This window comes from Xenorhabdus indica (genome assembly GCF_014467235.1).
Classification (GTDB): Bacteria; Pseudomonadota; Gammaproteobacteria; order Enterobacterales; family Enterobacteriaceae; genus Xenorhabdus; species Xenorhabdus indica.
This window is the reverse complement of the sequence record NZ_NKHP01000017.1, coordinates 1-99366: the sequence shown is the minus strand read 5'-3', so window position 1 is coordinate 99366 and position 99366 is coordinate 1. Positions and strand designations below refer to the sequence as shown.

Genomic DNA, 99366 nt, shown 5'->3' with positions numbered 1-99366 from the left:
GTAATAACTTAAGCACTTCAAGGTTATCACCCTCAATAAACAAGTTTTCCGTGGTATCCCAGTTCACACTTTCTTCTTTACAAGGGCGTAAGGTGCCTGTCGGAGGTGTTTGCGCAATTTGACGGGCACGAGTCTTGCCCTGCCACGTGAAGCTGTAGCGTTCGTCGCTTGTCATCAGCGGAATACGCTGTAATAAAAAAGGCCGCATTAAGCCTGTCTTTTAGTCACATCTCAAATTACGAGCAAATGACCGCAATTTGATAAATATACCCAACTGATTTTAAAGGAAATATTTCCCAATGCTGTCTCGATAAGTTTAAAATAATTCATATAAAAAAAACAGCAGGATACAAAGTTGTGTATAAGAGACAGGCATTAAGCGACCTTGAATTTATTCCGTTATCGGATAGTTTTATCTGGATAATATTTCGGACAAAGATAAGCATTGCTCTGTAGTTAATTCAAATGTCACTATTTTATTTCCCATATGTGACACCTGTATTTCCTTACCTTCACCGCTGTCAGATATGATATTCAGCTCATAAATCGATGGCTTACAAAGTGTAATTCCATCTTCTTTTAAAATTGTCTTATTAACGAGGTTACTCATGGGAATACTCTCCGAGTTAAATAATCTGTTAGATTCGATCCCTTTATGGAAAAGACTTAAATCCGTACCCGATGAAGTGGAGCAGCTAAAACAACGTGTTGCTGAACTTGAAGCCTACATACAGGCGAAACCTGGTGATAAATGCCCTAAATGCGGAATGATGAACTATAGCCTTGATAGAACAGAACCCGATCCTACATTCCACGATTTAGGCGTCCAAAGGGATGTGTATTTGTGTTCAAAATGTGGTTATGAAACATTCAAGCAACGCTAAATTAGAAATCTCCCTTATTTAGGGGGATTTTAGTCATCACAAAAGGCCACGCCATGCGCAGCCTTGAATTTATGGTGTCATGACCATTTTGTTGAGTTCAGCGAAATGCTTGAGTTGTAAACTTAGAGTTGACTACTGGTAGATATGAAAAAGCCCCGCCTGGTTAGCTGTTCTGGAAATCTTCTGCACGCTGGGCGAGTATGCTTTTAAAGGTGGTTCGCGCAATTTCATGCGCATTAGGCGTCATAATGCTTATTATTTGATAGCTGTCAGTATTCAACCAATGCCGGGTGTAAACCAGATAACTATTTGATTTTCTGTCTAGCTGTGGTTTGTTATCTTTCCACGCCCTTTCACCGGGTAGCTTAATATGGATTTTGTAAACATGGGAATCGCAGAGTGAAGCGCAATCTTCCCATTGACCTTCATTACCAAAGACATCTGGAAGAATATGGTTAACCTTCCATTCCCTCAGTAGTTTTAAATAGAAAATAGCAATGTTCTGACGCTCTACGTCAGGATGAATACTGAAAGGCATCAGTGACCAAACACCGATTGAGACAGGCCAATTTTTTTATGTTCAGCTTCAATTAGCTTTCTTGCATCATCAGCAGAAATAAGACCAGTTGTGGCAAGCGTTTTACCCGGCGCTTTCGACTGCTCATAGGCAGCAAGCACATCCTGAAGAGCGAACTCAACACTGGCTACCGCTTTACCAAACTCAATAAGCTGTTTGCGAGAACTGGATACGCCCGATTCGATTTGTTGCTGCCCGGACGAGGTTACTTCGGTAATCGCAATTTTTATAGCCTCTTTAAGCTCAAAAATGAACTGTGTTTGATTTTTCACAGCCTTGATCACCTTAGAGCGAAAGGATGCAGGGTATAAAAGCCCGCCCCCATTTTTCTCACGTAACGCAATCATCTTTTGTAACACGGCGCGCAAATTGGCGGCATCCTCTCTCAAAATGGAAGAGGCTTCCGATATGGGTAAAAAAACAAAACCACTCGGTGCGTTATGAGATACCTGATCACGCTGCTGCATATTTGGAATAACTGGGATGTTTACGCTCTTGGCAGGGACCGGAGCCAGCGAAATACACAGTGCACCAACGAAGGTGGCTATCATCGTTTTAGCGTTGCTCATCTGCCCCTCCTTTATCCGGTATGATGTTGCCGACATTATAGACACAATTCCTTCTTGCAGCAATTGCCAGTGTTCAAACGGAAGGTATCCCCAGAAAACAAAAAACCCCGCTGGAGCGAGGTCTGAAAATAAGTTAATGATATAAAATCAATATCTTATATCTGTTACATATTTATCAACAACTCTAATTGTTATGGTTTTCCCTTGAAGGAAAGCATCATAAACAACCGGATTAAGCACTTGACTTGCTCTTTCCACACGAATGCAGCCTTCAAGATTTCTTTTTTGGTTAACAAACCAATAGTGATTATTTGGAGCCTTACTCATACGAATTATATTTTCAAATTTCCCTAAATACTCTCCATCGGGTATCCATTTTGCACAACTAAATACAGTCTCAGCCGTATTGGTAACCTTATCCTCCGCAGCCATACCCGCTCCGGCAACCAGGGATAAAAACAATCCCGCAAGAATACTTATTTTTTTATTTATCATAACAATCCCCCTTATTTATATGGATTAATCTCAATCAAGCATCGATTAGATATTACCTACACAACATCTGAATATTCCATATTAAAATAAGGACAACGCTGATAACTTAAATCAGATAAAAAGAAAGTTTTAGAGTTTATTAATAATCATCAATGGAATGATAATTATCATAATAAATCTCGTTTTATCTCAAAAACAAAAAACCTCGCACGATGGCGAGGCAAAATGTATGAAGCAATAAACCTGTGATAATACTACGTCACTGTTTCTCACTATTCGAGAAAAACTAATAAGCTGTGTGACATTGCTATCACTCTTATCACAATATACCGACTTTTGTAATTACGCAACTCTATTAACGATTTCTTTTTGTACGCATTTGTCCAGTTCCAGAACCACATCAGAAACTGTTCTGCTCAAGAAAAATCGGACATTTTTACGAAGGCCATTTCATATTCCACAGGAGTTAAATCATTATTAGCCGTGTGTAATCGCGTTAAATTGTAATAATGCAGATAATCCAGCACATCTTTTTTCATCTCCGCCTGATTTTCATGATGAATTTTGAAGAGCCAATCAGGTTTTAAACTGCCAAAGAAACGTTCAACGACTGCATTATCCCAACAGGCCCCCACATCCCCCTGACTCGCTCTCATATCATAACTGTCGAGCAGATTCCGAGATGGCTGGCTTGTATATTGGCTGCCTCTATCACTGTGAAAAACACAGCCTTTTGACGGCTGGCGTAAGTGATACGCTTTCGTTAAGGCCTGACTGATCAGGGTCGTATCTATCTCCGTTGACATCTGCCATCCCACGATCCGCAGCGAGTATAAATCCATCACGATGGCCAGGTATAACCAGCCTTCAGGCGTTTTGAGATAGGTAATATCGCCTGCCCAGACTTCATTCGGGGCCAACGGATTAAAGTTCCGGTTAAGCAGGTTACAGGCCGTTGATACAGCTTTCCCTTTGCGTGGAGCCCGGTAGCTTTTACGCTGCCTGACGGATAAGCCGAGCTGTTTCATCAGCTTTCGGGTCCGATAATCACTGATAGTAAAGCCTTCTTTGCGTAATTTTTTCGCCAACATCCGATAGCCTAAGCTTTCCCGGCTTTCTTTAAACAGCGCGGTGGCTTTTTGGTGCAATGCGCGTTGCTCATCGGAAAGCAGCCGAACGGGTTTTGCCTGCCAGGCATAAAACGTGGAATGACTGACTTTCATCACGCGACATCACTGGCAAATGGGAAATTGCTCTGCATGTTCTTTGATGAACCAACACCTTACAGCAGTTCTCTCGCAAAGAAGGCGCTCGCCTTTTTTAAGATCTCTTTCTCCATTTTTAGCTGTTTGTTTTCTTTACGAAGCTGCGATAACTCCTGTCGCTCCTCAGTGGTTAACGCTCCGGGTTTGGCTTGCTCCACAGCCTGCTTTCGCCATGTATACAGGAGTTTTGTTGAGATACCCAAAGTTTCAGCCGCCAGTGGGACGGTATAACCCTGTTCAACAACCAGATTGACAGCTTCTCTTTTAAAGTTATCAGTAAATTTTTGGGGCGATTTTCGTTTCATAAAGACACCTTAATTACATTCTATTCCTTTACCAAAATGTCCGAATTTATTAAAGCACAACAGCCTCGGTGAGCGTTACTACCGGATAAACACCTAACGAGATCATTTTAGTTTTACCCGCGAATTGATAACGGTATCGCCAGCCTTTAGAACCATTGGTATCAATTAACAAAGATAGCCCGTTGCCATCCGCCAATGTATAGGGAATTTCTATACAAAAAACTATACAACAAATTGTAGAGATTTAGGAAGACGGTTGTAGACTTCGAGGGATTAGAGTTTCCCGCTATAGCTTTATTTTTATGGGGGTTGGAGGCTTTGGTAGACGTTGAGAGAGATTTGTTTGGCGCCCCCTGCAGGAATCGAACCTACAATTAGCCCTTAGGAGGGGCTTGTTATATCCATTTAACTAAGAGGGCGAATAAAACAGGGCGTAGTATATCTCTTTTTCTTTCCTGAGATAAGATATAACGAACTGTTTGCCTATATAATCACCAATTATTTTGATTACCATTAAAGAAAAATTGGCAGTATATTTAACATATTGGCGGCTATTGGCTGAAAGGCATAATGCTCGAAAACGGGCAATGGCAAAAAGTAATCATATGGAGAACAATATGAAGTATCGTCTGAGCGGGGTTGCTCTTACTGCTGTGCTACTGGTGGGATGCGCGAGTTCATCGAATACGAATGAACAAAGGCGCTCTGATCCGCTGGAAGGGTTTAACCGTACCATGTTCAACTTTAACTATAATGTTCTCGACCCTTATGTACTAAGGCCTGTCGCAGTAGTCTGGCGTGATTATGTGCCAATGCCTGCACGAAACGGTATTGGTAATTTCATGAGCAACCTTGAAGAACCTGCCAGTATGGTTAATAGCTTTCTACGTGGAGATATCAATGAAGGTGCGAAGCACTTTAATCGGTTCTTTTTGAATACTATTTTGGGTATGGGAGGGCTTATTGATGTTGCTTCAATGGCGAACCCTAAACTGGCAAAACAGGATCCAATGCGTTTTGGTAGTACGCTAGGATACTATAATGTCGGTTATGGCCCTTATGTTGTTTTACCGGGTTATGGCAGTTTTACCACCCGTGATGAGGGGGGAAATTTAGCAGACATGACTTACCCTGTTTTAAGTTATCTCACGCCTTGGATGTCTGTAGGTAAATGGGTATTTCAAGGCATTGAAACCCGGGCGCGTTTATTGGATTCAGACGGCTTGATGAAAAATTCCTCTGATCCGTATCTGATGATGCGTGAGGCTTATTTCCAGCGCCACGATTTTCTGGCTAATGGCGGGAAGCTGACACCAGAAGAAAATCCAAATGCTGCTGCTATTCAGGATGAGCTAGATTCTATCGACTAATTTTATAAAGAAATTAAAAAAGGATAGCTCAGGCTATCCTTTTTTAGATCATGGAAGATGATTAGAATGTGTAGTTAAGGCCTACACCGAACAGCCATGCAGTTCCTTTTGAATCGAATTCATATGGTGCACTGAAAGGTCCTTGTTGAGCTTCTTTTGGTAATTTTTCACTCACATGGACTTTTTTGCCACGCATGTAGGAAACACCAACATCGACAGAAGCATCTTTATTAAATGCGTAAGTGGTTCCCGCACTTAGCCAGAAGCGATTTTGGTCTGGGATAGAAATAGAACGATTCTGTGCTGGTACAGGACTTTCATCGAAAGCGATACCGGTACGGAAAGTCCAGTTATCGTCATGATAATAAGTTGTTCCTAGTGAAATACGGTAGGCATTACGGAATCCTTCGTGTTTTTCGAATAGATCATTGCCCTTACCGTTTTTAGGTTTACCCCTCAATTCTTTAAATTCGTTCCAGCCTGTATAGAGGAAGCTATAGTGGATTGCCCATTGAGGTGCTACACGGTTGTAACCGGAGATTTCCCACATATCAGGTAGGTTCAGATCTAACGTTCCTTTAACTGTATTGCCACCTAGCCCATCTGGTAGTAGTACAGGTTTGTCGTTGCTGTAATCACCGTTTTTAAACTTTACTTTGACTTTCGAGCGATAAGTCAAACTATAACGATTGTTTTCATCAAACTGGTACAGAAGGCCCGCATTCCAGCCATAACCCCAATCTTTGCCTTCCAAACGAGCTGCTTCTGCGGTTGCAGGAATGTTAATATTAAGTTTTGGTCGTAACTGTTTATATTTCAGTGTTAATGCTGGCCCTAATTCACCCATATGGCGAATAATTTCAGCATCAGCATAAACTGCATTCACACCTAAACCAAAACTGAACTGATCATTCAGTTTATATGCACCGCTTAGATTAAAGTTTACAGTTTTGAGTGAGGTTTTGCCGCCAATTGAGCCTGCTGCATAGTTATTGCTGAAATTTGTGCCTAAGCCAAAGTTACTCGTGGCTGATGCGCCAACAAACCATTGCTCAGTGATTGGGGTAATAAAATGCAGGTTTGGTATCGGAGCATTTGGTGCAATATTTTTTGCATCAGTGCTGTGTTTAAGCGGGGACTGGCCCGTGATATCAACGCTTGGTTTGACGTAAATAAGGCCGCCAGAAAATGATGGACGCTCAAATAGGGTCATGGCTGCAGGGTTGCGGCTACCTTCAGAAGCATCTTCTGCAACGACACCTGCTCCAGAAAATGCCCGACCTAGTCCTGATGATGAATACTCATTCAATTGAAAACCGGCAGCACTAGCATTAGATGAAATAATTGCAACCGCCACTGCTAATGCTGAACGTGTAAATAGGTTTTTCTGGTTCATAACCAAAACCTCATTGTTTAATTATTATTTAACATGCTACTCAATGTAGCTGAGAGCGCGGAATTGTAGAGTCAGTTTATCATAATGACAAATCAGACCAGTGCGGGAAGTATAGGCCCGATATCATAATGTGTTGCAAGAATGTTTTTAAAATATGACGAAATTGATTACAAAAATGGGACTTGCTTAACAAAAAAGAGACCACCCAGATTGATAAATTGTAAATAAAAAGCCGTTTAATATGCTGAGATCAATAAATAGTGAGATAAATGATATTAAACAGTGTAATTAAACGTTGTAGTGCGCAGAAGAAACTGCCGTTTGGTCTGTTGTTGTGTTGATGATGGATTGCAACTGACAGTAGTTCTTACGCGTAATTACGCTTAGTTGTCAGGCAGAAGCAATGATATTCCAGTTAGGATTGCGTTAATTCTTTCTTGAGTCAAGGTTTTGGGCAACTGTTTTCCACTGTAGTCTAAGGCAGTGGAAAAACTGACTCTCATCCGTGGTAATCAATGATTATTTCTTTATCTTTTTCTCGCATGCTATCTGTTCAAGTTGTGTAGATTGTAAATATATTAAAGTTGCGCTTGCTCGCATTTTTAGTTTATTCCTGTTTGCTATTCTCCAGCATTGCGTTAACAATGCTCCATCAGGTCTGACCTCTTATGGGGTGAGTAAATATTTTTAATCAATTGATTTAGTTAATGATTATTTCAGGAGTTGCTATGAGTCGTTCTTCAACAAAAGTGGCACAACAAAAGGGACGAGTGGCTATTGTCAGTGGGTTGCGCCTTCCTTTTGCGAAACAGGCGACTAACTACCACGGTATTCCGGCTGTTGATCTAGGAAAAGCGGTTGTCAGTGAGTTGGTCATCAGAAGTGGGCTGTCACCAGAGAAGATCGATCAATTAGTTTTTGGGCAAGTTGTTCAAATGCCGGAAGCACCAAATATTGCAAGGGAAATTGTATTAGGTGCTGGCTTAAGTGTTAGTACAGATGCATATAGCGTTTCCCGGGCCTGTGCAACCAGCTTTCAGGCAATCGCGAATGTAGCAGATAGCATTATGGCTGGGACAGTGAATGTGGGGATCGCGGGTGGTGCTGATTCTTCTTCAGTCTTGCCAATCGGGGTAACCAAATCATTGGCTCGCACGCTGGTTGATATGAACAAAGCGAAGAGTTTGTCGCAACGCCTTAAATTACTTAGTAAATTGAAGTTAAAAGATTTACTGCCAGTATCACCCGCTGTTGCTGAATACTCAACGGGGTTACGAATGGGAGATACGGCAGAGCAAATGGCAAAAACCTATCATATCAGTCGTAAAGAGCAGGACGAATTGGCTCACCGTTCTCATGTATTGGCTGCTAAAGCCTGGGAACATGGATTATTGCGTAATGAAGTGATATCAGCACATTTCCCACCGTACCATGAATCTCTGCTGGAAGATAATAATATCCGAAAAAATTCAGAACTCACCTCTTACGCTAAGTTGCGCCCTGCTTTTGACCGCAAACATGGTTCAGTGACTGCTGCCAATAGTACACCGCTGACGGATGGTGCGGCGGCGGTTATTTTGATGAGTGAATCTGCGGCTAAAGAACTTGGTATGACTCCGTTAGGTTATTTACGCAGTTACGCCTTCTCAGCCATTGATGTTTGGCAGGATATGCTATTGGGGCCATCTTATGCGACGCCGTTAGCGTTGGACAGAGCGGGTATTACTTTAAATGAACTTTCGCTCATAGATATGCATGAAGCATTTGCTGCTCAAACCCTTACGAATTTAAAAATGTTTGCCAGTGAAAAGTTTGCCCGCGAGAAATTAGGGCGCTCTCAGGCAATTGGCGAAGTGGATATGGATAAATTCAATGTATTGGGCGGTTCAATTGCTTATGGTCATCCGTTTGCTGCGACTGGAGCCAGAATGGTGACTCAGACACTGAATGAGTTGCGCCGTCGTGGTGGTGGGCTTGGATTGACAACAGCTTGTGCTGCCGGTGGATTGGGTGCAGCGATGGTATTGGAGGTAGAATGATGGCTCAGGCTGAAAAAGAAATAATTATGTCAGAGACACAATCAGTTTTCAGTTTTTCTATCAGAGATGACAAGATTGGTGTCATTACGATTGATGTCCCAGGTGAGAAGGTCAACACGCTGAAAGCGGAGTTTGTTGAACAATTTTTGACAGTTTTTGAGAAGGCACAACAAGTTTCCGGCTTAAAAGGTTTGGTAATTGTATCCGGCAAACCCGATACATTTATCGCTGGCGCAGATATCACTATGATCGCAGGCTGCCAAACCCAACAAGAAGCAACAAAATTGGCTGAAAAAGGTCAGGAATTGTTTGCCCGGATTGCCAATTATTCTTTACCGATTGTTGCCGCCATTCATGGTGCATGTCTGGGGGGCGGGCTGGAGTTAGCATTAGCCTGCCATGCACGTGTTTGTTCTCTGGATGATAAGACGCGTCTTGGTTTACCGGAAGTGCAGCTTGGGTTATTACCCGGTTCGGGGGGAACTCAGCGATTACCTCGTCTGATAGGTGTCAGCTCTGCTCTGGATATGATGCTGACAGGCCGCCAACTGAAGGCAAATCAGGCAAAACGCCTGGGCGTTGTAGATGATGCGGTTCCTTTGGATATTTTGCTGGATGTCGCTGTTCAATATGTCAAAAAAGGAATAATTAAGCGTAAGTCGTTAGCATGGACACAGCGTCTGTTGGCAAGTGCCTTGGGCAGGCCACTGTTGTTTCGGATGGTTCAACAAAAAACACAAGCAAAAACTCATGGTCATTATCCGGCACCAGAGCGGATTATTGATGTCGTTCGTACCGGACTGGAAAAAGGGCAAAAGACGGGTTTTCAGGCGGAAGCCAAAGCATTTGGTGAACTGGCTATGTCGCCAGAATCGGAAGCATTGCGCAGTCTGTTTTTCGCTGCTACCTCATTAAAAAACGAAACGGGTTCTTCAGAACAGCCAGCTAAGATCAAACATGTGGGGATTTTGGGTGGTGGTTTGATGGGGGGCGGAATTGCCAACGTTACTGCCACTCGCGGTAATTTGCCTGTTCGTATCAAAGATATTAATGAAAAAGGTATCAATCAGGCGCTTAAATATACATGGGATCTGCTTTCTAAACGAGTCAAACAACGGCGTTTGAAACCGTCGGAGTGTTCCCGTCAAATGTCTCTGCTTTCCGGGGCAACTGATTATATCGGCTTTAAACAAGCTGATATCGTAGTGGAAGCTGTGTTTGAAGATCTGGTATTGAAACGTAAAATGGTTTCAGAAATTGAGGCACATACAAAACCGGAAACTATTTTCGCCTCCAACACTTCTTCATTGCCAATTCACCAAATTGCAGAAGTTGCTAAACGTCCGGAGCAAGTTATCGGTCTCCACTATTTCAGTCCGGTTGATAAAATGCCGTTGGTGGAAGTGATCCCGCATGCAGGAACCAGTGAAAAAACAATTGCGACGGCGGTAGCGCTGGCGAAAAAACAGGGTAAAACAGCGATTGTTGTTGGTGATAAAGCAGGGTTCTATGTTAACCGAATTTTGTCTCCTTATATCAATGAAGCGGGTTATTGTTTAGTAGAAGGTGAACCTGTTAACCATATCGATAAAGCGTTGGTGGATTTTGGTTTCCCGATTGGGCCAATCAATTTGCTGGATGAAGTCGGTATTGATGTTGGAACAAAAATAATTCCTGTCCTGATAGAGCAATTAGGTAGCCGATTTACTCCACCGGCAATTCTGGATGCAGTATTGAATGACAACCGTAAAGGCAAGAAAAACGGTCGTGGTTTTTATTCCTACGAGGTTAAAAAAAGTAGATTCTGGTCATTCAGAAAAAGCAGCAAAGAGGTTGACTCTTCCATCTATTCTTTGTTGAAAATTAAGCCTAACGCCAAGATATCTCCATCAGACATTGCTCAGCGTTGTTTAATGCCGATGTTAAATGAAGCTGTTCGCTGTTTGGATGAAGGTATCATCCGAAGCCCCCGTGATGGCGATATTGGCGCAGTATTTGGTATCGGCTTCCCGCCATTCCTGGGAGGGCCATTTCGTTATATGGATAAACTAGGTAGTAATAACGTTGTGGAAATTTTACGCCGCCTGGAGCAACAACATGGAGAAAGATTTGCACCTTGTGAACGCCTGGTTCAAATGGCTGAACAGAATGAAAAATTCTATGAATAATTTATAGTTTTTGTGGAATAAATTATATCGGCTCTTTCAGTTCAAGAGCCGATTTTTTATGCCAAATGATTTCTGATTCTTATAATATTTTTTACTTGTTGAGTAAATGAAATAATAATAACCAAACAAGATATATATAATTCGTCTTTAGTGATTTTATTTGTTTTTATTTTGAGGCAGAATGCTTATCAATCCTAATTGATGTCCTTCTGTTAAAGTGTATATCAATAATATGGTTTTATTTTCATATAATTAATTACCTAAAAGCGGTGTAATTTAAAATTTAACTCAACGGTGAATTATGTTCGTTTTTATTATGCGTCACGGTGATGCCGCTTTCGACTCAATCAGCGATGCAATGCGAGAATTAACACCACGTGGTTGTCAGGAATCACAAAAAATGGCTCTTTGGCTTGCGCAACAGTTGCCTGATATCGATTGTGTCTTAGTCAGTCCTTATATCCGGGCAGGGCAGACTCTGAAAGTCGTTCGTGAGAGCTTGACATTGCCTGATAGTGAGGAGGTGTTAGAGGAGTTAACACCATCGGGTGATGCGGCACTGGTAGCGAGCTACTTACAAGTTTTGGCAATTCAGGGAAAAAAAGCAGTATTGTTAGTTTCCCATTTACCTTTGGTTGGTTATTTAGTATCTGAACTTTGCCCTGTACAAACTCCGCCTATGTTTACAACATCCGGTATTGCTTGTGTGGAGTGGGATCACCAGACAGCGAAAGGCTGCCTATTATGGCAAACCTCTCCAGCACACTTAGTGACAAACAATATTAGTGATAAGCAATAAATGACAAAAGCCTGGTTGATCAAAGGCAGAGTTCACATTTAGCGCTGTATAAACTCATCCTGTTCTACCAAAATGAGCAATGCAGCGTTTCCTCCCCACTCTTTGGGAGCTTGATGAAAAGCAATGATATCGGGATGTTGAGCGAGCCATAATGGTGTTTGTTGCTTAAGAATATGTTTGCCGTGACCATGCATAATACAGGCACAATAGACGTTTTCACGGCGGCAGGCGGCTATCAAAGCCCCAATTTCTTGTTTAGCCTGCAACTGAGTTAATCCGTGCAAATCCAGAAAAAATTCAGGGGGATAATCTCCTCGCCGTAATTTCTTCAGCTCATAATGATTGGCACCTTCACGTACATAACGGGTCGGGCCTTCCATATCGAGATTGGGCTGGAACTCATCAGAAAAATAGTAACTGGCATCGACCTGTTCTTGCATCAGACGCTCAGGAGCAATCTGGCCGATTTTTTTTCTTCTGGGGGAATGTAAGACTTTATCTTGAGCAATACGACGGGTTCCTGCAACAGACGTTCTAAATAGGCTGATGTCTTCTTCACTTAATGTTATTTTCTTCTTCATTACATACTAATTTTATTAACAACTTTTGGTCAGTGTACCTGATTTTCTATCATTTTGCTTAAATGCTATTACATAATATAACCATGTATATTTAGTGGTTATTTGTTGTTTTCTTCAAAATGGCTTGCCAATGTTTTAATCTTTTTTGAAGAGCTTGTAGAACATGTTTCTTTTCTCTGGTGCTGGGGAAAAAACTATTGATCGTATTTTGATCGTGCTTTTCCCAGAGCGCAGGATTTTGGGTTAATCTTTCGTACCACATTGGTTTATTGATATGAATGTCGTTTTTGAAATCAGAAGGCAGGGCGAAAAGAAAGTTATCCATAGAATTTTTAGCCAAATGACTTGAAGGGTATTCTTTTAAGATAATGAGCTTATTTAAAAAAATATTGTTTAAGTGGTATTGCCATTCTTCCCTTTTGCCAAAAAAGGGTTCTATTGTTTTGTAGAACAATTCAGAATTCTTGAACTGTGTGATAGTAGGATCAATTATAATTCTCTGGCTTTGATGGTAAGCTTCAATAACAAGATGAGTCGTAGGGCAACTATCGTCCACGCCGCGCCAGATGAATACGCCAATTGCCCGATGGGGTATATGTACTCGATGAAGATATTCACTGACATAATCGGCACATCTAAAACAGGCTGCTTTAGGTGATTTAATAAGATCTAATATATTTTTATCATTAAGAATTTCATCCAAAAAATTCACAATTGCTCCTTGATTCATAAAATGGATTGACAAAATTTTTTGGTTATAAAATAAATGTATATACAACATACGGGCTGATATTGACAAGAAAAAAGTAACGGAGAGAAACTAATGTCAATTGGACTGAAAGATAGCGATATTATTTGGCGTAATGCCAGACTTGCCACAATGAACCCTATAATCAGCAACATAGATGGCAAACACAATTATGGTATGCTGGAACGACATGATTTGATCATACGGGATGAAAAAATTCTGGCGATTTTACCAACAGAAAGTGTGCCAGCTAATCGTTGTAAGGTGATTGATGCAGAGCAACGATTAATCACTCCCGGCCTGATAGATTGCCATACACACTTGGTTTTTGGTGGCAATCGGGCATCGGAATGGGAACAGCGTTTGAATGGCGCTTCTTATGAAGAAATCAGTGCTAAAGGTGGTGGAATTAATGCTACAGTCAATGCAACCAGACAAAGTTCAGCCCAACAATTGGAAATTGCCGCTCAAAAGCGACTTAATGCTTTAATATCTGAAGGTGTAACGACAATTGAGATGAAATCGGGTTATGGATTAGATCTGAAAAATGAAGAAAAACAACTGAAAGTTATTCAAACACTAAAGCAAAAGAACTCCGTTGAAATCAGTCCGACTTTACTCTCAGCTCATGCAGTTCCTTCTGAATATAAACATAATCCTGATGCTTATATCGATTTAGTTTGCGATACCATTCTTCCTGCTCTTTGGCAAAAGCAGTTATTTGAGTCTGTAGATGTTTTTTGTGAAACCGTTGGATTTAGTCTCCAACAAACTAAACGGGTCTTTGACGCAGCCAAAAAACTCAATATTCCCATCAAGGGCCATGTAGAGCAGCTTTCTAATTTAGGCGGCTCTGAATTAGTGGCAGATTATCAAGGATTATCCGTTGATCATATTGAATATCTGGATGAAAGAGGCGTTGAAACGATCAGCCGCAGTGGAACTGTCGCCGTATTATTGCCGGGAGCATTTTATTTTCTGAGAGAGACTAAACGCCCTCCTATTGCTTTATTGCGTCAATATCGTGTACCGATGGCCATTTCGACGGATTTTAATCCGGGAACCAGCCCTTTTACATCTTTGCGTATGATGATGAATATGGCCTGTGTCCAGTTTGGTTTAACACCAGAAGAGGTATGGCAGGGAGTGACTATCCATGCGGCACGTGCATTAGGGCGGGCAGATAGCCACGGTCAATTAACTGCAGGTTATATGGCTGATTTTGTTGTCTGGGATGCTCAGGAACCCGTTGATATATTGTATGAACTTGGACATAACCCATTAGTTTACCGTGTTTATCGTGGAACAATCACGCATAGCTCTATACATCGTGATTCATAAACAGTATCACTTGGAAAACAATACATTATCTAGAGAACAATAAATAATAGTGAGGGATATAACATGAAATTATGGCATCCGACATCAGAAAACATTTGGCAAGGACGGAATGATCTCGCGGAAGCAAATAACGCATTACGGATATTCCAGACGATAAAACAACCCACCCGTTTCTCTCCAGAACAATTTCCGCATCATATTGCATTATTGGGATTTGAATGTGATGAAGGGGTAAAACTTAACCAAGGGCGACCGGGAGCTAAATTAGGGCCTGAATATCTGCGCCAGTCATTGGCAAATATGGCGAGTCATGATGGGCATGAATGGCTAGTGGATTTGGGTAATATCCAAGCTCATAGCGGACAATTAAGTGAAGCCCAGAGCGCTCTGAGTGATGCTGTCTATGAGTGTCAGAATCAGAAAATGCGGACGTTAATTTTTGGAGGCGGACATGAAACGGCATTTGCTCATGGCATGGGGATTTATCGTGCGTTTCCAACTCAACGGGTAGGGATTATTAACTTTGATGCGCATCTTGATCTGCGGAATGCGCCACAACCCACATCGGGAACCCCGTTTCGTCAGCTTGCTGATTATTGTCATCAGCAACAACGTCCATTTAATTACACTTGTATAGGTGCCAGTCTGGCCTCAAATACGCAGGCTTTATTAGACGAAGCTAATCACCTTGATGTCACAATTATTTGGGATACTCAATGTATTGACTCCATGTTGGATAAGGTACAGCAACAAATACAAGATATTATTAATCAGGTTGAAATCATATACATGACTATTGATTTGGATGTGTTGCCAATCTGGCAAATGCCATCAGTATCGGCTCCGGCTGCGTTGGGTGTTCCATTAGAGCGCTTATTATCATTGATTCAACCCATTTGTCAGAGTAAGAAATTGCAGGCTATTGATTTAGTTGAGCTTAATCCATTGTATGATATTCAGGGTATGGGCGGTAAAGCAGCGGCCCGTCTCGCATGGCAATTAGTGCATTGGTGGAATGGATAATTCATGAAATAAATAATTCTTAAAATAGATAGGAGTAAGAAGGAATTTATTGTGACCATTGATTTATCAGATAAAGCGGCTAAGCCTGTGCCTCTGTACGCAAAAGTTAAACAAGCCATTGTTGAAAAAATCTATACAGGGGAGTGGAAACCGCATGATAGGGTTCCTTCGGAATCTGAATTAGTTAAACAATTTAACTGTAGTCGTATGACAGCAAACAGGGCATTGCGGGAGCTGACAGCAGAAGGGTTTCTGTTCCGTTTGCAGGGGGTGGGTTCATTTGTTGCAGAGCCTAAAGGACAATCTGCCTTATTTGAAATACACAGTATTGCTGCTGAAATTGAGGCTCGTTCCCACCGACACAGTTGCAAGGTACTGAAACTTGCAGAAGTGATGGCTAATATGACTCAGGCCGCAGAGTTGGCAATCGAGATTGGCACACTTATTTATCATTCAATTATTGTTCATTATGAAAATGATATTCCTGTACAAATTGAAGACCGTTATGTTAATGCGTTGGCGGTGCCAGAGTATCTGCGGCAGGATTTCAGTCAGCAAACTGCTCATGATTATTTATCGATAGTCGCTCCTCTTACGGAAGGAGAGCACATTGTAGAAGCGGTTGCAGGTGATGCTCGCTCTTGCCGTTTGCTGCAAATAGAAGAAAACACGCCCTGTTTGTTGATCAGCCGACGAACCTGGTCGAAAGAGCATATTGTTTCCAGTGCTAAGTTATTATTTCCTGGTAACCGTTATAAACTGAAAGGGTGTTTTAGTTCGTGATTCTGAGCTTATGATTTGGTTAAAACATCTCCTCTTTGCTTTATGCATAGAGGAGAAAAGAAAGAAGACCGTTGTAACAATAATGTAAATAATATGTGATATAAAACACAAAACCAGCAAAAATATGCTTCTGCCAGCCTGAAAATAAATCATTATCATCTTATTGATCTTCCTAATAAAAGAAATCACACAAAATTATTGACTTTATCTTCGTCACATTTTTGCCTATTGAATATACATGTATATACAACTATACAGTTAATAAATTTTCATAAAGGTGAAAAAGGAAAAAACCGTGACAATGCAAAATAATAAATTCAGTAACGCGGTCATTCGTGCTCCCAGAGGAACGCAACTCACAGCAAAAAGTTGGTTAACGGAAGCACCGCTCCGTATGTTGATGAATAATCTTGATCCTGACGTAGCAGAAAATCCTCATGAGCTGGTGGTTTATGGTGGAATTGGTCGTGCAGCCAGAAATTGGCAATGTTATGAAAAAATCGTTGAGACTCTGAAAAATCTGGAGAATAACGAAACATTACTGGTGCAATCAGGTAAGCCTGTCGGGGTTTTCAAAACCCATGAGAATGCGCCTCGTGTATTGATAGCAAACTCAAATTTGGTTCCACATTGGGCAACGTGGGAACACTTTAATGAACTGGATGCCAAAGGGTTAGCAATGTATGGCCAGATGACAGCCGGTAGCTGGATATACATCGGTAGTCAAGGGATTGTACAAGGCACTTATGAGACATTTGTTGAAGCCGGGCGCCAGCATTATAACGGTAATCTGACAGGTCGTTGGGTATTGACTGCCGGTTTAGGTGGCATGGGTGGTGCACAACCTTTGGCAGCAACGTTGGCGGGGGCGTCATCACTCAATATTGAATGTCAGCAAAGCCGTATTGATTTTCGTCTGCGTACTAAATATGTGGATGAGCAAGCAACTGATTTGGATGACGCACTGGCACGTATTAGGCGTTACACCGAGGAAGGTAAAGCGGTATCGATAGCACTGTGCGGTAACGCAGCAGAAATTTTACCGGAGTTAGTTCGCCGCGGTGTTCGTCCTGATATGGTAACAGACCAAACCAGCGCCCATGATCCATTACATGGTTATCTGCCAGCGGGTTGGACATGGGAAGAATATTGTCGCCGTGCCGAAACAGAGTCAGAAGTGGTGATTCAGGCTGCGAGAGCCTCAATGGCAGTACATGTTGAAGCGATGTTGGCTTTCCAGAAACAGGGGATTCCCACTTTTGATTACGGCAATAATATCCGACAAATGGCAAAAGAAATGGGTATTGAACATGCTTTTGATTTCCCCGGTTTTGTGCCTGCTTATATTCGTCCACTCTTTTGTCGCGGGATTGGGCCTTTCCGTTGGGCTGCTCTTTCCGGTGATCCTGAAGATATCTACAAAACCGATGCCAAAGTAAAAGAACTGTTGCCAGATGATACCTACTTGCATCGTTGGCTGGATATGGCACGGGAACGTATTAGCTTCCAGGGCTTGCCTGCCCGCATTTGTTGGGTAGGTCTGGGAGATCGGGCTAAGTTGGGCTTGGCATTTAATGAAATGGTACGTAATGGCGAACTTTCAGCACCAATCGTGATTGGACGTGATCATCTGGATTCAGGTTCAGTGGCAAGCCCTAACCGTGAAACGGAATCAATGAAAGATGGTTCTGATGCTGTTTCTGACTGGCCATTACTCAATGCGCTATTAAATACAGCCAGTGGTGCAACTTGGGTATCTTTGCACCACGGTGGTGGTGTTGGCATGGGATTTTCTCAACATTCAGGCATGGTCATTGTTTGTGATGGTTCGGATGACGCAGCAGAACGTATTGCCCGGGTACTGCACAATGATCCAGCGACGGGTGTCATGCGTCATGCTGATGCGGGTTATGAACTGGCGGTTCAATGTGCAAAAGAGCAGGGATTGAATCTACCCATGCTGAATACACAAGCAGTAGAAGGCTCATCATTTGAAACAAAAGCAGCAGAAATAAAATAAGGAGCGTTATTGATATGAAACATATGACTATTCATCCGGGAAAAATGACGCTTGAAGAGTTACGCCATGTTTATCAGCATCCGGTACAGATAACTTTGGATGCACAATGCTTCCCGGCTATTGAGAGCAGTGTTGAATGTGTTAACCGTATTATCAGCGAAAACAGAACCGCATATGGAATTAATACGGGTTTCGGTTTGTTGGCAAATACCCGAATTGCAGAGCAAGATTTGGAAGAGTTGCAACGCGCTATCGTAATGTCACATGCAGCAGGTGTTGGTGAGCCTTTATCGGATGAAATCGTCCGGTTAATTATGGTATTGAAAATCAATAGTCTGGCTCGTGGTTATTCCGGTATTCGTTTGGAAGTTATTCAGGCACTGGTAACATTGGTAAATGCCGAAGTTTACCCTTGCATTCCAAGTAAAGGCTCGGTCGGCGCTTCTGGTGATTTGGCTCCACTGGCGCATATGAGTCTGTTATTGTTGGGAGAGGGCAAAGCCCGTTATCGTGGTGAATGGTTGCCGGCAAAAGAAGCTCTGGCAAAAGCGGGACTTAAGTCCATTCAACTGGTGGCAAAAGAGGGGCTGGCACTACTTAACGGTACACAAACCTCAACTGCATTTGCTTTGAAAGGGCTTTTTGCGGCAGAAGAGTTACTTGCATCTGCCATTGTTTGTGGTGCCTTATCTGTTGAAGCAGCCTTGGGTTCCCGTAAGCCATTTGATGCTCGCATTCATGAGGTGCGTGGACAGCAAGGGCAAATTGATGTTGCAGCTTTATACCGTTTTGTATTGGAAGAACAAAGTAACATTTCTGCCTCGCACGAAAACTGCCCGAAAGTGCAGGATCCTTACTCGTTACGTTGTCAGCCACAGGTAATGGGAGCTTGTTTGACCCAAATCCGCTATGCTGCTGATGTCATTATGGTTGAGGCTAATGCTGTTTCTGACAATCCACTGGTCTTTACTGAACAGGATGAAGTGATTTCTGGTGGTAACTTCCATGCAGAGCCTATCGCAATGGCATCGGATAATCTGGCTATCGCTTTGGCGGAAATCGGCGCGTTGTCAGAACGCAGGATTGCTCTGCTGATGGATAGCAATATGTCTCAGTTGCCCCCGTTTCTGGTCAAAAACAGCGGTGTTAATTCCGGTTTTATGATTGCTCAAGTAACCGCGGCAGCGCTGGCAAGTGAAAATAAAGCACTGGCACATCCTTCCAGTGTTGATAGCCTGCCGACCTCAGCGAATCAGGAAGATCATGTCTCAATGGCGCCAGCAGCAGGTCGCCGCTTGTGGGAAATGACGGATAACGTCAGGGGAATTCTGGCGATTGAGTGGTTGACGGCTTGTCAGGGGGTGGATTTTCGTGCAGGTTTGACGAGTAGCCCGATTCTGGAAAAAGCCCGCCATATTCTGCGTGAGAAAGTAACACATTACGATAAAGATCGTTTTTTCTCACCAGACATTGAAACAGCTATTCAATTGTTAGCAGAGCAGCAACTTTCTGCACTGCTGCCGACTGGTACGATCCTGTCGAATAATAATATTCTGAAAAACCACATAAATTAAATCGTTTTTAGGCCGGTTCTCCGGCCTTATCGTTGTATTTATCTTTCACATCTAATAATAAAAGAAAATAGGGATAAATCATGCAAAACATCTCACAACTCAAGCGTGGGTTAAGTGTTCGTCACATTCGGTTTATGGCACTGGGGTCGGCGATTGGTACTGGGCTTTTTTATGGTTCTGCGGGAGCCATTCAAGCAGCAGGGCCTGCGGTATTGTTGGCATACGCTATTGGTGGTGCGGCAGTTTTTATGGTTATGCGTGCATTGGGGGAAATGGCTGTCCATAACCCCGTGCCGGGTTCTTTTTCCCATTATGCCAATCACTATCTGGGGCCATTGGCGGGTTTTTTGACTGGATGGACTTATGTATTTGAAATGTTGGTTGTCTGTCTGGCAGATGTCACCGCATTTGGCCTCTATATGAAACTTTGGTTTCCCCATGTTGACCAATGGATTTGGGTTCTCGGCATCGTCTTTTTCATCGGGGCGATAAATCTGTGCAATGTCAAAGTGTTTGGTGAAATGGAGTTTTGGCTTTCTATCATTAAAGTCACAGCGATTGTTGCCATGATTATCGGTGGCTTCGCGATTATGATGTATGGATTTGGTCAGGAAGCAGGTCATGTTACCGGGTTATCAAATTTGTGGGAACACGGTGGTTTTATGCCGAATGGGATTGCAGGAGTGATAGCTTCATTTACCGTTGTCATGTTCGCATTTGGAGGTATTGAAGTTATCGGTATTACCGCCAGTGAAGCGAAAAATCCGGCACAATCCATTCCACGGGCAATTAATGCGGTGCCGCTACGCATTTTGCTATTTTATATTCTTACTTTATTCGTGCTGATGTGTATTTATCCGTGGGATCAAGTTGGTCAGAATGGCAGCCCGTTTGTCCAGATCTTCTCCAGTCTGGGGATTAACTCCGCAGCCAATATCCTGAATATTGTCGTTATTACAGCCGCCATTTCAGCGATTAACAGTGATATTTTTGGCGCAGGGAGAATGATGTATGGCATGGCGCAGGAAAAACAGGCTCCTGCTTCTTTCACCAAACTGACTCAACATGGAGTACCGTGGATCACGGTATTGGCAATGTCAGTCATTTTGTTAATCGGTGTTGTTTTGAACTATCTGTTGCCTGAACAAATCTTTATCATTATTGCTTCCATTGCAACATTTGCCACAGTGTGGGTATGGCTGATGATTTTGTTGTCACAATATATGATGCGCCGGAAAATGCCGACAGAAGAGGCTAAACAGCTTAAATTTCCGGTTCCATTGTGGCCAATAGCGCCGGCTCTGACAATGGCATTTATGGCATTTATCATCATGGTACTGGGCTATTTCCCCAATACGCGTGTCGCATTGTTTGTGGGAATCGTGTGGATTGTGCTACTGACTGTCAGTTATTTCTTATGGGTAAAAAAATCGGGTGAAAAAACTAGCTGATAAACAAAATGGATAACGCCGATAAAAACCATCCTGTTAACGCAGGGTGGTTTTTGTGTTTTTGTTACGCTTACATGAGTCTCTGAGCTTAAAATAATTCGCACATTCAGGTTGCTGATTTGTAGCATGGATCATGGCAAACTAACGCACTAATGACATTTTTGTGGTTTAGAGGTACTTGTGGATAAGATTTTCGTAGATGAAACCGTGGCAGAGCTGCATACCATTCAGGATATGCTGCGTTGGACAACCAGTTGTTTCAGTGCAGCCAACATCTATTATGGACATGGAACAGATAACCCGTGGGATGAAGCTTTGCAATTGGTTCTTCCAACACTGTACCTGCCTCTGGATATCCCAGAAAATATGATGACAGCCCGCCTGACAACCACAGAGCGCCATCGTATTGTTGAGCGGGTTTTGCGCCGTATCAATGAGCGTATTCCTGTTGCTTATTTGACTAACCGGGCATGGTTCTGTGGGCATGAATTTTATGTTGATGAGCGAGTTTTGGTGCCACGTTCGCCAATTGGTGAGTTGATTAACACTCAGTTTGCCGGGTTACTCCCACAGGAACCTTCCGCCATTCTTGATTTGTGCACAGGAAGTGGCTGTATTGCAATTGCTTGTGCTCATGCCTTCCCGGAAGCGGAAGTTGATGCGGTTGATATTTCTGCTGATGCTTTGGCCGTTACTGAGCACAATATTGAAAATCATGGGCTTTTACACCGTGTCATACCGATTCAGTCAGATTTATTCCGTGATATGCCTCCGATGAAATACGATCTGATTGTTACCAATCCGCCTTATGTGGATGAGGAAGATATGAGTGATCTGCCAGATGAGTTCCACCGTGAGCCAGAGTTGGGACTGGCAGCAGGATGTGATGGGTTAGATCTGGCCCGTCGTATTCTTGCCACGGCACCGGATTTTCTCACCGAAGAAGGGGTGTTGATATGTGAAGTGGGTAACAGCATGATTCATTTGATTGAACAATACTCTTATGTACCATTCACATGGTTGGTGTTTGAGCATGGTGGTGATGGTGTTTTTATGCTCACACGCAAACAATTGACCGAATATCACGAATATTTCTGTCTATTTAAAGACTAATATTTTGCCATTGTGCTGATGGTTAAAGCGTTTTTTCATCAATTTAATTTAAATAAAGTTGATGAAATCAATTAGGCTTTAACCATTGGTTAGGTTATTGTTAGCCAATATCAAATCATTAACACACATCTTTAACGCATAAGAAATAACGGCAGGATAGGAATGGCAGGAAACAGTATTGGGCAGTTTTTCCGAATCACTACATTTGGTGAATCTCACGGGGTTGCATTGGGGTGTATTGTTGATGGTGTTCCGCCGGGTATTGCCATTACAGAAGCCGATTTGCAAATTGATTTAGACAGACGTCGTCCGGGAACTTCCCGCTACACTACACAGCGCCGTGAACCTGATCAGGTACGAATTCTTTCTGGCGTTTTTGAAGGTGTGACAACAGGAACCAGTATTGGTTTATTAATTGAGAACACCGATCAACGTTCACAAGATTACAGTGCGATTAAAGACGTTTTTCGCCCCGGTCATGCAGATTATACCTATGAGCAAAAATATGGATTGCGTGATTATCGTGGTGGTGGCCGTTCATCTGCTCGTGAAACTGCGATGCGTGTTGCTGCTGGTGCGATTGCAAAAAAATACTTGTTTGAAAAGCATGGTATCCGTATCCGTGCCTGCTTGACCCAGATGGGAAATATTCATTGTGAATTGAAAGATTGGGAGTTCGTTGAGCAGAACCCGTTTTTTTGCCCTGATGAAAGTAAACTAACTCAACTTGATGAGCTATTGCGTACCCTGAAAAAAGAGGGGGATTCCATTGGTGCTAAGGTGACGGTGATTGCTGAAAATGTGCCAGCAGGATTGGGAGAACCGGTTTTTGATCGTTTGGATGCAGATATTGCCCATGCTTTGATGAGCATTAATGCGGTGAAAGGAGTTGAAATTGGTGACGGTTTCGGCGTTGTTAACTTACGTGGCAGTGAAAATCGGGATGAAATCACTTCACAAGGTTTTATCAGCAACCATGCGGGTGGCATTCTGGGGGGGATCAGCAGCAGCCAGCCAATTATCGCCCATATTGCTCTGAAACCGACATCCAGCATTATGGTATCGGGTAAGACCATTAATCGTCAGGGCGAAGAGGTAGAAATGGTGACGCGCGGTCGACACGACCCTTGTGTTGGCATTCGGGCGGTTCCTATTGCAGAGGCTATGATGGCGATTGTACTGATGGATCACCTGTTGCGTCAGAGAGCGCAGTGTGCCGATGTCACATCTATACTTCCGAGCTGGTAAATCGGTAACAGTTTTTTCGAGCTATATTTTTCAGGATATATTTTCCGAGATATAAGCGTCGAACGATGCCAAAAGATCTCCTGATGAACAGGTAAGTAATTTTCTGGTGAAATAAATAATGGAATGGTCATTACTGGGTCCAGAAGTTTATGGTTTTCTCTTTTTGGTTGCTCTGGTTGCGGGTTTTATCGATTCTATAGCAGGTGGAGGCGGATTATTGACGATTCCTGCTCTATTATCAGCAGGTGTTTCTCCGGTTCAGGCATTAGCAACAGGAAAACTTCAATCTGTAGGTGGTTCGTTATCTGCCAGCCTGTATTTTATCCGTCGTGGTATAGTGAACCTGCGTTCTCAGCGATTTTCCATTGCTATGACTGTGCTAGGCGGTATGTCGGGAGCATTGCTGGTTCAGTTTGTATCACCCGATTTATTGCGTTACGTCCTGCCTATATTAGTGATGATTATCGGCTTTTACTTTCTGCTAGTACCTAATATTGGTGCAGAAGATCGACAACGTCGTTTGGGGCCGATAGCTTTTGGCTGTCTTGCGGGAGGCGGGATAGGTTTTTATGATGGTGTATTCGGGCCGGGAACAGGTTCTTTTCTGGCACTCTCTTACGTAATGCTCTGTGGTTACAATCTGGCTAAGGCAACAGCACATGCAAAAGTGTTAAACTGCGCAGCCAATCTCGGTGCATTAGGTTTCTTTATTCTTGGCGGGCAGGTTTTATGGCTGCTCGGTTTTGTCATGCTGACCGGCCAGATGATTGGTGCCCGTTTAGGCGCTGGTTTAGTATTGAGCAGGGGGCAAAAGTTAATCCGCCCAATGCTGGTGACTATCTCTTTTCTAATGAGTATCAAGCTTCTCCATGATCAACACGGTGATACCATCCGTTCCTGGCTGGCATTTTATTTTTGATTTTAGGCTATTATTTTGAGGATATTGTATTAATACATGGCTGGATATCACTATCAACAACTGATTGAAATTTTTGATAATTGTTTTAGCGATGACTATAACACCCGTTTGATAAAAGGTGATAATGAGCCGGTTTATCTGCCCGCGGATGAAGAGGTAGCTTATAATCGGGTTGTGTTTGCTCATGGTTTTTACGCCAGTGGATTGCACGAAATTTCGCATTGGTGTATTGCGGGTAAAGAGCGTCGTAAATTGGTTGATTTTGGTTACTGGTATTGCCCTGACGGTCGTGATGCCCAGACTCAAGCGGAGTTCGAGAAAGTCGAAGTTAAGCCACAAGCATTAGAATGGTTATTCTGTGTAGCTGCTGGTTTTCCTTTCAACATTAGTTGCGATAATTTGGACGGCGATTTTGAGCCGGATCGCTTTACTTTTCAGCAGAAAGTTCATGCGCAAGTAATGGCATATCTTGAAAACGAAATACCCACACGTGCAGCACACTTTATTCATGCGCTGCAATCGTTTTACAATACGCCTCCACTAAAAGCAGAACATTTCCCTTACCCGGAAGATCCTTTTGCTAACTAAATTGATTTTTAAGGAAAAACAATGCTCGCAGAGTTTGAAACACGCATTCTGGCATATATAGACGATATGGTTGAATATGCCAGTGATGACGAATTATTTGCTGGTGGATACCTCCGCGGGCATCTGACGCTGGCTGTTGCCGAATTGGAACAAGAAGGCGCTAATACTATTGAACAGCTTCACCAACGTGTAGAAGAAAGTATCCATAAAGCGATTAAGGTGGGAGAATTGACGCCACCAGATCAAGTTTTAGTTTTAACGACCTGGCAAAAACTATTAGCAAAACTACTGAATAGTGTAAAGGTGTGATCTATTAACACTAAAATTCTTTCTTGAGGGCTGTTTTGCAGCCCTTATTTTTTATGCAGATAACGTAAATCTCAATGTTCGGTTACATAAAAATTCGCAATGGCTCGCAATAACTATAATAAAACTGAGAAGCATGAGTCTTTATTGATCCTTTTATAGTGTATATAGATTAAGATAATATAGTTAGCAGAGTTACTTAGAGGGTTTTTAAATCAGAGTTTGCGTGGTGCTATTCTTTTTGAGGCGGTTAAAATAATCATGTTATTAGTAGAACGCGTGATGATTAAAAAAATTAATGGTGGTAAAGTTTAGGTCATGGTTTAGTCAATAATTAGGTGTTTTTTAGTTGTATATCCAATAAGTTCTGGATTGCTTCAATACAGAGAAAATATAGATTTTCTATCAGCTTAATAGGAGAGGAAATTTAATCGTATGAAATGCGATTAATTAATAGAAAATAAACAGATAATTCATAAAAAATAGAATTAATTATCTGTGAAAGTTCAGAGTTGAAAAGGATATTTCAGGAGGTAATAACATGGGGTTGGGAAGTTGCTCTGTGCGAAGTGGATATGGATTTTATACTGGTGATAAGATGTTTTTGTTACCTGAATCGATAAGTTTTAGTGCTTCAAGATGGAGGGGAAGGCAAAGTATGAATCCACAATTGGAAAAAAAATTTGACAATCTGGAATTAGATGTTTCCTATCTAAAAACGGATGTTTCTCAGTTAAAGGTAGACGTTTCTCAGTTAAAGATAGATGTTTCTCAGTTAAAGATAGATGTTTCATTGTTAAAAGCAGATGTTTCATTGTTAAAAGAAGATGTCTCACTGCTAAAAACGGATGTCTCACAATTAAAAATAGATATGGAAGTGATAAAATCCAATTATGCGACAAAAGCTGATATTGAATCAGTAAAAGTACTTATTCATAATGAAATAACATCTGTGAATAAAGAAATGTCATCTGTATATAAGGAAATGTCATCTATGAATAGTAAAATATTATCTCTACATAAGGAAGTTTCAGATAAAATGGCGGCTCAGACCAAGTGGATGGTAACAATGATGTTTGGTTTTTCTGGTATTATTATTACAGCAATGAAATTTATGCTTTGAATAACTTTTAGAATCAATAAACTGACGTATTTTAAATTCTTATTTATAAGTGGAGTATTTATTTTAATATTATTAATATGACCATCAAATAAATTGTCAGGATAAATCATGTTTACTATTCGTCAAACACAAACATCGGATGTAAGTCAATTACCTGCAATTGAATATTCTGCTGCACAGTTGTTTCGTTTTATACCTGATTTGGCCTGGATTGCTGATGGTCACGTACAAACGGAACAACAACATTTGGACTATATTGCTCAGGATAATAGTTGGGTAGCTTTGGAGAAGAGGAAACCGATAGGCTTTATTCTGGTTAAACCTTTGGATGATGGACTGCATATCGTTGAACTGTCTGTGCATGGAGATTGGCAGAGAAAGGGAATCGGTAAGTCGTTAATAGAAACAGTTATTCAGGTTGCTAAACAGCGTAAATTACAGTTTGTGACTTTAACGATTTTCCGTCATGTCAGTTGGAATGCTCCTTTTTATCAACGACTGGGATTTTCTATTTTAGAATCTCAGCAGATAAGTGAAGCATTGAAACAGATTTTACAAGATGAAATTAAATATGGGTTTTCGGCAGTTCAGCGTTGTGCAATGAAATGAAACGCTTAGTGATTGCATGAGAAAGCTACAATTGAGTTTTAATCGTTTCAATTGATGCAATTTCAGTAGCATCAGGCATGACAAATTATGCCTGATGCAAATCGAGGCTTATTCGTTGTGTCGTAAAACCTCAGCCTTTGCGACAACCTCTTAGGACGGGTGAGGTTGTCAAAAATTAAGGCCTTTCTGCTTTCACTTTTTTACCGCGTAACAGCTTTCTGACCCAGAAACGATTTGGGTGCAAAGCCGCTAATATTTCATCATCAAGTGGCAAGGCTTCATTAAATATTTGCCCTGCAAGTAATTCAGCACTTAGAGGAGCAGAACACAAACCACGTGAACCTAATGCGCCAATAACAAATAAATCAGGGTAGCAAGGTGATTCGTCTATTTTCTCCCCAGACTGTATCTGTTGAGGTAAATCGGCATATTTTGCCATAATTTCACTGAAAATAGGTACATTCCCGACCATTGGCATATGATCCCGAATCACACATCGTATCCCCTGACGGGATTTATCCTCTGAAATGTCAACTTGTTTTACCCAATCAACATCAGGGAGACATTTCAGGAGACGATCACGATTCTCCTGTTGTTCGGCAGAAGAGTACTGAGTATCTAATTGATCGCGTTGATAACTTGCACCAATACAGTGATGCTGATTTTTGGGATTCACGGGGGTCATATAACCATCGTAACACAGCACACTTTTTAGCTGGCTAAGCCGGTCAGTTGTTGGGATATGGCTGACTTGACCACGGACTGCGGTAACAGGAAATTTTTCGGTCTGTTCAAATTGGGCCAGGCAATGTCCATTGGCAATGATAACCACTTTGTGGTTTTTAAGTTGTGTTTTTCCCTGATGTTCAATGTGTAGTTGCCAACCATTTTCATGCTGAACCAGTCGTGTTATTTCGTGGTTGAAATATGTCCTCATACCACGTTGCTGTGCAAGTTTGATAATTTCTTGAGTTAATTGTGCCGGGTATAACCATCCTCCCTGTGGATAATGGATACCATGATAGTTGACATCTAGGCCGCTGATTTGACTCAATTGTTGACGATCCATTCCAGCAGCAATATCTTCCGGCCATGCTGTGTGCAGCATATTGTCGATTTTGTTGTGACTTTTTTCATCATAAGCTATTTGGCTAACACCACACCATTGATGCTCAAATAACACGTTTTCATTAGTCAGTTCATCATATTGACGACGGGCAAAGGTGAATGCAGAGGTAAAGAAACGTTCTAATGGATCGTGACGACCAGTGAGTAAAGGATAAAGCGCGCCTTGTTGGTTCCCTGATGCTCCTTGTGCTGGCTGTGTATCCTGGCAGTATAGCGTGACTTTTGCACCACGTTGCAGTAAAGCAAGAGCAGTAAATGCACTGGCAATTCCTCCACCAATGATTGCGACATCATCAGTATGATCAGTGCCAGGGCGGGCAAACCAGGGCATATCCGTTTTGGCGTTGTGAACTGAGGCAGGTAAAACACCTGTCAGCATCTCTCTCTTACGCCCGAAGCCCTTGACTTTTGTGACAGTAAAACCGGCTGCTTGTAGTCCACGGCGTACTAAACCTGCTGATGTGAATGTCGCAAATGTTCCTTTCGGACGAGAAAATTTTGCCATTGCAGTGAACAGTTGTTCGCTCCACATTTGTGGGTTTTTGGCAGGAGCAAAACCATCTAAAAACCATGCGTCAACTTTACCTGTCAGGCCGGAATTTACCTTGGGCAATAGTTCATTTACATCGCCAAACCAGAGATCCAGAGTAATAGCACCATTATCCAGAATTAACCGATGACAACCTGCAAGTGGTAAAGGCCACTGCTGACATAATTCTTCAGAAAACTTTTGCAGCTCTGGCCAGCGTTGATGTGCACTTTTTAGGTCAGCGACTTTTAATGGATATTTTTCGAAACTAATATAGTGCAGCCTTTTTAGCGTAGCGTCTGGATATTGCTGTTTGAACTCTGAAAAAGATTGCCAGAGTACAAGGAAATTTAACCCAGTACCGAATCCGGTTTCGGCAATAACGCAATCAGAACGGTGATGAGTGCTAAAACGTTGAGGAAAATGATTGCCTTGTAAAAATACATATATGGTTTCTTCTAACCCATCTTGATTTGAGAAATAAACATCATCAAATTGCTCAGAAATAGGTGTGCCCTGTTCATTCCAGCTTAGGGTTGCGCTACTGATAGCACTGTTTTGCACAATACTGTTGTTCAAAATAAGGCCTGTATTGTTGAGAAGAATAACGAGGATTTTAACGGTCTTGATGCTATTACACCACTTATGAGCGATCTTAACGTCTGGGTTATGATCAATTGTTCATGATTTTTACCCTGATCGGACTTGTTCAGCGTACAAGTGTACGCTAAAGTGCGAGAAGGAAATCCCGCAGGTAAACATATTGATGAGGTAATTAATGAAACGAGCAGTAATCACTGGTTTGGGCATTGTATCTAGTATTGGTAATAACCAGAAAGAGGTGCTGAAATCTCTGAAAGAAGGCCGTTCCGGGATCACTTTTTCCGAAGAATTCAAAGAAATGGGGCTTCGCAGTCACGTATGGGGGAATGTCAAACTGGATACAACAGGTTTGATTGACCGTAAAACACAGCGTTTTATGAGTGATGCTTCTGTTTATGCTTATCTGGCGATGGATGAGGCAATTAAAGATTCTGGCCTTTCCGATGATCAGGTTTCTAATTTACGTACAGGGCTGGTTGTCGGCTCTGGAGGCGGTTCTCCACACAATCAGGTTGCCTGTGCGGATGGTATGCGTGCTCGTGGTTTACGGGGTGTCGGGCCTTATATGGTGACACGGACAATGGCTTCCGGTGTTTCCGCTTGTCTGGCGACGCCGTTCAAAATTAAAGGCGTAAATTACTCTATCAGTTCCGCTTGTTCAACTTCTGCACACTGTATTGGTCATGCGGTTGAATTAATCCAGCTTGGTAAACAGGACGTTATTTTTGCCGGTGGTGGTGAAGAACTGAGCTGGGAAATAGCCTGTGAATTTGATGCAATGGGAGCACTCTCTACCAAATATAATGAAACACCAGACCGAGCTTCCCGTACTTATGATCAAAACCGTGACGGCTTTGTTATTGCTGGTGGTGGCGGTATTGTTGTTGTTGAAGAATTAGAACATGCATTGGCTCGTGGCGCACATATCTATGCTGAAGTTATTGGCTACGGAGCGAATTCAGATGGTTTGGACATGGTTGCACCTTCAGGTGAAGGCGCTGTGCGTTGTATGAAGATGGCTCTGGATGGTATTGAAGGTGAGGTGGATTATATTAACACTCATGGCACATCAACACCTGTTGGTGATTTGAAAGAGCTGGAAGCGATTAGAGAAGTATTTGGTGACAAGACACCTGCTATTTCAGCAACTAAAGCGATGACCGGGCATTCTTTGGGGGCGGCCGGTGCTCAGGAAGCGATTTACAGTTTATTGATGTTGGAGCATGGAATTATTGCACCAAGTATTAATATCGAAGATCTGGATGAAAAAGCGCTTGGCATGGATATTATTACTGAACCTACCGAACGCGAGCTAAAAACGGTTATGTCTAATAGCTTCGGGTTCGGCGGTACAAATGCATCTCTGGTCATGCGCAAGTATATGAACTGATTTTCTAAAACTGAAAAGTTTTAACGGTCTACATGAAAGCCAATTCACCAACTATGTGGATTGGCTGTAAATCTTCTCATTTTTCTTACGTTTTTTGTGAACTATCCGCAAGATAGGAGGGATGATAATAACCAACACAGCTAAGACCAACAAAGATTGAGCAATGGTACTCCTCCACAAAATATCGAAATTACCGTTACTGATTGAAAGTGCCCGTCTCAAATTTTGTTCCAACATTTCACCTAATACAAACCCTAAGATGAGCGGTGACATTGGAAAGTTCATTTTCCTAAGAATATAACCGAACACCCCCAGACCAACCATCAACATCAGATCGAATGTCGTACTGTGTACAGCATAAACTCCGACTGCTGAAACGGTGGCTATGGCTGGCACTAAGAACCACAGAGGGATACTCAACATACGGGTAAACAGCCCAATCATCGGAATATTCATGATGAGCAAAAGAATATTGGCGATAAGTAGGGCAGCAATCAACCCCCAGACTATATCCGGTTGCTCCGAAAACATAGCAGGCCCCGGTGTGATGTTGTAGAGCGTCAGTGCACCTATCATTACGGCTGTAGTACCTGAACCGGGGACGCCCAGAGTAAGCATAGGAATGAATGAACCACATGCTGATGCATTATTGGCTGCTTCAGGTGCTGCCACACCACGAATATCACCTTTACCAAATGAATCGCTGTTTCCACTCAGCCGTTTTTCTGTCATGTATGTGATTGCGCTGGCAATCGTTGCTCCGGCACCGGGCAGGATACCAACAAAGAAACCAATGACTGAGGAGCGTAATATTGGCCCGGTACAGGTTTGGGCTTCTTTTTTGTTAAACAGTAGTCGTCCGGTTTTACTTATTACTTTTTGTCCAGTGGAAGTATTTTCAAGCATCAGCAGAATTTCACTGACAGAGAACAGACCGATCACAACGACAATAAACTGAATCCCATCAGAAAGGTGGACACTATCAAACGTGAAGCGATAAACCCCAGTATTAGCATCGACTCCTACTGTAGCTAACCCTAACCCGATCAAAGCAGCCAATAGAGATTTGACAGGATTCTGGCTCATCATGCTGCCAAGACAGGCAATCGCAAAAACCATCAGAGCAAAATATTCAGCAGGCCCGAACGCCAAAGACCATTTCGCCAGAAGAGGAGCAAACAAAATGATACCAACAATAGCTAAAAGTGAACCACAAAATGAGCTGATTGCTGAGATAGACAACGCAACACCAGCTTGCCCCTGTTTCGCCATTGGGTATCCATCAAGAGCGGTCATAATTGCGGCGGCATCTCCCGGAACATTCAGCAGAATTGAAGATATCCGCCCTCCATATTCACAACCAATATAGACTGTTGCCAATAAAATTAAGGCGGATTCTGCGGGTAATTTCAAGGCAAAAGCTAACGGCAATAAAATGGCAACACCATTTATTGGCCCCAGACCGGGGAGTAAACCAACAACTGTACCAATGAAGCAGCCTATTAATGCGATAATCAGATTCTTAGGGATTAATGCGACTTCAAAACCTTGTGTCAGGTATATCCAAGTATCCATTTTATTCTCCTTACCTGAACAGACTACCAATGGGTAGCGTGACATCTAACAGGCGATCAAACACAAAAAAGAGTGATATACCTAAGCTCACCCCAGAAATAATTGCAGCGAGAAGTGAGGCGTTAAACAGCAATGCGATGCTGATGGTCAATAACGTCGTCGCCAGAGGAAAGCCTAACCACTCGAATGTTCCTGCATAAAAGAGAAGTGAAACCATCAGCAGCAATAAGCGGCGCAGAACTTGTGGTACAGGCCATTGAGTTATTTCCGTTTTTTTGAATAGCAATAATAGTGCGCATAGCGCCATCAATGAGATAATGGCAATCGGGAATGGCCGCGGCCCCAGAGGTTCATAGCTGTATTCACTGTGAATACCCCAGCCAATGACCAATCCAATTCCACACAGGACTAACCAGATAGCAGCAAAGATACGATCGCTCATGATGCTATTCCTGTTATTTTGCTAAACCAAAGGATTTAGCCATCTCATGGTATTGAGTAACTTGTTTTTGCACATAATCATTCAACTCTTTACCTGTCATATTGAATTCAAAGAGGCCACGTAGTTCGCGTTGTTTTTTAAATTCATCCGTTTGTTGTAATTTATTGAATGTATCTACCCACCATTGATATTGTTCATCAGAGACTTTGGGTCCCATGTAAAAACCACGAATAACTGGCCATACGATGTTGTAGCCTTGCTCTTTGGCTGTCGGGATATTCGCTAAAGCACCGCCAAGCCTTTTATCGGCATAAACAGCAAGAACACGCAGCTTATCACTCGTCAGATAAGGTAGGGTTTCACTGATATCTCCAGAGAAAACCTGAATATGCTTACCCATCAGAGCTGTGATTGCTTCACCACCACCTTCAAAGGCGACGTAACGCATTTTGCGCGGATCAACATCAGCTTGTTTTGCCAGTAAGGCCGTTTTCATCCAATCTTGACCACCAATAGAAGCTCCGGCACCAAATACGATGCTGGTAGGATCTTTTTGGAATGTATCAATGAGATCTTTTAATGATTTGTAATGAGAATCTTTGCGAACAGCAATCATACCATAATCAGTACCAACACTGGCCAGCCAGCGCACATCATTCACGTTATAGCGTCCAAATTTTCCTTGAGCAAGATTTAACAAAGAGCCACCAGAAAAGGCGACAATAGTGCCGGGTTCGGCAGGCCGCTGAGCAACAATAGCATTATAGGCAACGGCGCCAACGCCTCCGGGCATAAATGTCACCCGCATAGGTGAATCAATAGCTTTGGTATCCAGCAATGAGACTTGAACTAATTTACAGGTTAAATCAAAGCCACCACCGGGTTTAGCAGGGGCAATACATTCCGTTCTGTCAGGAGCACTGACAGCAAAGGTATTGGTACAGAAAAGTAGGCCAACAGTAGTGAATAATGTTTTAAGTATCTTCATTTTTTATTCCTCACATAGCACCGATGATGGAAACAATTTTATAAATCTCCGGTGCATTATTAATTTATAGAACTGAAATATTCTATTAACAGAAAAAAGTGTTTAGATGTGACTTTAATCACTTAACTTGAAAGATGTTAATTTTTTAAATGCCTCAAGATTTTTTGAAGTTATGTAATAGATATTGAAAGTGAAAAGAGTTAACTTTTATGATTCATTAGATTTATTAAAATATAATGTCATGCAATATAAACATATATATGATTACTTGAAGTGACTTCATATACCTGTAGTATTTTCAGAATATAAAACAATTTTAAAAGAAATAATAGAAATATGTTTGTTTTAGATGTTTATCTAAATAATTTTGATATTAACAAAAATAAATTTATGGATTATAAATGTTTTTGTAATTGTTTGTATTTATTGAGAATAACAACATCCATACTAAAATTATATATGGGGCCTGGAATGATTAGAGTAACATTACTGACTTTTTCTGGACTGGAAGATTATTACTGGTATTACTATGATCTCGATTATGAAATGAACTCAAGATGGCTACTGGGGTTATTCAGGGATAATATTAAGGGAATTAACTTTGGAGAAACCTGTGGAAAGCTTGGATTCTCTGGTTTTTTAGTCGAAATTGATGGCACTGAGCAGACAATAGCACATAGTTATGGGTTGACTAATTCTTTTTATATATGTGATGGAAGAGCGCCCGATCTTTATCAAAGTAGATATCTTGGCTTCACTTTAATGGAGTCCTCTAACCAAAACAGTAACTTTAAGTCAATGATATTTCAGGATATAATTAACCTTCAGCAAGATACTTCTGATTGTTCTGAGGGAGACGATCCAGATGAAGACCTGCATAATGAAACAAGACATACTTTACACGATGTAAATAATGATGAACTCTATACAGTCAATATCTTGAGTCCGAAAACGGGTAAGTTGATTACTGTGCAAGCGGGATTGTTCAATACAACTTTCTGGAATACATCTGAAAAGCAGAAGTTACATAACTGTTATTCTTACGCCTGTAATTATGCAGGTGGACATTATTATCAACCGGGAGGGAATACTGAGAAACTTTTACAAGAACGCACTATGAAAGTTGTTATAGATGGCGCAATGTCAGATGGATTAATTATGTTAGATGATTATAGAGATGAAAAATACTATCCGAACCATGTTGTAGCACTTTTTGCTACTGACGATTATGCAGATGACTGGGACTACCATTGGTATCGATTGGTTTTAAATAATAAGCACGAACGCTCCCATATTTGGGCTCATAAACCGGGGAAAATGTCAGTCAGAAAAACGGATAATAAGAATAAAATTATAAAAGATCCCCGCAATGCAGAGCGTGGAAAGTATACTCAATTCGGAGGATATTTTATAGTGAGTAATCAAGTAAAAATAAAATAATCAGTTAACATGATATTTTTGTATAAAGTTAATTTAGCTATTCAATACTTGGTTTATTTTCTTTGGTAACATCAGAAGCTATTTTATTATAATAACTATTTTCCATTATCGCCCAGTAAAACATTGGGCGATAATTGGTAAAAATATTGTTGATAAAGTGCTAGTTAAGTTTTCTGACGCGTTATTGGGATACGTAATTGTTGAGCAAGAATTACACCAGCCAGCACAATACCCCCACCAATCAGATGATAGCTATACATTTTCTCATGGAGTACCGCGATGGCAATAATTGCGGTGAAAACAGGAGCCAGGTTCATAAAGATTGAGGTCATATTAGCTCCAAGGCGAATAACCCCTTGTATCCACAGATAAGGAGCAATAATTGAAGCAGGAATACCTGCAAACAGCACAAGAGAAATATTATTGCTGGTTAACCGGATATCTTCTGTCATCATGAAGTTAGGCAAAAGTAACAAGACTCCAAATCCGATCTGTACATAGAGTGATTGCCAGTTCGGTAATGGAATTGCCCAGCGTTTGGTCAGAACACCGTACAGAGCGTAGGCTGCTGATGCAATAAACATCATTATATCTCCTGACCCTAATCCGTGTTGTAACAGGGCACCAGGTTCTCCTTTGCCAACTAACCATATAAGGCCAAATAGGGAAAAAGCTGTACCGAGCATAATTCCAACTGTCGGGGCAACTCGCAAGACAAAAATACTGAGTATGACAGTCAACAGTGGGATCAACGAAGTAAAGATCCCTATCAGTGTTGCACTGACAGTATGAGCAGCGTAGTAAACCAGACTTTGATTAAGAACCATACCGAGGGAACCGAGGATCAATAACTTCCACCAATATCGGGTAAGCATTTTCCACTGTTTCAGTGTGGGTAATAAGATAAAAGGAGTTAAAGCCAAAAAAGCGATGAACCAGCGATAGAAAGCGATAGCAGCAGGTTCAATTGAAGTGGCAGCGGCTTTACTGACCACAGCGTTAATTGACCAAATTAGTACAGCAATAAGGGGAAACCATAGATTCTTCATTGAGTTAAATCGCGTGTATCAGAATATCGTGTACTTAGTGTAACAATGACCAATAGATTTCGCGTGACTTTTAACAAAGAAGCAACTCAAAAGAAAAAGGGGAATTAGGTATTATGCCGATTAAATGGCAGAATAGCGGATCACGCCCATTTAAGCCGTTGGATGAGAAAAGTGAAAATTTTAGTCGATGAAAATATGCCTTATGCTGAACAGCTCTTTAAACAATTAGGGGAAGTTCAGGCAATTCCGGGCCGCCCTGTGCCTGAGGGGGTTTTGGAACATGCAGATGCCTTTATGGTTCGCTCTGTCACTAAAGTTAATGAGTCCTTGCTAAAAGATAGTCCGGTGAAATTTATCGGTACTGCTACTGCCGGCATGGATCATGTTGATCAGCAATGGTTAGAGCAGGCAGGCATTGGTTTCTCCGCTGCTCCCGGATGTAATGCAATTGCTGTGGTTGAATATGTCTTTTCTGCATTGATGGTATTGGCAGAACAGGATCAGTTTCAACTGAAAGATAAAATTGTCGGCATTGTTGGTGTCGGTAATGTCGGGGGACGTCTGGCTGATCGACTGGCTGCTTTGGGCGTGAAAACCTTGTTGTGTGATCCGCCTCGTGCCGATCGGGGAGACGAAGGCGAATTCTGGCCTTTGGAAAAGCTGATCAGGGAAGCAGATATTCTGACGTTCCATACGCCACTTAACCCATCAGGCCCTTATCAAACTTATCATTTAGCAGATGCAAAATTACTTTCTGCTCTGCCGGACAACCGAATCTTGATTAATGCCAGTCGTGGTGAAGTGGTTGATAACCAAGCATTGTTATCAGCGCTGCAAAACGGAAAAAAATTACGTGTCGTACTTGATGTCTGGGAACCAGAGCCTAACCTTTCATTACCTTTGCTTAACTTGATTGATATCGGTACACCGCATATTGCGGGATACACTCTGGAAGGCAAGGCTCGTGGCACAACTCAGGTTTTTGAGGCGTATTGTGAATTCCTGGGGAAATCACAGAAGACAGAATTATCTGCGTTGTTGCCTGAGTCTGATTTCAGTCATATCACAGTTCATGGCGAAGTGACACAAAGCATCCTGAAGCGCTTGATGCATTTAGTGTATGATGTGCGCCGTGATGATACACCACTGCGTCAGGTAGCCGGGCAGGATGGTGCTTTTGACCAGTTGCGGAAAAATTATCCTGAACGTCGAGAGTGGTCTTCCCTGACAGTGCATTGTGATTCAGAAGACAGTGCTCAATTACTATCCAGAATTGGGTTTAACGCTAAATTAATTTAACGAAAAAGTGATTTAATGCAGGCAGAAGTTTTTGCCTGTTACCAAAATAAAAAAGCAGTGGAACAAAAAAGAAGTGGAGAAAACCAACATGTCAGAAGGTTGGAATATTGCGCTCTTGGGTGCAACGGGCGCAGTAGGTGAAGCGATATTGGCGTTATTGCAGGAACGCCAGTTTCCGGTTGGTGAGCTGCATCTTCTTGCCAGTGAGCAAAGTATCGGGAAAATCCAGCGTATTAACGGCAAAAATATCACTGTTCATGATGCCGCAGAATTTGATTGGTCACAGGCACAGCTCGCATTTTTTGCTGTGGGTATGGAAGTGACAGCACAATATATTACAAAAGCAACAGAAGCAGGTTGTCTGGTCATTGACAGCAGTGGATTGTTTGCAGCAGAACCGGATGTTCCGTTGGTTGTCCCGACAGTGAACCCGTATGCTTTAGCTGAATACCGTAACCGTAACATTATTGCGGTTGCCGATAGTGCGACAAGTCAAGTGCTGACAGCTATCAAACCGTTAATTGATGCTGCGGGTATTGCACGTTTACAGCTAACCAATATATTGCCTGTTTCCGTACATGGTAAAGCTGCCATTGAAGAGTTGGCAGGGCAAAGTGCCCGTTTATTGAATGGTATTCCGCCCGATGAAGGACATTTCAATAAGCAATTGGCGTTTAACCTGCTGCCTTTATTGCCTGATGCTGAAGGTACGGTGCGCGAAGAGCGTCGTATCGTCGATCAAGTTCGCAGAATATTGCAGGATGAAGGTTTGCCTGTCTCAGTGAGTTGTGTTCAATCTTCCGTGTTTTACGGTATTGCTCAGATGGTTAATCTGGAAACACTGCGTCCAATTGGTATAGAAGAAGCGCGTGGAGAATTTGAACGTCTTGAAGAAATTCAGCTCTCGGAAGAGGGTGATTATCCAACTCAGGTTACAGATGCATCAGGTGCTGATGGGTTGAGTATCGGTTGTTTGCGTAATGATTACGGAATGCCGGAGATGTTACAGTTCTGGTCTGTTGCCGATAATATCCGCTTTGGTGGTGCTCTGATGGCGGTTGAAATCGCAGAAAAACTGATACAGGAGCAATTTTACTGATGTCTGCTACAGAACTAAATCAGTCTGTACCAGAAGCAAAAAAAGTGAAAATTGCACTGGGGATTGAATATGACGGCAGCCGTTATTATGGTTGGCAGCGCCAGCAAGAAGTCAGAAGTGTACAGGGATGTTTGGAAAAAGCATTGTCAAAAGTGGCAGATGAACCTATTTCTGTTTTCTGTGCGGGCAGAACGGATGCAGGTGTTCACGCAACCGGGCAGGTAGTGCATTTTGAAACGTCAGTACAACGTAAAGATGCAGCATGGACAATGGGAGTTAATACTCATTTGCCGCCGGATATTGCAGTACGTTGGGTAAAAACGGTAGATGATGAATTTCATGCTCGTTTCAGTGCAACGGCACGCCGGTATCGGTATGTTATTTTCAACCATCGTTACCGTCCTGCGGTACTGGCGAAAGGTGTCACGCATTTTCACTATCCGTTGGATGAGAGAAAAATGCATGAAGCGGCACAATGTCTGTTGGGAGAGAATGATTTCACTTCTTTCAGGGCAGTACAGTGTCAGTCCAATTCGCCGTGGCGTAATCTGATGCATATTAATGTCAGTCGTCATGGGCATTATGTGGTTGTAGATATCAAGGCCAATGCTTTTGTTCATCATATGGTGCGCAATATTGTTGGCAGCTTGTTGGAAATTGGTTGTGGTAATCAGGGCATCCAATGGATGGCTGAATTGCTGGCACTGAAAGATCGGACAAAAGCAGCCGCAACAGCTAAAGCTGAAGGGCTGTATTTAGTTGCAGTAGATTATCCTGTCCATTTTGGCTTGCCTGAGCCTGTTATGGGGCCTTTGTTTTTGGCCGATGAATTAATCTGATACTGTCGAATGATGACAAGGATGTTTGAGCATAACGAGGAATATTATGGAGTTGTTTACTCATTTTATTGATTTCGCGAAGTTCATTGTCGATTTTATTTTACATATTGATGTCCACTTGGCCGAATTGGTTGCTGATTATGGTTATTGGGTATACGGCATCTTATTTTTAATCGTATTTTGCGAGACGGGGCTGGTGGTTACACCATTCTTGCCGGGAGATTCTCTGCTATTTGTAGCGGGAGCACTATCGGCATTAGATTCTAACGATCTTAACGTACATATTATGGTGACGTTGATCATCATTGCGGCCATTATCGGTGATGCCATAAATTATACTATTGGGCGAATTTTCGGTGATAAATTGTTTAATAACCCGGATTCCAGGATTTTTCGCCGTAGCTATCTGGATAAAACCCATCAGTTTTATGAAAAACATGGTGGAAAAGCAATAATTCTGGCGCGATTTGTGCCAATAATCCGAACATTTGCGCCATTTGTTGCCGGGATGGGGAAAATGTCTTATCGCCATTTTGCTGCTTATAATGTCATTGGCGCGTTTGTATGGGTATTATTGTTCACTTATGCTGGTTATTTATTCGGTGATATGCCGATTGTTCAGAAGAATCTGAAACTATTGATTGTTGCAATTATCTTTATTTCTATTCTGCCTGGGGTTATTGAAATTTGGTGTCATCGCCGTGCCGCATCTAAAAAAGTGGTAGATAATAATTAGATAACCATCAAACAGGTTTGAGCAGTTTTTTGTCCACACTGTTATAGCATTGTGGTTTAATGGCACGTAAAACATAAGCTGGCACATACTCAAGTATACCGAGAATACATTGTTAAAAGTATGTGCCAGAATCAGACGGAAAGGTTCATTAATGAGCTGGATTGAAAAAATTCTAAATAAAAGCAAAATAATGCAAACTCGTAAGGCCAGTATTCCTGAAGGAGTTTGGACAAAATGCGACAGTTGCAGTCAGGTACTTTACCGCGCTGAGTTAGAGCGTAATCTCGAAGTGTGTCCGAAATGTGACCACCATATGCGAATTTCTGCCCGTCAGCGTTTGCAGGCATTTCTGGATGAAGAAAGCACGACAGAGTTAGGCAGTGAATTGGAGCCTAAAGATATCCTGAAATTCCGCGACATTAAAAAATACAAAGATCGTTTGGCTGCGGCCCAAAAGCAAACTCAGGAAAAAGATGCCCTGATCGTGATGAAAGGTACACTACACGATATGCCAGTGGTGGCTGGTGCATTTGAGTTTAGCTTTATGGGAGGTTCAATGGGTTCAGTTGTGGGAGCACGTTTTGTTCGCGCAGTTGAACAGGCGTTGGAAGACAACTGCCCATTTGTCTGCTTTGCTTCCAGTGGTGGGGCACGTATGCAGGAAGCGCTGATGTCGCTGATGCAGATGGCAAAAACCAGTGCTGCGTTGGCGAAAATGCAGGATCGGGGTTTACCTTATATCTGTGTTCTGACTAACCCGACAATGGGGGGAGTGACCGCCAGTATGGGGATGCTAGGTGACATCAATATTGCAGAGCCTAAGGCACTGATTGGTTTTGCAGGCCCACGGGTTATTGAACAAACCGTCCGTGAAAAATTGCCGGAAGGTTTCCAGCGCAGTGAGTTTCTGCTGGAAAAAGGAGCAATTGATATGATCGTACGTCGCCCGGAAATGCGGGGAAAAATCGCTAACCTGCTTGCAATGCTGACTCATCAGCCACAACCTGGTACGAAGACAGAGGTGACAGAAATTGTTGCCGAACCTGCTGACGTTGAAGTTGACACAAACATCAATCCTAATAAAGAAGATGTCTGATACTTTACAAACTCCTCAAGCTACGTCGTCACTGATGACGTGGCTTTCCTATCTTGGAAATTTGCACTCGAAAGCTATCGATATGGGGCTTGAACGTGTAGGAACACTCGCCAGGCAGTTGGATCTATTACATCCGGCCCCAAAAGTCATTACGGTGTCTGGCACAAATGGCAAAGGCACAACCTGTCATACCCTTGAATCCATTTTTCTGGCTGCTGGTCTGAAAGTGGGGGTGTATAGCTCGCCGCATTTGGTGCGTTATACCGAACGGGTTCGTATTCAGGGTAATGAACCGACAGAGCAGGATTTTTGCCGTGTTTTTGCGGATATTGAATCTCAGCGTGGTGATATTTCCTTAACCTATTTTGAATACGGTACATTGGCAGCATTGCAGCTTTTCAAAGAAGCTAACCTCGATATTGTGATCCTTGAAGTAGGCTTAGGTGGCCGTTTGGATGCCACTAATATTGTGGATGCTGATGTTGCGGCGATCACCAGTATTGCGTTGGATCATACGGACTGGCTCGGAGCAGATCGCGAGCATATCGGGCGTGAGAAAGCTGGTATTTTCCGTCGTGATCATTTTGCTGTCGTCGGTGAACCTGATATGCCTCACTCCATTGCGGCAGTGGCCGATGAACTGGGTGCGAATTTGTTCCGCCGTGGTGCCGATTGGGACTTTTCACAAGACAAAGAAAGCTGGCATTGGCGAACAGCGGCCCAACAATTTAATTCGTTACCTATTCCTAATCTGCCATTGGCTAACGCCGCAACGGCAATGGGCGTGGTTCACTGCTTGTTGCAGCAGAATGATAAAATCAGTCAGGCTATTGATGAGCGGGCACTGCATGAAGGCTTAAAACGTGCCCAGTTGGCGGGGCGTTTTCAAATCATCAGAGAAAATCCACTGGTTATTCTGGATGTGGCGCACAATCCTCATGCGGCCGATTATCTGACACAAAAACTGGCTGAATTACCCCGTTCACCGGACAGCAAAATACGGGGTGTTGTCGGTATGCTGCAAGACAAAGACATTGCGGGAACGCTTGCCTGCCTTTCCCGGCAAATTGACGAATGGTATTGTGCATCATTACATGAACTCCGGGGGGCAGAAGCACAGATGCTGGCTGAACATCTTTCTGGAGCCCGGACATTCACGGAAGTAGAGCAGGCATGGGATCAGGCCATGGAAGACGCATCAGAACAAGATATCATTGTGGTTTGTGGCTCTTTCCATACTGTCGCTCATGTTATGGAATCATTGGAGGAGATGAAGGGACGTGGCAAGTAGGTTTCAAAATCGTTTAGTCGGAACCATCGTTCTTGTGGCACTGAGTGTCATCGTGCTGCCGATGCTGTTTGACGGCGACAAGAAATACAATGAAGAAAAATTCGCTTCTATTCCATTAGTGCCTAAGCCTGGTGATGAAGAGAATATTGATTCTATTCCGCCACTGACTCAAAGTATGCCATCTACACCACCGGAAGGTGCGGCTGAGGCGATGCAGACACAAACTCAGGAGCAACAGCCAGAAACAGACATGTTGTCTGGTTTATCATCGTCGGAACCTGCGCCGCGGGTTCCACCTCCTGTTGCAATCACTCAAGATCCCAAGCTGACAAGGCCTGAATCTCCTTCTATGCAGAAAGTGGAAACTAAGCCAGAAGCCAGGCCACAGGTTAAACCTGCCAGCCGGCCAGAAGTCAAGCCTCAACCAGTAGAGCAGGCACCACAAGCAGTCGCCTATGTTGTCCAGCTTGGTGCGTTAAAAAATGCAGATAAGGTAAATGAGATAGTGTCCAGGCTGCGTTTGTCCGGGCATCAGGTTTATACCATCCCTTCTTCTCCGGTACAGGGGCAATTGACCCGGATTTATGTTGGGCCTAACGCCTCAAGGCAGGCTTTGGCATTTGTTTTACCTGAATTGAAAGAGTTAACGGGTTTGCAGGGGCAAATTAAAAATTACAAACCATAAAAAATTGATCTTTCATGCGGAGATGGAATCTCCCGTGAAAGATCAAAAGCCTGATTTTAGAGCTGATAAAGGTTAGGATGACAGATTCCTTAATTATTTTTAGTACAGTGATAAATCTGCTACGCAAACGTTTTCGTTTTCTGTTAGAATGCGCCCGGCCTGAGTGTCGGGAGCCTATTTTGGATTAAAATATGGTCTGGATTGATTATACGATTATTGCCATTATTGGTTTCTCTGCACTGGTTAGCTTGATTCGCGGTTTTGTTCGTGAAGCACTTTCTCTGATGACTTGGGGATGTGCTTTCTTTGTTGCAAGTCACTTTTATACTTATCTGGCGGTTTATTTCGCTCGCCTTGAAGATGAGTTGGTGCGTAATGGAGTAGCGATTGCTATCTTATTCATTGCAACACTGATCGTTGGCGCAGTAGTAAACTATGTCATTGGTTCACTTGTTCAGCGAACAGGCTTATCAGGTACAGATCGGGTTCTGGGGATCTGTTTTGGGGCATTGCGTGGTGTGTTAATTGTTTCTGCCATTCTATTTATTGCGGATTCTTTTACACCACTTCCCCAAAGTGCAGACTGGCAGCAGTCACAACTGATCCCACAGTTCAGTCAAATTATCAGGTGGTTTTTTGACTACCTGCAAAATGCGTCGAGTTTCCTACCGGAGAAATAATCCTCTCCGCCTGACTGATGAGGAAAGACTACATGTGCGGTATTGTTGGTATCGTTGGTTTTACATCGGTTAACCAGTCGATTTATGATGCATTAACGGTGCTTCAGCACCGTGGACAGGATGCAGCAGGTATTGCGACTATTGATGGTAACAATGAGTTCCGTTTACGTAAGGCCAATGGTTTGGTTAAAGATGTGTTTGAAACACGACACATGTTACGTTTACAGGGGACTATCGGAATAGGGCATGTCCGTTACCCAACAGCGGGTAGTTCCAGCGCTTCTGAAGCACAACCTTTCTATGTCAACTCTCCTTTTGGTATCACATTGGCACATAATGGCAATCTGACAAACTCTCATGAATTGAAAAAAATCCTGTTTGAAAATGCCCGTCGCCATGTTAATACCACTTCTGATTCTGAAATCCTGCTGAATGTTTTTGCTGATGAATTAACCAAATTCCCGCATTTCCCATTAGAGCCAGATAATATCTTCGCGGCAGTAGCGGCAATGCACCGGAGAATTCGTGGTGCTTATGCCTGTGTTGCTATGATTATTGGTCATGGTCTGGTGGCTTTCCGCGATCCAAATGGTATCCGGCCTCTGGTATTGGGGAAACGCATACTGGCAGATGGACGCAGTGAATATATGGTGGCATCAGAGAGTGTGGCACTTGATACCTTAGGGTTTGAATTCCTGCGGGATGTCGCTTCTGGCGAAGCAATTTATATCACTGAGCAGGGCCAATTATTTACGCGCCAGTGTGCAGAAAATCCTTCATTAACACCTTGTCTGTTTGAATTTGTTTATTTTGCCCGTCCTGACTCCTTTATTGACAAAATTTCTGTCTATAACGCACGGTTACGTATGGGTAGGAAACTGGGTGAAAAAATTGCCCGTGAATGGGAAGAGTTACAGATAGATGTTGTGATCCCTGTTCCTGAAACGTCTTGTGATGTGGCACTGGAGATTGCTCATATTCTGGATAAACCTTACCGTCAGGGATTTGTTAAAAACCGTTATGTCGGACGCACTTTTATTATGCCTGGACAGCAGGAGCGCCGGAAGTCAGTTCGGCGTAAACTGAATGCCAATCGTGCGGAATTCCGCGGTAAAAATGTATTGCTGGTGGATGATTCCATTGTACGTGGTACGACATCAGAACAAATTGTGGAGTTGGCGCGTGAAGCGGGTGCTAAGAAAGTCTATTTTGCTTCGGCTGCGCCTGAAGTTCGTTTCCCGAATGTATATGGAATTGACATGCCCAACGCCAATGAATTAATTGCTCATGGCAGGGAAATCAATGAAATCCGCCAGCTCATTGGCGCTGATGCGTTGATATACCAAGATCTCACTGATCTGATTGCTGCGGTGCGTGAAGAAAATCCAGATATTGAAAGATTTGAATGTTCAGTTTTTGATGGTATCTATGTCACAAAAGACATTGACCAGATTTATCTCGATTATCTGGAAAATCTGCGTAAGGATGATGCCATGAAATTGCGCGGACAGAGCGAAATTGAGAGCTTAGAAATATATAATGAAGGATAATTATATTCCTATTATCATTGCGTTATTTCTGGTATCTCAGAGGGACACATGAAAAAACTGATCGTCGGGCTGACAGGAGCAAGTGGTGCGATTTATGGTATCCGATTACTGCAAGTCTTACAGCCTGTAGAAGATATTGAAACGCATTTAGTGATCAGCCAATCAGCCCGACAGACATTGGCTCTGGAGACTGACTATACCTTGCGGGAAGTTCAGGCTCTTGCCGATGTTGTGCACGATAATCGTGATATCGCTGCCTCTATCTCTTCGGGATCATTTAAGACATCAGGGATGGTGATTTTACCTTGTTCTATCAAAACATTATCGGGTATTGTGCATAGCTACACAGATGGCTTAATCACCCGTGCCGCAGATGTTGTCTTGAAAGAAGGGCGTAAATTGGTGTTGGGAGTCAGAGAAACACCATTGCATTTGGGACACTTGAGGTTAATGACTCAGGCTGCTGAAGTAGGGGCAGTGATAATGCCGCCAGTTCCTGCGTTTTATCACCGCCCTGAGTGTATTCAGGATATTATTGACCAGACAGTTAATCGTGTACTTGATCAGTTTGATATTGAATTGCCAGAGGATTTATTCAATCGTTGGCAGGGTGCGAAACTCACAGATGTTTAATGCTGATTAGCATTTTCCTTTAATAAACTCTTTAAGGCTTCTTCTAATTCAAAATAGCGGAAGCCGAATCCGGCTTCTTCCAATCGCTTGGGCACAGCTTGTTGTCCACCTAAAACCAGTGTCGCTGCTTCTCCCATTGCGATTCTTAATACAAAAGCAGGTATACGAATAAAAGTGGGGCGACGCAGGATCCTTGCCAATATCGCACTGAACTGATCATTATGAACAGGATAGGGCGCAGTCATATTGAAAGGGCCAGCCAGTTCTGGCGAAACCAGCAAGTAATAGATGGCGTTGACCATATCATCAATATGGATCCACGGCATATATTGTTTGCCACTTCCTACCGCACCTCCAAACCCCAAACGGAACAGAGGCAGCATTTTTTTCAATGCTCCCCCATTATTGGCTAAGACGATACCTGTCCGTAACAGGCATACCCTGGTCTTTTCGCTTTTAGCTTGTAATGCCAGTTTTTCCCAGCGTTCACAAAGCTGGTGAGAGAATTCATCATGGGGAGGATCATTTTCTGAAATAACAGCTTGCCCCTGATCACCATAATACCCAACGGCTGAACCGGAAATAAAAACAGAAGGGGGGGACTCACCAGCCCTAATTAAATCGCTGAGTTTTTCCGTTAATTGCCAGCGACTCTGGCAAAGTTTATTTTTTTGTTCTGGTGTCCAGCGCTTATCAGCGATAGGCTCACCAGCAAGATTGATAACTGCATCAAAATCATCCAGATTGCTCTGTTCATTCAATGTCGTCCAGCATTTCACCTTATCGCTGAACAAAGAGTAAACCTTCTGTGGAGAACGGCTCAAAATGGTAATAGAGTGGGAGAGTGAAAGCAATTGATAGATTAACTTGCGACCTATCAGTCCTGTTCCTCCCGTAACTAAAATATACATAACCACCCCCTGTGACCAAAAGTGGATATTCTCTCGTCTTTCAAGTTACAGCTTTGTTAGCTGTAACTTGAAATCCATCGGTATAATCATTGATTGACTATAGCAAGTGATGGCTTATACAGCAGCGAAATATGCTGTTATCTGTTATCAACATCAAGTTTTAGTGAAAAGTTTCGTGACTAAACGAACTTCCATCATTATTTGTATGCTGCCTTTGTTGCTGGCCGTTGACTGATATTTTCGAGCCATTTTTCAACAGCAGGGTAATCCTGCAAATTGATTTTTTGATGTTCATAACACAGCGCCCACGGATAGGTGGCGATATCAGCGATACTGTATTCATTGCCGCCAAGATACGGTGTTTTTTCCAATTGGGTATTCAGTACCTTGTATAAACGCTGAGTTTCTGCCACATAGCGGTTTATCGCATAGGGTATGACTTCTGGCGCATAACGATGGAAATGGTGATTTTGCCCAAGCATCGGGCCGAATCCCGCGACTTGCCAGAAGAGCCATTGTTGTTGTTGAATGCGTTCCCGTTCATTCTGGCTCAGAAATTTCCCGGTTTTTTCTGCCAGATAGAGCAAGATAGCACCTGATTCGAAGATAGATATTGGTTCCCCTCCATCAGCAGGTTCATGATCGACAATTGCGGGGATCTTGTTATTAGGTGAGATAGCTAAAAATTCCGGGGTAAATTGTTCGCCAGCACCGATATCGATCGGATGAATGGTATAAGGGAGCCCGGTTTCTTCAAGGAACAGTGAAATTTTATAGCCATTAGGTGTAGGAGCGTAGTATAGATCTATCATATAACCTCCAGTAATAGTAACGTTAGGATAAATGTTAGATTTATTACATTAGCATTGGTTTTGTTTGTCTGTAAAATGCCATCGATCCTTCATAGCTGTGTGAGTGGATTTATTTTTCCGGTTAGGTGCCTGTATACATATTTGAAAATTGGTTGATAGAGAGGCTGTCACAGCAGGAATTGGCTCATAGATTATTTAGTAAAGGTTCCAGGATGACTCAAGAAAAATCAGTAAATATTGAGTGGGTTGATATTGTTAATGAAGAGAATGAAGTCATCGCGCAGGCAACTCGCCAGCAAATGCGTAGCCAAAACTTGAGGCATCGGGCAACTTACATTGTTGTACATGATGGAATGGGGAAAATATTGGTTCAGCATCGCACAGAAACAAAAGATTTTTACCCAGGTAAATTGGATGCAACTGCTGGTGGTGTGGTGGTGATGGGGGAAAGTATGCTTGAATCTGCCCGTCGTGAAGCCGAAGAAGAGTTGGGGATTGCCGGAGTTCCTTTTGCGGAGCATGGGCTTTTCTATTATGAGGAAGATATCTGCCGTACATGGGGAGGGTTATTTAGCTGTGTCAGCCACGGGCCATTTGCGTTACAGGAAGAAGAGGTTTCTGCGGTTTACTGGTTGTCACCTGAAGAAATTACTGCCCGTTGTGATCAATTTACGCCTGACTCTTTGAAGGCGCTTTCTCTATGGTTGGACCGCAACAAAAAAGATGTTAGCTGAAATCCACAATTGAAAAGATAACGTTTACAGGCTCCTCATTCTGAAGAGCCTTTTATACTTTTCATCTTTCAATTGCCGCTTTATTGACTGCAATTTGAAATTTATAGGATGTATATTATTTTTTTTATATACCACTAAATAATTAATCTTTTAATATAGGTAAAGTTGTATTAATTATTTGTTTTTAAATGATTAATTAACTTTCTTTCTTAAATTGGGTCAATTTTTTTAAATTGAAACTATAGTCAATTAGATGTATACAAAGACGCTATTACGGAAAATATCAGTCGCATATATTTATAGTGGTAAGAATTATAAAATTTATAACATAGAAAAAATAAATACACTCAATAGGTTTCAAGTTACAATTAGAGTGAAAAAATAGCCGGTAAGGCGTTAATGTGAAATATAAAAGGTATCAGTGATAATTATCTATAGTAAGTCAGATTTACAAGGAGAGTGTTATGGTTGTATTAAACCTCAAACAAAGTCTGACAATGGCTGATTTCTCCAATGCTATTGTGCGTGCTTTTATTGATATTACTATTATTGGTGGGATCTACTTTTTTCTCTGTGGTATATGGGGAGAGCCGCCTTCAGTAGGTGTTTACCTTATTATTTATCCATTAATTTCTATCATTACAGTTTCTTTTGAAATTATTTATGATAATGTCAAAGCTAATTCTGATAAATATACTTATCGGACTTTGTTAAATAAAGTTGGAGAATCAAATGTTCTGATGAGTGGGCGTGGAAGTACTTATCAGTTATGGGGGATGATTACTCTTTATGCCTTAATATTTTATATTATATTACTACTTCCTTTTTATTTTTTATTACAGAATACTTCATTTTCATCACAATTAAATATTTGGTTAGCATTAATTATAAGTTTTTTATTGGTAGTGTTTTCAAGTTGTTTTATTGTCTCCAGGCTTAAGCATTACGCTGTTGAATTATATGGAAAACTATTTTCTATTAAAAAAGGTGAGGTAAGAAAAGAAGACAGTGATACACATATAATATTTAATTATTTTTTACCTTGGGCAATTATTGCCGGTGCGATTGCAGGCTTACTGGCGTATGGTTATTTTCGAGAAGAAAGTGGTAATTTTACAGAGGTAATTACCGTTTCAGTGGCGGCTTTTAGTGCAGGAGGAACATCCTATATTATTTCTTTATGGATAGCTTATGTGACACAGAAACAAACTATCCTTGATATCAAAGCAAATTTATTACACTTTGAAAAAGATGATAAGCTTGATGAAAGCGCAATGTATTTTTTAATTCATGCTTTTAGTGCATGTGTCATAGCATTAATCTTTATTGTGACGCATTTTTTATCTATTGATCATCTTTCTCCAATACAAATAACAGTTATTGAAACTGTGGTTGGAGCCACATCCGCTGTGGCAGGTTCATTAGCCGGGTTATTGAGAGGGAGAACAAAAGTTTTATCCAAAAAATATAAGTAACATTCTTGTCAGCATATCTTACTAATCTACCTTGATTTATGTGTATTCGAATAGATTTCGAAAGCGTATTTAATAGGTTAATAATGATGTTCCTGACAGCGGATGACAGTGAATGACAGTGAAAACACTCAATGCAGTGCATTAAATATGTGCTGGATACGAGGCTGTTTTGTTCAAAACGCGAGGAATGTATGTCCAAGACGTATTTTTTGCATGATAGGAAAATTAGTGGGGATATTGCGATCGTTGGGATGGCAACTCATTTCCCAGATGCACCGAATTTATATAAGTTTTGGGAAAATATCATAGGCAAAAAGGATTCGCTGATCGATATCACTGAGATGTCAAAGGAAGAATATTGGAAAAAAGAACACTTTTACCATCCAGACCCAACAGCCGCTGATAAAACTTATGGTCATCGTGCTGGCTTTGTGCCTGCTATTGATTTTGACCCTGTGGAGTTCAAAATTCCACCCGCAATTCTCGATTCGCTTAGTACAGCCCAGTTATTTGCGCTGTATGTTGCTAAGCAGGCGATGCAGGATGCCGGTTTGCTGGATCAGAAAAACAGTAAAGTTGATCGTGAGCGTATTGGTGTAATTTTGGGGGGAGGCGGTAATGGTAATACATCATTCTCGCTGGCTGCCCGTCAGCAGGCTCCTTACCTGCGCGAAATTATGATGAAGTCAGGTCTTTCTGAAGAAGTGGCAAGCGATATTATTGAACGCGCGCACGGAATGTACCTTGAGTGGAATGAAGATAGCTTCCCTGGGTTTTTAGGCAATGTTGCCTGCGGAAGAATTGCCAGTTATTTTGACCTTGGTGGCACATCTTATATGGTGGATGCTGCCTGTGCCAGCAGCCTTGCTGCAATCAAAGCCGCAATTGGTGAGTTACACTCTGGTAGCTGTGATGCGGTCTTGACAGGTGGTATCAATCTGGAAAACTCCATTTTTTCTTTCCTGTGTTTCAGCAAAACCCCTGCATTATCGCGAAATAATGTCTCCCGCCCCTTCGATCAGAGTGCTGATGGCATGATGTTGGGGGATGGTGTAGGCATGTTGGTTTTGAAGCGTCTTGAAGATGCTGAACTGGATGGTGATAAGATCTATGCAATCATAAAATCTGTTGAAGCCTCCAGTGATGGTCGTGCTAAAAGTATTTTTGCCCCCCGTCTGGAAGGGCAGGTAAAAGCGCTGAAACGAGCCTATGCTTGCGCGGGGATTGTGCCGGGTGATATTCAGTTGGTTGAAGCACACGGTACAGGGACAGCATCAGGTGATGATACGGAACTTAAAAGTCTGCATGCTGTGTTTGGCGAGTTTCAGATCCCCCCGAAATCAGTGGCGATTGGTAGTATCAAATCCCAGATTGGACATACCCGTTGTGCAGCCGGCGCTGCTTCTATGATCAAAGTTGCACTGGCGTTACACCATAAGGTATTACCACCCACTATTAATGTGAAAAAGCCTACCAATTTGTTGATGTCAGAAAACAGCCCTTTCTATGTCAACAGTGAAGCCAGACCATGGCTACGTTCATTCAGCAATGCGCCACGCCGGGCAGCATTAAGCGCCTTTGGTTTTGGTGGTACTAACTTCCACGCTATTCTGGAAGAGTATGAAAAACAGACACACGGCCGTTATCGGTTGAATGAATCACCTTGGATCATGTTGTTTAAAGGTGAAAATCCCGCAGAATTGCTTTCACACTGTGAGGCAGCTCTATCCGGCTTTACTGGTGATTTACCGGAAAATGCTATTCGTCGGCATCTGGAGCAACAAGATATTGAGAACTTACAGCTGCATCAGGCCAGAATTGTGTTCGTTTCTCAATCTGTCGCACAAACCGTGGAATTACTCTCTCTCGCTGTCAGTCAGTTACAACAAAACCCATTACAACAAAATAACACCAGTGGTTGGGAACATCCTCGCGGGATCTATTATCAGCCTAGAGGAAAAGCACTGGATGGTAAGATTGTTGCTCTGTTCCCCGGTCAGGGTTCGCAGTATGTCAATATGGCGCGGGATATTGCCAATGACTATCCTGAAATGCGTCAATCTCTGGAAGCACTGGATGATGTCGCTATCAGTCAGTCGGGTCATGAATTATCCCCTGTTATTTATCCCGTACCTGCCTTTTCAGAAGAAGAGCATACGAAACAGCAACAACGGCTGACAGACACTGCCAATGCCCAGCCTGCATTGGGAGCAATCAGTGCGGGTTATTTTAATATATTAAAAAATATAGGCTTCAGGCCTGATTTTGTCGCGGGTCACAGCTATGGCGAAGTCACCGCACTTTGGGCTGCGGGAGTACTTTCCGAGAAAGATTTCCACCGCGTTTCTCTGGCAAGAGGATGGGCTGCCGCATCAGCTAGCCAGCTCTGTGGTCCTGATTCGGATGCTGGTGCGATGCTGGCAGCTTCGTTGACCCATGCACAACGTGAAGAAATTCTGCAACGTTATACAGGTATTGTCATTGCTAATGATAACTCTGAACAGCAGGTAGTTTTTGGAGGAGAAACTGACCAGATTAATCAGCTATATGGTGAGTTGAAAAAACAGAATATTCATTGCCGTATTCTGCCTGTCTCTGCCGCCTTCCATACGAAATTTATTCAGCCGGCCTATCAGCCTTACCGTGAGTGCTTGACTGATATCCATTTCCAGTCACCAGAGTGCACATTATTCTCCAGCGCAACAGCAGAACCCTATGACAATTCACCACGGGCAATTCGGGAATTGTTGGCAGAACAACTGATAAAACCAGTTAAGTTCCGTCAGACCATAGAGGCAATTTACCAGCAGGGAGGGCGCTTATTTGTTGAGTTCGGGCCGAAAGGTGTCTTAGGCAAATTAGTGTCCGATATTTTGAAAAACCGGGAACATACCGTGATTTCAACCAATCCCAGTGATAAAGGGGAAGAGAGATTACAGCTAGCCCGTGCTCAGGCCAAATTACTGGCAGAAGGTGTCAGGCTGTGGGATATAAACCAGCATGTCCGCATCCAGCCGGTGGAAGAAGACAAAGGTAAGCGTCTGACATTCAGGCTAAGCGGCGGTTTCTTCTTATCCGAGAAAAATAAAGCTCGGCGTCAACATGCCTTGCGTGATGGTGATCATGCTGTTGTTGAGCGGTTTATCGCGGGATCATTGCCACAGCGAGAAAAGGCAGTATTGGCAGAAGAAATTGAAAGTTACCCTGAACATGAAGTTGAAAGCGGAGTCATCGATAACGTCGAAGATGCCGTTGAAAGTTATATTGAAAACAAGGTTAAAAGCAAGATTGAAAAGAAGACTGAAAAGGTGGTTGAACACAAGCAACCTGTTTCAGCCGAATTTCTCCAACAGAACGTTCTGACAATTATTCAAAGACGAGATAACCCCATGGAACAGAATAATAAATTGAGCGAAAGCCAAAATGCTGACACATTAAATGGACTGTTGCAGGCCCAACAGGTAATGAGTCAACTACACCAGCAATTTCAGACAAATCAGAAAGAGTACATCCAGTTGTTGAGTATGTTACTGGAGAAGCAATACAGTTTGCTGGAAAGTTGCAAAGATCACCAGAACCTGCCAACGATGCTCTCTAGTTTGAGTCAAAGCGTTCAACTGTTGGACAAAAACCTCGAATTATACCATACCAATCATGAACGCTATTTTATGACGCAACAGAGCCTGTTCCAGTCCGGGCAGGTAACACCGGTTATGTCATCGGTTAGCCGTCTGACTCAATCGGTTGTCGGATATTCCGCCCCGGTAAAAGCGGCTGAATCTATTTCTGCCCCTGTATCTAATATACAGCCAGTAGAAATGGTGGAAAAAATTGAGGCAGTGCGTCCAATGATGCCAGAAATGCCAGAAATGCCAGAAATGCCAGAAATGACGGAAATACTTAAGACTGAGGAAGTTCCAGTTACACCCGTGGTATCAATGGCTTCTTCTGAATCTGCTAATGAGTCTATTAAGCCTGAGCCAGAACCGGAAAAAGCGGTCGCCAAAGTACAGACAAAAGTACTTGATCCTGAAGTAGAAAAACTGATTAAACATCTTGAGCGGATCACTGAAGAAAGCATCATCAGTCAATTGATCAACATTGTCAGTGAAAGAACGGGTTATCCGCAGGATATGATCAGCTCAGAGATGGATCTGGAAGCGGATCTGGGTATTGACTCCATTAAGCGACTGGAAATCTTCGGAGCGATGTTTGATGCATTCTCTGCGAACATGGGGCTTCATAGTGAGACAGCAAGAAATAAAGATATGGAAAACTTCGAAGTCGATTCGTTGAGCACTATTGCTAAGATGAGTGACTTCTTCAAACAAATGATTGATGAAGCAGTGAGTGCTTTGTATAACAAAGGACTCGGATCTGAGCCAGAACAGGTGCAGCCACCTGTAGAACACCATAAAAAAGAGCAATTTGTTGTTGCAGAAAGCAATAACGGGGCATCCGAGAAATTGCGGTCGTTGGGATTTGTCACCTCGACAACGGCTTCATCTGAGGGCTACAGCGTAAAAAAGCCACTAGCTGAATCGCAACGGATGGTGTCCTCTGCGGTTCAGCCTGAACTGAATCATAAAATTGCACTAAATAATGAAGATGAAGAAAAACGCTTTGCAGATTCGCCCGTTTCTCGTTTTGCGGTGGTGAAACAACTTCTGCCAATGCCGGATTGTTTGCAGGATGTTTTTTCATCTTCCAAACGCTGGCTGGTGGTGGATGAGGGAACAACCAGTGTGGATAACCTAGTCGCAGATAAGACGGTTGTAGAGAACATCGTGGAAGCACTGGAACAGCGGGGACAGCAAGTGGTCGTTCTGTCACTGAAGCAAAATCAGGCCGCAATGGGTGACGAATCTGTGCTGGATGCTGTACTGACAGATATTGAACAGCAACATGGCACTATTGAAGGAGTCATCTATTTGCAGGCTCTGAAACAGGGGGTTAAGGCATTGGCTGATGTATTCAATGAGCAGGATTACCACTCAGTTGAAACCACTTTCCTGTTGGCAAAACGCCTGCAAAGCAGCCTTACCCGTGACGGAAAACAGCCGGGATACTTCATGGTAATTATGCGGGGGGATGGTGAACTGCTGACTTCCGGGCGTGAATACTTACCGATTGTTTCTGCGGGCATCACTGGATTGACCAAATCGCTGAATATTGAATGGGGGAATGTCTTCTGCCGCACCATAGACATTGATGCCAGAATGAAAGACAGCGACGTAGCCAAGATAGTGATAGAAGAGCTTCAGGATAGCCGGACTGATGTGGCAGAAATTGGACGCAGTGTCAACGGTGAACGCATGACATTGGCGTTGAAGGAAGAGAAAGTATTATCAGCGGCATCGGCCATGCAAGTCAGCTCCCATGATGTACTGGTTGTGACTGGGGGAGCCCGTGGCATTACAGCACACTGTGTTATTGAACTGGCAAAACAGAGTCAGGCGGCTTTTATTCTGCTCGGACGCACCGATATAACTGCACCGTTGCCGGAATGGTCTGTAGGCAAAACAACCTTGGCTGAACGCAAAACGGCAGCTATTGCCCATTTGCAAGCACAAGGGATTCAGCCGACACCGGTTAAGGTTAATAGTATGTTAAACCGCCTGATCCATATCGACGAAATCAACGTCACATTACAAGCGATCAGGCAAGCGGGCGCGCGGGTTATATATCTGCATTGCGATATCACTGTTCAAGAACAGGTGAAGAGGGCATTGGAGCAAGCCCGGCAGCAGTTTGGGCCGATAACAGGCTTAATTCATGGTGCCGGAAATCTGGCGGATAAGCGGATCGAAAAGAAAACGCTGGCGGATTTACATTCGGTCTTTCATGCCAAAGTCAAAGGGCTTGAAAACGTATGTCGTGGACTGGATTGCACATCTCTGCGTCATATCATGCTGTTTTCATCAGTTTCCGGCTTCTTTGGTAATGCGGGGCAAACCGATTATTCACTGGCAAACGAGACGCTGAATAAATTTGCCTACCTGCCTTTCGGTGGCAAAAACAGTCAGATAATCCGTTCAGTGAATTGGGGGCCGTGGGATGGCGGTATGGTCAGTGATGTTCTCAAACGGGCTTATGAGGCTCAGAACATGGTGATTATTCCCCTTGACGAAGGAACAAAACGTTTTGTACGTGAGTTTAGTGATCCCCGTTCGCGTCAAATTACCATTGGAGGGAAAACTTATATGGCTCCGAAAAAAACGATACCTAATCAACTACGGAATGTAAGTAATAACGCTGCAATTTGAAAAATGAAAGTGTAAAAATCATAAAAGAATGACTCCATTATTTAATGGAGTCATTAAATAATGAAGAAATTAAATAGTGAAAAAATTATGCTGAATAACGAAAAATAATCATGAGTTATAAATAATAAAAGTCAGGTTGCTAATATACCTGAGTGAAAATATTCGCTCAGGGGAACGCTATCATATTAAGGAGTCTCTCCTTTATGGAACATGTTGCAATTGTTGGGGTCGGGTGTTTATTTCCCGGAGCAGATACCCCTGAAAAATATTGGGATAACCTGTTACACGAAAAGGATTGTTCCACACCTTTATCGGCTCTGGAATTGGGGGTTGATCCGGCTTGTTATTATTCTCCGGTTGCCGGTACACCTGACACCATCAATTATGTCAATAATGGGCACGTCCGTGATTTTCATTTTGATGGTAAAGGATATAACTTGCCGGAAGAAGAATTAAATACACTGGATGATCTATTTAAATGGACAATTTATGCGGCAGATCAGGCATTAAACGACAGTGGCTATCGCCAGCATAAAAATGTATTGCAAAAAACGGGACTCATTCTTGGTAGTATCGGTATGCCGACTCATTCAACTAAAAGATTAATGAGTCCGTTCTATCACAAAATATTACAACCCTATATTCAAAAATTAATTGGGCGACCGGATTTTCAATTCAATCAATTCTGGCCACAGGCTAATCATTCTGACCAGAATTTAATAACCGGCGGACACAATGCCACAATTGCTGCATTGGCACTTGGACTGGCAGGTCCCCGTTATTGCCTTGATGCTGCATGTGCGTCAGCGCTGTATGCCATCAAACTGGGTGCTGATTATCTTCTCAGCCACAAGGCAGACATGATGCTGGTTGGGTCAATTTGCCATGTAGATCATATCTATATCGACCACGGATTTAATATTTTGCAGGTTTTCCCTGAAAAGGGTGAGTCTATTCCTTTTGATAAAGCATCCAAAGGCGTAAAAGCCGGTGAAGGTGTTGGCATTGTTGCTATCAAGCGTTACGCCGATGCTATCCGTGATAACGATAAAATCTATGGCATAGTTGAATCTATTGGCTTGTCCAACGATGCGGGTACTAAGCATTTGTTAGTACCCGATCAGCAAGGGCAGAGCGTTGCATTAGAACGCGCCTATCGGAATAGTTCGCGGAACATCGATTACATTGAGTGCCATGCAACCGGTACTAATATCGGGGATCAAATCGAGCTATCGACTATCGAAACTTTTTTTGGTGAACATGATCTTGATGGACAGGGAAAAATTCCATTAATTGGTGCTAATAAAGCTATCAATGGTCATATGCTTACTGCCTCAGGTATGGGCAGTCTGCTGAAAGTCTTGTTAGCGATGCAGCATAATCTGATCCCTGCCACGCCACGGGTCAATCAACTGGTTTCAACACCCAAAGGGAAGCTCAATATCGATCATATTGTGCGGAAAGCCAGACCCTGGCCTGAAAGTCAGCGACCTAAACGTGCGGGTATTAATGCCTTTGGTTTCGGTGGTGTCAACGGGCATATGGTCGTCAGTGAAGATACCCCTGAACGACGAGCGGCCTGTATACCATTCCAGTCAGAAAAAACGCAGAAAATTGATCCGCTGGCCATTGTTGGTATTGGCGTACATATGGCGAAAACTGAGGATAATCAGACGCTGGATCAGGCCTTACAGCAAGGCACTCAGCACTTCTATCCACTGCCGAAAACCCGTTGGATTGGCATGGAGAAACGCTCTGATGTGTTGGCAATGCGTGGAGTGAGCCAGCCACCGTTAGGCTCCTATATCGAAACATTTGAATTTGACTGTAAGAAATTCAAATTACCTCCGAATGTTGTCGGAGCACATTTAAGTTGTCACCTGTTCCTGTTGCCTATCGCGGAACGCGCATTTCTTGATGCTGGTTATCAATTGGATGGCAATAAGCGCAATATTGCCGTAATTGTGGCAGGAGGAATCGATTATAGCTGTCTGCGTTATCAGGTACGCAATGAAATTAGCTGGCAATTGAAACAGAGCCTGAGTCGTCACGGTATTCAATTATCGGCAGAAGATACCCTCGCTTTGCAGGAGATCGTAAAAGATAGTCTGTTCCCGAAACCTTATCCCGAAGGTATTACCGGGGGGATTGGTAATATTGTGGCGAGCCGTCTGGCGGCACATTTGAAGCTGAATGGCCCGGCATTTACGCTCTATGGTGAAGAAAATTCTCCGTTTAAAGCATTAGAGTTAGCTCAGTTTATGCTGAGCAGACAACACGTAGATGCGGTGATGGTTGCCTGTAGCAGTTTCGGCGGCACTCTGGAAAATGTGTTGTGGGATCACCAGTCTGAGCACGGAAATCAGATAGTCGGGGATGGTGGTGGAGTGATTGTTCTCAAACGCGAACAGGATGCCATTAGTGACAATACACCGATTTATGCCGTGTTGGAGGGGATTGGTACTTGCTATTTGCCTGATCACTCCCTTGATTTCACAGTAAATGAAGATGCCATTGTGGCAGCCGCGCAATCAAGCTTGACCGCAGCCGGTTGTCGCGCAGAGCAGGTCGGTTATGTTGAGTTGTATGCGGGCGGCAAATCTGGAGAGATTGCAACTGAACTGTCTGCGTTGGGGCGGGTCTATGGTGCGACAGACGGGCAACCAAAGACGGCTATCGGCACTCTGAAAGCCAATTACGGACATCTGTCTGCATCTGCTGGTCTGTTCGGCATTATTAAATCGGCCCTGCAACTGACACAACGATACTTACCGGTATTGCCGGATTATCCTCATCGTCAGGAGTTGGCACATTATGCAGAGGGAAAATTCCACTTACCAGTACAAACTCAGGCGTGGCCAGCGCCAGTCAAAGCGCCTCGTCGTGCTGCAATCAGTCACTTGGGTATTGACCGCGCCTACAATCATGTGATCTTAAGTGAACCCCAGAGTGGAAAACGTGCTCGTCCAACCAGGTTACCGGCGTCAGATCAGCCTGGCCTGAAAGTGACAGTCTATGTTGCGAGAGAAAAAACAGTAGAGGAATTCATTCTTAACGCTCAGGCCGTGGATCGTTTCGCAGCGCTGGCGGCGGCTGTACCGTCAAATGAGCCAAGCAAGGCAGACCTAAGCAAGGCAGAAACAATTCAGGAAATGCCACTGTCGATGGAAGTTAACCATTTCATCCGCAATGCTAATACCCAACTGCGTTATCTGCAATTGGAACAGACATTTTATCAATTGATAAAACAACATTTGGCAGACATGCCGGGCACACCGTCAATAAATTCGCAACCCATGACAGTTACCGAACCTGCTGTTACAAAGGTTATGCCCAAATCGGCTATGCCGAAAAAATCAGAGATAACTTTGCCGGTCATTTTTGACGAACAACAATTACTGGAATTAACCGACGGCAGCGTGGAGAAGATTCTGGGGGCTGATTATGCGGAAGTGGACAGCTATCCGATACGTACCCGTATGCCATCGCCACCGTTTATGTTTGTTTCCCGCATTACGGCGCTTTCTGCTGTAAAAGACAAACTGGAACCCTGCTACATTGAATGGGAATACGATATTCCTGAAGAGGCATGGTATGTCGTGAATGGCCGTGTTCCTTCCTTTGTCGCGCTGGAATCATCTCATGCGATGATCGTAGCGTTTACAGTTATAGGCTGTGACATGATGTTCAAAGGACAGCTTTGTTACCGGGCGGTGGATTGCAGCACGACAATTTACAGCGAAATGCCAAAGGCAGGCGAAGTATTGCGTGGACGTGTCAATATCACCTCAGTCATACGGATAGGTGGTCGTTTTCTGGCGAACTATGAGTACTTCTGCTATGTGGGGGAACGCCTGGTATTCAGACTGGTAGCGGCTTCCGGTTTCTTCAGCCGTAAAGAAATTGAGAAAGCGGGAGAATTTGATACCAGGGCCTATCTTACCAGAGCCAAACCAGACGGAGCGGCAAAACCGTTCACGCTGTTATCAAAAAACAGACAATCACAACATGAGCCGTCATATGCCGAATTCTTACATAAGGAATTGCTGCATTGTGGCCGGACAACATTCACTGAGCAGGACATCACCTACGTGATGAAGGGTGATCTGACTGCCTGTTTCGGTCCCCAATATGGCCGTATCTATGGCGAAAACCTGTGTACACCTGATACCCGTATGTTAAGCAGGATCCTCAGCGTTGACACAATGGGGGGAATGTTTGGTCTGGGGCAGATAGTGGGTGAGTTTGATATCGATCCTGAACACTGGGCATTTAAGGCACATTTCAAAAATGATCCTGTTATGCCGGGAACATTGCTGGTGGAAGGCTCGGAACAATTGATGAAATTCTACCTATTCTATCTTGGATTAAATTCCCTGCCTGATCTGGAAGTGCAGACGCTGACCGATCATACAACCAATGCCAAATTCCGTGGTGAAGTGCAATGTGAGCGGAATGTGCTGCAATACCGGCTGACCTGTAAATCTATTGAAGCCCGCTATACGGACATAAACGACAAATTGGAATCTGTCACCCTGTTTTTCATTGCAGAAACGTTGTACCGCGGCAGTGTGGTGGGGATAAGTGACAATATGGGAGTGCGGTATGTCCGTCGTCAGTCACAGCAAATGACCGGAACAGGTGTAGCAGAAATGGAACAGGACACCACAAAATGAATCAGCACTTATCGGTCAATTTATCGGGTCACCAACCAAAGACACATCTGTTGATGGAAAGCCTCTCCCGTTTGCAAGATTTGGCTGCCGAACTGCGGGTTATAAAATCCGGCACATCCGTTTCACTGTTATCAGCAGATGAGCCGGTGACAGAAGAGGCTTCCGTTCTGGGTAGCCTGCCGGCAATAACGGCAAGCAGTTTAGGCGATGCCGGCTTCATGGCGGATTATGGTGTGGATTACGCCTATTATGCTGGTGCTATGGCTAACGGTATCCACTCTGAAGAGATGGTTATCGCATTAGGCAAACAGCGCATTTTAGGGATCTTTGGTTCCGGTGGATTACGTATCCAGCGGATCGCAGAAGCCATTGCACGTATCCGGCAGGCATTGCCGGGAGGGCCATTCGGCGTCAATTTGCTGCACAATCCCGGCAATCCTGAATGGGAAATGGCTTGTGTGCGTCTGTGTATAGAAAATCAGGTGCGGGTAATTGAAGCATCGGCCTATATTAATCTCAGTCCGGCGCTGGTCTATTACCGTGTCAGTGGTCTGGCCCAACAGCCTGATAGCACAATCCTGCGTCACCATCGCCTGATTGCCAAAGTTTCCCGTCGGGAAGTAGCACAGCACTTCTTGCATCCGGCTCCCGAAAACATACTGCAAAAACTACTGACAGACGGGCTTATCACCCCGGAACAGGCAAAGCTGGCACGACAGGTTTCAATGGCAGATGACATTACCGTAGAAGGCGATTCCGGCGGGCATACCGATCAGGGTGTGCTGGCCTGTATTTTCCGTTCCATTGTACAGCTACGGGATGAAGTACAGCTACGGAATGAAATCGCAGATGAAACCCAAAACGGAGCCCATAATTGTTACCAAGTACGGATTGGCGCTGCGGGTGGTTTGGGAACACCTCATGCCATTCTGGCGGCTTTTGCACTGGGAGCCGCTTATGTTGTCACTGGTTCAATTAACCAGAGCTGTGTGGAAGCGGGAACATCTGATGCTGTGAAAAAAATGCTGGCACAAGCCCGTATCAATGATGTTACCACTGCACCATCAGCGGATATGTTTGAGCTAGGCGCCAAAGTACAGGTATTGAAACAGGGTAGTATGTACGCTGTGCGGGCGCAGAAACTGTATAACTTATATAAACAATATGACAGTCTGGATGACATACCGGAACAAGAAATAACCCTGCTGGAAAAACAGGTATTTCATAAACCTCTGTCAGACATCTGGCAGGAAACTATCCACTATTTTCATACCATCAACCAACCCGACACCATTGCCAAAGCAGAAAAACAGCCGAAGAAAAAAATGGCGCTGGTCTTCCAATGGTATCTCGGTCAATCGTCCCGTTGGGCGATTAGCGGTGATTCTGTACGCAATATGGATTACCAAATCTGGTGCGGTGCGGCTATGGGTGCCATGAACGAATGGCTGAAAGGCACGCCATTTGAAGCGGTTGAAAACAGACATGTCAGTAAGATTGCTAAGCTGTTGATGAATGGGGCGGCTTATCTGACCCGTATCGCATTACTCGAATTACTCAATGTTGTTGTACCTGAACAAGTGAAACGGCATATGTTGCTTAATCACGAACTGTCTGATCAAAAACAATCCGATCACGAACAATCCGACCAAAAATATGAGCAAGAATCAAAGGTGAGGAGTAAAGAATCTATGGATGCTTCAACAAAATTATGTCTGGACAATTCAAAAGGCTTTTATAAAAGATGTTGGGATCTGATGCCCGGCGGATCACACTATAACTTTGGTGATCCTGAGCGTCCGTTGGTGATCCCGTTTAACCGTGGGGAAAGATCCCGTGTGTGGGATCTGGATGGCAATGAACATCTGGATATGTTCTGCAAATTTGGGGCATTACTGGTTGGGCATCACAATGAGGCTTACAACAGTTCGTTGATCGAATACATGAATAAAGTGACTTCCGTTGACACCTGTGATTTGGAAGTCGGTGTTTGTGAAACGATGGTCAAACACATCCCTTGTGCCGAAATGGTCCGTTTTTGCCTGAGCGGAACAGAGGCGGTACAAAATGCGTTGCGCCTTGCTCGTGCTTTTACCGGCAAAAACCGTTTTATTCGTTTCCACGGTCACTATCATGGCAATGCTGACAACATTATGGGCTGGCGCAAGAAGCAGGATCTGACTTACCCGGTGCCAGAGCAGTTTAAAGGTGACTTGTTAGATACATTAGGACGCGATCCTAAAGTCATTACTGATCAGTCTTTCATGCTGCCGTGGAATGACATTGATATATTAACGGCCACCGTAGAGCGCTACCACAATGAAATCGCTGCTGTTCTGATGGAGCCGATTTGCATTAACGGCGGGGGTATTTTCCCTGTTGAAGACTATCTGGAAAAAACCAAAGCACTGTGTGAGAAATATAATATTGTGCTGATTTTCGACGAAATCATCACCGGTGTTCGTTTGGGGTTGGGAGGCGCACAGAAAATACTGGGGGTAACCCCTCATCTGGCCACTTTCGGTAAGGCATTGGGTGGTGGTGCTATGCCAATCTCCGCTATTGCTGGTCGCCGTGACATTATGAATTTGTACACCCGTGGGAAAGTCATCCACGCAGGGACTTTCAATGGTTATCCGCTTGGGCTGGCTGCTATCCAGACAACTTTCAGGTTGATTGAGGAAGATCCCGGCTGCTATGAGCGCATGGGTGACGTTATGCGCCAGATTTCCAATGTCTTTGTGAAAGCCGCAGAAGCTGTTGACCTGCCACTGGTTGTACAGGGAATGCCGACCGCATTGGTTTATCACTCTCAGAATACGCCTGTCACCTCTTCTGAAGGTTACAGCGATAAGGTTAAATTCTGCGACATCATTATTCGTGAAATTTCCAAACGCTATGGCATTCAGTTCTCTCCATTGTCTCGCATGTACCCCAACCTGTTGATGTCACAGGATGATGTCCGTTTCTTCGAAGAGCGGATCTTTGATGCAATGGCAAATGCCCGCAAGGTGATTGATATCACATTTAAAGAAGGGCTGGCTGGATGAGTCGGCAAATTGCTGTTGTAACCGGCGCGGCAGGGGGATTTGGCACCGCGATCACCAAGACACTGTTGGATATTGGTTATCTGGTGGCTGCAACGGATATCAGCATACAAAAACTGGCGCTCCTGAAGGAGCGCCTTGGGCACCCTGAATCCCTGACAATTTTTGAAATGGATGTGACTGATGTTGCCTCCGTCGAACGGGCGGAGCAACAGATCACGGAAACATTAGGCAAGACGATCACCGTTCTGGTGAACAATGCAGGCATTATCCACCGGGCTTTCTGCCTGTCGGGCAAAGGGTTGCCGGAGTCCGCCAAAGTGATCGATGTCAATCTGGTCGGTGCTTTCAACTGTACAACGATTTTTGTTCGCCATATGGCGCAGCAGAAATATGGACGCATTATCAATATCGCTTCCGTTGCTGGCATTTGGGGAGCTGCGGGAAGTGCTGCTTATGGCGCATCAAAAGCGGGATTAATTTCTGCTACAGAATCCTGGGGGCGTGAACTGGGACCGTTGAATATCAGTGTCACTGCCGTTGCGCCGGGGATTTGCAAAACTGACATGCTGGAGCAGTTCGTCAGTTCTGGCCCGATGGAATCTGCGGCAGAAGATAAGATTGTGCGTTCGATTGTGCCTGTCGGGCGTTGGGGAACGTCAGATGATGTGGCTGAAGTTGTGGGATTTTTGGCGAGTTGTAAAACCAATTATCTCAATACTGCAGTGATCTCACTGGATGGTGGAATGCGTGTTGGCACTATATGAGAGATAAGAAGAGATAAGAACGTATTTCGATAGATCTCAGGGGGCAGCCAGTAAAGCTGCTACCTGAGTAATAGATAAAGGTATGAAAAAACAGCAAGTAACACATTTAATCATTAGGTGTAGGGGATAAACATGCTCAACCATACCAAAAAAGAGACCAAACACATCTTAATTACCGGCGCAACAGGTGTCATGGGGGGCAGGGTCTTACTTGAAATACTGACTACAACTGATGCCAGTGTATATTGCCTGATAAGAGCTGAAAATAATTCACAGGCACTGGCGCGTTTGGAAGATTTTTTGTTCACCTACGATCAGGAAAAACGGATCCGAGACCAACTCCACCGTGTTATTCCTGTATTGGGTGATATTACGAAAACAGATCTTGGGCTGACAGCAGAGCTTTACTCAGCGTTAATCGGCAAAATTGACAGAGTCATTCATTGTGCTGCCTGGACCAGTTTAGTGGCATCTTATGGCCGGCTTGCACCTGTTAATGTGTCGGGAACACAAAATATCATTGAATTCTGTCTACAGGGCAATATACCGATGCTTTATACCTCCAGCTTTAGCGTAGTGGGAGAACATCTATATCGTGACGGTTTCGTTTTGCATGAAACAGATCTTGATGTGGGGCAGAGATTTGATGATATGGATTATGAACGTACCAAATTTGAATCGGAACAAGCTATCCATCGTGCGGGGGAAAAAGGCCTTAAGTGGGTCATTGTGCGTCCGGGCAATATTTGGGGCGATAGTACCGATGGCAGCTACCCATTGCGGCAAACTAAAGTCAAAGGCATTTATTATGAAATGATCAGGGCATTGGTGGAGACGGGGCTCACGTTCAATTCACAGGAAGATTTTGATATTTCTCCAGTGGATTATGTCGCGAAAGCATCATTGTATGCCATTTTAGATATCGAAAAATTTAATGGAAAAACCCTCCATCTGACGGCTCCCGACCCGATCACTTTCAACGATATTGTTTTCTTTCTGAGGGAATTCGGTTATCGCATCCAGACCGTTGACAACGATGACTACATGGAAGCGTTGGCACAAAACTGTTTGTATCTCAATGGGAAACCTTACCGTTCAGTTTTTACTGACATATTGGCACTCGCTCATAATGGCATAGAAATGAACGAAAAAGCCAAGTATGCCACAGAGATGACAATGGATTTACTCAATGGCAGCGGCATTCAATGCCCACCATCAGATAAGACACTGCTTTTCCGTTATTTCAACTACTTAATTGCTTCCGACTTCATTCCACCTCCTCAACGGCAGGGAGAAAAGGGCGAAATCCGCAAAATGTCAGCACAGAGTGGTTATCTGGAACACCTGTTTGATGCTGACCTGTAATGAATGTTGATAAAAAATAAATAACAAAACATATATTGAAACGGAGTTTGCAATGATTGCTCAGAATCTCAAAGTAACAATGATTCAAACCGATTTGGTTTGGGAAAATGCAACAAAAAACCGGGAATATATTGAACACCACATCGCACAAGTGACTGATAGTGATCTGATCATTTTGCCGGAGATGTTCACGACAGGGTTCAGTATGAAGCCACAAGCCATTGCTGAAACGATGGATGGCCCCAGTATTCAGTGGATGAAAAAGCAGGCAGCCGCGAAGGGGTGTGCGATTGTTGGCAGCATGATTATTACTGAAAACCAGCATTTCTATAACCGTCTGTTGTGGGTTAATGCAGACGGCTCCATCGTCCACTATGACAAAAAACACCTCTTCTCTTTCGCTCAGGAAGATCATGAATACACCGCAGGTAATGCCCCGCTGATTGTGGATTTCAAAGGTTGGAAAATAGCCACTTTTATTTGTTATGACCTGCGCTTCCCGATTTGGTCACGCAATATCAATGGCCACTACGATGCAGCACTTTATATCGCTAGCTGGCCTGCCAAACGCTCCCTGCACTGGTGCACTCTGTTGCAGGCACGTGCAATTGAAAACCAGAGCTATGTCATCGGGGTCAATCGTGTGGGGCAGGATGGCAATCAACTCGACTATGCAGGTGATTCCATGTTGATCGATCCGTTGGGTGAAATCTTACTGCACGAGCGGGATAACGAGGCAGTAAACACCATGACCATCTCTCTTGCTCATGTACGGGATGTCAGAGAACGCTTCCCTTTCCTGAAAGATGCGGATCCTTTTGTTTTAAAAGAGAGCATTTTGAGGGAGTAACGCTCCAAATTTAGATTTTGCAGGAAATCGCAGAAATAAGTGTTGAAAGAATGGATTTGGGGAATATGCCTTTTCTGGCATGACGCCCAGGGCTGTTTTGTCACGTATCAAAGCTGTTTTGTCATGTAATCGTGTTTTATTGAAGGAAGATGGCTAATGGTGATTTCAACCAAATTTGAGCAAATCGTTGTACGTTTCCCGGAAAATATTGCGGTGACACAGGGAAACGAAAGCTTGACCTATCGTACCTTGTCAGAGCGCGTTACTGGACTTAGTCATATGTTACATCATCAGGCTGAAAGTCAGTACGTCATGACGTTGATGGAAGAGAGTATTTCTCTGATAACGGCAGCATTAGCCATCATGAAAGCCGGCAAAGTGTTTGTTCCATTATCCCCTAAATTACCGGAGCAACGCCTTGCCACATTACTGGCACAATTCCGTGGTGCAACTATTATCACTTGCCGTCAATGGTTGCCCCTGCTGGAGCATCTGTCAGAAGATTATTCGCTGGTGCTGGCTGATGAAGTGCAGGAAATTCATTCAATTCCTTCGTTATTCGCGGGAGAGACAGAGAGTTCACTGTCTGCCGGTAACACTGCCAGCACACATAACAACAGTGGCATCCGTCATAACAAACCAGCATACGTCTACTTTACATCGGGTTCTACTGGGCAACCTAAAGCCATATTAGGGCGCGAAGACAGCTTATTGCATTTTATCCGTTGGGAAAGCCGTGAACTGAATCTGACGCCCGCTGACAAAGTCAGCCAATTGATAAACCAGATGTTCGATCCCTTCCTGCGTGATATGTTGTTACCTTTGCTCAACGGGGCAACATTGTGTATTCCTCCTGCCCACGATATCCGTTATTCGCCGCAGGAACTGTTGAGTTGGATACGCGAACAGCGGATCAGTATTACCCACCTTATTCCCTCTTTATTTCAGGTTTTGCTGGAGTGTCCACAATCCAGTGATGACCTGCAATCTTTGAGGTATGCCGTTCTGTCGGGTGAAATGCTGAAAGGATCACTGGTAGAGCTGTTTTACCAGCGTCAGTTGCGACAAACCCAATTAATCAACCTGTATGGAACAACAGAAACCACACTGGCGAGAGTCTACTATCGTGTCACAGAGAAAGATGTTCAACGTGCGTTGATCCCTGCCGGTAAACCGATAGACGATACCACTATTGTCGTTGTTGATGAGCAGGGTGAAACAGTTCCGGTTGGTGCCGAAGGGGAAGTGTGGATCAGCACTCCCTTTATGAGTGCGGGTTACTTGTCAGCCGAGTCTGAAAATAACTTACGTTTTATCACACCGGAAAAAGGGAAACTGGCTGGTCAGCCGGTTTACCGGACGGGTGATCTGGGACGTATTGATGAGCAGGGAGATCTGATCCTGCTTGGCCGTAATGATTTTCAGATCAAAATCAATGGTCAGCGCCTTGAAACGGCAGAGATAGAGAGTCTGCTTGAACAACATCCTGCGGTACAACAAGCGATTGTACAGGCGTTTGAACAGTCACAGAAACCGTCACATAGTGTGCGGCTGGTGGCATTTATCCGTCTGGCACCGGAAATGACAGTAACAGCAGAAACATTAGATGCCTATCTGGCCCCCAATCTGGCAGCCGCTATGCGCCCTGCTGATTATCAGTTCTTGTCACTGTTCCCGCTGTTATCCAATGGCAAAATTGACCGCAAGGCACTGCAAGCACCGGCTGTCCGCCAGACATATCAAAACCGGCAGGATATTGTTATCCCACAGGGGGAACGGGAAACAAAACTGGCCGCTATCTGGCAATCGCTGTTGCATATCAAACAAATCGGACGTGACGATAGTTTTTTTGCACTGGGAGGAGATTCTCTACAGGCAATTCGCATGATTGCACAAGTGCGGGAAAAAATGGGACTGAGTTTGCGTTTTGGTGAACTGTTCCAGCAACCCACGCTTGCCCAGTGTGCAGCGATATTGCGTGTTGATGAGCTGTCAGAAGGGATAGCGGAGGAGATAACGGTAACCCCGCATACTGCCAGCTACGAACAGCAGGGTATTTACCTGATCCAACAAACTGCTTCTTCCAGCCCAATTTACAACATGGCCTACGTTGCCCAGTGGCAGGGAGCACTGGATCATCAGCGGTTACAACAATCCCTTGACGCTTTGATTGCCCGTTATGACGTATTGAGAACCCGTTTTCTGATACAAGAAGGGGATATTATTGCGCAGGTAGCAGAGCATCTCTCTGCCAGATCGGTGACTGCAAAGATCATCTGGCAGGATCTGAGCCAGTATGGCCCACAGGCTCAAGCGCAGGCAGAAAACATTATCAGTCAATTTGCGACCTTGCCATTTGAATTAATCGATCCACCATTGCTACGTATGGCAGGGCTGACACTCCGGCCACATAGTCATCTGATTGTACTGGCTTTCCACCACTTAATTGTGGATGACGAATCAGTGAAACGGCTGTGGGATGAGTTGCTGGAAAATTACAGCCTGCTGCAAGCAGGGAAAACACTTGAGATCCGGCACGCTGGTTATGGTCAACGGGAACATGCACGCCTCCAGTATCAACGGATCAATGGGGCTTCGGGCATAGCCGCCCGTCAATACTGGCAGCGTCAGTTGGCCGGAACACTCCCCCTGATCCAACTACCTTATGACTTTCCGACACCTGCCATACGCAGTTATCAGGGAGGGCGTTTGCCATTCAGCCTGCCCACTGCATTCCATGAACAGATTGATACATTAGCCTATCAGTATGGCGTCACTCCTTATCTGATCTTACAAGCCGGATTTATTGCATTTCTGGCGCGCTATTCACGTCAGAGTGACATTCTGTTGGGAACCCCCGTTTCCAACCGTCACTACAGTGAGGAGCAACAGCCGGTTGGTCTGTTATTCAACGTATTGGTGATGCGTAATCAGGTTGATATCCACCAATCATTCGAACAACTGCTGGCCCAAGTTAAATCCACCTTTATTGATGCCGTTGCGCATCAGGATATGCCGTTTAGCCAATTACTCCCTCTGCTAAAAGACAATTTATTACAAAACAATGGGGAAGATAATCATCAACCGGGGCTTTCCCCACTGTTCCAGACTCTGTTTACCTACCAGAATATACCGCTCACGGGTAAACGCATGGGGGCTGTTCAACTTTCTCCATTACGCCAGTGGGATATGCAAATCGCCAAATATGAGCTGACACTGGAGATGTGGCGTGAAGAAGGGGAATTACAGGGGATATTTGAATATGCCAGTGATCGTTTTCTGCCAGAGACGATTTCCCGTATGGTGGAAAACTTCTGCCATTTTCTGCCGCAGTTGTTCGAGCAACCGAAACAGGCTATCGGTCGGGTTTCTCTGCTCAGTCCTGTACAGCAACAACAACTGGCTGAGTGGAACCGGACTGAACACCCATTCAGCGATAATGTCGGCATTCATCAGCTTATCGAACGTCAGGTGCAGCGTGTACCAGAAGCCATTGCGGTTGAATTCGGTCAGCAATCGCTGACTTATGCTGAATTGGATCAGCGTGCCAACCAACTGGCTTATTTTCTGATCCAGCAAGGGGTAGGGCCAGAAGTTTGTGTCGGATTAAGTGTCGAACGCTCACTGGAACTGGTGATCTGTTTTCTCGCTATCCTGAAAGCGGGTGGAGTTTATGTACCGATTGATCCTGATTATCCGCTGGATCGTAGTCGTTATGTCATTGAAGATGCTGGCTTGCATCTGCTGGTGACACAAGATCAATTTATGGCACGTTATCAGGATTGTAACCTTCCTTTATTCTCCCTTGAAACCTTGATGCCTCAACTGTCGGCATTCAGTGTGGAAAATCCACGGGTAGATGTCCGGGCAGAAAATACGGCCTATATCATCTATACCTCAGGCTCCAGCGGCAGACCGAAAGGTGTACCCATCCGACACCGCAGTGTGTGCAATCTGGCAGAAACAGAAGTTGAATTTCTGGCTGTACCACCGAACAGCCGGGTCCTCCAGTTCGCCTCTTTCAGTTTTGATACTTCCATCTGGGAAATTCTGATGGCGTTCTGTACTGGCAGCACATTATTAATGGCTCCCCGTCTTGCCATCATGCCTGGCCCGGATTTGCTGGAACAGCTTATTACGCGACGTGTTACTCATGTCACATTGCCTGCTTCGGCGCTGGCCGCACTGCCTGAAGCTGAGTTACCTGATTTACAGGTACTGTTAGTCGCCGGGGAAGCCTGTGGTGTGGATCTGCTGCATAAATGGGGCAAAAACCGCCGCTTTATTAACTCCTATGGCCCGACAGAAGCAACAGTAGGTACAACCAATGCTGAGTTGACGCTGGACGATGACAGTGTTCACATTGGCCGCCCGATCCCCAATTCACAGGTCTGGATCTTAGATGAGTATGGCGCACCATTACCGATTGGCGTTGCGGGTGAACTTTGTATTGGCGGTGTTGGGGTCGCTACAGGCTATCTGCACCGACCAGAACTGACTGAACGCAGTTTTATTCCTGATCCGTTCAGCTCCCTGCCTGATGCCCGCCTTTATCGTACCGGCGATCTGGCTCGTTATCGGGCAGACGGCAACATTGACTATCTGGGACGGATTGACCAACAAATAAAAATCCGGGGTTATCGTGTAGAACTGGGAGAAATCGAAAGCGCTTTGCGTCAGCATCCCGCTATTTCTGATGCGGTGGCGATGGTGCGGGAAGATTACCTGAATGCCAGCGCTATCGTTGCCTATATACTTACCCAACCTGATACCGCACTTGATCAATCACAGATTGAATCACATCTGGGGGGATCTTTGCCGGAATTTATGCGCCCTTCCTGCTACGTCTTCCTGCACGAATTCCCCCGATTGCCGAATAATAAAGTGGACAGAAAACGCTTCCCCACACCGATGCGGCAGACGGGAGAAGCCATCGCTGAACCAGCCCGGAATGAAACAGAACAGGCGATTATCCAGGTCTGGCAGACTTTATTGGGGCATCAGGCGATTGGCCGTAATACCTCATTTTTTGCTGCGGGTGGACACTCTCTCTTAGCGGCCAAAATGGTAGCAATACTTGCCAGCCAATTCCGGCTGCATTTCAAAGTCAGCGATGTTTTTATCTGCCGAACGCCAATGCGGTTGGCAGAGAGAGTGGATTCAACGGCCAGTGCAGGTTCATTAAATCTGTCTGTGATCCACGATGCACCATTGAGCTTTGCTCAACAACGGATGTGGTTCCTTGACCAACTGTATCCTGATAGCTGTCGTTACCACATCACCAGTATCAAAACCTTTGCCAGTATAAAAACACTTGCCGGCAAGGAGAATGATGGCAATGTAGTTGAAAATAACGTGGAGGTTGAACGGATACAGAAAAGCGTAAACTTGCTGTTCCGTCGCTATCCATCACTCAATCTGCGTCTGCGGATGGAGGGAACCACGCCCCGGCAATATTACAGTGAGCAGTCACCGGACTGTCCGCATGAAATTATTGAAGTACAGAATGAACAGGAGTGGCAGCAGCAGTTACAGCAGCGAGCCGCCGGTATGATGCAGACACCGTTCCAGCTAATTGGACAACCATTATATCGCCTGTTACTGGTGACCGATGCATGGCAGGGAAGTGCCCTGATTGTCTGTCTGCATCATATTCTGGTGGATGAACAGGCACTGGCACAGCTTGATGATGAATTGCTGTCGCTATACCAGTCAGAAGCGAATGGTCTTCCAGAAGAAAATAATCTGTCAGAAGAGGGCATCCAGCAGGCACCTGTGTCTGATTACCTGCAATTCGCTGCATGGGAACGCAGCCCTGAAGCGCAACAAGTCTGGCATAGCCAATTAGCGTATTGGCATCAGGTATATCAGCAATTACCGCCAGTGGTGACATTACCTCAGCAACATCATGCACCTGTTGAAGAATCGAAAGCAGCTTACCATCGCCTGCCGCTGTCCATTGAGCAGACCAAAGCATTGCGCTGGTTGGCACAGCAGCAGGATACGACACTGTTTACCCTGTTATTGGCGGCTTTCCAGATCTTGTTACAGCGTTACAGCAGTGAAGGTGACACAACAGGAGATATCGTTATTGGTATACCTGTTTCTCTGCGTGACAGGCCGGAACTGCAATCGGTTATCGGGCTTCTGCTGAATACCTTAGCGGTACGTCAGAATGTCGATATCAGCCGTCCGTTTACTGAATTTCTGTTTGATAGTGCCCAGACACTCAATCAGGCAATGGCTAACAAAGACGTTCCGTTTGAACAAGTGGTGGATGCTGTTCTGCCAGCAGAGAAACGTTCGCTTTCTCCTCTGTTCCGGATCATGTTTGTGTTTAATGCGCACCAGCAACAGCTCAATGAACAACTTCGTACTGATGCTCGTAATTACGTTATAGACAGTCAGCCAATAGACAATCCAGAAGCCAAATTCGATTTAACCCTGTTTGTACAGGAAACAGCGGATAGCCTGCTATTGTCGGTTGAATATCGTGAAGCGTGTTTTGCACCCGAAATTGTGGCGCAATTAGTGACACATTATGCCTGTTTGTTGGATAGCCTGTGTCGTGCGCCAGACCAGCCTGTCTATCAGTTGGCAATGTTGTCACCACAGGAACGACAGCAGCAGTTAAGCGATCTCAATGCCACAGTACAGCCCCTGTTGCACCCGGTGGTGCATCAATGGTTCGAACAGCAGGTGTGCAGAACACCCCAAGCGATTGCCCTGTGTGAGCAGTATGAAGCAGGGTTAGCATTGAGTTATGACCAGCTTAACCAACACGCTAATCGGCTGGCGAATGATTTACTGACACAGGGGATTGGTAAGGGTTCACAGATTGGGATCTGCCTGCCACGTTCAGCCATGCTTGTCGTAGCGATTCTGGCGGTATTGAAAACCGGTGCTGCATATGTACCAATTGATAGTACCTATCCGGCAGAACGTGCCCGTTTTATGCTGGAAGATGCACAAGTGGCACAGGTGATTACGACTCACGAACAAGCCACCAGATTAGCGTTGCCATCGCATCATATTGTACGGTTGACGCCGGAGCCGTTTACCTTAGAACCAGTTACCTTAGAACCAGTTACCTCAGAGCCAGTTACCTCAAAACCAGTAACAGACAATCAGGCTGCTATTCCCAATCCTGATATTGCGATTTCACCGGAACAGCCTGCTTATATTCTCTATACCTCTGGTTCTACCGGCAGGCCAAAAGGGGTCATCATTCCACATCGGGGATTGGGGAACTATCTGCAACATGCCTGTAAACATTATGGTGATCTGACTAAACGGGGAAATACTCTTCATGCCTCTATTTCCTTTGATGCGACGATTACCAGCCTGTTCTTGCCGTTATTACAGGGGCAAACCTTGTTTATCCTGCCTGAAGAGGATGATATTCCGGCACTGGTGCAGGCATGGCAACAATTGCCGGATCTGGCAATGGCGAAAATCACGCCCGCTCACCTGGAGCTCTTAAGCCAGCAATTATTACCAGAACACGCAGGCCGGATACCGCTGCTAGTGATTGGCGGAGAAAGTCTTTCTGCCAGCGCATTGCGTTTCTGGCGGCAACATGCACCGCAGGTCAGAATTATCAATGAATACGGCCCGACGGAAGCCACCGTGGGCTGCTGTATTTACGACATACTGGCCGGAGACGTAAAAGGGGATGGTGTACTGCCAATTGGTCGTCCGATAGCCAATACCCGGCTGTATCTGTTGGATGAGTGTCAGCAACTGGTGCCGTTCGGTTCAGTTGGTGAACTGTACATTGGTGGGGCTGGAGTGGGTCTGGGCTATTTCAATCGTCTTGATCTGACTGAAAGCCGATTTATTACCGATCCTTTCTTTCCGTTATCACAGGAAAAACCGTTATCACAGGAAAAACTCTATCGGACAGGAGATTTGGCGCGTTACCTGCCGGACGGAAATTTACTGTTCCTCGGCCGCAAAGACCAGCAAATTAAACTGCACGGCTACCGGATTGAACTGGAAGAGGTAGAAGCTCAGCTTGCGGCTTGTCAGGGTGTTGCTCAGGCGGCAGCGGGTATGCGGGACATTTATGGACGCCAGCATCTGGTGGCCTATCTGGTGATGAACACATCTGCTGCGGCAGATCTGAAAAATGTGCGGCAGGAACTGAGTCAACGACTGCCGGTACATATGTGTCCTACCCAATGGATCTTGCAGGAAACATTACCACTCACAGCTAACGGCAAAATTGATCGTAAGGCGCTGGCACAAATCCCTTTAACTGAGCAACCCCGTCACACTGTTCGCCGGATGCCAGTGACGGCACTGGAAAAACAACTAACCGAAATCTGGCAACAAGTGTTGGATCAGGAAAATCTGGGGATTGATGATGATTTCTTTGTTCTGGGGGGAGATTCCATTCTCAGCCTGCAAATAGTGTTCAGAGTACGGGAGATCGGGCTGCGGATCACACCAAAAATGCTGTTTGATTATCCGACTATTGCGGGATTAGCCGCCGTGGTGACACAGGTAAATAACATTGATGGCAACGCTGAGAACAACACTCAACCCGTGCAGGGAGAATACGCTTTACTGCCAATTCAGCATTGGTTCTTTGCACACCATCATGCTAATCCGCACCACTATAACCAGTCTTATCTGTATGCACTGGAGGAAGGAACAGACATATCGCTTTTAGCGCAGGCACTGGCTCTGGTGGTCAATCAACATGATGGTTTGCGCTCTCGTTTCTCATTGGCAAATGGTTATAGGCCGGATTATGGGCAGATAGGAGAACCTGTTACAGAGTGGCAGATAGAACAATGTCAGATCACAGAAACCCCGGCAAGAGAAGCACTGGTGCAGGCCGTTGCTGAACATCAGGCACAATTGAATATTGAACATGGCCCGTTATTGACTGCGACCCATTTTATTACCGCAGAAGGAAATTATCTGTTGCTGGCAGTTCATCATCTGGTGATAGATGGCGTTTCATGGCGCATTTTTACGGAAGATTTAAGTTATTACTATCGAACATTACTGGCAGGGGAAAACCCACGTCTGATGGTAAAAAGTGCTTCTTTGATTGAGTGGTCATCCCACCTTGCAGATTATGCTCAATCTGAACAGTCACAGGACGAATATCATTTCTGGCAGCAAAAACTGAAGCAAACTGTAGCTCCGTTGCCCTGTGACTGGGGAGAAAAACCTTTCCCAGGTTTCGTTAAAGAGTCGGCTAAATATCGGCTAGCACTGGATCTGACGGTCACCACAAATCTGGTTCAGCACACCGGACACGCCTACCGTACCCATGTTGGTGATTTGTTACTGGCAGCGTTGGCAGCAACACTGCAACACTGGAGTGGTTCCGAATTACTGCATGTGGACATGGAAGGGCATGGACGGGAAAGCCTGCATGAAAATGTGGATGTCAGCCGAACAGTCGGCTGGTTTACGGTCATTTATCCTCTGTTGTTGTCACTACCTGCATCTTGTCCGCCGGATCAACTGCTCCAGTTGGTTAAAGAAGCGGTACGTCAGGTGCCTTATAGCGGAACAGGTTATGGTGCACTGCGCTATTCCCGCTACACCCAGACATCTACCAATAATCAACTGCCTGTTATCCCTGCGGCAGATATCTGCTTCAACTATCTCGGACAATTTACCCGTACCTTCCATCAGGCGCCATTACAGGGTGTTGCGGATATCGGGCTGGTGCATCGTCATGCGGCAGATAACTCAAGGTCATATGCACTGGAAGTAGATTGCTACATTGATGAGGGACAATTGCAGATAGAGTGGACGTATAACCACCAGTGTTATCAGCATGAAACCATTGATAAGTTGGCAATGGCGATGAAAGAGCAGATTATCCGGCTGACTGAACATTGTATGGCACAGACTCAGACCACTTACACGCCGTCTGATTTCCCGCTTGCCCGTTTGAATGCTGAAACACTGCGCCAATTGCAGCAACGGTATGGCGTGATGGAAGATATCTACCCGCTGACCTATACCCAAGAAGGAATGCTGTTCCACTCTATGGCCGGACAAGGCAGCGGGCTGTATCACGAACAGTTGTGTTTTACTTTATTGTATAAGAGCCCGTTTGATGGCGTGGATATTACCCGTCTACAGCAGGCATGGCAGCAGGCGGTGGCTTACTATCCTATCCTGCGCAGCCATTTTGAAATGAGCCTTGCTGGTGAGCCATTGCAAATCGTGATGCCTCAGCAGGAACTGGATTGGCGGCAACATGATCTGCGGCTGCATAACCCGGCTGATGCAGAACAGTATCGCCAAAACTTGCTGGCGGCAGATCTGGCGGAAGAGTTTATACCGGAACATGGTGCGTTATTCCGTATTACCGTGCTGCAACTCCCAGATGAGCAGATACAACTTTTGTTCAGCCATCATCATGCCATTCTTGATGGATGGTCAGTCAGGCTATTATTAACAACGGTTGAATCCTTCTATTATCGTCCGGCTGATACCTTGCCCCCTGCACCGGCATTTAAATCCTTTATTCGCTGGCAACAGCAGAGCCGTAAAGCGTGTCAGGATTATTGGCAGGCGCAATTAGCTGATGTCGGGGCAGCGACACCGCTGCCTGCGGCTCATCCGATCAGGACAGCCAGTCAGTTGAAACAGCGATATTCATTTCATCTGTCTACAGAACTTTCTGGTCAGTTGGCAGAAACCGGACGTCGTCACCGTTTAACCATCAGTACCCTGATTCAGGGGGCATGGGCATTACTGTTACAACGTTACAGCCAGCAGGACGAATGTCTGTTTGGCATGACAGTATCCGGCCGACAGGCAGAATTAGCCGGTATCGATAAAATGGTGGGACTGTTAATCAGTACACTGCCTATTCATATCACCAGCCATATGAATCAACCCGTTGCCGATTGGCTGAGCGCCATTCAACAGCAACAGCGGGAACACGAAAAATTCAGTGATATCTCGCTGGCGGATCTGAAATCCACTTGTGGTCTGCCAGCATTTGATACCTTGCTGGTGTTTGAAAATTATCCGCAATCCGGCGCACGGGAAAACCTGTTTAAATTTACACAGGCCACGGAAAGCACAAATTACCCATTAGTATTGGTCACGGCTTTCTCTGACAGCTTACATGGCGAGTTGGTCTATGACACGGGCCTGTATGATGCAACTACTGTGGCCCGTCTGGCAGAGCACTTTATCCGCATTCTGACCCAGTTAATGAATAATATGACGGGCGTGTTGACAGACGTTGCATTGCTGGATGATCAGGAAAACCGGCAATTGCTGACCCAATGGCAGGGGCCAGTATTGCCGGTTTTTGCGGGCAATGTGTATAGCCTGTTTGCCCGTCAGGTACAACGTTCTTCCCAACAAATCGCTGTAATAGATGGACAGCGGCAGGTCAGTTATGCGGAATTGGAGCAGCAGGTTGAACAGATAAGCCTCCGCCTGCATCACAATCAGATTCATGCGGGTGACAGAGTTGCGCTCTATTTGCCACGCAGTCTGGATTATATCGCTGCCATGCTGGCGGTCAGCAGAATGGGGGCTTGTTATGTGCCAATTGATATCTCTTATCCCACAGAGCGGGTCACTTATTTATTGTCTGACAGCCAAAGTTGTCTGGTGTTGACCCATCAGGCGTTGGCTGCATCTCTTATGTCTGAAATTGCTGTACTGGCACTGGATCAGGAACCAGAGTCTGTTCCGACATATTCTTTATCGCAACAATCGTTACCCCCCGTGGCTGATGATGAAAATGCACTGGTCTATCTGATTTACACCTCCGGCTCTACAGGAATGCCGAAAGGCGTCATGATTGAACATCGCAGTCTGATTAACTACCTGACCGATACCTGCTGGCGTTATCAGGTCACTGAGAATACCCAAAGCCTGTTCCATTCATCCGTCAGTTTTGATGCCACATTAACCAGTCTCTATCTGCCGCTGTTGCATGGTGGCACCATTACCGTGATACAAGATGATGCGGATATTGCTTCAATGGCGGAGATATTACGGCAACCATTACCAGCGTATTCATTACCACAAAAGCAGGGTGGTCATCTGTTGAAAATCACGCCTGCCCATCTTGGTATTTTGGGGGAATATCTGGATGCTGCCGCAAAATCCCGTGTTCATTCATTGGTAATAGGGGGAGATGCGCTGAGTTGTGAAACTGTACAGGAATGGCTGACTGATGTAGCCGATATTGGCGTGTTCAACGAATATGGCCCCACAGAGACGGTTGTCGGGTGTTGTGTTCATCGTGCAGATAAACATCAGGATTTACAGGGCACGATGCCGATTGGTCTGCCAATCGCTAATACTCGCCTGTTTGTACTGAATGACGATTTGTCTCCAACCCCATTCGGCATGGCAGGAGAGTTGTATATCGGTGGTTTGGGTGTGGCAAGAGGTTATTGGAATCGCCCTGAATTAACCGCAGAAAAATTCATCACGATATCAATTCCACAAGAAGGCATGTCACAAGAAGGCATTTCACAAGAGGAAATAGCACAAGAAAAAGTGCGGATTTATCGCACCGGAGATCGCGTCTGCGCCTTGCCGGATGGTGAATTGCTCTATCTTGGTCGTTGTGACCGACAAATCAAACTGCGGGGCTATCGTATTGAACCGGGAGAAATTGAAGCCCAACTGATGCAGCATCCCTATGTGCAGCAAAGTGCTGTGCTTTCCTATTCCGGGCTTGCTAATAGCGATAAACAGGGCGAGATACGGCTGATAGCTTGTGTATCCCTTAAATCAGCAGCGAAAGCCAATGTGATATCTCCAGAGTCACTTTTAGAACAAATGTCAGGACAACTGCTTGATTTTCTCAGCAGACAATTACCCGCACATATGCTGCCGGGCACCATTGTTCTGTTGGATGAGATGCCTCAAACCACGAATGGCAAGATTGATTATCAGGCTTTGTTGGCGCGTTTGCCGGAATATTTATCTGAGTGGCAGCAGAAAGAATTACAGCAGAAAAAACAGGAGGGCCGCGTTTTACATATCCCGCAAACACCGCTGGAAAGCCGTCTCAGGGATATCTGGAGTGAGGTACTGCAACAACAACAGATAGGATGTGACCAGAATTTCTTTGCTTTGGGAGGGCACTCATTGCACGCCTTACGCATTGCTGCCCGTATTGAACAGCAATTGGCAGTCAGGATCTCTCTGGCTGAACTTTTGCAGTGCCAGACAATTAAACAGCTTGCTCATTTACTGGAGTCTCGTATGACCGGGGGAGATAGTGTTCGTCACAACACGAGCTCTCATAACACAGGCCCTCAAAACACCATAAAACGTGTCGTACGGGAACGGAAATAAAGAAACGATAACAATGAAATATGCCCGACACTTGCAAAGTGAAGGGTATTTTGCCGGAGGTTTTATGCAGGAAAATACATTTCAATTTAAGGCATCCCTAGCGCAAAAACGTTTGTGGTTGCATGAACAACTCGAACAACAATCGGCTATTTATCACATCACCACTGCGCTGGTGCTTGAGGGAAAATTGGATATACCGGCACTTCAGCAGGCTATCAGCGACATGGTGGACAGGCACGAATCTTTCCGTACAGATTTTGTTTATCAAGATGGCACGCTTTATCAGCGTTGTCATGAATCGGTTTCTTTACCGCTGGTGACGGTTGATTTGTCTATGCTGAGTGAAGAACAGCAAAAACAACGTTTACAGCGGGACAGCCAGCGGCCATTTAATTTACAACAGGCGCCTCTGCTGCGTTTTACCCTGTATCGTTGTGGAGATGAACACGGAGAAGATCGCCATTATCTGGTGATGGTATTACACCATATTATTTCTGATGGCTGGTCTGCCGGTATTATCAGTCGTGAACTGACCGCGTGTTATAACGCTCGTCGGCAGGGCAATGTTCCTGAATTGCCATCGTTACCTATTCAGTACATTGATTACTCGGAATGGCAGCACCAACAGCATGAAAATACTGAATTTGAGACATCGCTGGCATGGTGGAAAGAAAAACTGTCCGGTGTTGAACCCATCGCTCTGCCTTTTGATTACCCACGCCCTAATCGTTTGAGTCTGCGTGGTAAAACGCATTGCTTCACTTTATCCCCTGAATTGACTAAGGCCTTGTCACAACAGGCGCAGCAACAGAATAAGACGCTATTCTCTACCCTGTTAAGTGCGTTTTACCTGTTACTTTATCGTTATAGCGGCCAGACGGATCTGGTTGTGGGTTCTCCGGTCTCAGGACGTGGACAACTGGAACTGGAAGGCGTTGTCGGTTTCTTTGTGAATACATTGGCTTACCGTATTGAACTGGAACCCCATGCCACGTTTGCCGAATTGCAGCAGCAGGTTTTTGATACGGTCCTTGACGGCCTGTCGCATCAACAGGTGAGTTTTGAACAACTGGTGGAAGCGATCAATCCCAAACGCGACCTGAGCTACTCTCCGTTATTTCAGGTGATGTTCGCTTTCGATGGTTCTGACTCTGCCGGATGGCAGTTTGATGGAATGAAAGCGACGCCATTCACATTATTGGGGGAGCACGCCAAATTCGATTTGACCTTATCCATGGAAAAAGTGTCATTGGCCGATGGCGCAGAACAATTGCGGGGAGCATTGGAATACAGCAGTGATTTGTTTAGTGAAGCGACTATCAGACAGTTTGAGGCGAATTTCCACTTCCTGTTGCAGGAAATCGTCCAGAATGCCCAAACCGCGCTGACGGATTACCAGTGTATCAATGAGGCTGAAAAACATTGGCTTGTGCATGAATGGCCGCGCCAACTGAGTCAGCATCCGGTGACACAGACCCTGCATCAGGCGTTTGAACAACAGGTCTTGCGTCGTCCGCAGGCGATTGCCCTGAGTACTGATCATGGACGGATGCTGACTTATAACCAGCTTAATCAGCGTGCCAACCAACTGGCACACTACATTCTGCAAATCCGGCGACAAATAGAAACAACCACAGTGCTTACACCGCGGGTTGGGCTTTGCCTGGAGCGTGATGAGGAGATGCTGGTGGCTATTCTGGCTGTACTGAAAGCCGGACTAGCCTATTTGCCGATTGATGGCAGCCACGCGCCGGAACGGGTGCGTTTCTACGTTGAAGATGCCAATGTTCAGTTGGTGATTGGTATCCCCCAATATCGAACCCTGTTTGACCACGAAAAAGTGGATTATCTCTGCATCGACACAGAAAAAACCTTTATTCAGACCATGTCTCTGGCTAACCCTGATATACCTTGTCAGCCGGATGCACTGGCTTATGTCATTTATACCTCAGGCTCCACCGGTGTACCGAAAGGGGTGGAAATACCCCATGCCAATGTCATGCGGTTGTTCAGCGCCAGTGAACGCCATTTTACATTTACAGAAAATGATGTCTGGACACTCTTCCACTCCTGTGCTTTCGACTTTTCCGTATGGGAAATATGGGGCGCGCTATTGTACGGTGGTCGTTTGAGCATTGTGCCTTATTGGGTCAGCCGGACACCGGAGCATTTCTATCAATGGGTGCAACAAGAAAAAGTCACGGTGTTGAATCAGACACCGTCTGCTTTCCTGCTCTTTATTACGGCAGATGATCAATGGAGTGAAGCGCAAAAGAACGAAATGGATCCTTCGTTGTCACTGCGCTATGTGATTTTGGGCGGTGAAGCGCTGGAGCCGGCTAATTTACTGGGCTGGTTCAAAAAACACGGGGATGAACAGCCTGAAATCATCAACATGTACGGCATCACCGAAACTACGGTGCATGTGACTTACCGCAGAATTAGGCAGGCTGATGCCTTGCAAGGTGGCAAAAGCCCGATTGGTGAGGCGCTGGATGATCTGGAAATTTTCCTGCTGGATAAACAGGGTAAATTGTCCCTGTTGGGCGCAGTGGGAGAAATGTACATTGGTGGAGCGGGTGTAGCACGGGGCTATCTGAATCGTCCTGAACTCACCGCCCAACGTTTTATCGATAAACGGCAGATTTTCCCACAGGCGGAGGCCGGACAGCGGTTATACCGGAGTGGGGATTTGGCCCGTTTACGGCGCGATGGTTCTCTGGAATACCTCGGACGTGCCGACCATCAGGTGAAGATCCGCGGATTCCGTATTGAACTGGGCGAAATTGAAACTGCCCTGAAACGTATTGACGCCATAGAACAGGCTGTCGTGATGGCTCACCAATATGAAGGTAATCAGGCTTCTCATCTGGTGGCTTATATCGTACCGGCTTCTCACTCCAGTCCTATATCATCCGCTGAAACGTTATCAGTTGAAACGTTATCAGTTGAAACATTATCAGTTGAAACAATAAGAGCTGAGTTAAAACGTACACTGCCGGACTATATGTTGCCATCGGCCTTTATTTTCCTTGATGCCCTGCCATTAACCAGTAATGGCAAGATTGATCGCAAGGCCCTCCCTGCACCACAGCAAGTACGGCCGCAGCTAGCCAGTGAATATCAGGAAGCACGCAGTGAAACCGAGGCAGCACTGCTGATGTTATGGCAGGAAACATTGCCAGTATCCCAGATTGGTATTCATGATAACTTTTTTGCCTTAGGGGGGGACTCTCTGCGGGGTGTGCAATTAACCGGTAAAGCACAGGATCGTGGCTGGCCCTTGACGCTGGTGGATCTGTTCCAGCACCAGACTATAGCAGAACTGGCCGCCCTGATTGATGAACGCGGGGCGAATGAACCGAATAAAGCGTATCAACAGCCGGCACAAAGCATTGCCCCGTTCAGTCAGATTTCAGAGAAAGATCGCCAGCGCTTAGAGGAAAAGCGGGAAAAAATCATTGATGCCTATCCGCTCAGCCGGATGCAGGCGGGTATGTTCTATCACATGAACATGTCTCCTGATGCCAATGTGTATCACTGTACCGGCACTTCCCATCTGCGTGTGAATGGACGATTTGATGAACAGGCATTCAGGGAAGCGACAGCCCAGACCGTGGCTGCTCACGATGTACTGCGCACTGCGTTTGATATGGAAAATTACAGCGAACCTCTTCAGTTAGTTTATCAGTTTGCTGAATTACCCATTGTTGTTGAAGACTTGCGTCATTTGTCAGAAAAAGAGCAGGATGAGCGGGCAAAAGCGTTACTGGAAGCGGAAAGGGTCAATCCATTTGATCTGCTGAATCCGACACTGTTGCGTTTCTTCATTCAATTACGTACGGATAACTCATTCCAGTTTACGATGACCGAATGTCACCCGGTCTTTGATGGCTGGAGTTATAACACCATGATCGTGGAAGTGTTCAATCGCTACGCCACGTTAACAGGACAAGCCAACTGGCAGGCACCGGATAAAAAATCGCTGGAATACCGTGATTTTATTGCACTGGAACAAGCCGCTATTGCTGATGAAAAACAAAAAGATTATTGGGCGCAGAAACTGGATGATTGCACTATCCTTGAATTGCCCCGTAAACAGCATACAGACGGGATTAATGATACCGCCGCATCTGCAACCAGTCCGAAATTGAAATCTTTTTCGCTGATACTGGACAGTACTGTTTATCAGGGATTGCGCCACCTGATGCAGCAACTGGGCGTGCCACTGAAAAGTATCCTGCTGACCGGACATATCAAAGTCATGAGTATTTTCAGCGGAGAGCATGACATCCTGACCGGGATCACTGCCAATGGTCGCCCGGAAGCTCAGGGCGGTGATCATCTGTATGGACTGTTCCTTAATATCCTGCCGTTCCGCCAGATTTTGACCCCCGTTTCCTGGCATGAACTGATCCGACAAGTCTTTGCCAACGAAATTGAAGCGATCCCTTATCGTCGTTACCCGCTAGCAGAAATTCAGCGTCAATTTGGTCAGCAACCGTTGTTGGATGAAGTCCTGTTTAACTACATTGATTTCCACATTTACGACCAGATGGTGCCGGAAGTAGGACTGGAAGTTGTGGACAGGCTGCATACTCAGGATGTTTATGAGGGCACTCACTTTACATTAGATGTCCATTTTCAGCATCTGACTCTCTCGTCTGCCTTGGCGAGTGATCAAATCTCTGTCCAGCTTGATTATGACGAAAATAAAATCAGCCGTGGATTAGCGGCGAACATGGCTGAATGCTATGCCGCTGTATTTGCTGCTATGGTGGCAGAACCGCAGGCATTGCACTGTGACAGCCACTTCCTGCCGATAATCCAACAACGGAAGATTGAAAGTTTCAATCAGGGAGCACCGGGCTATCAAGGGCAAGAAACACTGGCAGCGTTGTTTGCTGAACAGGCAGCCCGTACTCCTTCAGCCTGCGCAGTTGAATACGGAGAGCGGCAACTCAGTTATCTGGAACTGCATCAGCAATCTAACCAATTGGCTCATTTACTGGCACAAAAAGGGGTAAAACAGGGGCAGTATGTTGCTCTGTTATTGGGACGCAGTATTGAGTTAGTTATTTCGGTGCTGGCGCTGGTAAAACTCGGTGCGGTTTACCTGCCACTTAATACCGAAGATCCGGATATCCGGCTGATTGAGCAGATCGAAGATACACAATGTGATCTGCTGATTATTGACAGGCGGATAACAGACAGGTTGTTGCCTTCGATTGCATCTCATTTTCCTCCCATTTTGTGGCTGGATGAAGAGCAGTCCGCACTGGCTCAGATGCCGGTCACGGACCTGCCGGGCAATCTTAGCTATCACGCGGAAAACCAAGCCAATATACCGGCCTATGTCATGTATACCTCAGGTTCTACCGGTAAACCTAAAGGGGTATTGATCGGGCAGAAAGGCATTATTCGTCTGGTCAAAGATGTCAATTATATTGACTTCCAGACCTTTGGTCGTTGTCTGCAATTGGCATCTGTCAGTTTTGATGCCTCAACATGGGAAATCTGGGGGCCGTTGCTGAATGGCGGCTCTATAGTGATCTACCCACAGGGTGCCATTTCTGTACTCCTGTTGGAAAAAATCATTAAGGAGTCGGGAGTAGAAAGTCTGTTCCTGACATCTTCGTTGTTTAATCTGATTGTTGATGAGCGGCCACAGACACTGCAAACAGTAAAACAGCTTATTTCCGGTGGGGAGGCAATGTCATCATGGCATGCAGCCCGTATTAAGGAACGCTACCCTGAACTGCTTCTGATCAACGGCTACGGTCCGACAGAAAATACGACTTTCACCACCAGCCATTGTTACCGTGGTACAGAAGGTAACAGTGTACCAATCGGCAAACCGAATGAAGGCAATCTGGTCTATGTTCTTGATACCTTCCATCAACCAGTCCCTATCGGCACCGCGGGTGAGTTGTACATTGGTGGTGATGGTCTGGCAATGACATATCTGAATCAGGAAAGCCTTTATCAAGACCTGTTTATTGAAAATCCATTCGATAAATCCCTTTCCGCGCGGTTATATAAAACCGGAGATCGTGGGCGTTATCTTCCTAATGGCGATATTGAATATCTGGGACGCATTGATAACCAGAACAAAATCAGAGGCTATCGGGTAGAGACCGGGGAAATTGAAGCTGTGTTGTGTAAACATCCTGATGTTGAACGTGCTGTTGTTCGTGTGATTGAGGAAAACCGGGGCAAACGGATCGCTGCTTATGTTGTTCTGAGTGCCGGACAAACACTGAATACGATGGAATTGCGCAGTTATCTGGCGGAAAGATTACCACGCTACATGATCCCGGCCTATTTCAGGGCACTGTCTTCTCTGCCACTGAATGCCAACGGCAAGATCGATATTGCGCGGCTGCCGCATCATGATGTCTCGAATCATGAGGCTTTGAATAATGGGGGAATTCCGTTTACTGCGACAACTACAACTATTGTCGCGACAACTATTGCCGCGACAACTATTGCTACTACAGATATTGCTACTACAAATATTGCTACTACAGATGCCACGGCTACAGAAGCAAACGCTGTTGCAACGGAGACTGTCGAAGAAGAAAGCACACAATGGGAATTATCATCCGATCCGACTGTACAGGCCATTCAGCAAGTCTGGGCTGAAGTACTGGATATGGAATACCCTGATTGTGATGAAAACTTTTTCGATCTGGGGGGAGATTCACTGCTACTGGCTCGTGTCCATCTGAAACTGCATGCGTTGGGTTATAACCGCCTGTCCATTATTGATTTGCTGAATTACTCCACTATTCACCAGCTTGCTCAGTATATTAACGGCAGGCGTGGACAGGATGATCACAGCGTATCGTCATCAGCCATGAACACAGGGCAGAAAAATAACGAGATGAGTCAGAGCAATATCGCTGGTGGCCGTCAACGTCTGGCTGAAATGCAGAAAAAAATGCAGCAGAAACAGCAACAGGCAAAGGAATAGCGGGCAAACGGGAAGAGGAATAGCGGATTATGAATAACACCGAAGTTAATAAAGTTCAGGTGGATCACTCTCAGATGACACAATCAATGGAACCAATGTTGCATGGTTTTGAAATTGCCATTATTGGTATGGCCGGGCAATTTCCCGGTGCTAATGATATTGAACAATTCTGGCAGAATATTGCTGCCGGCGTTGAATCCATCAGACCACTGAGCGATGCTGAACTGGATGCAGAAGGAATATCAATGGAGGCTCGTTCGCGAGCCGACTTTATTCGCAATGCTTCCGTATTAGACCATCCGGAAGATTTTGATGCGGAATTTTTTGGTTATTCGCCACGGGAAGCACAGGCTATTGATCCACAACAGCGTCTGTTTCTGGAAACCTCATGGCTGGCTTTGGAAAATGCCGGCTATACACCGGAGAAATTCCCCGGAGTAATCGGTGTCTATGCCAGCAGTTCCGGCAGCAGCTATTTACTGCACTATTTGTTGAATTACCCCACGGTAATGCGGCGCTTTTTGTCGGATATGTTGTTATTCGGTAATAATAACGACCTGCTTTCGACCAGGGTATCTTATAAGCTCAATTTGCGCGGGCCGAGTTTTACCATCGGCTCTGCCTGTTCAAGTTCAATGGTAGCTTTGCACTATGCCTGTCAGTCTTTGCTGGCGGGAGAATGTGACATTGCGTTAGGTGGCGGTGTTCATATCGGTTTTCCATCCCACAGCGGCTATCATTTTGATGGTAGTGGCATTCTATCCCATGATGGACATTGTCGTACTTTCGATGCTGAGGCATCCGGTACATTGGGTGGCGATGGTGTCGGTGTTCTGGTGCTGAAACGGTTACAGGATGCACTGGACAGCGGTGATCATATTTATGCGATTATCAAAGGTTCTGCGGTAAATAATGATGGGGCGGAGAAAATCGGTTTTACCGCACCCTCAGTAGCAGGCCAGACTGCGGTACTTCGGCGCGCATTATTGGCGGCAGATGTTCCGGCAGAGAGTATCAGTTATATAGAAGCACATGGCACAGCCACTCATCTTGGTGATCCTATGGAGATGAAAGCCCTGCTTAATGCTTATGATCAGCAGGCTGTCAGGCTCCAGGAGCAACTGGCTCAGGAGCAATTGACCAACGAGCTATTAACCGACCAGATACGTTGTGCCGTTGCTTCGGTAAAGGCCAATCTGGGGCATGTAGATTCCGCTGCGGGTGTAACGGGAGTCATGAAAGTTGCACAGATGCTGACACACCGTTATCTGCCACCTGCGGTCAACTTTACCCGCTTGAATCCGGAAATTAATCTGACTGGCTCAAGATTTTATATTCCGATAAAAGGGGAGGAATGGCAGAGTCGGAGCGTTCGTCGCGCAGGGGTCAGCTCCTTTGGTATCGGAGGAACCAATGCCCACATGATTTTACAAGAAGCTCCTTGTGTTCCCTCATCAGGTCCTGCTCATTCGCAACAGCTACTCTGCTTCTCAGCTAAAACGCCGGCAGCATTACGGGCAAATATGCTGAAATTTCGTCAGTGGCTGGAAAAATCGCCTCAATTGCCATTGGCTGATATCGCATACACCTTGCATATCGGTCGTCACGAAATGGATTACCGACATAGTCTGGTATGCCATGATCACAAAAGCGCTGTTGCGGCACTGGACAATTATTTATCCCAGACAGCACAGGAAAATGCGGTACAGGATACAGTACGTACAGTTTCTTCATCAGTTGTCTTTATGTTCAGCGGACAGGGGGCCCAGTATTCCGGCATGATGAAGGGATACTATGAGCAGGAGCCGCAATTTAAAACAACGGTTGATAAATGCGCGGTGATCTTGCTTCCCTTATTGGGACGAGATATCCGTACACTGATCTTCGACTCCGCTGAGCGTGATGAAACATCGGCGCTGTATCAAACGCGCTATACCCAACCTGCCTTATTCGTTGTTGAATATGCGTTGAGCCAGTTACTGATGGAATGGGGGCTCCGCCCGACAGCGTGTATTGGTCACAGTATAGGTGAATATGTGGCAGCTTGCCTTGCTGGCGTATTTACCTTAGAGGATGCATTGAAGATTGTGGTCAGGCGAGCAGGATTAATGAATCAGATGCCTGCCGGTAAAATGTTAGCGGTGGGGCTTGATGCAAAAACATTACAAGGCTATCTCAGTGAAGGCGTAACACTGTCCGCTTATAATGCCCCTGAGCTTTGTGTCGTATCCGGTGAAACTGACGCCATATTAGCGCTGGAAGGCCGTCTTGCGGAAGAAACTGAAAATAGCATTGAAGTCAGGGCGCTGCATACTTCCCATGCTTTCCACAGTGCCATGATGGATGGTTGTCTGGAGCCGTTCAGGCAGGCATTTGATGGCGTATCATTATCAGCGCCCAGATTGCCATTTATCTCTTGTGTAACAGGAACATGGATCACGGCTGAACAAGCAACATCTCCCGATTATTGGGTTCGTCAGTTACGTGAGCCGGTCTCATTCAGTCAAGGTATTGCGTGCTTGTTGTCCCAACAAATGGCACCTGCAAAAGTTCAGTCTCAAAAATCTTCATCGCCAAAAACACCGGTCTTATTAGAAGTCGGGCCGGGCAGCACTTTGGCCGGACTGGCAAAAATACAGAGTACGGGGATATCGGCATATCAACGAGTGCTCAGCAGTACACGTGGGATCAAACAAGATATTCAGGATCGGCAGTATTTATTGAATATATTGGGACAGTTGTGGCAGCAGGGGATATCTGTAGATTGGGCCGCGTTTTATCGGCAACAGAAGCGGCATCGCCTTCCTCTGCCCGGATACGTATTCCAGCATCAGCGTTACAGTCTGGATACATTGGTTGATGATGATTCATATCGTAACCCTCTTCATGCCGACCAATCTGTACCGGCTAATGGACGACTACCACTGGAACAGTGGAGCCATCAGGTTCGCTGGAAACAGATGACCGTACCAGTGCTGGATCATGTCAGTTTGAACGGTCAGGTTTTCCTGATTTTTATGGATCGGGCCGGGATAGGAAAGCGGTTAACGACGGCACTGACACAATTGGGGGGGGAAGTCTGGCGGGTGATACAGGGCAAGCATTTCCATACCGATACCACTTCCCGTCAGGTAACGATTAATCCGCAGCACAGTGAAGACTATCAGGCTCTGGCAGATTTGCTTAAGCAGCAGAAAGTACGGGTGAATAACATTATTCATGCCTGGTCGATAACCCGTTCGCCCTCCATTGCATTGAAAACAGCGTTCACAAATTATGAATCCTTACTGCATATTGCCCGGCAATTTGCGGTGGATAGCGTTTCATCGGATAGCTTCTTAACCGATAGCTTCTCAACCGATGGAATGGAAACAAAGGATGGACTGCAAGCCGATATCTTAGAAACAGATGTCTTAAAAACAGATGCTTTAAGAACCAGCCCATCCAGCCCATTAAGAATAAACATTCTCTCTAATCGGCTGCATGTTATTACCGAACATGATTGTAATGATCCTGCCAAAGCGTTGCTCATTGGCCCTTGTCGTGTGATCCCAAAAGAATTTGAGCAGGTACAGTGTAAGAGTATTGACATTGCACTGCCCGCTACCCGATGGTCACTGCCTTTACTCAATCCCATTCACTCCAACGCGATAATGTCAACATTACTGGCGGAGATCCTTAGACAACCGGAAGGGCAGAATACAGAGCAGCAGAACGAACAAGACAATATCGTAGCACTCCGTGGCAGACATCGTTATGTCCCGTTGATTGAAACTGTCACACTGCCGGTTGCGTCGCCACCATTATTCAGACAGGGAGGCCATTACCTGATCACTGGGGGATTTGGTGGTATTGGCGCCACGATAGCGACTCATCTGGCGAGCCGTTATCAGCCTCATTTAATTTTCATTAGCCGCAGTGAATTGCCACCCGAAAATGCGTGGTCAGATTGGCTGAAAAATCATGATGCCGACAATAAACGGTCACGTCATATCCGTTTATTGCAGCAGTTACAACAGATGGGGGCTTCTGTTTCTGTCATTGCAGCCGATTTAGCGGATGCGGCCAGAGTTGGTAAAGCACTAACAGATGTTGTACTCCAGCATGGACAGATCCACGGCATTTTCCACTGTGCCGGTATCGCAGACGGTGGACTGATTCAAAACCGCCGACTCGAAGATTCGCTTCAGGTTTTCCAATCAAAAGTAGTGGGAACACAAGTATTGGATAACTGGTTTAAACGTCAACCGTTGGACTTCTTCGTCCTGTGCTCATCGTTGGCCTCTACCGTGGGATCAATGGGACAAGTCGCTTATTGTGCCGCGAATGCCTTTGAAGATGCTTATGCCTTGTCACGCCATCAACGCTGTTTAAGCAAGGAAAACTCAGGCAAGAAAAATCATACCCGTTACCTTGCCATTGGTTGGGATTCATGGCGTGAAGTCGGAATGGCGGTAGATAGCTTGCGCCAGTGGTATCAGGATGATGAGGAACAGGAAAGCATTAAACACGGTATCCTGCCGGAAGAGGGTTGCCAATTACTGGAGTCACTATTGGCACATGGTGATAGTGTTTACGCCATTTCTACCCGTGGCTTACCGTTGCCGGATATTGACCACGGCTCAGAAGAGAATACTGCGGCAGGGCAAGATCCAAATGTGGTGAAGACAAGCTCATGGCAAAGTGACGCGGCTTCCACACAGAAGTCTTCTACTCAGAAGAGCGTTACCCAGAAAACAAATGAACAGAAATTGTATCCCCGCCCGGTATTGAGTGTCGATTATCAACCGCCCCGTAATCAAACAGAAGAGATTATTGCTGATATCTGGCAGGAAAAAATGGGTATTGGTCCATTAGGCGTATTTGATGATTTCTTTGAACTCAATGGTCATTCGCTCATGGCTGTGCAGATCATCGCAAAAATTAAACAACGGCTGCAAGTAACGTTTCCCGTAGGTTTTATTTATGAACACTCCACCATTGAGCAATTAGCTGAACAGGTCAATCTGCGCAGCCGGCAGAAAACGGAAAATCTGGCAGATAACCCGGAGGGAAGGAAATGACCGCCTATACTCAGAAGCGTGAGACAGCTCTGACTGCGCATCATTCTGGAAAAAATAAAGGGAAGGGGAATTGGTTCCCGTTGGGGTATGCTCAGCTCTGCTTCTGGTTTGTCTCCACTGCACTTGGGGATACCGCCAACAATCAGGTAGGTATTTTGATTGAAGGGGACTTGCGAACAAACTTGCTGGAGCAAGCCATCAATAACCTGATTCAGTCGCATATCTCCCTGCGTACGGAAATTCTGGACTATGCACCGATGCAGCGGACTTGCCATGTCCGGGAGTTCGACTTACCTCTACAGGATCTGTCAGGGTATGATGTCGATGAGCAGGAACAGTTCATTATCAAAAATTCCCGGCAATTCCTGAATACACCATTTGACCTGAAATCCCCCCCTCATCTACGGGCACAGCTTTTCCGGCTGGAGGAATCAAAACATCTGCTGTTTTTATGTTTTCCTCACATTGTGGCAGATGGAGGCGCCATGCACCTGTTTGAACAACAACTATGGCGGTTTTATGCACAAGGGTGTCAGGGGAAGAAAAATCCGTTACGTACAGATAAAAGCATGGCAAATCAGATGCAGATTGATGAATGGGTACGCTATGAGCGGGAAATCCATCAGCGTCAGGGGCTACAGGATCTGGCTTTCTGGCGGCGTCATTTGATGGGATATTCCTATGCGCGTTTCCCCGCCCGTGACCTCAATCAGGAGAACTTTATCGATCACGAGTTCTACCTGCCGTTTCCCGATGATAGTTACGCATTGTTGAATATTCTGGCGAAACAGCACAAGGCAACGTTACAGATGGCCTTTCTGACATTGGTTGCTGAGGTTGTCCATGAAATGACAGGGCAGTCACGTTTCTCTCTCAATTCGGTGCTGGAAGGCCGGGAACAGCCCGGAAGTGAGACGCTGATGGCACCCATGTTGCGTGTCATGCCGGTGCCTATCAACATGGACAGGATCATCGCTAAAGCAACAGAACAGGGGGCGGCAACCGTCGCCTTGCTGGAACAAGTCAGGGAAAATATTTTGTGTGCTTATGATCATATAGAATGCCCGTGGAGCCTGCCTGTTGGTGTTATGGCTAAGCAGCGTTGGCACAACAGTCCCCGGCTGTATTCTCTGGCAATCCGAACAGGTAGCTGGCTCTACAGCAAAATATTCCGGCGTGCTCAACTTTACCCAAGCTTTTTGGCTGATTTTCTGTTTATGGAGCCGAGACCGCCGCAGTCCATCATCCGCCGAAACAAACACAGTGTGGAAATTTCGCAACCAACGATTAACATCAATATATTGCAGGATGCATTCAAATCTACGGTAGCTGATAACAAACCGGGTGGATTGCATCTGAGTGGCTATTGGAAAAGTGAACATCGGGAACAACAAACCTTATCCAGTCAATCAATATCCACCGGATGGGAAAATGATTCCATCAATATTTACGTCACACTCTCTGAAGATGGGAAACCAATCATGCAAATCAATTGCTGCTGTTTCAATCAAAATGGGATCACACGTTTTACCGGGTTACTGAAAGCGAAACTATCCTCCCTTTCCCAATTTATCACCATATGAGATACAGAGAATGGGTATTCAGAATCAAGAAGAGAAAGTGATTGAGTTTAACCAAGTCAAAAAACACTTCAAAGATTATCAGGCACTGAAAGGTATTTCTCTGGATGTGTATCGTGGGGAGTTTATTGGCCTGCTTGGTCCGAATGGTGCGGGAAAAACGACACTGGTTGAAATACTGGAAGGCCTGAAAAAACCGGACTCAGGCTCTGTACGGGTATTGGGAAAAACATGGCAGCATGACGCGCATTACCTGCGTCAGCGTCTCAGTGGTGTCTTACAGGAAACATTGTTTATCAATAAACTGAAAGTGGAAGAAGTTCTGACCCTGTTCGGTAGCTTCTATGGCTGTTCACGTAAACGAGTACAGGATGTTATGGAGTTGGTTGAGTTGACGGAAAAACACAAAACCTATGTGGAGGGGTTATCGGGGGGACAGCGTCAGCGACTGGCACTGGGTGTTGCCATTATGAATGAGCCGGAAATCCTGATACTGGATGAGCCTACAACCGGGCTTGATCCACGTTTCCGCCATGATACCTGGGATATTCTGCGCAAACTTAACCGGGAAAAACAGTCAACAATGCTTCTGACAACCCATTACATGGAAGAGGCTGAATACTTATGTGACCGTATTTGTATCATGAACAAAGGGGAAATCATTGCTCAGGGCAGTATGGATGAATTGTTGAAAAAGCACTGTAATGGCGACCTGATTGAACTGAGCACCTCATCTCCTGAACGTTTACAGGGATTGAGTCAACACAGCCAGGTACTGAGTTATGAGTACGATGAGAAAAAACACAAGGTTCGTATGATGATTAACGATTCTGCCAGTTTTGTAGCCTATCTTTTTGAGTTTGCTAAAAAAGTCAATGCAGATATTAATGAGTTTATGGTCAGGAGAAAAACATTGGATGATTTGTTCATGATTCTGGCAGGGAGAAGATTCCATGAATAGCGCACTGATCAATCTGATGAAAACGCAATTCCGGCAATATCTCCGTGAACCGGAAATACTGTTCTGGTCATTTGGTTTTCCGCTGTTGCTGGTTTGGTTATTAGGCGTTTCATTCTCATCTCAGGATATCCCGGAAAGGGATATCGGTATCGTCTTGCCTACAGAAATTGTAGAACAGCAGAAGATCAAACAATGGGGAGAGCAGCTTGCAGCACATGAGCACATGATCTCCGGTATTATCAATCAGGATGGAATCAAACGTGATAAATTGGTGAAGGTGAAATATCGCATTAAATATTATCCTGATCACGATGCTGTGGTTCTGGGGTTGAAACGTGGTGATATCCAGATGTTTATTGAACAGAATGCAGAAGGTAAGCGGGTTCACTACCTTGATCCACAGGACAGTAATGCACTGTTGACTTACTACCTGCTCAATCAACAGGAGGGAAAACAGGCAGACGAAAACCTCTTCATATTGGAAACACCGGGGTTACGTTATCTGGATTTCCTGGTGCCGGGATTGTTGGCGATGGCAATTATGGAAACCTGTCTGATCGCAGTCGGTTGGGCACTGGCAGAGAAACGCATTGCACGGGTAACACGTCAAATGTGCATCACACCAATGCGTAAATCCACCTTTCTGATGGCACACATTCTGGCTTGTCTGATCATCAACTTCGTTGAAATATTGATTATTTACCTGTTTGCCGAAATTTACTTCGGCATAGAAATACAGGGATCGTTTTACGCCTTTTTGCTTTTGTTGTTCACGGGAAACATCTGTTTCTCTGGTGTAGCGGTTTTGGTAGCATCCCGTGCCCGCAAAGCCCAGACGGCGAATGGTTTGCTGGAAGTTTCGATTCTGGTACAGGTTTTGGTATCAGGGATCTTTTTCAGTTACAAACACTTTCCACAATGGATGGTGAGTATCGTTGAATACCTGCCGTTAACCATTCTGGCAGATAATATGCGCAAGGTATTTATTGAAGGTGGGGATCTATTACAAGTTGTGCCCGCTTCAATGGCGTTAGTTGTGATTGGGATTATCGCCTTTATATTAGGAATGCGGATTTTTCGTTGGTATTAATTGGATGGTATTAAGTTGTAGGTATACTTAAAAATAAGTGGCTGCTTTGGCAGCCGCTTGTACGTTGTACGGTCAGTGAGATGTCCAAAGGTATTGCTGTTGGTGGTTGCTTTCATGGCGGTTTCTACGGTTATCAATATCCTGCAAGGTAATATGACTGGCGAAACCTGAGGCAAGAAAAAGAATTACATCGGCAATTTCTTCCCTTCCGTTCCAGCCTGACTAAATCGGCTGGCAATGTGATAACCAATACCACTTCCTGTTCTTTATATTTGTTCTTTTGTGGTTTTCAATGTCTTATTCTTGATAGGCAGTACCATGGATTTCATCTCTCAATATAGCAATATAGATGTTTTAAGATAATTTTTTAAAAATCAAATTGATAATTAAGACGACATCATTATGACTAAGCTGAATAGTGAAGGCCTCCTGCCACGTTACTCCTGATAATGCTCCATTAATTCTGTTAGCCAGTGGTTACGATTAATAAAATAAATTTGATGATACTGCAAAGAATAATCATTATTAATATCATTAGATAATGATAATCATTTTTATTTTTTGTATTCGTTGCTGATGGGATGTATCAAAGGGATATTTCATTGGTGAGCGGATATTTGTGAAGGGGATAAAGGGATGAAGTTAGTATTTCAGCCATCAGGCACGGTAGATAATTTATTATCTGCTCCTCATGTTGGCAGTGTTCTACACTGCGTGACAGTATCCCATGATTAGAAACAAATACCTTAGAACCTGAGTCTCAGCAAAGTGATAATTAACCCGATATATGGACACCCAGAATTAAGTCGGTGTCCATATATCGGGTTATGAATAATAATCTGTGATGATTTATTTAACCGAATATGACTTGCAGACAATCATTCCATGTTTCATTCTCTTCTGGAGTACCATATTTATCAAGGACATTGAAAAATTGAAATCTATTTAATAAAGCAATATAACTGAGTAAGGCATGGTTGCAAATGATTGAATCATGGATTGTCACTTTGTCCATCGAAATAAGCTCCTTAACATGTGGTAGTTGTTCACCGAGAAAATAGGGAAGACGAGGAACTATATCATTTACATAATTAATAACGACATTATCTCTAAAATGCTGATCAATATATGTAACAAATTCTCGATTCCCTGTTTTTGGACTGGCAAATAGGCATGTCCTGCCATTAGGTGCTTTATCATAGATATCTCTTATAAGGTAAGTTGCCATTGCAGCACCAAGACTGTGACCTGATATCGTATATTGACCATATGTCCCGATAAATTGTGCGATGGCGTCTGCTAGTTTGAATTGGGTGTAACCAATCTCCGTATCGTAAGGAATAATAAGTTTCAGAGATTTATATAGTTTATAAAAGCCATCAAAAACAGCTTGATCCGGTGTATCAGACCAAGGATATATATAATTTATATGTAACTCTTCTATAAATTCTGTCAGGGTTTTAGTTCCTCGGAGGGCAATAAAATATTCTCCGGGGTTAGTTATTCTCTCAGCAATATATCCATTAATAACTTTAGTTGCGGTAATCATTAATTCATTTTTATTTGTTTTGGCATTTTTTTTGAAATGAAAGTTGTTACCCAAAATATAACCTGTCAATTTCCACCCATCTCTTTCTATGCGTGGATCTGGGGGAGGTTTCGGGTCATTTGGATATTGTTCATACATACTTGCTGCATATAGAACTAACGATGCGAATTTATCAGCGGCATTTACAGAATACATAGTATATCTCCTTCATATCGGTTTTATAAAAAACTAAATAGCTAACTAAAGTATATTTAGATTTGTAGAACCTGCCTGGAATTTTGGTGAATATTTTGTATTTTTTTTGTTGGCTTTTTTTAGTTATCTTAACGAAATCCAACAAGTTAATCCTAATTAATTAACATAGTTGTTGAATTGACAGGTGGGATTGAAAAATCAATTTCTCATATTAATATATAATTAATTAACTTGATGTTTTTTTATATTTTATTTTTTAAATATAATGAAATTAGGATGGTTGTCTATTATTTTAAACATATTAATGTACTAAATAGTTATAAGATTATGTTAATGATTTGTCAGCTTGGAAGATAATAAATACATTAAGATAAATGATTATAAAGAGGCGGATATGTCAGCACTACATTCAATTTTTGAACTGATTAACAATGCTGTGTTACTGGAACTGAACTACCAATTCAGCATTGCACCTTTGTAATCGATCACTTCCGGGGATTTGCTCCCTTGCCGTTATGACGTACCTTGAAAACCATGGAGTATAAGTTTTTTCTCCAAAATTAATTTTTTTTTACCTCAAGAATAAATAAACATTCACTAAATATTCCCTTATTTAAAATGGATATCTTAGTTATTCCTTAATTGAAAATTATACCTTCTCTCAGTATTCACCTGACTGTTATACCTTCTGAATAATAAATCAAATGTTAGTATGTAATTTATGAACTATATAATTTGTTTTATTTCTCTCTCCGTAATAATTAAAAACACCCTGTATTAAATAAAAAATAATGTAGACTTGAATCTAAATGACAATCAAAATTATACAGATAAATAACTGTGCTGATTTAATAGTGAGTAATAAATCATGGTTATAATTAAAATAAGAGATGAAGGGTATAAATAGTTATTCAGAGTAACTGAAATATAAAGTAACTCATATCAGTAATGGAGAACATTAACCATTAACACTGGTAAATATCAACTATTTTTGTATAAAGGAGAATGCTGAAAGATTGCGAGAATCTCTGTAGTGATGCAACGATAGATAATAACGAGACTTACCAGATTAAGTAATAATATAGGCCGGAACAGGTGAAAAAGCGTTAGGTTTCGAATAGTGGATTACATGAATACCAAAGCATGAATTGATTTAGGTTGGGTATAGAGCTGCAATCTACTCGTTTGTGTCATAGAGTGCAAGTGACTTGCGAACGGAATGCATTCGTATAATTTATTATGAGAATACCTGAAAGTGCGTTGAATTCGAATGTATATAGCCTTCATCCTTCTCAGGAAGATGTGTTTTACGAACAGGCACTTTATGAAAATAGTCCAATACACAATCTCGGTTGGTATGCTTTTATAGAAAAACAGATTGATATA

59 protein-coding genes, 1 tRNA gene and 2 pseudogenes are annotated in these 99366 nt (G+C 44.3%); 44 read left to right on the top strand and 18 right to left on the bottom strand.

Going from position 1 to position 99366, the window contains the following annotated elements:
• A partial coding sequence (locus tag Xind_RS13745) for a hypothetical protein (protein WP_187650272.1) occupies positions 1-208 on the bottom strand: 208 nt, incomplete at its 3' end.
• Positions 209-608: 400 nt separating this feature from the next.
• Between Xind_RS13745 and Xind_RS13740 the strand changes: the two genes are divergently transcribed.
• Positions 609-884 carry a hypothetical protein gene (locus tag Xind_RS13740; RefSeq protein WP_047678569.1) on the top strand — a complete coding sequence of 92 codons (276 nt, stop codon included), beginning with the start codon at positions 609-611 and terminating at the stop codon, positions 882-884.
• Positions 885-1047: 163 nt separating this feature from the next.
• On the opposite strand, the gene Xind_RS13735 is transcribed toward Xind_RS13740, so the two are convergent.
• From Xind_RS13735 to Xind_RS13710, 6 genes and pseudogenes are all read right to left on the bottom strand, one after another.
• Positions 1048-1422 (bottom strand): type II toxin-antitoxin system YafO family toxin, encoded by a 375-nt coding sequence (locus Xind_RS13735; protein WP_081988930.1) that lies wholly within the window; start codon positions 1420-1422, stop codon positions 1048-1050.
• A complete protein-coding gene (locus Xind_RS13730; protein WP_047678563.1) occupies positions 1422-2030 on the bottom strand; it encodes a hypothetical protein in 609 nt (202 codons plus the stop codon). Before Xind_RS13730 ends, Xind_RS13735 begins: the two co-directional genes overlap by 1 nt.
• A 147-nt stretch (positions 2031-2177) precedes the next feature.
• Positions 2178-2525, bottom strand: a complete 348-nt coding sequence (locus Xind_RS13725) for a hypothetical protein (RefSeq protein ID WP_047678560.1) — start codon at positions 2523-2525, stop codon at positions 2178-2180.
• A gap of 416 nt (positions 2526-2941) precedes the next feature.
• Positions 2942-4095: pseudogene (locus Xind_RS13720) on the bottom strand (IS3 family transposase).
• A gap of 61 nt (positions 4096-4156) precedes the next feature.
• A pseudogene (locus tag Xind_RS13715) lies at positions 4157-4339 on the bottom strand (Arm DNA-binding domain-containing protein); the annotation flags it as partial.
• A gap of 100 nt (positions 4340-4439) precedes the next feature.
• Positions 4440-4514: transfer RNA gene (locus tag Xind_RS13710), tRNA-Arg, on the bottom strand.
• 198 nt (positions 4515-4712) lie between these two features.
• On the opposite strand from Xind_RS13710, the gene mlaA reads away from it, so the two are divergent.
• Positions 4713-5465 carry a phospholipid-binding lipoprotein MlaA gene (mlaA, locus tag Xind_RS13705; protein ID WP_047678551.1) on the top strand — a complete coding sequence of 251 codons (753 nt, stop codon included), beginning with the start codon at positions 4713-4715 and terminating at the stop codon, positions 5463-5465.
• Between the two features lie 61 nt (positions 5466-5526).
• On the opposite strand, the gene fadL is transcribed toward mlaA, so the two are convergent.
• Entirely contained in the window at positions 5527-6861 is a 1335-nt protein-coding gene (fadL, locus tag Xind_RS13700; protein ID WP_187650267.1) for a long-chain fatty acid transporter FadL, read from the bottom strand.
• Between the two features lie 728 nt (positions 6862-7589).
• Between fadL and fadI the strand changes: the two genes are divergently transcribed.
• The 3 genes from fadI to sixA all read left to right on the top strand — a co-directional run bounded on the left by fadI (position 7590) and on the right by sixA (position 11867).
• Entirely contained in the window at positions 7590-8900 is a 1311-nt protein-coding gene (gene fadI / locus Xind_RS13690) for an acetyl-CoA C-acyltransferase FadI (RefSeq protein ID WP_047678545.1), read from the top strand.
• On the top strand, positions 8900-11068 hold the full coding sequence (gene fadJ / locus Xind_RS13685; RefSeq protein WP_187650271.1) for a fatty acid oxidation complex subunit alpha FadJ: 2169 nt from the start codon (positions 8900-8902) through the stop codon (positions 11066-11068). Before fadI ends, fadJ begins: the two co-directional genes overlap by 1 nt.
• Before the next feature lie 301 nt (positions 11069-11369).
• Complete coding sequence (gene sixA / locus Xind_RS13680) at positions 11370-11867, top strand: phosphohistidine phosphatase SixA (RefSeq protein WP_047678543.1); 498 nt, start codon at positions 11370-11372, stop codon at positions 11865-11867.
• Between the two features lie 38 nt (positions 11868-11905).
• Here the strand turns inward: sixA and smrB are convergent, their stop codons facing one another.
• Both smrB and Xind_RS13670 read right to left on the bottom strand, forming a co-directional pair.
• On the bottom strand, positions 11906-12448 hold the full coding sequence (gene smrB / locus Xind_RS13675) for an endonuclease SmrB (RefSeq protein WP_047678540.1): 543 nt from the start codon (positions 12446-12448) through the stop codon (positions 11906-11908).
• Between the two features lie 91 nt (positions 12449-12539).
• On the bottom strand, positions 12540-13160 hold the full coding sequence (locus tag Xind_RS13670) for a hypothetical protein (protein WP_047678537.1): 621 nt from the start codon (positions 13158-13160) through the stop codon (positions 12540-12542).
• A gap of 111 nt (positions 13161-13271) precedes the next feature.
• Between Xind_RS13670 and hutI the strand changes: the two genes are divergently transcribed.
• From hutI to Xind_RS13605, 13 genes are all read left to right on the top strand, one after another.
• Positions 13272-14537 (top strand): imidazolonepropionase, encoded by a 1266-nt coding sequence (gene hutI, locus Xind_RS13665; RefSeq protein ID WP_047678534.1) that lies wholly within the window; start codon positions 13272-13274, stop codon positions 14535-14537.
• A gap of 63 nt (positions 14538-14600) precedes the next feature.
• The gene (hutG, locus tag Xind_RS13660) at positions 14601-15560 is read left to right on the top strand and encodes a formimidoylglutamase (RefSeq protein WP_047678532.1); all 960 of its coding nucleotides are present in this window, start codon (positions 14601-14603) and stop codon (positions 15558-15560) included.
• A gap of 51 nt (positions 15561-15611) precedes the next feature.
• Complete coding sequence (hutC, locus tag Xind_RS13655) at positions 15612-16343, top strand: histidine utilization repressor (protein ID WP_047678529.1); 732 nt, start codon at positions 15612-15614, stop codon at positions 16341-16343.
• 295 nt (positions 16344-16638) lie between these two features.
• Positions 16639-18363: a urocanate hydratase gene (hutU, locus tag Xind_RS13650; protein WP_187650266.1), complete on the top strand. Its 1725-nt coding sequence runs from the start codon at positions 16639-16641 to the stop codon at positions 18361-18363.
• Between the two features lie 14 nt (positions 18364-18377).
• Positions 18378-19937, top strand: coding sequence for a histidine ammonia-lyase (gene hutH / locus Xind_RS13645; RefSeq protein ID WP_187650265.1), 1560 nt, complete (start codon positions 18378-18380; stop codon positions 19935-19937).
• A gap of 80 nt (positions 19938-20017) precedes the next feature.
• Entirely contained in the window at positions 20018-21388 is a 1371-nt protein-coding gene (locus Xind_RS13640) for an amino acid permease (RefSeq protein WP_187650264.1), read from the top strand.
• 180 nt (positions 21389-21568) lie between these two features.
• Positions 21569-22501, top strand: a complete 933-nt coding sequence (gene prmB / locus Xind_RS13635; RefSeq protein WP_187650263.1) for a 50S ribosomal protein L3 N(5)-glutamine methyltransferase — start codon at positions 21569-21571, stop codon at positions 22499-22501.
• Between the two features lie 162 nt (positions 22502-22663).
• Entirely contained in the window at positions 22664-23749 is a 1086-nt protein-coding gene (gene aroC, locus Xind_RS13630; RefSeq protein ID WP_047678517.1) for a chorismate synthase, read from the top strand.
• A gap of 118 nt (positions 23750-23867) precedes the next feature.
• On the top strand, positions 23868-24668 hold the full coding sequence (locus tag Xind_RS13625; protein ID WP_047678514.1) for a sulfite exporter TauE/SafE family protein: 801 nt from the start codon (positions 23868-23870) through the stop codon (positions 24666-24668).
• Between the two features lie 36 nt (positions 24669-24704).
• A complete protein-coding gene (locus Xind_RS13620) occupies positions 24705-25256 on the top strand; it encodes an elongation factor P hydroxylase (RefSeq protein WP_047678511.1) in 552 nt (183 codons plus the stop codon).
• A gap of 21 nt (positions 25257-25277) precedes the next feature.
• A complete protein-coding gene (locus Xind_RS13615) occupies positions 25278-25565 on the top strand; it encodes a YfcL family protein (protein WP_187650262.1) in 288 nt (95 codons plus the stop codon).
• 538 nt (positions 25566-26103) lie between these two features.
• Positions 26104-26685, top strand: a complete 582-nt coding sequence (locus Xind_RS21715) for a coiled-coil domain-containing protein (protein WP_246432546.1) — start codon at positions 26104-26106, stop codon at positions 26683-26685.
• A gap of 108 nt (positions 26686-26793) precedes the next feature.
• Complete coding sequence (locus Xind_RS13605) at positions 26794-27294, top strand: GNAT family N-acetyltransferase (protein ID WP_187650261.1); 501 nt, start codon at positions 26794-26796, stop codon at positions 27292-27294.
• 175 nt (positions 27295-27469) lie between these two features.
• Here the strand turns inward: Xind_RS13605 and mnmC are convergent, their stop codons facing one another.
• On the bottom strand, positions 27470-29515 hold the full coding sequence (mnmC, locus tag Xind_RS13600) for a bifunctional tRNA (5-methylaminomethyl-2-thiouridine)(34)-methyltransferase MnmC2/FAD-dependent 5-carboxymethylaminomethyl-2-thiouridine(34) oxidoreductase MnmC1 (RefSeq protein ID WP_187650269.1): 2046 nt from the start codon (positions 29513-29515) through the stop codon (positions 27470-27472).
• Between the two features lie 214 nt (positions 29516-29729).
• Here mnmC and fabB point away from each other — a divergent pair, with 214 nt between their 5' ends.
• Complete coding sequence (gene fabB / locus Xind_RS13595) at positions 29730-30944, top strand: beta-ketoacyl-ACP synthase I (RefSeq protein ID WP_047678505.1); 1215 nt, start codon at positions 29730-29732, stop codon at positions 30942-30944.
• Positions 30945-30995: 51 nt separating this feature from the next.
• Here fabB and Xind_RS13590 read toward each other — a convergent pair whose 3' ends face one another.
• Genes Xind_RS13590 through Xind_RS13580 form a run of 3 tightly spaced genes read right to left on the bottom strand, consistent with a single transcriptional unit; the run spans position 30996 to position 33949 of the window.
• Positions 30996-32519, bottom strand: a complete 1524-nt coding sequence (locus Xind_RS13590; protein WP_047678502.1) for a tripartite tricarboxylate transporter permease — start codon at positions 32517-32519, stop codon at positions 30996-30998.
• A gap of 10 nt (positions 32520-32529) precedes the next feature.
• Positions 32530-32961 (bottom strand): tripartite tricarboxylate transporter TctB family protein, encoded by a 432-nt coding sequence (locus Xind_RS13585; protein WP_187650260.1) that lies wholly within the window; start codon positions 32959-32961, stop codon positions 32530-32532.
• A 13-nt stretch (positions 32962-32974) separates the two neighbouring features.
• Complete coding sequence (locus Xind_RS13580; protein ID WP_047678496.1) at positions 32975-33949, bottom strand: Bug family tripartite tricarboxylate transporter substrate binding protein; 975 nt, start codon at positions 33947-33949, stop codon at positions 32975-32977.
• Positions 33950-34285: 336 nt separating this feature from the next.
• Here Xind_RS13580 and Xind_RS13575 point away from each other — a divergent pair, with 336 nt between their 5' ends.
• Positions 34286-35389, top strand: a complete 1104-nt coding sequence (locus Xind_RS13575; RefSeq protein ID WP_156115310.1) for a hypothetical protein — start codon at positions 34286-34288, stop codon at positions 35387-35389.
• Positions 35390-35553: 164 nt separating this feature from the next.
• Here the strand turns inward: Xind_RS13575 and Xind_RS13570 are convergent, their stop codons facing one another.
• On the bottom strand, positions 35554-36438 hold the full coding sequence (locus Xind_RS13570) for a DMT family transporter (protein WP_187650259.1): 885 nt from the start codon (positions 36436-36438) through the stop codon (positions 35554-35556).
• 171 nt (positions 36439-36609) lie between these two features.
• Between Xind_RS13570 and pdxB the strand changes: the two genes are divergently transcribed.
• The 10 genes from pdxB (at position 36610) to Xind_RS13520 (ending at position 46346) form a co-directional block, all read left to right on the top strand.
• Positions 36610-37737, top strand: a complete 1128-nt coding sequence (pdxB, locus tag Xind_RS13565; RefSeq protein WP_047678596.1) for a 4-phosphoerythronate dehydrogenase PdxB — start codon at positions 36610-36612, stop codon at positions 37735-37737.
• 88 nt (positions 37738-37825) lie between these two features.
• Positions 37826-38836: an aspartate-semialdehyde dehydrogenase gene (locus Xind_RS13560; protein ID WP_047678593.1), complete on the top strand. Its 1011-nt coding sequence runs from the start codon at positions 37826-37828 to the stop codon at positions 38834-38836.
• Positions 38836-39675: a tRNA pseudouridine(38-40) synthase TruA gene (truA, locus tag Xind_RS13555; RefSeq protein WP_187650258.1), complete on the top strand. Its 840-nt coding sequence runs from the start codon at positions 38836-38838 to the stop codon at positions 39673-39675. Before Xind_RS13560 ends, truA begins: the two co-directional genes overlap by 1 nt.
• A 46-nt stretch (positions 39676-39721) precedes the next feature.
• On the top strand, positions 39722-40411 hold the full coding sequence (locus tag Xind_RS13550) for a DedA family protein (RefSeq protein ID WP_222941811.1): 690 nt from the start codon (positions 39722-39724) through the stop codon (positions 40409-40411).
• 151 nt (positions 40412-40562) lie between these two features.
• Entirely contained in the window at positions 40563-41507 is a 945-nt protein-coding gene (gene accD, locus Xind_RS13545) for an acetyl-CoA carboxylase, carboxyltransferase subunit beta (protein ID WP_047678484.1), read from the top strand.
• Positions 41500-42798, top strand: a complete 1299-nt coding sequence (folC, locus tag Xind_RS13540) for a bifunctional tetrahydrofolate synthase/dihydrofolate synthase (protein WP_047678482.1) — start codon at positions 41500-41502, stop codon at positions 42796-42798. Before accD ends, folC begins: the two co-directional genes overlap by 8 nt.
• A complete protein-coding gene (gene dedD / locus Xind_RS13535) occupies positions 42788-43483 on the top strand; it encodes a cell division protein DedD (protein WP_047678479.1) in 696 nt (231 codons plus the stop codon). The genes folC and dedD overlap by 11 nt, the downstream gene beginning before the upstream one ends.
• Before the next feature lie 191 nt (positions 43484-43674).
• Positions 43675-44163 (top strand): colicin V production protein, encoded by a 489-nt coding sequence (gene cvpA, locus Xind_RS13530; RefSeq protein ID WP_047678476.1) that lies wholly within the window; start codon positions 43675-43677, stop codon positions 44161-44163.
• A gap of 32 nt (positions 44164-44195) precedes the next feature.
• Positions 44196-45713 (top strand): amidophosphoribosyltransferase, encoded by a 1518-nt coding sequence (gene purF, locus Xind_RS13525; protein ID WP_187650257.1) that lies wholly within the window; start codon positions 44196-44198, stop codon positions 45711-45713.
• Between the two features lie 48 nt (positions 45714-45761).
• Positions 45762-46346, top strand: coding sequence for a UbiX family flavin prenyltransferase (locus Xind_RS13520; RefSeq protein WP_047678469.1), 585 nt, complete (start codon positions 45762-45764; stop codon positions 46344-46346).
• On the opposite strand, the gene Xind_RS13515 is transcribed toward Xind_RS13520, so the two are convergent.
• Together Xind_RS13515 and Xind_RS13510 are read right to left on the bottom strand one after the other, a co-directional pair.
• Positions 46343-47257 carry a TIGR01777 family oxidoreductase gene (locus Xind_RS13515; RefSeq protein ID WP_047678466.1) on the bottom strand — a complete coding sequence of 305 codons (915 nt, stop codon included), beginning with the start codon at positions 47255-47257 and terminating at the stop codon, positions 46343-46345. The genes Xind_RS13520 and Xind_RS13515 overlap by 4 nt on opposite strands.
• A gap of 197 nt (positions 47258-47454) precedes the next feature.
• Positions 47455-48069: a glutathione binding-like protein gene (locus tag Xind_RS13510; RefSeq protein WP_047678459.1), complete on the bottom strand. Its 615-nt coding sequence runs from the start codon at positions 48067-48069 to the stop codon at positions 47455-47457.
• 212 nt (positions 48070-48281) lie between these two features.
• On the opposite strand from Xind_RS13510, the gene yfcD reads away from it, so the two are divergent.
• From yfcD to Xind_RS13440, 14 genes are all read left to right on the top strand, one after another.
• Positions 48282-48803, top strand: a complete 522-nt coding sequence (gene yfcD, locus Xind_RS13505; protein WP_047678456.1) for an NUDIX hydrolase YfcD — start codon at positions 48282-48284, stop codon at positions 48801-48803.
• 464 nt (positions 48804-49267) lie between these two features.
• Positions 49268-50278: a DUF6347 domain-containing protein gene (locus Xind_RS13500; RefSeq protein ID WP_187650256.1), complete on the top strand. Its 1011-nt coding sequence runs from the start codon at positions 49268-49270 to the stop codon at positions 50276-50278.
• A 191-nt stretch (positions 50279-50469) separates the two neighbouring features.
• A complete protein-coding gene (locus Xind_RS13495) occupies positions 50470-56544 on the top strand; it encodes a type I polyketide synthase (RefSeq protein WP_187650255.1) in 6075 nt (2024 codons plus the stop codon).
• 203 nt (positions 56545-56747) lie between these two features.
• On the top strand, positions 56748-61220 hold the full coding sequence (locus Xind_RS13490; RefSeq protein ID WP_187650254.1) for a polyketide synthase family protein: 4473 nt from the start codon (positions 56748-56750) through the stop codon (positions 61218-61220).
• On the top strand, positions 61217-64270 hold the full coding sequence (locus Xind_RS13485; RefSeq protein WP_047678448.1) for a PfaD family polyunsaturated fatty acid/polyketide biosynthesis protein: 3054 nt from the start codon (positions 61217-61219) through the stop codon (positions 64268-64270). Before Xind_RS13490 ends, Xind_RS13485 begins: the two co-directional genes overlap by 4 nt.
• A complete protein-coding gene (locus Xind_RS13480) occupies positions 64267-65034 on the top strand; it encodes an SDR family NAD(P)-dependent oxidoreductase (protein ID WP_047678446.1) in 768 nt (255 codons plus the stop codon). The genes Xind_RS13485 and Xind_RS13480 overlap by 4 nt, the downstream gene beginning before the upstream one ends.
• A 132-nt stretch (positions 65035-65166) precedes the next feature.
• The gene (locus Xind_RS13475) at positions 65167-66399 is read left to right on the top strand and encodes an SDR family oxidoreductase (protein WP_047678442.1); all 1233 of its coding nucleotides are present in this window, start codon (positions 65167-65169) and stop codon (positions 66397-66399) included.
• A gap of 52 nt (positions 66400-66451) precedes the next feature.
• A complete protein-coding gene (locus tag Xind_RS13470; protein ID WP_047678439.1) occupies positions 66452-67249 on the top strand; it encodes an amidohydrolase in 798 nt (265 codons plus the stop codon).
• Between the two features lie 156 nt (positions 67250-67405).
• The gene (locus Xind_RS13465; RefSeq protein WP_187650253.1) at positions 67406-80566 is read left to right on the top strand and encodes a non-ribosomal peptide synthetase; all 13161 of its coding nucleotides are present in this window, start codon (positions 67406-67408) and stop codon (positions 80564-80566) included.
• Between the two features lie 13 nt (positions 80567-80579).
• Positions 80580-87542 (top strand): non-ribosomal peptide synthetase, encoded by a 6963-nt coding sequence (locus tag Xind_RS13460; protein WP_187650252.1) that lies wholly within the window; start codon positions 80580-80582, stop codon positions 87540-87542.
• A 29-nt stretch (positions 87543-87571) separates the two neighbouring features.
• Positions 87572-92605, top strand: a complete 5034-nt coding sequence (locus Xind_RS13455; protein ID WP_187650251.1) for a type I polyketide synthase — start codon at positions 87572-87574, stop codon at positions 92603-92605.
• A complete protein-coding gene (locus Xind_RS13450; protein WP_187650250.1) occupies positions 92602-94188 on the top strand; it encodes a condensation domain-containing protein in 1587 nt (528 codons plus the stop codon). Before Xind_RS13455 ends, Xind_RS13450 begins: the two co-directional genes overlap by 4 nt.
• A gap of 10 nt (positions 94189-94198) precedes the next feature.
• Positions 94199-95146: an ABC transporter ATP-binding protein gene (locus Xind_RS13445; protein WP_047678436.1), complete on the top strand. Its 948-nt coding sequence runs from the start codon at positions 94199-94201 to the stop codon at positions 95144-95146.
• Entirely contained in the window at positions 95139-96236 is a 1098-nt protein-coding gene (locus tag Xind_RS13440; RefSeq protein WP_047678433.1) for an ABC transporter permease, read from the top strand. Before Xind_RS13445 ends, Xind_RS13440 begins: the two co-directional genes overlap by 8 nt.
• An 853-nt stretch (positions 96237-97089) precedes the next feature.
• Here Xind_RS13440 and Xind_RS13435 read toward each other — a convergent pair.
• Positions 97090-97980 carry a lipase family protein gene (locus Xind_RS13435; protein ID WP_052189351.1) on the bottom strand — a complete coding sequence of 297 codons (891 nt, stop codon included), beginning with the start codon at positions 97978-97980 and terminating at the stop codon, positions 97090-97092.
• Positions 97981-99366: the final 1386 nt, after the last annotated feature.

Excerpts from the sequence above, each read along its gene's own strand:
- Xind_RS13740 (WP_047678569.1), top strand. The coding sequence starts at position 609 with ATGGGAATACTCTCCGAGTTAAATAATCTGTTAGATTCGATCCCTTTA.
- Xind_RS13735 (WP_081988930.1), bottom strand. The coding sequence starts at position 1,422 with ATGCCTTTCAGTATTCATCCTGACGTAGAGCGTCAGAACATTGCTATT.
- Xind_RS13730 (WP_047678563.1), bottom strand. The coding sequence starts at position 2,030 with ATGAGCAACGCTAAAACGATGATAGCCACCTTCGTTGGTGCACTGTGT.
- Xind_RS13725 (WP_047678560.1), bottom strand. The coding sequence starts at position 2,525 with ATGATAAATAAAAAAATAAGTATTCTTGCGGGATTGTTTTTATCCCTG.
- mlaA (WP_047678551.1), top strand. The coding sequence starts at position 4,713 with ATGAAGTATCGTCTGAGCGGGGTTGCTCTTACTGCTGTGCTACTGGTG.
- fadL (WP_187650267.1), bottom strand. The coding sequence starts at position 6,861 with ATGAACCAGAAAAACCTATTTACACGTTCAGCATTAGCAGTGGCGGTT.
- fadI (WP_047678545.1), top strand. The coding sequence starts at position 7,590 with ATGAGTCGTTCTTCAACAAAAGTGGCACAACAAAAGGGACGAGTGGCT.
- fadJ (WP_187650271.1), top strand. The coding sequence starts at position 8,900 with ATGGCTCAGGCTGAAAAAGAAATAATTATGTCAGAGACACAATCAGTT.
- sixA (WP_047678543.1), top strand. The coding sequence starts at position 11,370 with ATGTTCGTTTTTATTATGCGTCACGGTGATGCCGCTTTCGACTCAATC.
- smrB (WP_047678540.1), bottom strand. The coding sequence starts at position 12,448 with ATGAAGAAGAAAATAACATTAAGTGAAGAAGACATCAGCCTATTTAGA.
- hutI (WP_047678534.1), top strand. The coding sequence starts at position 13,272 with ATGTCAATTGGACTGAAAGATAGCGATATTATTTGGCGTAATGCCAGA.
- hutG (WP_047678532.1), top strand. The coding sequence starts at position 14,601 with ATGAAATTATGGCATCCGACATCAGAAAACATTTGGCAAGGACGGAAT.
- hutH (WP_187650265.1), top strand. The coding sequence starts at position 18,378 with ATGAAACATATGACTATTCATCCGGGAAAAATGACGCTTGAAGAGTTA.
- Xind_RS13640 (WP_187650264.1), top strand. The coding sequence starts at position 20,018 with ATGCAAAACATCTCACAACTCAAGCGTGGGTTAAGTGTTCGTCACATT.
- aroC (WP_047678517.1), top strand. The coding sequence starts at position 22,664 with ATGGCAGGAAACAGTATTGGGCAGTTTTTCCGAATCACTACATTTGGT.
- Xind_RS13625 (WP_047678514.1), top strand. The coding sequence starts at position 23,868 with ATGGAATGGTCATTACTGGGTCCAGAAGTTTATGGTTTTCTCTTTTTG.
- Xind_RS13620 (WP_047678511.1), top strand. The coding sequence starts at position 24,705 with ATGGCTGGATATCACTATCAACAACTGATTGAAATTTTTGATAATTGT.
- Xind_RS13615 (WP_187650262.1), top strand. The coding sequence starts at position 25,278 with ATGCTCGCAGAGTTTGAAACACGCATTCTGGCATATATAGACGATATG.
- Xind_RS21715 (WP_246432546.1), top strand. The coding sequence starts at position 26,104 with ATGGGGTTGGGAAGTTGCTCTGTGCGAAGTGGATATGGATTTTATACT.
- Xind_RS13605 (WP_187650261.1), top strand. The coding sequence starts at position 26,794 with ATGTTTACTATTCGTCAAACACAAACATCGGATGTAAGTCAATTACCT.
- fabB (WP_047678505.1), top strand. The coding sequence starts at position 29,730 with ATGAAACGAGCAGTAATCACTGGTTTGGGCATTGTATCTAGTATTGGT.
- Xind_RS13590 (WP_047678502.1), bottom strand. The coding sequence starts at position 32,519 with ATGGATACTTGGATATACCTGACACAAGGTTTTGAAGTCGCATTAATC.
- Xind_RS13585 (WP_187650260.1), bottom strand. The coding sequence starts at position 32,961 with ATGAGCGATCGTATCTTTGCTGCTATCTGGTTAGTCCTGTGTGGAATT.
- Xind_RS13580 (WP_047678496.1), bottom strand. The coding sequence starts at position 33,949 with ATGAAGATACTTAAAACATTATTCACTACTGTTGGCCTACTTTTCTGT.
- Xind_RS13575 (WP_156115310.1), top strand. The coding sequence starts at position 34,286 with ATGTTTGTTTTAGATGTTTATCTAAATAATTTTGATATTAACAAAAAT.
- Xind_RS13570 (WP_187650259.1), bottom strand. The coding sequence starts at position 36,438 with ATGAAGAATCTATGGTTTCCCCTTATTGCTGTACTAATTTGGTCAATT.
- Xind_RS13560 (WP_047678593.1), top strand. The coding sequence starts at position 37,826 with ATGTCAGAAGGTTGGAATATTGCGCTCTTGGGTGCAACGGGCGCAGTA.
- truA (WP_187650258.1), top strand. The coding sequence starts at position 38,836 with ATGTCTGCTACAGAACTAAATCAGTCTGTACCAGAAGCAAAAAAAGTG.
- Xind_RS13550 (WP_222941811.1), top strand. The coding sequence starts at position 39,722 with ATGGAGTTGTTTACTCATTTTATTGATTTCGCGAAGTTCATTGTCGAT.
- accD (WP_047678484.1), top strand. The coding sequence starts at position 40,563 with ATGAGCTGGATTGAAAAAATTCTAAATAAAAGCAAAATAATGCAAACT.
- folC (WP_047678482.1), top strand. The coding sequence starts at position 41,500 with ATGTCTGATACTTTACAAACTCCTCAAGCTACGTCGTCACTGATGACG.
- cvpA (WP_047678476.1), top strand. The coding sequence starts at position 43,675 with ATGGTCTGGATTGATTATACGATTATTGCCATTATTGGTTTCTCTGCA.
- purF (WP_187650257.1), top strand. The coding sequence starts at position 44,196 with ATGTGCGGTATTGTTGGTATCGTTGGTTTTACATCGGTTAACCAGTCG.
- Xind_RS13520 (WP_047678469.1), top strand. The coding sequence starts at position 45,762 with ATGAAAAAACTGATCGTCGGGCTGACAGGAGCAAGTGGTGCGATTTAT.
- Xind_RS13515 (WP_047678466.1), bottom strand. The coding sequence starts at position 47,257 with ATGTATATTTTAGTTACGGGAGGAACAGGACTGATAGGTCGCAAGTTA.
- Xind_RS13510 (WP_047678459.1), bottom strand. The coding sequence starts at position 48,069 with ATGATAGATCTATACTACGCTCCTACACCTAATGGCTATAAAATTTCA.
- yfcD (WP_047678456.1), top strand. The coding sequence starts at position 48,282 with ATGACTCAAGAAAAATCAGTAAATATTGAGTGGGTTGATATTGTTAAT.
- Xind_RS13500 (WP_187650256.1), top strand. The coding sequence starts at position 49,268 with ATGGTTGTATTAAACCTCAAACAAAGTCTGACAATGGCTGATTTCTCC.
- Xind_RS13495 (WP_187650255.1), top strand. The coding sequence starts at position 50,470 with ATGTCCAAGACGTATTTTTTGCATGATAGGAAAATTAGTGGGGATATT.
- Xind_RS13490 (WP_187650254.1), top strand. The coding sequence starts at position 56,748 with ATGGAACATGTTGCAATTGTTGGGGTCGGGTGTTTATTTCCCGGAGCA.
- Xind_RS13485 (WP_047678448.1), top strand. The coding sequence starts at position 61,217 with ATGAATCAGCACTTATCGGTCAATTTATCGGGTCACCAACCAAAGACA.
- Xind_RS13480 (WP_047678446.1), top strand. The coding sequence starts at position 64,267 with ATGAGTCGGCAAATTGCTGTTGTAACCGGCGCGGCAGGGGGATTTGGC.
- Xind_RS13475 (WP_047678442.1), top strand. The coding sequence starts at position 65,167 with ATGCTCAACCATACCAAAAAAGAGACCAAACACATCTTAATTACCGGC.
- Xind_RS13470 (WP_047678439.1), top strand. The coding sequence starts at position 66,452 with ATGATTGCTCAGAATCTCAAAGTAACAATGATTCAAACCGATTTGGTT.
- Xind_RS13465 (WP_187650253.1), top strand. The coding sequence starts at position 67,406 with ATGGTGATTTCAACCAAATTTGAGCAAATCGTTGTACGTTTCCCGGAA.
- Xind_RS13460 (WP_187650252.1), top strand. The coding sequence starts at position 80,580 with ATGAAATATGCCCGACACTTGCAAAGTGAAGGGTATTTTGCCGGAGGT.
- Xind_RS13455 (WP_187650251.1), top strand. The coding sequence starts at position 87,572 with ATGAATAACACCGAAGTTAATAAAGTTCAGGTGGATCACTCTCAGATG.
- Xind_RS13450 (WP_187650250.1), top strand. The coding sequence starts at position 92,602 with ATGACCGCCTATACTCAGAAGCGTGAGACAGCTCTGACTGCGCATCAT.
- Xind_RS13445 (WP_047678436.1), top strand. The coding sequence starts at position 94,199 with ATGGGTATTCAGAATCAAGAAGAGAAAGTGATTGAGTTTAACCAAGTC.
- Xind_RS13440 (WP_047678433.1), top strand. The coding sequence starts at position 95,139 with ATGAATAGCGCACTGATCAATCTGATGAAAACGCAATTCCGGCAATAT.
- Xind_RS13435 (WP_052189351.1), bottom strand. The coding sequence starts at position 97,980 with ATGTATTCTGTAAATGCCGCTGATAAATTCGCATCGTTAGTTCTATAT.